Raw genomic sequence first — 115,343 nt, forward strand, 5'->3', positions numbered from 1 at the left:
ATGATGATCGAAAAATTTCAGAACCCGGTTCAGGTTGTTTTATATGTATTCGGATGTTTTTTATTGTTTTGGCATCTGCTTCATGGTTTCAAGAGTGCCTTTCAGTCTTTAGGAATAAATCATGCGAAATATAATTCTACAATCGTATTTTCAGGAACGGCTTTCGCATATGTTGTGCCGTTCATTATGGCGATGATGCCGGTTGCTATTTATTTGGGGTGGGTTGGGGAGTAGGTAGGTGAAAATTATTTTGTTCTCTCAAAAACTCTCGAGGGAATTTTTTGAATATCCTTATTTTGCTTTTTCATTAGCAAGATATACTTTTGATATGAATTTTTTGCTTCAGATTTTTTGTTAAGTTTCCAATAATTATCAGCTAAATTTAAATGTGCAACCACTCTGTCAGGATATTGTTTAATAATATTCTTCAATAAAAATATAGATTCCTGATGGGCATTAATTTGTTCTAATCGATAAGCTTCGTTATTGGCTAATTCAGCATCAGTAATAATAAGATTAAAAGTTATATGCTGAGGAAAATTTATGAATAAGTCTTCAGCTGATTGTCTGAAATATACCTTACCAAAAGTTTGATTTTTAGAGTTGTAAATAAAACAGATAGGCTCGTTACTAAAATTTTCAACCAGGTTATTTCCAATAGATTCTAAATCATTATATGTTTTTTGAGACATATCATCACCATCAATATAGATTTTATTTAGACTTACACCTGCTTTCCCAAACTTTATGATTTCTTTAGAAATCAATTTTATATCATTGTCGGAATATTTAAAATCATATTTCTCTTTGATTTTTGTTATTGATGCATTCGATTCATAAACCAAAGTGAATCCATTATTATCTTTAATCAATTCTGTTGATAATAACATTTCGCTCATAATTAAATTTTTATAGACCTTTTGCTTATGATTAAGGGTCAATATTAAATCATTATCACTTATTTTAATTTTATAATCACTAGTGTCTGGTTTGGTGGATATTGATAATTCTTTTTTTTGTTGTTGTGAACATGAAGCTATTGTAAATGTAAATAAAATGAGTAGTAAATATTTCATAACTAATTATTAACCCTTTATATTTTTATTATTCATCTTGGTGTTTAAAAAAATATTTATTTATTGAATTTTATAAAAAAAATATGGTGGTATATTTTTTCGTACGTATTGCATTATCAAAATTTTCAGATTCAGAAATATCATCTGAAAATCCATAATATTTTTTACCTTTTTTAAATAAAACTAATATAGGTTTTTACTTAATGAGTGCTTGAGACTGGTTTAAAATCCGAATGCTTGGTTTTACCTCTCTATATGGTAGAAGCAATCATTTTTTTTTAATTGCTTAATTTTTATTCTTTTTTAAGTTCCTGCCAATTAATTGATGCAGCTTCATTGCCAACTCCTTTAATAAAAAAAATCTCTTTGTCTTTTTTTATCTCAAAATCTGGGTATTTAGATTTACAGTTTGATTCTTCTCCATCATAATAAAGTTCGATGTAATCAGCTTTATCAATAATTTTGTATTTTCCATTACAACGAATTGGTTCGTGGTAAGTATTAGTTTTTAGAAAAGCCTTATTTTTTTAATTGTAAAGTAGTATGATATAGATGGTAGTGGCTTCAGTTTCAGTCTGAACCGAGAACTTACCAATATATTTAGAAGGAATTTCTTTGTATTTGGAAACTTGAAATTTTGTCTTTCCTTTTGGAACTGTGTCATGATTTTTGCAAGAAAACACAAGAATCAAACAGCTTACAAAAATAATTTTATATGCTTTCATTCTTGTTATTTTTTATTAAAGAACCCTTTTTCAGTTATTTCGATATTTGTTTTACAAAAAATTTCAGTATTCAATTCATTTACAGTAAAATCTTTTAGATATAATTTTAAATTTTCATCAATATAAAAGAATCTTTTATAGCTTTGAATATCATCATAATTATTGTAATAAATGATTTTAGAATCAATAAGAACGTCTTCATTATTAAATGTTGCTAAACATAAATAATTAAAAGAAGATTTTCCATTTCCACTTCCTAAGATTGATTTGTATTTATCCCCATTTTTATATAGTTTAACAATATAGTTGGGTGTTTTTGATATAGTTCCAGCATAATAAACCGAATCTAGTACCACTGAACTATCATAAAGTTTTAATAAAATTTCAACCTCTTTTTTAGAAGCATCAATAACCTCTTTTTTATTATAGTTCAAAGAATTAAAAAAATCATCTGTGTTTTTTTCAATAAAATAAAATATAGAATCATAACCTTTTTTTGAAGTTTTCTCAATTGAAAAATCAGGATTTGCATCATCAATTTCTTGTAGGTTATTCCATTCTTTAGGAAAATTGTATTCAATTAGTTTTTTCTCTCCTATTGGTAGTTTTAATAATACTTCTGTGTTTTTCTTTTTTTCATTATTTTCATTTAAGCTCACTATGGGCTCATTAGTGACCTGTTTTAAATTATTTTTTTTGCACGAAAGGCATATTAAAATAGATAGATAAAATATTAAATTTTTCATAATTTATTCCTTCATGAGTTCCTGCCAATCTTGATTTAAAAATCGTTTGCTTTTAATGAAATATTTTCCATCTTCATATTTAAGATAAAAATCATCCAAATCATCTTGGTCACACTTTCCTTAAGCATGTATAATATTTTCATTATTTATTAATTCATATTCGCCTTCACAGCCATAATCTTCAGAATATTTTGCATCAATGCTTAAAATTGCTTTTGCAGGAGATTTTACCGTAATAAAATATCCTAAAGAAACTTCCTCTCCATTGGAATTACTGATTGCAGGAGCATAAATTTTATAAGCACCAACAAGGTTAGGTTGTTTTAATATATTTTGTTTAACAAGACTACCTTTATTTTCTTTAATTATTATTGAGTTCTGCTTTGTTATTATTCCATCACTTGATAATTTAAAATGTTCTTCTTTTGTGAATATTGTATTCTCTTCATCTGTTTTGAATTCTTTTGTAAAAAGATTTCCATCTTTATTAAAGTAGCCAAGTTTTAAATCAATTGCAAACGGATAGCTTTTCTTTGTGTAAATATTTATTTTTTTTGAAAATTGCGAATTTTCGAAAATCAAAATATCTATTTGATGTATCGTTGGAGGAAAATCGTAGTTAGGATCTTCAATAGTTTTAAATGTTTTAAGGTAAATAAATGATTGATTTTTATTGGAAATAGAATCTACAACAAAAGTAGAATCCAGTCGAATCCCTTTTTCTGTTATAAAAGAAATATAATTTCTATTTTTCACTAATTTTCCTTTAACATTATCAAAATAGTCTAACTTATTTAAAATAGACTCATTAATCATATCAGATTCACTTATAGCAACAGAGCTTTGATAAGGGTCTATCTTCCATTGATGAGGAAATTTTGTTGTAACCATTTCTTTACTTCCAATTTCTGTAAACTGAAATAATTGATTTTCTTTTTTTCATCAATTTCAGAGTTTTCTTACATCCTGTAATAACAATTACTAAGAAAATGAATTGTAAATGTTTCATGATCACTGATTATAGATATTACTTACACTAGCAGATGTAGAGTTACTGTTCATTAAAAGACATAAATAAATTTTACTTTATCCTTTCATAAACTCTTTGTGGAATTCTCAATAAATCTTTTTTCTGGCTTTTCATTAATTCAATATATTTTCGATAACTTTCTTTTGCTTTTTCTATATTGTTTAATCCCCAATATGCGTCAGCTAAATTTAGATAAGCAACTACTCGAGAAGAATCTTTTTTTAAAATTTCAATTAATAAGAAATATGATTCTTTGTATAATTTTTTTTGTTGTAAATAAAAAGCAGCATTGTTATATTGAGAAATATTGTCTTTATTAATAGGAAATTCACTAAGTATATTTTTACATTTCTGAATGTCAATATTTCCATTTTTGGCATCTTGTTCGAATTTTTGTAAATTATTTTCCGAAATATTTCTTTCTACACAAACTTTATCCCTAATTGATTCATCTGGAATTGGTTTAAGTTTGTCTCTTATATCTTTATCAATAAGATTTATATTTTGCTTCACTTCACAGTAATATTCAATATTTGGATTTTCTCGCCAATTCGATGTGATATAAATGGATTTTGTGAGAAGCCATTTCCCATTTTCATATACTACATAATTGTTTCTTCTTGCTCCGTCTGAACCTTCAAAATATGTAGATATATAAAATACTTCTTGTGAAGATTGGGAATTGATTGGAATAATGTCGTCAATTACAAATCCACCGTCTTGTGAAAAATTGTAAGAATTAATGATATGTTTATATTCTGATTTTCCATTGTTTAAGAATAAAATCAAATTATCTCCAAGATTTTTTTTGTTTGAAAAAATTTTATCTTTAAATCCATCTTTGTTAATATCAATATTCCTTACAAAGAAATCATTGTTTGTTTCGTAATACAATAAATTTTTGTTTTCTACCGAGTTGGCTGATTCTTCTCCGTTTAAGCGTAAATAATAATCTACTAAAGAATAAATTTTAGGTTTGTTTCCTACTGAATACTCTATAATTAGCCATTTGTTTTCTTGAGCAATTTTATTGAAAACATATTTTTCTTTTTGAAAGTTAATTATTTTATGATGTGTTTTACTTATTTTTTTTGAAAGTTCATTATTAACTTCTGAAATATAGTAATTGGCATCATCTGCAATTGTATAAAAATCATCGTCTCCATATTTTTTCTTGAGTTCTATAATTTCTGTATCATCTGGAGTTAGCAGCAAAATAGTTGAGCTATTTATAATTGTATCACTCTTAATAACTGCATTTTGATTTTGTAAATTATTTTCGTTTTCATATTTTTTACATGAAAATAAGCATGAAAATGCTAAAAAATAAAGGGATTTTGTGTTTCTCATTTTTATTGTTTTGGTATACAGAATTTTGCAGTTGCTTTCTAAGACTTTCCCATATTAAAGCAATTATTCACTAAATTTTTCAAAAAAAATACTTACAAGTTTAAAAATTTATTTCATTTTTATATACAGCAATAATTATTGAAAAATAATTTTCTATTCAACTTCATCCCCATACAACATTAGCTTGTTCAGAAAATCACGATTCCAGTTTTCTGTATAGATGTTCTGAAGTTCTGATGCCCATCCTGATGTATCCTTTTTTTCATTATTAAAATAACCTGAAGAATAGTATTTCCCTGTGATAAAATTAAACGACTTAATATATTTGGTCCTATTGTCCTTCGAATAGCTGAGATCATATCCAATAACTTGTATTTTTCTATTTTTAGGATTAAATCTGAATTTAATTTTTTCAATTAAATTTTTCTTTTCACCAGAAATATTAGGTTTTGTAATTTGATCTGCATAATCTATCCGAAGTTCTATAATTTTATCTTTACTTATAGGATCGCCCAAGAAATAATCTGATTCAATATTATTATATAAAATACTATTGTTGAATACTGGTATTTCAATTATTTTATTTAAAGATGATAGTTGTAAAGAAAGTATAAAACTTGAGAGATCATCAGTTTTCTTCGCCTGAACTTTCACTTCATCTTTTATGTTATCATTATCAAAGTATAATGATTTCTGAGGTTCATACAATGTATCAATAGTGGATTTTGAAGTATTGCTTACCTCATTTTTTTTCTGACATGAGATATTAATAGTTAATATACATACGATTAAAAAAAACATTTTTTTCATTATACTTATTCTTTTATTTCTTTAATATTTATTTTTGATGTTCCACAATGCAAATGGGCTCTGTGATGAGAATCTTCTCTAAATGTTATTGCATTTGTTGGTTTTCTTAACCTCATTCCTGGTTTATAATAAAATGTTGTAATTCCAAAATTTGCCATTGCGTTAATATATTTTTGCGTATTTTCTAGGTTATAATAATCTGAATCTATACTTTCTCCATTGGTATGCGAAACACTTGGAAAACATGTTCCGTCTTTCATTGCAGAACCTTCAGAAACTAAAGGGAGACCGCATTCTGCTAAAGCTCCTATTAATGCAGCGAAATGATCTCTTCCCATATATTTTCGTATTGTGTTTTGGAATGATAGATTGATTTTTATATCTTCAGAATTATAGTTTAAAGGGTCTGGAATCTTTACAATAATGGCTTTTCCCCCTGACTTAACAAATTTAAGTTTTATTGATCCTCCACCTTCACCAGCTTCTCCTGATGCAATTACTGTCCCATCTGAATATTTATATACATGCTTTTGGTTTACACCTGAAATGTTGAACGCTTCATGAGAAATATATCCATTCGGTATTGATGTTGGGTTTGGTTTTTGGCGTTTTACTTTGTCAATTTCTAACCAGTCAACTAAACAAATTTCATGTTCTTTTTCATTTTTATCATGGTATATATATTTATATTTTTTTTCATATCCTGATTTAATAGCTTTTGGGATATGTCTTTCAATCTCACCATTTGCAAAAATGTGATAAGTAATAATATCTTTAGAAGTAACAGATTTACTGTTTTTTCCATGATATTTTTCATACATGAAGAATCCGGTTTTCAGTAAATTATAATTGCTTTTTCTCTTTTCCCAACCATTTGGCATACCTGTATTCTTATTTCTACCATTTAACAATACAGAAATAAGTTCAAGATATTTATCAACATAAACCGCTAGCTCATTTAGTGATTTTCCAGATGTTTCGTCTCCCCACCTGTCAACAGCAGAAGATGGAGATTTAGGCATTTTTTTGTTCACACTCCAAATCCAAGCTCCACTATCTATACAATAATGTATGTTATTGGCAACTATTTCTGGTTTTTGCACAATGCTTTGATCCCCTTTATAATCTGCATAATCTTTATAAGGACCAGGATTATCAAAACGTGTAGTTGAATCTTTTGGATTCGTTCTTACCCCAGTAAGTTGTAATAGCCCTCGACCTTTATAAATACTCTGACTTGATAGGTAATCACTTTTTGTTTCTTCTGACAGTGCAAAAGTTCCAGTTTCTTCTGCAACCTGTGCAAGAAAATGCATTTTTTTAGCACAGGTATTAATATTGTATTTTTTTAAAGCACTGTTTAATTCTTTAGTGAGTGTTGCAAAGCTTTTATCCTGTATATTACATTCAGCTCTTTTACCTCCTTTTAGTGCTTGCCCTTCCCATATTGTTTCACTCCCTTTTAGAAGCTTTACAAGCTGTCGAACATCCTTTTCTTCAAAATCTCTATTGCAAAAACATTTACTTTTTATACTCTTATCAATATCACTATTCCCCACACTCGTCGCAGTCCTCGTTTTTTCTTCTACATAATCTCCGATTTTCCCAATCCCTTCAGCAATAATATTGGTAGCTTTTTCAATAAATCCAGTAGATTCCTCTTTCTTTTCAGCTTGTTGCTTCGGTGGCTGTTGTTGCTGTGCTTCTGTTACAGAAACAGGTGTTTTATTTGTTTTCTCCTTTGATAAATAGGATGCGCTTACAAAAAACTTTTTAGTGGTGTTGTCATTACCTGAAAAAAAATTCATCCATGTTTGTGGTGTTGCATATTCTGATAGTTTAAATTTTATTTTGGCAATACCATTTTTGTCAACTTTTGCAGTTTTGGGTTTCTGATATTTTTTTTCTTCTGTTGCTCCTTCCTCCCAAAGATAGAAAGTTATTTCTTTTCCTACCAGATTTGAAGTCCGGGCTTCTGCGCTCAAGCTTTCGTTGAATGTGGCTTTGTTTACATCGGCATTATTCCGGTTGAGTAAAATGACTCTTCCGATAACAGGTTCATGTTTTGTTCTGGGCACAACAACTAAGCTTGCCGTCAGTTTTTTCTCAATCTTATTCAGAATATTCTTACTTTCTGTATGAACTTCTATTTTAAATGAAATGCCTACCGCTTTTTCACCAAATGTATAGGGAACTTTCTCGCCATATTTTATTTTTCCTGACACTTGTTTCCATTTGTTGTTTACCTGCTTATATAAAGTCCAGATATGTTTTTCATTCTCTTTTTTTCCGAACAAAGGATTTTCGAATTGATAAATAAAATCGGATAGTTCATAGAACGTTTTTTCTTCTGCTTTGGGATTGGTGCTTCCTTTTATGGTTTTCATAACGCTGTGTTTTTAATTATTCAACTTCAAAAGGATCTTCTCCGTTTATTTCTTCCTTAAACTCCTCAAAATCTACCACCGGATTATACACCTGCTGCTCTTTAGAATCAGCATTGTCGACATTTCTTTTTCCCAATTCTGACTGTTGACCATGTTTGAAAATGGTAATTTTTCCGCCTGTGCAACACATGAGTTCAGATAGTTCGGTGACACAACATTTGCCCATTACTTTTACTTTATCATAAGTTTTTGTCCATTTTCCGGAAGGAGCATATGTGCAGGGAAGATATCCGCCGGAACTTGGTTTGAGTTTGCATAGCCCGAAAGGTTGTGTAGGTGGATCAAACTGTAAATCATCTTCTGTTACGGCAAGATAATCGGCTTGGCAAGCCCTTGTTATTCCATTCTTGGATAGGCTATTCCACCTGTTTTTGTCTCCTCCCAAATTTGTTTGAAATCAGAAATGCCATAAAAATTATTTTTTTTGAATTCTTCTTCATATTTTTTACCACCATCAACACTTCCAAGAATGCTAAAAAAATCATAATATCTATTTTCTTTAGAAATAACTTTAGAGCAGAAATAGGCTATTTTTCCTAATACTTCAGCTTTATTCGAAAATTTGTTATTAAAATCTGAACTATTACTATTTACTTTTTTTGATAAGTACTCGGATATTGCATTTAAATATTTTGCTTTGTCTTCTTCGGATGACTGGGAAATTACATCAAATAGCTTTTGATTAATAATGAATTTTCCATCACATCTCTGAATCCAAAGAATTTTACCCAATTCATCTATGTTTAAAATATTTTTTTCTAATACAAATTTGTTTAAATCTTCATCACTGTAGTAACCATGCATTTTAACTAAAGACTCTAAAAATGATTTGTCATGAAATTTCAACCAAGTGAAATCTGCCTTACTTTCATTTAACATGTATTTGTTTCTAGCGACAATTGTTTGAATATTTAGATTACGTTCCTGCATTAAATTACTCTCATTTCCCCATTTTTTTATTTTTATTTTGTCTCCATTTTTGTTTAAATATTCTGCAGGAAGCATTTTTTCATAGTTTATTATTTCGGGATATTTTTTTTCGTAATCTATCAATTCTGGAATAACGAGTAGCGGTGCTATAAATTTATTTTGTTTATATATGAAGTTACCGTCAAAATCTATTACATTATTTCTGAAATAAACGGGATCTCGTGAACATTTATTCAAATTATTAATATAGATAAATTCCTTATTTGAGGAATAATCTATTTCGCGTGCGAATATAGATTTTATTTTGATTTTGAATTCTTCATTATTCAGACTTTTAAACCCATGTTTTTCTAAAATTTCCGATAAAAGTTTTTCTTCAATTTTAAGATCATCATCGGAATATTCTATCTGATAATCTACTGCATCACCAATCGTTGCTTTTACACCTTTCTCCAACTGTTTTTTTAGTGTTATAATTTCCTTATCCATAGAAGCGTGATTTTTTTGATTATTTTTTTGTGTACTCATAGCTTCTTTTTCACAAGAAGCTAGAAAAAGAATGAATGTACTTATAAATACTAAATGTTTTTTCATAATAATATTTTAGGTTGTTTTTCCACTAATTTCTTCATTAGATTTTTTAAGTAAACTACTTTTATTTAGTGTTTTAGGATTAAGTTTCTTTTCTTCATCCGTAAATTCATCTTCAGAATGATCTGCATAGTTTTCTGGAAGGAAATATCCAACTATTTTTTGATCATAGTCCCCATTCGGACTTCTACTGCTAAATTTTAAACTGCTACCTTGATTACCTCCTAACGGAATAATATTACCGTTGGTTTCGTAGCCATAGTGGAATGCAACATGTCCGCCACCGCCTTTTACATTTTTCCATACAACAATACAGCCATATACAGGTTTGGAAATTTTTCTCATACCTGATGCTCTGTCTGGTTTATTTGCTCCATCGTGAAGATAATCAGGATTGAACTCTAATGCTCTACATGTACTAGGATTTGAATATCCTGCCTTTTTTAAGCACCAACTCGCAAATGCGGCACACCAAGAGACAGAAGAAGGATCCGTATCTTTTGTTGTGTATTCATTTGGAATTGAAAAATATTCATTTTTAATTCTTGATGATAATGGATTGTCTCCTTCATCATATCCGCCATAATTTTTAGCTTCATCTAAAACGATTTCCATCCATGGGGCTCTTTTTCCTTTTAGAGATGGTTTTGTTTGTTGTGGAATGTTTTCACATGTTCCATTAAAGTTTTGATTATTACCTAAATCATAATGGTTTTTAGTTAACACATCTGTAACTTCCCAAACATAGGTTTTCCCATTGGGAAATCCTCTTCTTTGTATTACTCCTTTGGAATATGAATTGAAGCTTCTTCTGTTTTCATATTCACCATTTTCTCTCATGAATGAAGGATTGCTTGAATATCCATATTTTGTTACCCAAGGTTCTTTGCTAAGGTTATTTTTGTTGAAGGGTACGTTTGGAACATTTACACTTTCATCAAATAAAATATAATCTTTATCATTGCCGTGTCCTACTGCATTTTGTTTTAAAACAAGTAGATATAAATCAGTCATTGTGTGCAAAACATCTTTTTTTCCATAAAAATATTTTTTCACAAAATCCATTTGTTGTACAAAAGTCATTTCTTTTAATGCCGTTCTTGTGGTTCCGACAGATTTTGCAGATTCATCGCTAAATTGAATTAATCCACTATAGCCTGCGCCATTATCAGCAGCAGGATTAAAAGTTTTGTTAGTTTCGAGATGCATTACAGACATCAGTTCACTAGCTTTTTGTTTTTTATTATCTTCGCCCCAAAGTTCTGCACAAACTTCCAAAACTTTTTTACGTTCAGAACAATTTAACTTATTACTCCAGCGAAATTGATTTTCTTTGCAAAAACATTCAGAAGTTGGTTTTGATATGTCTGTCTCCTTCACCACCACTGGCGATTTCCCTTCCGGCTTCTGCACGGTGGGAATTTGTTCTTTTAAGATGCTACCTTTGGCTTCCAACCAATCCCACAGCTCTTTTGCTTTATCTACAGCAATTTCTCCAATTCCTTTTTCCTCTTTCATGCTCGGAGGTTTCTGTTCTGCAGGAGAATTTTTAGCTTTTGGGATAGCTTCAGCAGGCGACTCTCTTATTTCTCCATTGATAGGAGGAAAAGGATTGTTGATATGTATATTCTCTGTAGTGTGTTTCTTTTTAGCATAGTATTCTACCGTAACATAAAACTCTAATTGCTTAGAGTCTGCTTCACCCTGCATAGCTTTATGCATCAATGCGCGGGTAAGCATAAATTCTGCAGCTGCTACACCGTTTTTATCTACTTTTGCTTTTTTGGTCAGAATCAACTTGTTCTTAGGATTATGACCTTTTCCTTGAATATCGTCCTCCCACAAGGTGAAAGTAAGCTCTTTCATAAGCATGTTGGTACAGTAGGCTTTTGTTCTCAGCTTTTCCATGAAGCTAAAGGTAGTACCTTTTGTATCATCTATATAAAGCAATTCAACCTTATTGATAATCGGGATTTTACTGGGTTGTGGATGAATAATTAATCCGCCTCCCTCGGGAGCATAGAGATAGGCTTCCAGTTTATATACTGAGCCAACTGCTTTTTCACCAAAAGTAAATTCGCTGATACCTTTTTTCCTGATGTTGGTACTTGTAAAATTACCATTTTTTCTCTGTTTGAAGAGTTCCCAGGTTACGAGTTTGGGATTTCTTTTTTCTGCTTCTGTATCAGGATACCATCCGGTAACGTGGTAGGTGTATTTTTCTCCTGCAACGGGTTTTATGGTTCCTGAAATTTGTGAAACGCCTTTTTTTTCCATGATAGTATGTTTTTTATTTACCAGGCATCTTCATTGTTACCTTTTATTTTTTCCTTAAACTCCTCAAAATCTACCACCGGATTATACACCTGCTGCTCTTTAGAATCAGCATTGTCGACATTTCTTTTTCCCAATTCTGACTGTTGACCATGTTTGAAAATGGTGATTTTTCCGCCTGTGCTGCACATGAGTTCAGATAGTTCGGTGACACAACATTTGCCCATTACTTTTACTTTATCATAAGTTTTTGTCCATTTTCCGGCAGGAGCATAGGTACAGGGAAGATAGCCTCCGGAACTTGGTTTGAGTTTGCATTGCCCGAAAGGTTGTGTAGGTGGGTCGAGTTGGAGATCATCTTCAGTTACGGCAAGATAATCGGTTTGTCCGTCTGCATCGTTCCAATAATGCTTTTGATGGCTGGTTACGTTGAATTTCGGAAATTTAAAACCTTGATTGCATTGTACCATTCCTTTTTGAATGACGAAATATTTTCCGTCGTGTTCGCTTGAAGAATTTTCTGATTCTTTAACTTCTTCAGACTTTTCGTTGGCTGAATTGTCAATTTCTTTTTCATCGTTTTCCTGATACTTATCATCAGATTGCGTTTCTTCTTCAAAATCATAATTATCATTCATACAATCCTGTTCAAGATCAGATTCCGAATTTTCACATAGAAACTGTGGGTCTTCAGGAATTAAAATAAATGTTCCTGAAGGTAATTCGTCGTAAACAACTTCACTTTCCGAACAATTCAAATTATGGAAAGTCTGGAGAAAATTTTCATCCTTAATATTAAACTTTTTCGCAATAGAGGCGAAACTGTCGTTTGGTTGTGTTTGGTAGGTTTTCATCTTAATTTTGTGTTATGTGTAAATGGTGCTTTTGAAATACTTCGTTTTGATGCAGGATTTCAACAGAGGATTTTATTTCATATAATTGTTTTGTTATTTTATGGGTGAAATATTGAATCTGAATTTCAGCATCGATGTAATCTTTGGCATTTTCATTTTCAATTCGGATTCCTTTTAACAGTTCTCTGAGACTGCAGTTTTCTGAATTTGTTCCGGTTATTTTAGTTTTAACAAGATCAGGATCATCAAATGTGAATTCAGTCTGAAAATTGAATTCTACAGGAAATGAATTCTTGTAAATATAAAATGCTTCCTTCCAGCCTGTTTTTTTATGAAACCATTCCAAGTTTGGAAATAAGGTCTGATACAATAAACTGGACTGTATCTGCCTGAAAAAATAATTTTCATCAGTTAACTTTTCAACAAACCAATCGATATAACTTTTGGAAATATCTCCAATAAAAAAATCTTCAAGATCAGCTCTTTTATTTCTGAATTTTTCTATTAAATTTTTATGATCCAAGAAAGATCCTAATTTCCCTTTTTGCGAAATATTGTACGGAATAGGGTAGATGCTATTCATGCAGGCTAAAGAAAGCGAAGAAACTTTGTCATCCGAAGCGATTCCGTTTTTTCTGAAATCTGCTAATGAAGTCTCTGCTGCAAAACCGTGTTTGTTGTTTTGAATGTTGAGATTAACGGAATAATTAAAGTTCGAATCTTTTTTATGAGGTTCTTCAAATTTTTCTGAAACAAAATATTTTGAAGCATGAAAACCTTTAAAATATTCTTTCGACGGTAACATTTTGCTTTTGCGGATTTCCTGCTCTTCTTTAGAAATAAAAAGGGTAGGAATCAAAACGAATTCAACGCCTCTGAGATTGGTAAACCATAGTTTATCCATCTTTCCGCAATTATGGTTGTGAAATTCTTTCAGTTCATCTTCAGTCATCCGCATTCTGGAAGCTAAAGAAGCCAGGCTGTCCTGTGGTCGGACTTTGTGTTTTATGAAATTGGGCATCATTTGTGTATGTGTTTTCCATCTGTATAAAGCTAAGAAGTTTTCTGCAAATATTTTGTCGTAGTTTTACGACAATTGATAATTATTTTAAAATTTTAATTAAATTTTAAATCTAATAAACGGGAAATCTTTCTGAAAGGAAGGTTAGGAAAAGTTTTGAACAGGGGGTTAGTTTTTAATACAGGAATTATTGAAAAAAGCTGCTACTCCAAAATATATTTTTAAGATTGAATGAAGAATGATATTACTTTTACTAAAACAAATCGTCCTTCTGTTTAATCTCTTTAAATTTGTTCTGATATTCAGATTCATTCTCTCGATAGAGTTGGTTCCAAATCTTTTGGTACTATGAATTTCTTTTGGAATTAAATAGCGATAGTTTCTGAGCCTATCGGTATAAATTTTTTCGGGTTCTGAATGAATTAAAGTTTTTATTACAGTATTTAAGGTTTTATTTGTTCTCTTTCCAATGTTAAACCCTATGATTGACTTTGTATTTTTATGAATTGCATAAACAAGCCATTGCGGATTTGATTTTTTCCGGATAAAAATCCTCATCTCATCAAGTTCATAAGATTGTCCGTATATGATTTTAGGTGGAATAATTGTTTTAGCAATACTGAGAATTCTTTTAAATAAAGTGGTTGTAGAAATATTTAAAATTCTGGCGATGCTTCTGATTCCCAACCCCTCTTTTGTAAACTTGATAATATCTGAATTAATATTACTGTGATAAGCTTTATAACTGTAAAATTCTATAAATCTCCTGTTGCAGTTTTTGCAGAAATATTGTTGCTTTTTTGTTTTTGTAGTTCCGTTTTTAATAATGTTTTTTGAATGGCAGAAATTACACATTTTCGCATCACTAACTCTGATACATGAGGAATGATCTTCAGTCATTTAGATATGTTTTTATCAGTAAAAATAAATAAGAGTAGGGAATGTCTACTCTTGTTTTGATTATTTATATTTTATTGGGTGTTGAAAACCGGTAATTTGAGTTTTTTAAAATCAATATCACTAACTCTGAAACATGACCGAATAGTTAAATTTCTTTCAAAAATAAAAAGAGTAACTAAATTGTTACTCTTTTTTAAGGTTTTTAAGAGTGATATTTTCTTAAACATCCATCAATAAAGGAAACCAACACTTCTGATACATTATCGGTTGGTACTTCTCCGCCAGAGGATCTACCACACCCCATCTACCAATATCGGGCATATAGAATCTTGCTCCATAATCATACATACCCGTCTCTTGCAGTTCTTTCCCGTTGTACTTGTAATTTTTATAACTACCTGTTCTTAAAAAAGCCTCTTCGATATTTTGTGTTTTAGTTTTTGAAACATAAGCCTTCTACATCATTAGTAATAAATAAATCTCTTTTAAAATTTATGTTTTTTTCGAAAGGGACAAAAACTCCATTATAAGTAATACCTCTAAGATAGTTATGTGAAACAAAGTTTTTAGGGTATAAAGATTCAAGGTTAAATTTATAAATTTGATTTACTTTTAGTAAATTACTTTTTTTACATTTATCAGAAGTTTTAGCAGATGCTATCTTAATAATACTAGTATTTTTAATACTAATATCAGCCTTTTCAGCATTTATTAGATATATGTTCTCAATTGTATCTATTTTAATTATTCTATATTCAATACCAGTAACAAGTTTAGATTTTGTATTACAAGAAATTATTGATAGAAGTAATATTATTAAATATTTTTTCATGTTTTAAGGATAAGTTTGAATAATTAAAGGAGCTTTAACATTTGTGGAATCAGTTATTATAAATTCAGCTCTTCCTGTCTTTGTTAATATATTTGTGGGATTTCCATTTTGATCAAAAAAAATTAGCTTGAACACCATCTGTGGTTTGAGGTGTTGCACCATAGTGAGCTCTATTATATACGCTAAAAGGATTATCTCCATCCATTTCAGACGGAGGACCAGCATTATGTCCGAGCTTTCTAGCTATTATTCCTCCTTGATATGATTCTGTTACTTCATGTAACATATCGGTTCCTGGCTTCCCAAAATAATCACTCATTGCCCCTAAAACTTTTGGGTTTACCTCTTGCTCAGTTTCTGTTATAGCACTCATAGAGCTTCCATCTCTACTTAATAGATTACGTGTTTTGTTGCCAGAAAAAGCACCTCCAATATATAAATTTTCTGCTTCTGTTATTTTTGTATTTTCAGCTTTCACATTTACATTTACAGAATGATCATCAATAGCGTTAACTAATTGCTGCGCATCCGCAGATAGTTTACCACTTGAATTATTTTGTTTATAAGAAACTTTTCCATTATTATCTTTGGTTAAAGTAAGTTCAGAAGAAACGGCTTTTTGCAATTCATTTAATGCAGCATCTGCAGCTCTTCCTGTAATTATAACATCCTTATTTTGTTTCCCATCTGGATCAATAAATCTTATTGGATTATTAAGTGCATAATTATAAGGGCTATGTCTCGTCATCTTCTCCGCCAGCGGATCCACAACACCCCATCTTCCAATATCGGGCATATAGAATCTTGCTCCGTAATCATACATTCCCGTCTCTTGGAGTTCTTTACCGTTGTACTTATATTGATAACTAACCTCGCAATTTGCGAGGTTTTTTTATTATCTGCCACACGATGCAATCGTGCGGGAGCGGGGTTAATCTATCAGAAATGTGATTTTTGTTTAAAAACAAATCCAATGCTTCCATTTTTTGTTTTTTTATAGTAGTAAATACTATCATTAATAATATTTAGTGTATCAATTTTTGGAAATGTATATAAGGATTCATCAGGATAAATAGTTCTTCCATCATAAAAATGCTTTACGTTTGACCTGAATTCTGTTGTAAGGAATGTACAGTTTGAATTATCAAAATAAGGTATTTCAATATCTTGATTTGGATTTAAGATTATTATTTTGTTTTTAATTATTTTATATTTTTTATTTAAGGAAATATTTTTGAACTTGTCACTAATCTCTGTACAATTGTAAGTATTATTTATGATAAGATTTTTGTGGTCTATTATTTTCACAGAAAATTTTCTATTAGAATTTTCATAAATGTACTCTTTACCGACTATTTTTGAATTCTGACTTTTACATGAGATTAATGAAATTAATAATAGCATTGAAATCAATGACATACAATTATTTTGCATAATAATTTTTATCTGTTTTTGGTGGATATATTAATTTTTGATTTAAGCCAGGTTTATCAACTAATCTTTGTAAAAAGCTATTGTCTAATTGATTAATATCAGTAACTGTTTCTGTTAGCCCAACTTTATATATATTGTTTAGATCTGACAAATCTAAATATGGTTTAAATATAATTTGCCCAACTGCAGACAATTCAGCCTTATATGCATCTATTTCTTTACTTGCCCCAAAACTTCCAGAAACTACACTACCTATGCCGTCAATGTCATATTCTTTTCTAGCAATCTGACCACCATGTCTACCTTCATGAACTTTATCACCATAGGAATCAAAATATACTGTAATTTGCCCATCACCAGTTCTTTTGGTTTCTGGAAAGCCCCATTCTCTGATTTATTACTAAATACATAATCATTATTTTTATCATGGATCATATCAGTTATATCATTTATATCATTTATATCATTTATAGACTTGTTAACTTCATTAACCATTGAATTAATGTTACCTATTTCTTTTTTCTGAGCTTTACTCAAAGAAACCTTACCGTTTTTATCAGTTGCTGAACTATAAATCATACTTCTTTGCAATTCTAGTTGGCTTTTTCTCATATTAAGTCCCATTTGTGTATGTTCAGCTTCTTTTTTGCTCTGTGGATCGTTTATTGTTCTTCCATCCGGATCAGTAAACCTTATAGGATTATTGATGGTATAATTATATGGTGTATGTCTTCTATATATTTCCGCTAGCGGATCTACCACACCCCATCTACCAATATCCGGCATATAAAATCTTGCTCCATAATCATACATTCCAGTCTCTTGCAACTCCTTACCGTTATACTTATAATTGTATAAATGTGAGGTTACTCATTACCTCCCAATAGTTACTGCTTTTTAATGAGATTTATTAATTAATAAATGAAACCAACACTTCTGATACATTTCCCAATTACTTTGTGCCAATTCGGGACAAAACTGTTTTTACTTTTAATCCATCTTTGGGTACTTCAAGAAGATTATTCGAGCTGTCAGATTTTTTTTCCAAAAAGTAATATTGTAATTGTATTTTTTTTGTTTGTTTAAAGTTGATTTTAAAATCATCAATATTATAATTTATAACTAATTTATTATTAGGTTGTATTTCTATGAAATTAAACTTTTTAATTCCACTATTTGAGGCATCATCCATATAATTGTTATAAAATGAATCAATCAGTAAAATATTATTTTTTACAGTAATATTTCTTTTAGAGTAAAACATACTTTCATTTTCTAAAACTGTAGAGAATATAAGTATTTTATTTTTTGAATTATTTTTTATGGTAAACGAATTTTTACTTGCTGTACCAATAATCTCCTTATTTTTAATAATTTGAATTGGTGCATACTTGCTATTATTATAAATTAAATAATCTGTTTGAGAATTAAATATATTCTTTCGGATTGTACAAGAATGTAAAATACCGAAGATTATACTAAAAATTAATGTGTACTTCATTATTCTATTTTTTTTTAGGATGATGAGCATTATATGCTTTGTGTGGAATTGGTGCTGGTATAACAGACTTTATACTGCCATCAGCATTGTATGAGACATTTTTAAAAATTTTACCCCCTAAATTTTCAATTTCCATAGCTCTTCCCAGGTCGGACCCACTTCCTGCTCGCAAATGACCTATACCATGCCAAAAATTTTCGTATGGTGAAAATGTTTTTGTTGGTCCAAGTCCTCCATTCTGTAGAATGTCCATTGGATTTACAAGAACTTGATCCCCATCTGCTGTATAAGTGACATCTATTTGTGCGCTTTGTATTGAATTTGGATTAATAGCCAAAATCCCTTCTCCATTTTTAGTTGCTGAAGGATAAACAGCAGCATCTCCTTGAGTACCACTGTTTCCTGTGTTTAATTTAACTGTTTTACCATTTTTTGCTTGATATTCAAAGTTTTCTTCTACTACAACATTATACGTGGTACTTGATGTAATTAAGCTATTTAACTCATTAAAAGCATTCTTTTCATCAGGACTAAAACTTGATATATCTCCACTGAACAGTAATTTTCCATTTGAATCGTAAGAAAAATCTTTGCTTTTTTCACCAAAAGAACTTGCAAGTAACCCATTTACAACTTTTTGATATTTTTCGGGAACAATTATATCCTCGTTTTGCATTCCATCCGGATCAATGAATCTAATCGGATTATTGTAAGCATAAGTATAAGGTGACCAACGTCTAGAAGTTTCCGCAAGAGGGTCAACCACACCCCATCTCCCGATATCCGGCATATAGAATCTAGCTCCATAATCATACATTCCCGTTTCTTGCAATTCTTTTCCATTATATTTCATTTTATAAGCATTAGAGCTATAAACCTGATTATTATGATCAAACAACATCCCAAAAGGATAGTAAGAATTATTAGCAACAATCTCTCCCGGAATAAAATACTCAATACAATTTCCATCGGAGCATTCCCTAATTCTCTGATCACGGCTTCTTATGTTTCCGTCACGGTCAGAATCTGCATAGCTTAGTCTTATATTTCCCAAATGATTAACATAATTGTAAACATATAAACCCAAAAGAGCATCAAAATATCCTTCAGAAGTAGGAATGATTCTTAATTTCATCCCATGGGTCGTTGTGTTACCGGTCTCATCTTCCCACCTATATGTAAACTTATACTGAAAACCATCAAGGTAATTGGTTTTCACTGTTCCAAAGAGCTTCTTCATTTTTACTCCCACGGTACACATAATTGGTTACCTGTCCGTTCTGAGTAATCTGCTTAGGTAAATTTAAATGTTGGATTTGTGACTAATTAATTTGAACATTATCAGATAAATTACTCATCATATTCCTTTATGCTTTTCTTTTATCAATTTCCATTTTTTTTCTTCACAGGAATATTGAAAAATAATAGTTGAGCCACCACCATTGGAAAACTGCAAAAGCTTATGTTTATAAGTGACTTTAAAAGCTATAATATTAATTTTTAATTCATTTTCTGACAAAATGGGAATTATCTTCCAGGCATCCAGACCTTTTTTTATTACACTTCTATTTTTTGGATTTTCTATATCTATAGTTTTTAAAGGAATGTCTGTCTTTACATTTTCCAAATTTACAGGTAAATGATTTTCATCAATAATATATATATTATTAATCTTTTTTTTAAAATTATGTAAGTATATCTTCCAATTATCAGCTTTTTCTTCTCTTTCTAGTTCTTTATTATAAAATCTATATGTGTCATTAGCTTTTAGTATAAGAGCTGAATCAATAAGTTTTTTATAATCATTATCTCTTTTACTCTGTGAAAAAAAGTTTGTAAAAATTATTGTAAAAACGCACAATATTATTCTTCTCATAATTATTTTTTCTTTGGAATTGCGAAATATTTTTGTGGAATTGTAGCTTGAACTCCTTTACTATTATAAATATAAACATTACCATCTCCTCTACCGAAAACATACTCACTTTTATTGTGTCCACCTTGAATATCCCCTCCTTTGTAAGAAGGTGCTTGTAGCCACGATTTAGTTATTTTTCCTTCGGTCAATGTGCCACTTTGATGACTATGAAAAGTAACCTGATTTGCAAAATAAATATCAATCGAAATATTTGCATCAGTATCATTACTTGGGTTTCCAACTCTTCCAGGAGGGGCTTCTACAACCGTACCATCTTTTTTGATTCTACCACCGTATTCTCTATTATTAGCATCAGATGTTCCTCCTTTTCCATCATCTTGGTTTACAATATTTACCATTGCTTGTCTTGTATCTGAGCTGCCTTCTATTTCTACACTATTATCATAAGCAATACTATTAGTTTTAAAAGCATCAGTCTTACCTGAATTTTCAGTAATGAATTTTTCTGTGGCCTTCCTATCTTTATTAGAAATCCCTTGAGATGGTGCACCAGAATCAAAACTAGTTTTTGTTGTTTTTATAACATAAACTTTCTTATCATCAATTCCATCATTACCTAAATATGTACCATCTTCACTTATAAAATCTCCTTCTAATCTACCATCTGGGTCTATAAAAAGTATTGGATTGTTGTAGGCATAACGATATGGAGACCAAGCTCTGTTAACTTCCGCCAGCGGATCCACGACTCCCCACCTTCCAATATCGGGCATATAAAATCTTGCTCCATAATCATACATCCCCGTCTCTTGGAGTTCTTTACCATTGTACTTATAATTGTAAGTAACCTCATAAAATACAAGGTTACTTATTATCTCCCACACGAGACAAGCGTGCGAGAGCGAGGAGTTCTTGTTTACAAAGTTAAATTATCATTTTTTCTTCCCCATTTCTTATATAATTGAAACTCTCGTAATTGCTTTAATCTGTAATCCGGTGCATTAGAAATTATCTTACGAGATTTGATATTAACAATTTCAAATCCTTTTTTTAAAATTTGATCATCATTATTGAATTTTTTTCCAATTACTGATATACAAGGTAGCCCAAGCGAGTCATGGGGTGGTACGGAAATCGGCGTTAGCGCTTCAAAATTAATTTCAAATGTATCTTTTTTGTACACGTGTCTATAATTTTCTTGGACATCTTTAAGGGAAATTTTGATTGTATCATTTGTAGGATTTCCAAATAATAGAAAAGTCTCAACATTTTTAATATTTATACTATCTTTTGTATAATCACATATTAAATTTTGGAATGAACAAACTGCTTCTTCATTTTTAGAAATTGACTTTTTACAGGATATAAAAAAAACGGCTAACATCAATGGTAAAAAACCAAAATTATTTTTACTTGTATTTTTCATAATAAAATTTATCATTACCATAATTTTTTTTCATTAATTTTTGGAATTCAGGAGTTGTTTTCTTGAAAATAGGTGATGCTATTTGATGTTCATATATACGAACATGCTCTTTTGCTAAATCTAATGTTGTTTTAATTTTAGATTTTATTGATATATGACTTACCTGACCTCCTTCGTGACTTAATGCTGAAATCATATTATATTTGTCATTGTATAAATCCGAGACCTGTCCATTGCCAATCATTAAAGATACTGTATTGGTATCTGAATTTGCTTGCATTACAGCATCGGGATTATATTCACCCCCATTAAAACTAAAAACTTTCCCTACCATTTTACCAGCTTCAAAATGAAAGTCTGCAATTCCCACAGAAGTACTATTTCCTTTAAGATTATTTAAGTCTACACCCGCTTCTTTAGCATAATGATTTGCAATATTTGCTAAAATAAAAGCATTGTCCTTATTAAAATTATAATCTTTTAGCTGCGTTGATAACCATGGTGCTGTATTCAAACTACCTGTAATCGGATTTTGAAAATCTATAACAATATTATTTGTTTTCTTATTGTCAGTGTAAAGATATTTCCCAAATTGATTAAAATGATCATCTGGAGGCATCTGACTTTGTAATTGTCTTACCATATCTTGCGCAGCTTGTCCTGTATAAATCGTAGATTCTCTTCCATCAGGATAAATAAACATAATCGGATTATTAAATGCATAATTATAAGGGCTATGACGAGTCATCTTTTCAGCTAACGGATCTACAACACCCCATCTACCAATATCGGGCATATAAAATCTTGCTCCATAATCATACATACCCGTCTCTTGCAGTTGTTTGCCGTTGTACTTGTAATTGTATAAATGCGAGGTTACTCATTACCTCCCACAAGAAAATCGTATGGGAGAAAGGTTTACTTGTCTTTTATGGGCTTAATATGATTACAGTAAACAATATCTCCGTCTTTAGGATTGAAACTTTTTATAAGCCCCATTGCTGTTTTACCATTAAACTGATAATTCCATTTATTTGAAGGGTTTTCCAAATCAATAACTTTTAGCTTTTCTAATGAACGTATCTCATACCCGATACTAGACATTTGTTGCTCGTGTGTATTTGGGTAATATCCGACAAATAAATATTTCTTTTTATAAACCATAAAATGCAAAATGTCATTATTTGTATTTTCAATCAGATTGGTTTTATCTTTCATGAAGAATGTTTTAAAATCAGTTCTATATTTTATGCTTTTTATCTTAAAAATTACATTTTCTCCTGATTCATCTGTTCTGAAGAAAGTTTGTATGCCCTGTAATTGAGCGTTTATTAAATTACATATCATTAAAAGAATGAATAAAATTTTAATTTTCATAATAGTATTATTTTTTAGTGTAATTAGGACTACCGCTACCAATAGGTGTAGGATTTCCATAACCGTTGTCTCCTGTAATATGTCTTTCAGGAGTAACTACCCATTTTCCACTTGCACCTGCTCCATTTTTACTAAACACATAAACAGTTCCAGCACCATTATTTAGCAGGTAAGTTGCATAGTGAGAAGTTCCTCCTGCTTTATTTCCGCTATCGACAATATTATAACCATAATCATTAAACTCTTTGCTTAATCTTTTATTGCCATCAGAATAGGCATATCGTCTTAGATCTCCGAAGGACGGATTATTAGTTTGCTTAAATTCATCTTGTAAAATTTCATCTGCTCTATTTGGATCTGGAATCGTCCCTGTATTCTTACCATCAACATTAAAATCTACACTCCCTCTTCTTCCCATTGAAACAGAAGTTCCCCAACAGTTAGAATCAAATGCTTTACGTTGGTCGTTTATATATTTGTTTATTGTTCCAATCATTTTATCAGCACTTGCTATTCCTAATTTGTCCAAACTAGAACCTTCTTTTATCTCAACTCCTTCAAGACCTTTTTGAAGCTGTTCTAGGTCTAATCCAGTTTGTTCAGCTAAAGTATTTATATTATCTCCTTCTTGGGCAACAAAAGCAAGGTAGTTTTCAAACTTTCCTGTACCCTGTCCTTTTTTCATTATCTCCCTTTGCTTTATTTCTAATTCCCAAAGTCCGTCAGGATCAATAAATCTTAATGGATTGTCATATGCATATCTATATGGTGACCATCTTCTGTCTCTCTCTGCCAATGGATCCATTTGTAACCACCGTCCGATATCGGGCATATATTGACGCCATCCATAGTCGTAAAAACCAGTTTCTTGTAACTCCTTACCGTTGTACTTATACTTATAAGCATTCGAGCTATTTGCCTGTGCATTATGATCAAACAGCATCCCGAAAGGATAATAATTGTTATTAGCAACTATTTCTCCCGGAATAAAATATTCAATACAATTTCCATCCGAGCATTCCATAATTCTCTGATCACGGCTTCTTATGTTTCCGTCACGGTCAGAATCTGCATAGCTTAGTCTTATATTTCCTAAATGATCTACATAATTGTACACATACAGATTCAGCAAAGCATCATAATATCCTTCAGTGATTCTATTTAACTATCTCACCATTTCGTTTAAACCTTATTTGAAATCCGTGGTCTCGAATACTTATAACTCTCTTGAAACCTTTGTCCGTTCCAAGCTTTTTAATAACATTCTCACCTTTTTCCGGATAAGAAAATATATGATCAATAGATAAATAAAGAGGTATTATTAATTGTTTTTCTAAAAAAACAGATCTATTGCTATGCTTCAACCAAAATTTTTCTGATTCATTGTAATCTGTTTTTAAGTATATTACAAAAGTATCCTCGTTCTCTTTGTCTAAAACAAAAAAGATGTTTTTTTTCTTTTCCTCCGTTTTTTGAACTTCTTTATAGAGAATTTCTTTTACAGAAGCTGGTAAAAAATAGATTATATCTGAAGGATTTTTTTGTGCTTTACAATTGCTCACAAAGAAGCTTAGTACTAATATTAATATAATTTTTTTCATTATTATCTTTTTTGTTTATCAATATATATTCTTAAAGCATCTTGTCCAATAGTATTATTGTTTGTTGTTCCTGCATTTTGTTTTGTTCCGTTTGGCATAACTCTTTGAATAGCATTTCCATTTTTCTGTACTCCCATATAAGAATCAACTGCGTGTATAGGGATATTAAAATCACTAGATGTCTGTTTATCATACAATGATGTTCCCGGTCCATTTGTTTTACCTGGTTCATCAACAACATCATGTGTATGTATTTGTGTTAAAGCAATAAGATTAGTTCCAAAAAATGTTTCTTTTATAATATTTCCTGCATTGTCAGAAAACGGCTCTGTTGAAAATTTCGTGTTACCTTTTATCCCATCTTCTCCTCTTATAGAGGTTACTTGAGCTGTTGGAATATCTCCGCGTGTAACTTCTAAACCTACCAAAACTTGTCTTTCTTTACTTTGATCAGCAATGGTTTCATTATTAGCATTGTTGATGTCAGAATTTATTTGATTATTATTGACTGTAACTACAGAACTGCTTGATTGTAAAGCTTGTGTTGCAATAGCCGACAAAGATCCTCCATTATCAGAGCTTATCGTATTCCAGTCAGTTCTGTTTATTACTCTAACATTTTTAGTTGCAGCACCATCACTCCCTAAATATCTCCCATTAACATCTAAATAATCATCCGGAGGTGTAGCAAACATCCCATCCGGATCAATAAATCTAATCGGATTGTCCCAAGCGTAATTATAAGGACTAAATCTTCTCATCTTTTCGGTAAGCGGATCAATAGACAGCCATCTACCAATATCCGGCATATAAAATCTTGCGCCATAGTCATACATTCCCGTTTCTTGCAATTCTTTGCCATTATATTTCATTTTATAAGCATTCGAGCTATTTGCCTGATTATTATGATCAAACAACATCCCGAAAGGATAATAGTTGTTATTGGATACAATCTCTCCCGGAATAAAATATTCAATACAATTTCCATCGGAACATTCTCTGATTCTCTGATCACGACTTCTTATGTTCCCGTCATGATCTGAATCTGCATAGCTTATTATCATATATTATTACATAATAGAAACGTTTGGAAGCAGCAGTAAATATATCTCTCCTAAATATCATTCGCATTTTGGAAATAGAATCATTCTATATGTAGTATCATTCCTTAGATATGTTTTTGAATTCTCTGCATCAACAATACTTTCATTATAGAAATGTGTTTTAGTGAAACCTAAATAAAATGATTTTAAATATTTGGAAAGTTTAATTACATGGATATTATTAATATCAATATAATCCGTTTTTATACAACAATCACATTCTATTTTTTTTATATTAGCCTCTGTCCATACATTCGTAAAATATTTAATTCCCATACTATCATCAAAATATAGAAAAGCTTTTTCTTCTCTTAATAATTTTTTTAAGTTGTTTGATTCTTTAAAATTTTTTTCACTCACTATAAATTGACCTCTAAAGCCTTTAACAGATATTAGTAAGGGGTTTTCAATTGATAAAATTTCTGTTGTGAGATAGAAGCCTTTAGTATTTTGAGAAAACAGGAGTGAGGCTACACAGACAAATAGAAATATTAAAATATTTCTATTAAGGTTGAGCCAATTTGACTGTTCCATTTCTAAACTTTTTGTAGTCTTTATCATTTTTTAAGTTATCATTAATTAAATGTATTGTTGCTTGACCTAAAGAGCCCATTGAAGCTTTTGCTTTATTAGGTTCGCTTTGAGTACTCTTAATAGTACCCATTATATTTGTAATGGCTTCCATTGGTAAGCTAGAATTTCTTCCTTCACTATTTGAAGAAGGTGCTAAAAAACCGTTTGAAGTATGAGTAGATCCTAAAGTATGACCGATTTCATGTGGACCTGTTTCCTCGTTTTCTGCGTGCGATCTTTTTATAACGACAACGTCTCTATATGCGCTACCATTGTCATTAGGATCTGCTACTTTTTCATCACTTAAAAGTCTATAAGAATTTGCCTCTCCGGTTGTATCATTGTTAACTATATTATTTAATGCAACAATTCTATCTTCACCATCTTTTACATCAACAACACTAGTCGTTAATTCAAAATTGATTTTTAATGAAATTGATCTTCCATCAGAAGTCTCATACTCATATTTGTATTTATTAGAAGCTTCATTCCATTTATTTACTGCAAGATTTGCTGAATTTAAACCATCTTTAGTAGTATAATAATGTGCCTTAATTGTTACTGTACCTGCTTTAAAATCAAAGTACATCCCAAAATCTCTACCATCATAATCAACAAACATGATGGGATTATTTCCTGCATAAGTATAAGGAGACATTCTTGTATACTTCTCCGCCAACGGATCTATTACACCCCATCTTCCGATATCGGGCATGTAAAATCTTGCTCCATAATCATACATACCCGTCTCTTGGAGTTCTTACCGTTGTACTTATAATTGTAATATTTAATTATCACTTATTAATGCTATTTGGTGGTAATGCTCCAATTACTTTAAGTAAATAAACATGAATTTTTTTGTCATAAGGTAAAATATCAACTAATGTTGTTATGTTAATTTCTGTTATTAAATTTTTATCTTTTGAAATTAATGCGAGACAAACGAATGAACCTTCAAAATTGGCATTTTTATCATTATAAAATAATGAATTAGAATCTATATATCCCTTTTCATAATTACTATAATCAAATATTTTTTTATCGCTTTTCAAAAAGCTAACTTCGTTTAAAAAAAAGCCTGAAGATTCTAATGCATAGACTAGCTTTGTATATTTCTTTTTATTTTCTTTAATTATTACAAAAATTTTCTTCTCACTTAATTGAATTAAAAAAAAATCTTTACCATTAGTTATTTGAGTTAATTCGTTATTAATTCTTACAAAATTTTGATTTTTAAAATTTTGACCAAAAATATTATTAGATATTATGATAAATAAATAAACAACTATATATCTCATAAGTTTTAAAGTTTAATTGGATTACCTGTGTTATTTTGAACCTTATGCCCTCCAGCATGTCTAGGATTTGTACCATCTCTCATTGTTTGTATCTTGAGTATTTTTCTTGTCAAGTTTTCTACTCTAATAGCATTATCATGATTTGAATTTCCAGTTAACCCTTTAGCATGAGCGGTTCCATGTCCAAGTATTTCGTGAAAAGATGTAAGGCTTCTTTTTTCTTCAAGATGATTTCCATTTCTATGAATAAAATTGTGACTACCATTATCAGTTGATTTTGATAGACCTTCACCTCCTAATGCCATAATATGTGTGCCTTTAATTTCACCATCAGGTCTAATACCATATTTTTTCTCCGCATCATTTTTAATTAGTTCCTGTCCTTCATTAGAAATATTTGAGTTTTCACTATCAAAATATTCAACTACAAAGTCTCTATCAGAATTAATTGCTCCAACAAGAATTTCAGTTAGTAGTTTATCATCACCTGTTAAATCTTTTGTAGCTTCTTTAAATTTATCTGAATTTATTATATCGAATTTTTTTTTATTATTATTATTTCCTCTTGTAATTAACGATCTAAAAGCATCAAATTTAGAGTCTGCAAAAACTTGATTAATATCTTCATGAAAACTTTTGGCTGATTCTTCATTAACTCCTTTAATTTCCATACCGTCGGGGTCAATAAATAGTAATGGGTTATTTATTACATAAACATAACCTGAATTGTCGAAATATTTCTCCGCCAGCGGATCCACCACACCCCATCTTCCTATATCCGGCATATAGAATCTTGCTCCATAGTCATACATACCTGTCTCTTGGAGTTCTTTGCCGTTGTACTTATACTGGTATGCATTCAGTGTTGCGTAGCTGTGAACGAATTACCCGATTTATAAATCGGGTAAAAAAATCATATTTTGCTGATAAAATCTCTCTTTATAATTTTTACTAGCATAATTAATAGCAGATAAAATATCTATTGGGAGTTCTTTTATTTTATAGATATTTAAAAATGGCTCATTGTGATTATTATATAATAGATAAAAATCTTCTTTGGGTTTTATTATTTTTATAAAATCTAAGAAAATAATAGGGTGAGTGTTAAAATTTTCTAAACTGTTTTCAGTTAAAAGTTCTTTTAATGAAAATTCTCCTTTAATCCCAAAATATTTCTGTGGAATTTCTTTATTTTTTGTTATCCAAAATACTATTTGGTCTTTACTATTGTTTTTAATTTTAATTCTTTTATAGTTAAAATTTTCCCCTGATACATTATATTTTAAAGTATCTTTTTTTATTTCAACATCTTTTTTTTGTGAACTGATATAGAGTACATTAAAAAAAAATGTCAAAAAAAATATTTTATATTTCATTCTCATTTCATGTTATTTATTGTTTCATCTATTGATTTAGTAATTGATTCCTTTAATTTAGTATTTCCTTCTATCCTTATTAGCGTATCTCCTTCCCATTTACTTCCTTTTACTTGATGTACCCAAGTTTCTCCTCTAATGTAAAATAAAGCATGTCCTCCTATTAATTCATGAGATGCATTTTGAGCTTGTCCTTCTTCGCTTAAATTACCATTAGTATATACTTGTAAATTATTATTTGTAGATGTTTTGACTTTCTCCGACGTTCTCTTATCATTCGATGGTGCCAAGGTTGTTCCCATTACATCAGCACTTTCTCCTGTTCTTATATGCATACCTTTATCAGGGGTTCCATATCGTATTTCGGAAGCATCATCTTTGATAAAGTTTCCGTTTTTATCATAATAACTAACGCTATTACCAACAGTATATTCAATAGTTGTTGTAGAATTGACTAACTCTGATAAATTTGAATAGTTACCACTGGTACTTTTATGAGAGTTTAATACTTCTCTATCAATATTTCCATCTTTATCAAGTGTTACAAATTGTCTGTCTTCTTTAGGCAAAGTATTTTGAATAGCTTTCAAAGACGCTTCATTAGTTGGCTTCACTGTTTCTACACCTCTTCCATCTGGGTCAATAAATCTAATAGGATTATTCATTACATAATTGTATGGCGACCATCTGCGATATTTCTCCGCTAATGGATCTACAACACCCCATCTTCCAATATCGGGCATATAAAATCTTGCTCCATAATCATACATCCCTGTCTCCTGGAGTTCTTTACCGTTGTACTTGTATTTATAAGCATTCGAGCTATAAACCTGATTATTATGATCAAACAGCATCCCAAAAGGATAGTAAGAATTATTAGCAACAATCTCTCCCGGAATAAAATACTCAATACAATTTCCATCGGAGCATTCCCTAATTCTCTGATCACGGCTTCTGATACTTCCGTCACGGTCAGAATCTGCATAGCTCAGTCTTATATTTCCCAAATGATCAACATAATTGTACACATACAAATTCAGCAAAGCATCATAATAACCTTCCGAGGTCGGAAGAAATCTTAACTTCATTGCTGCAACAGATGTCGATCCCGATTCGTCTTCCCAAGGCTGAGTATATTTATACTGAAAACCATCCAGATAATGAGTTTCTACAGTTCCAAAGAGCTTCTTCATTTAGGATTGCTCAGTCATTTTGATAGCACACACCTCGAATATAAGGCGTAATATATATATTCCAGATAATACCGGAATCTCTTTCGAAACGAACAGGTTCCCTTCCATATCTCATTACACCACCATAATCCAAATAATTTACTTTAGGGCGAATTCCTTTTAACTTAAGTGAATAAAATTTATTTTTTATAAGAGGTTCACAAGGTTTTAATATTTCTTTTTTAGTAGCAATTTTAAAAATTGAATCATTTTTCTTAACATAAAAGATATTGTTATATTTGTATGTGGAGGTATCAATCCTGATTAATTGATATTGTGCTAGTGATATTGTGTCAAAATCTTTTTTTGTATGTATTTTCGGTTCTGTGTATGTGTATCTTTTCTTAAAGATAGAACAACTCACTACAAAAGATAAAAGTAGTATAGTAATTAAATATTTCATAAATAGTTTTTTAAGGATAAGTCCAAAGTATGTCTTTCTTTTTTGTGCCATCATTTATATAAATTTTTCCTTTACCTCCCACTGGTATATTTTCAGATTCATTACCGTCCTTATCTGTAAAATCAGAATAAGGAGTTCCCGACTGTGGCGCAATAGTTTCTGTTTCATTATGAGCAGCTTCATATATAGAACCTGCTGTTGCAGAACCTCCAGAAGAGATTCCAGATTTTTGAACCATCAGTCCTGCTATGTAAGATTCTAATATTTCGTGTAAAGTCGTAGCACCTGGTTTATCAGCATTATCATCCATTTTCTTTAGAGCTTCTGGATTAAGCGATTGGTTTGTCGTAACAGCTTTCTTTCCATCTACTTCTGTTGAGCCTACTATAGCATCTTCAAATACTCCTATGTTAGGAGATTTTGATTTAGTAAGTTTATCATCTGTAGCTGCAATTTGTACTTGAATAGAACTGTCTGTTGTCGCATCTAAAAGTTTTTGGGATTTAGCACTAAGTGTTTTTCCTTTTATTGCAGTTGCTTTTACTTTTCCGGTTTCATTGTTCATTGTTAACTTCAATTCTCCGCTTACAGATTTTCGAAGTTCTTTCAAAGTTTCTTGTGATTTATTTCCTTTAATGATTACATCATAAACTCCACGTCCATCAGGGTCAATAAATTTTATAGGATTGTTCACAGCATAATTATAAGTTGACCATCTTCGGTATTTCTCCGCCAGCGGATCCACAACACCCCATCTCCCAATATCCGGCATATAAAATCTTGCGCCATAGTCATACATTCCCGTTTCTTGCAATTCTTTGCCATTATATTTCATTTTATAAGCATTCGAGCTATTTGCCTGATTATTATGATCAAACAACATCCCGAAAGGATAATAGTTGTTATTAGCAACAATCTCTCCCGGAATAAAATATTCAATACAATTTCCATCCGAGCATTCCCTAATTCTCTGATCACGGCTTCTTATGTTTCCGTCACGGTCAGAATCTGCATAGCTTAGTCTTACGTTTCCTAAGTGATCTACATAATTGTACACATACAGATTGAGTAAAGCATCATAATAACCTTCAGATGTCGGAAGAAATCTTAACTTCATTGCTGCAACAGATGTCGATCCCGATTCGTCTTCCCAAGGCTGAGTATATTTATACTGAAAACCATCCAGATAATGAGTTTCTACAGTTCCAAAGAGCTTCTTTATTTTTACTCCGTCTGCACGGTAAACATAATTGGTTACCTGTCCGTTCTGAGTAATCTGCTTGGGTAAATTTAAATAATTATATTGAATTGATGAAATGCCTTTATCCTGAAAAGAGGTCATATTTCCGTTGGTATCATACCCAATATCTGTTGGCGATGATGTATAGGGATAGCTTTCACCGGTTTGTACACTTTCAGTTATTTTTTGCAGACGGTTACTTGCTCCCGCATTTTCATACTGATAAGAAAGATCATCAATCAGCATCGCTGTAGCGCCGTATCTTTGAGCAGATCTTTTCATGCTCATGATGTTTCCATTGAGGTCGTATGTTGCTTTCTCGTAATACTCTCTGATAGAGGGGTTTGTTTCATCCTGATAAAATCCTGCCGAAAAACGATTGAGATTATCGTAAACATAACCATATCTTTTCAATGGCTCATTTTCCTGTGTAGAGGTTTTCCAGTCGATTTCTGCGATATTTCCGTTAAAACGGGGTTTTACCTGCAAAGCAGTATCTGAAGTGTCCGGAGTTACTAAACCTTCTACCTGATGGTATTTGATTTTATACCCAAAAAGGTCATTTCCAAGATTATTAGGGTCGTTGATCTTCGTCATCCATCCACGGATGTTGTACTCATAATCTATGGTTTGTAGAGGTGTTGCGATATTCGTTCCACCTACTTTTTTGGTTTGCAACTGTGATAACTCATTGTAGGTGTTCTGAGCCAGGATTTCTTCAGCATTGTTGTCGATTTTATGCTTGTGCGTCAGCAGTCGATTTTGGTGATCGTAAGTGAAGGTTTCGGTGATTACCTTTTCGGTGTCTGTGGTTAATCTTTTGTGATAGGTTTTGCTCTGCAAGACGGTTCCTGCAAAATCAAGCTCAGATTCGGTTTTGGTGTAGCCTCCCAAATGATTGATGGAGTGACTTCCCACAGGTCTTCCTTTGGTATCGTAATAAGAGTAGCTTTTCGTCCAGTTATCGTCTTCAATATTCTTTACCAACGTCATTACCGGAAGGCTTTTGGTACTTTTCCCCAATGTCGCTGCATTATCCGTTAAAATGGTTTTCCCGTAAATTGTCCCCGGAAAAGCAGGATTGAAGCTGTACGAAGGATAAGTATCATAATAATTTATACTTAAAACTCTCATGCTTCCTGTAGGAAAAGCATTCTTGGTGTAAAACACGTCCATCCCGTTCAGGTTAAATGATGTTTCACTTCTCACCTCATTGTTTCCCGGATTAGCCGTCATGTTGTTTATAGCGGTCTGCATTGCCGTTCTGGTTGCTGTATTGGAAAAGAAACCGGTATAAACCACCCTTCCAAATGCGTCATATTTGGTAAACATCCAGCCTTTGGCGGCAAAATTATTGGTAGTCGTTCTCAGATTCGCATCCTGGGTAAGTACCAAACGATCCTGTTTATCATACACCATATATTCCCATCCTTTTCCGGGAAGTTTTTTCTCTACTAAACGATTTGTTTCGTCGTAACGGTATTGATAGCAAAGGTTGTCGAAAGAGGTTAAAGACAAATTTGAGTTTGAGGCTAAAGGAGGGATTACAAATACAAGCTGATTATATTCATTATACACATAATATGTATCTGCTTTTTCTGAAGGACTTAATACTTTTCTTACTAATAAAACCTGTCCTTCTCCGTTTTTAAACTCAATGGTTTTGTTTCCGTCTTCATCAGTTACACTATTTTTTAATAGTTTATTAGCCTCGTAATTAACAGTCTGGCTGAGAACAGAGTTTGTAGCACCATTCACTGTTGTAGTCGCTGTGGTATATTTTTTAACGGCATCTTCAATGCTGTTGGCATCATACTCAAATTTTACGGGTTTATTGTTCCATGCACTTCCTACCTGCTTCTGTTCGAAAATCCTGCTTAGTGGCGAGCTTTCGAGAATTTTTTCAGCATATATTTTCTCCGAACCATATTGGGTGGGAGCGTTGGAGAGCGGAGCGTTATAGATTCCGCCGTTTAAGGTATTGGATTGCGGAATGGGCAAGAAGTCTTTTACCTGTCTTCCGTATTGATCGTACTCGATGTGGGTAACAACATCTTTTCCTGTGGGAGAGGCTTTTACATTGACTACCTGTTTCGGTCTTCCCAAACCATCGAAATACTGAACGGTTTGTATTTGTTTTGCTGTAGAGCTTGATGTAGCTACAGGCTCAAGATAAACTCTTGTCTGTACATAGTTTTCTGTATTCGTTGCCTGTGCATGGTAAAAACCGCTTACAAACAGCATATTGATGGGGATAATAAGTTTTTTCATTGTGTTTTTATGGTTTGTAGTTGTAAGTGTTTTCTTTCAGGATCTTTCCTTCTTCATCAACAATTTTTTCAAGTCTGTTGGCTGTGTCATACCTGTAAATCTCCCTGATTCCTGATGGTGGGGTAAGGGTAGTTACTCCGATCAAAGGATCATAGGTAATGGTTGCCATCTGAAAGTTTTTAAAATTAATATCGTTTCTAAGAGCATCCAAAGCGGTAATCAGGTTGTTTTCGGTGGCAGGATCTGCAGCATCGGCGTTGGAGGCATTGATGATGGCGGTGATTAAAGAATTGTTTTTGATGTTATCATACAGTGCGCCTTCGATTTTAGCAATAGGCTGCGTTTTATGATATCCCCAGATAATAGAAGTTGGTATGCCATTCTTTGTTGAATATTGCAAGAGATTTCCCTTATCATCATATTGATCATAGGTTAATTGGGTTTGTAAAGGATTATTCCCGTGTGATTCTTTGATGAATTTTGGCAGATAAGATACATTATCAGACCAGGTATTTGAATAATCTATTTCTTTGGTATTGACCAGAATATCATTCTTCAATGTTTCTATTTTTTTGATTTCAGAGATGCGGTTTTGGGAATAAATAGAATTGTTATCGGTATCATAGTAATACTTTGTTTTGATACTATTATCATCACTCGTAGTAACCCAATGCTCGGATATCATTTTATTGGTACTATTATATTCAAAAGTTTCATTCTGTTCCATCACTTTTTGAGTAGTCCCTTCATAGAAATAATTTCTGGTAGTTTTATTGGTGAGTTTTGCCCAACCGTATGCAGATATTAGTGGATAAAAATCGATATCATTGACAGGAGAAGTTCCTAATAAATGAAATTTAGAGAAAGAGTTACAAGAAAAAGAATTGCTGCAATCAAGAATTTCAGTTTGTGTCATCTGCTGTGCTGCAAGATATCCCTGATAATTATGAATGGGCTTTAGTTTTCCCTGAAACAGCATTCCATCCGGTCTGTTAAATCTGTATCCGTATGTTTTTTCATAGTTTTCAAATGAATAGGTATTGATAGTTTCATTAAGCAGTCTTCCTGATTCATTTTTTATTCTTTCTTCCAGCAAAAGCCCTCTTTTGTAATCAATATTTTTAGAAGGTAAATAGGGTTTGGTGTATGTAATTAATTCCGTTTCAGGATAATCAATAGGAGATGAGAAAATCTGTTCTGTAGATCCTAATCCGGTTTCTGTAATTTTCACATTTTTATATCCTACACTGCTTCCTTGTGTGAATACCTGTTCCTGGTTTGATATAATAAATTTCGACAGGTATTGATAATCCTGACTATAAGTCTGAGAAGAAGAGTAAGGCGGTAATTCGCACTTTGTTCCTGATTGTTTTACAAATCTATATTCTTCGAACTTCGGTTTCCCAAAAACAAGAGATCCGCTGCTTCTAAAGCGATCAGAAGGAAGGTTGTAATTATATATTTTCTCTTTATTCGGTGTGATATTCTGACCAGATGCTTCATAATAATCTTGGGAAATGTCACCATCAAAATATCCAACTTTTTTAATTCTATTTCCTCCTCCATACAGAAATTTATTATTCGTATTGAAACTATAATAGTTTACGGTCATGTTATCCGTACCAGTATAATTTAAATCAAAATTATGTCGTCTAAATACATATTGAGTGTTGGGTTCTAAAATAAATTCTCTACAACAATTCGCTTCAGGTAGTATACAATGGATTGATCCGATAGGTATATTTTGCCCGTTAACAATTTTAGAAATCTGGAATGTTCTCGTCCAGTTGCTGGAATCATTATCCAAAACAATACTGGGATATACAATAATTTTCCTCTTTTCTGTTGAAACAGGTATGTTTTGCGTGCTTGAACTATTGTTAAAATAATAAGGTACAGTTTCTACAAAAGTACTATTGTCAGGGTTTTCCGCAAAGTCATTGATAGGCTCATTACCTGAAAAAGAATATTGATTGGGTTCAAAAAGAAAGATTCCAGAGCCTTTAGTAGGATATTTAATCTTTTGTAGTAAATCATAGGTGCTGACTTTAGGTGATGCATCCCTCATGTATGTAATATCCTGTGCATTACAATTATCTGAATTAAAAGTGTTAAAATAACCCCAAAAATCCCTTCCAAAAACAGAAGGATTACCAGAAGGGCTGTTTCTTTTGTAATAAAATTCATGTTTTTCTGTACTGCTTTGATTAGGATAACTTTTAACAATTGATTTCAAAAACATTCTTTTGACGATAATCTGGTTATAGTCATAATCTAAAGTAAACTTTGACACAAGAGATTGGTTGATGTTTTTTAATTGAATTTCCTTTAAGAATGGAGTGCTTGAATTTGTAGAATAGTCATCTCTTCCCGTAAGATATGTAAAGTCAATGATGGCTTTGTCAGCTATAGTAATCGTTTTTATTTTCTTTGTTGTAACAATATTATTGCTGATAACTGTTGATTCCATAGGTGGAATTTCACCCCAGCAGTTAGCATATTTCATTGCATTCAGGGCAGCATTGTCATACTCATTTCTGGTTTTGTTGTATTGCAAATTGTTTTCTTTAAAAACAGTATCATCGTATGAAATGTCAAAAACTGTTTTATTATTAGAATCGATCACCTTTGTAAGATGAAACGAGCTTCTAAATTCTTTTTCGTCACTATGGGTATTAAAACTGACATTATTGTTATTTTGAATCGTATGATGCAACCCATCTGTTGATTTTATCGTAGTTTCATAAACATCAAAAATGTACTTATATCCTTTCTCATCAAATATTGTAAAACCTTTAGGGGTGTAGGGCTGATTATAGTGAGTCTCAAAATGAGTCTGAATATTTAAACGGTAATCATTAAGAGGTTCAACAGTCAATTGGTTACCAATTTTTTTTAGATAGAAACTGCCTGTATTACCCATGAAGTTAAATTGCCAGAGATCATGTTCAGTATCATATTTACCATTTTCTGCAGTTTCCCAATAATATTCATTAGCAATATTAGGATTGTTTTGTTCAAAATTAACAGGATTCTCAATCCATTGGTAATAGATATTATTGTGATTGTTAATAGTTGTATGATAAATTCCTACCTTACCATTTTGACTTGTCCCCGCCATTACCAATTCTTCATCGGGTAATCCTCTAACAGTTCTCGATATAGTTCCACCTGCAAAAATACTCCATCCCAATCCGACATCCCCGGCAACATTGTCAGCTTTTACATTTGATGGATGATATTTTAGTGAAATGTCTAATTCTATATCTTTCGAATGGGTAGAAAGTTTGTATAAAGGAATGTTAATATCAGGAATTCCTGTGTATCCGCTTACAGGTACTTCTTCAAACTTCATTAATGATGCTACCGTAGGAGAAGCAGGAATGATCTGTGGTAACTCTGTTTTTATATTTTCTGTATTTAAAGCTTGCCCGTCTATATTTTCAGATAGTAAAAACAAGGTGAACAAATAGACTAATAGATGATTTTTTCTCATGTGTTTTATTTTTTAATCAATTTCGCATTCGCAGTTTTCTCAGTATCAGTTTTTATAACAATCAGATACGCTCCCTGAATCAGATTCTGTGTATTCATCTTCGTCACTTTATTTTTAGTTTTCAGGCTTTGTAATTGTCTTCCACCCATATCATAGAGAATAATATCAGCTTCCTTAAACTCAAAACCTACCTCCACATAGCAGTAATCGCTCACAGGATTCGGATAAATCTTCATATCTTGTTTCTCGATCAGCTTGTTGATCTGGTCGTCGCCTAATTTCACAATCTTCCAGTTTTCTTTGCCTAATTCCTCAGCACTTGTTCCGGCCAAAACAATCGAACCGTCTTTATTCATCTTCAGATCAGAAAGCCTTTCCTCTTTCTTTCTCGATTCTCCTTTTACGTGTTTTCTCCACTGCTCATTGCCATTATTATCAATGTAAAACATCCAGAACGTTTCATCATCGGCTTCAATTCTTCCTTCAGCCTGAGTATAACCGCCCAGTAAAATTCCTTTGGTTGAACTCACGCCATTCACCCCGCTTTCGGCATCCCGCATCCCGCTTATCACATTCATCCCCATCAGAATATCACGGTTCTTGAAGTTGTAGGATTTCTGCCACTGTTCATCACCTTTGGTATTGAGTGAAATTAACCACAGATCCGTCCCTTCTTCGATTCCTACTGTTTTATTTCCTGACCTTTCGGATCTTGATTCTCCACCGATAATATATCCCGAAGAAGTAAATGCCATTGTTCTTACATGATTATCTCCTTTACCTCCGAAATTCTTTTCCCATTCTACCTTTCCGTCTTTGTTCAACTTAACAATCCAGAAATCGCCTTCTCCATAATTCGCGGTAGCTTTAGGGTAACGGGATACGGGATTCGGGTTTTCTAATGACGAATTTTTAGCTGTTGTCCCGGAACCCGTACCACGGATCTCGGAACTCCTTGAATAAATACCCAACAATGCTCCGCCATCAGGTGTAGGAATCATCTTTTCAACTTCATCCAAACCTTTTCCTCCCAAAATTATTTCTGAGAGTATTTTTCCGTTTTTATCCAGTCTCGAGATAATCACATCTTTCGAACCGAAACCGTTTGGTGAATTCTGAACATTTCCGGCCACCATAAATCCTAAATCTGCCGTCTGAATCACCGATCTTGCTTCTTCATCCTGTGAAGTTCCCAAAGTTTTCTGCCAAAGCTCATCTCCGAATTCGTTGATTCTGATCAGCCAGATATCAGATCCGCCTTTTGAATCGTCTTTTTTATCCAAACCTTTTGAAGAATATGTCGTTCCAGAAATCAAAAATCCTCCGTCTTGTGTGGAAATTGTCGACGAAAGAAAATCATGGTTCTGTCCCGAGAAATATTTTTCCCAGACTTCCTCACCCTGTTGATCGAGTTTCACCAAATGAAAATCGTATCCGTTGTTTTGTTTGTTTTCGGTAGTGATCTTTTTCGACTGAATCGAGCTTCCCGTAATAAGATATTGCTGATCGACTGTCGTGGTGACCTGCGAAAGAAAATCCTGTGTCGAAGATTTGATATCTTTCTGCCATACCACTTCCTGAGAATACAATACAGCAGTCGTACATATAAGAAATGTACTCATGTAGAGTTTTTTCATGATTTGAGTTTTTATTAATTGGATGCAAATTTAATAATTAAATTGATATTTTCATTTAAACCAATGAAATTTAATGATATAGACTTATAATAAAACAAATCTATTAAGACACTGCGACAAAATATGTCGTATATTAATTACAGCATATACTCATATTCAATTCTATGTTATGGGATAAAGTTTTCTTTTTGTAAGTTCATACTCTTAGCAACTTTAACATAAAAAAACCTTCCAAAATCTGGAAGGTTTTAATTTTATATGCTGTTTCAGATTACAATCCGAATTGCTTTGCAAATAAATCAGGGAAGATTCCCAGTGCAATAATCGAAGCAATGATAAATACCGCAACGATGTTATAAGTGATCGATACACGCTCTGTTGTTTTGAAGGTCGTTTCTTTAAAGAAGAACATGGCAATAATCAGTCTTAAATAATAAGCAATAGAAATTGCTGAACCTAAAACGGCTACGATTACTAAGAATGTATTATTATCTTTCGTTAACGCCTGAGCAAATAATGAGAATTTACCCATGAAACCCGCTGTTAAAGGAATCCCCGCCATTGATAATAATGAGATTGTTGCAACGATAGCCAATAATGGTTCAGATTTAGCCAAACCTTTGAAAGCTCCGTAAGAAGTTTCTCTCTTTAGTTTTTCAACCCAGATTAAGCACATAAATACACCCACTGTTGAAAGTGAATAAGCAAATAAATAAAATGCCAATGTATAAGTAGATAGTGCATTCATTCCGAAGAATACCAATCCGATATATCCTGCGTGAGAAACTGATGAGTACGCCAACATTCTTTTAGCATTCGTCTGGGCAAGTCCCATTGCGTTTGCCAATAATAAGGTAATGATTAAGAATACGCCTAAAATATTGATCCACTCTTGTGTAACTCCGGAGAATCCGATTGTCATTAATCTGAATAATGCGAAGAATCCTGAGATTTTTACCACACTCGCCATGAAAGCGGTAATCAATGAAGGTGAACCTTGGTAAACATCCGGACTCCACATGTGGAACGGCGCCAAAGCTACTTTAAATGCCATTGCACAAAGCATCAACACAACTCCAAGAATAAACATTCCGTTTGTAGGATTTACGGTGCTGAAATCGTGAATTCTGTATAAATCAAATGTTCCTGTGCTTCCGTAGATGAATGCAATTCCCAACAATAAGAAACCTGTTGCAAATGCTCCCATCAGGAAATATTTTAATGAAGCTTCGTTTGATCTTAAATCTGTTTTGTTAGCTCCCGCCATTACGTATAATGGAATGGATAAAATTTCAACTCCTAAAAACAAAGTCACCAAATTCTGATATCCGAACAATACAAAACCTCCACACAGCGCAAAAAGCATCAATGCATATAATTCCGACTGGTGATTTCTGTGATTGCTGAATGCAAAACCTCCCAGGAAGAATAAAAGCAAAGTCGTTACAATAGAAATTTTTGTAAACAAAGCTGTATTTTGTCCGTACTCATACATCAATCTGTATTTTTCGAAGAAAGACGCTTCAGGTAAAAAGCTTACATACAATGCAACGATCAGCCCAAAAATCCCAATGTATCTTGCGAATTTTCCTTTTTCAAAAACTCCCGAGAATAATGCAGCAACTGCCGTCAGGAAAACAATAATTAAAACACTCATAGTATAGATTCGAGATTCGAGATTTGAGATTCGAGGTTGATATACCTTTGTCTCAATTTCATAGTCTCTTATTTTTTAAATTATTTAATCTTTCAATTTTTGAATCTTAATTAATCATTGATGAATACACAAACTCCAATGAACTTCCCACCATATCGATAATCGGCTGAGGGAAAATACCCAAAAGAATTACAAAAACTGCAATACTTGCCAATACCGAAAATTCTACTGCCGATAAATCTTTAGCCGTGCTCAAAACGGCTGCATTACCTTCACCAAACATGGCTTTACCGTAAAATCTTAATAGATAAACCGCACAAAGAATAATGGTTAAACCTGCAATAACTGAAGCCAGTACATTAAAATCGAAGATTGATTTAATCAGGATAAATTCACCAATAAAACCATTGGTCAACGGAACTCCCATTGATCCTAAAATGATTAATAAAAACAATACCGCAAACTTAGGAGCCACTTTTGCTAAACCTCCCATTTGTCTGATATCTCTTGACTTAAATCTTTTGTATAAAATATCTGCACAATAGAACAAACCTGCAACGTTGATACCGTGAGCGAAAGTCTGTACCAAAGCTCCTTCAGCTCCTTCAATCGTTAAAGTTCCTCTTAAAGTAAGCACTGCTGAAGAGAAAATACCTGCCACCATCAATCCAACGTGTGAGAAAGAAGAATATGCAATGATTCTCTTCATATCGGTCTGGATAATCGCAATTAAAGCACCATGTACAATCCCGATAATCGCAAGGATGATGACAATCTGTCCTGAAATTCCCAAAATAGCACTTGGTGTAATGGGTAATAAGTATCTGATCACTCCGTAGATCGCCATTTTCAGCATAATACCGGATAAAAGCATCGATCCCTGAGTAGGAGAGTAGGTATATGTGTCTGGTTGCCAAGTATGGAAAGGGAAAACCGGAAGCTTCACTGCAAATGCAAAGAAAATGAACCAGAATACAACAATCTGCTGTGTTTCACCCAAATCTGCATTATACAAATCGGTAAGAGCGAATGAAGCTGAGTGTGTGTAAACATAGATTAAACCAGCCAACATAAACAAAGATCCTACGAATGTATACACGAAGAATTTTGTAGTGAACTCCATTCTTTTGTTTTCCTGTCCCCAAAGAGCCGCAATAAACCAGATTGGAATAAGCGTTACTTCCCAGAAAATATAGAAAAGTAAGCCATCTAGTGAGGTAAAAACTCCTACAAGACCAAACTGCATCAACAGGATCAGACCATAGAAAGAATTTTTGTAGCTAACGTTTTCGTTAAATGATGATAAAATAATTAGCGGCGAAAGAATATTGGTCAGCAATAAAAGAAGCATGCTCATCCCGTCAATCCCGAAATGAAGCGTACTTTTGATAAACTGTGACCAAGGGTAAGTGATTTCATATTGAAGCGTACTGTCTACAGTCGGATTAAAATCGAAATCCGAAAGAGCGTAAAACGTAAGCAACATCTGAATCAAAGCAATTCCCAGCGCCAAGTATTTGCTGGAAGCGTTCTTCCATGCAAAGGTTAATCCCGAACCTACAAGAGGTAAAAGTAATAATGTTAATAGTAAATAAGACATTATTGTAATATAAAGTTAACAATCAGTATAATTCCCACAGCCAAAGTCATGATAAGAACATAGTTCTCAACATTTCCGTTCTGAACACGTTTCATAGATCTTCCGCTGTCTTCAGCACCTTCTCCTATGTAGTCTACAAAACGGTCTAAAACGCCTTTGTCAAACATTTTTCCGCCACGTCCAAGTCCTTCGAAAGTTTTTACAATTAATGCATTGTAAAGCTCATCAACATATAACTTTTTAGCAGAAAGTTTTTCCCAGCCTGTATATTCTTCCTCGGCAAGAGCCATTTTCTTTTTGTTCACATACATGTTTTTCACAATGAACCAAACCGTAAAGAACATTAAGATGGTTGCTCCCAAAAGAATCATTTCTGTATTGAAATCAACTCCCGAAAGAGTCATTTCCATTTGCTTAAAGCTTTCCGGTGTCAATACCGGTTTCAGCCATTCCATTAATTTAGCATAATGACCGTGACCGATAAAGTGTGGTAAATTAATAAAACCTCCGATTACTGAAAGTATCGCCAAAACAATTAACGGTAACGTCATGTTCATCGGACTTTCATGTAAATGGTGTTTTTGTTCTTCCGTACCTCTGAACTCTCCGTGGAAAGTAAGATAATACAGTCTGAACATATATGCTGCGGTTGTTGCAGCCAAAATAAATAACATTACCCAGTATATAGGGTTTTTAGCAAACGCTGCAACCAAAATTTCGTCTTTAGAAATCATCCCCGATAATAAAGGGAATCCTGAAATAGCCAATGTTCCGATTAGGAAGGTGATGTGTGTAATTGGGATTACTTTTTTAAGTCCGCCCATAAAACGCATATCCTGCTCGTTGCTCATGGCGTGGATTACAGAACCTGCTCCCAAGAATAACAATGCCTTGAAGAAAGCGTGTGTCATTACGTGGAACATTGCTGTAGAATAAGCTCCTAAACCTAAAGCGATAAACATAAAACCAAGCTGTGAAACTGTAGAATATGCCAATACTTTTTTGATATCGTTCTGACGCAGTGCGTAGAAACCAGCCAAAGCAGCGGTTAAGAATCCGATTAATAAAATTCCGCCCTGAACGGTTGGAGCTAAAGTGAATAAGAAGTTTGATCTTACCACCAAATAGATACCTGCAGTAACCATCGTTGCCGCGTGAATCAATGCCGAAACAGGAGTTGGACCTGCCATCGCATCCGGTAACCAAGTATATAAAGGAACCTGAGCAGATTTACCAACAGCACCGATAAATAAACTTGCTGTGATAAAAATGATGATGTTTCCGTCTAATTCAAATTTTGCAGCATTTTGTGCTACTGAAATATAATCTACAGAGTTAGTCTGAGACGCAATCATGAAAATACCGATCAATAAACCAAGGTCACCGATTCTGTTCATGATGAAAGCTTTTCTTGCAGCTTTCCCATATTCTTCGTTAGTGTACCAGAATCCGATTAGTAAATAAGAACAAAGACCTACACCTTCCCAACCGATGAATAAAATCATATAGTTGCTTCCCATTACCAGAAGTAACATCGAGAAGATGAAAAGATTTAAATAAGTAAAAAACTTATAGAAACCTTTATCGTGGCTCATGTATCCTATAGAGTATAAGTGAATTAAAGATCCGATTCCTGTGATAATCATCACCATCATTAATGACAGCTGATCAATCTGGAAACCGAAGTTGATCTGAACTCCGTTTACTCTGAACCATTCGAAAGCTTTCACGACAACCGCCGGACTTTCTGAATCAAATTTTAAAAATAAGCTTACCGCAATACAAAAAGATACAAAAACTGCAGCTGTTGCCAAACTTCCGACTACAATCTTAGGAAGATTTTTCCCGAAAAGTCCGTTGATAAGAAAGCCTATAAGTGGTAAAAGTACTATTGCATATATTAAATTCTCCATTCTTATCCTTTTAATTTATTAAATATACCTACATCTACAGAACGGGTGTTTCTATATAACATCGCAATAATTGCCAAACCAACCGCTACTTCGGCTGCTGCAACTACCATGATGAAGAATACCAAAAGCTGTCCGTCGCTGTTCCCGTTGTATGCCGCAAATGCAGCCAATAAAAGGTTTACAGAATTAAGCATAAGCTCTACATAACCTAAAATTACAATCGCATTTTTTCTGAGCAATACTCCCAAAACTCCAAGACAGAACAAAACTGAACAAAGAGTAATGAAATATTCCAGAGGGATGCTTTGCATAAATGTATTTACTTCTCCCATAATTTTATAAATCTTTTTTACCGATTAGTACCGCACCTACAATACCTGCCAAAATCAGGATGGAAGCAAGCTCAAACGGCAAAACATATTCATTAAATAAAAGTCTTCCCAGATTTTTTGTAAGACCTACACCTTTATCTACGTTCTCAACCACTACATGATTTTCCTGTACTCCTCTGAAAACGCCTAAAACACCAATTAAAAGAAGACCTGCTGTAAAAACTCCAACAAACTTTAAAGTATTGTTCTTCTTACTTTCGTCTTCCTTATTAAGGTTAAGCATCATTAAGATATAAAGGAAAAGTACCATGATAGCACCTGCGTAAACAATAATCTGGATGATGGCAAGGAATTGTGCATTCAGAAGAATATACATTCCCGCAATCGAAAACATTGTAACAATTAATGACAAAATAGCATATAAAGGATTTTTTGCAAATACAAAGTACACTGCACTTGCCACTGCTAAAAACGCCACCAAGAAAAATAAAAACTGATCCATTATTTTACCGCATTTTTTTGTTTCTCGGATTGTCTTTCGGTGATATCAATCCTTTCATTTATTTTTTCAACCAATTTATCTTTTCCGTAAACGAAAGAACCTCTGTTGGTTTCTACGTCTACCAATCTGTCTGTAAGATAAATTGCAGATTTCGGACAAGCCTCTTCGCACATACCGCAGAAAATACATCTCAACATATTAATTTCATATACTGATGCATATTTTTCTTCTCTGTAAAGGTTTTTTTCTTCCTTCGTTCTTTCTGCAGCGGTCATCGTGATGGCTTCAGCTGGACAAGCTACAGCACACAATCCGCAAGCGGTACATCTTTCTCTGCCTTCTTCGTCTCTTTTCAAAACGTGCTGACCTCTCCAGATATCGGCTCTTGGTTTTTGTACTTCAGGATAAGAATAAACATTCGGAGCACGTTTTACAACCGTTCTTACCGCATGCTTAAAAGTAATCCCCATCCCTTTGAAAATCGCCGGAAGGTAGATTTTCTCCGCAAGGGTCATCTCTTTATTTGAAACAACTTTGGATCTGTTTGTAAGTTTCATTTTCTATTATTATTAAATGTTGGAAGATGGAAGCTTGATGATGGAAGTTTATCCCAACGCCGCTTTCACATCAGCTCATTTTCAAATTTATATCTTGTTTGAAATCTGAAATGGAAAATTTCATTTTCAAATTCTCAAATTATTTCGTTCTCAAATTAATTACCGAAAGCTAAAATCACGGCTCCTGTAATCATCAGGTTAACCAATGCCATAGGAATTAATGTTTTCCATCCTAAGTGCATCAACTGGTCGTATCTGAATCTTGGTAACGTCCATCTGATCCACATAAAGATCAAAATTCCGATTACCGTTTTCGTTAAAAATGCTACGATACTCAAAATACCTGCAGTATTTTCTCCCCAGTTCTGAGTTACCCATTCAATTCCCGGATAGTTGTAGCCTCCGAAGAAAAGTACCACCATAAAGGCATTAGAAATAAACATATTCACATATTCTCCGAACATGTATAAACCTAATTTCATTGATGAATATTCTGTAGAATAACCGGTTACCAATTCAGATTCACACTCCGGTAAATCGAAAGGATGACGGTTGGTTTCTGCCAAAGCAGCAACGAAGAAAATTAAGAATGCCAATGGTTGGTAGAAAATATTCCAATTCATACCGGAACCGATTGGGATAATTCCCCAAAGTTTTCCTTCTGTTTGGTTTTCGGTAATTACTTTTAAATCTAAACTTCCTGTCATCATGATGATAGAAAGAAGTGCAAGACCCATCGCCAATTCGTAAGAAATCATTTGCGAAGAAGCTCTGATTGCACCTAATAATGAATACTTGTTGTTGGAAGCCCAGCCTCCGATCATGATTCCGTACACTCCGATTGATGCCATTCCGATGATGAAAAGTACACCAACGTCGATATTGGCAACCTGTAGATCATAAGAAATTCCACCAAAATTCAACGTTTTTCCCCAAGGAATAACCGCTCCGGTAATCAATGAAATAAACATCACCAAGGCAGGTCCCAATACGAAAAGAAACTTTTCTGCATTAGCCGGTGTAAAATCTTCCTTAAAGAAAAATTTACCACCATCTGCAAGAGGCTGTAATAAACCGAAAGGTCCTGATCTGTTTGGCCCGATTCTATCCTGCATGATTGCAGCCACTTTTCTTTCAGCCCAGGTAGAGTAGGCCGCTATCGTTAATGATAACAGAAAAAGCGCAAGTACAAGTATTAATTTAAATGTAATTAAATCCATTTTATTATTTAAATGTTTGAAGATGGGAGCTGGGTGCTGGAAGTTTAGCAATTCGCCACACAACTCATCATCGTTTAATCAATTTTTATTTTAAATAGCAGAAGTTTAATTAACGATAATATTTTCAAGGCTGAAAACATCCATCATCAAACTTCCTACATCCAACGATTTATTTTTCGTCTTTTTCGCTGATTTCTTTAGCCATCGGATTGTCTAAAACTCTCAATTCGTCTTTTGGCTTTTCATAATGATTCAAAGAAATTACCGAATGTCTGTCGATATGTCTTGGTCCTTCAATGTTCCAGTCGCTTAAGTTCTTTCTTTCGAAACGGCAAGTATCACAAATAAATTCTTCAACTTCTCCCCACTGATCTTTTCTTGCAGTTACTCTTACGATTTCGTCTCCTTTCATGTAAACCGTAGCTTTCCCTGAACATTTATCACACTTACAAGTAGCATTCATTGGTTTCGTAAACCAAACTCTGCTTGCAAAACGTGCTGTTCTGTCAGTTAATGCTCCTACAGGACAAACGTCGATTACGTTTCCGATGAAGTCATTGTCTAAAGCTTTGTTTAAATAAGTGGAAATTTCGGCATGATCTCCTCTGAACAAAATTCCGTGTTCTCTTTCGCCTGTCAATTGGTTTGCTGCCAATACACATCTTGCACAAAGAATACAACGGTTCATATTTAATTTGATGTTCGGACCTAAATCGTCTGCATCATAGGTATTTCTTTCGAATTCAGTTCTGGTTTCAAGATTTCCATGCTCGTAACCTAAATCCTGAAGATGACATTCTCCAGCCTGATCACAAACCGGGCAATCTAAAGGGTGGTTTACCAATAAAAATTCGGTAACCGCCTTTCTGCCTTCCTGAGCTTTTTCAGAAGAAAGGTTTTTCACTTCCATACCATCCATTACATTGGTTCTGCAGCTTGCTACCAATTTCGGCATAGGACGAGGATCTGCTTCTGATCCTTTAGAAACTTCCACTAAGCATGTTCTGCATCTTCCACCGCTGGTTTCCAGCTTGCTGTAGTAACACATTGCAGGAGGAACAGATTTTCCACCGATTTGTCTAGCAGCTTCCAAAATAGAAGTTCCAGGCAAAACTTCAGTAGTCTGTCCGTCTATAGTTATTTTGAATTTTTTAACCTCTTCGCTCATATTCTATGCTTTTCGCTTATGCTGTTAAAAGCTTTTAAGCTCTATTTTAATTATACTTTTTTGTATTAAATGTATATCCAATCCCGAAATTGAACTGTGCATACACAAAATCCTGTGAAGCTTTGTCTGGTTTGTTGTTCAGTGTCGTTTTGATGTCGGGCATATTAATGTATCCCAATTTTCCTTCCGCCTGAAGTACAATATGTCTTAAGGCAACCACACTTATTGCAGCTCTTGCATCCAGACCAAAACCTGCAAGATGGAATCTGTCGCTTCTTTCATTTCCCATCAGTTGAACATTGGATTTTGGCAATAAAGCTCCCAATCCTGCTCCGTAACTCAGGAAAACATCAATGTTTTTCTTGTTGTAAACATTATGATATTTCTGAGCTCCAATGTTAATATAATTAAGACCATCAGTGTGTTCGAACGTTAAAAATTCACCACTGTTAAGATCTACTTTACCATTATTGACCATTCCTGCATATTTCGGATCATTAATGTATCCTTTGAAATCTACAACCTGATCCTGATCCATCACATATTTCATGTGATCCATTCCTAAAGTAATTCCGAAATTATCTTTCGGGAAATAGGTAATTCTATAATTTACCTGTGGAATGGTAATACTTCCCGGATTGAAATATGTTCCCCACTCAAATTTGGTCTGTCTGTCATGTGCAACAACATTATCCAACTGGAAATCATATCCATCACCCTTAAAGTGAATATCAGAGTTTGAATATCTTGCATTATTCCAACCCCAGAACACCATAACCGAACCTTTTTTGAAAGGGTCAACCTGAGCTTTTACACTCATTGTTACCGTTAATAAAAACAGTAATAAAAACTTATTTTTCAACTTAAATCTGTCTTCTTAATCCTACTACATTATACAGTCGGTGCAGGAATTGGATCTGCATAATTTGCCAATCCATAGTTCTGTGTCTGAGATAACTCTGGGTTTTTAATATGCCATTCAAATTCGTCTCTGAAGTGACGAATAGCCGCTGCAACAGGCCAAGCCGCTGCATCACCTAATGGACAAATCGTATTTCCTTCGATTTTTCTCTGGATGTCCCAAAGTAGATCGATATCCTCCATTTTTCCTTCTCCTTTCTCGATTTTCTTCAAAATCTTGTACATCCAGCCCGTTCCTTCACGGCAAGGAGTACATTGTCCGCAACTTTCGTGATTATAAAATCTTGCTAAAGTCATGGTATGTTCTACGACACATTGGTCTTCATCCAAAACGATAAAACCTCCTGAACCCATCATTGTTCCGGTAGCAAAACCACCGTCAGCTAATGATTCATAATTCATATATCTTGGTTCTCCGTTTACAGTTTTCAATAATAAATTAGCGGGAACGATCGGAACAGAACTTCCTCCCGGAATACAAGCTTTCAGCTTTTTCCCGTTTGGAATACCACCACAATATTCATCAGAATAAATGAATTCTTCCACCGTAATAGTCATGTCGATTTCATAAACTCCCGGTTTGTTGATGTTTCCGCAAGCGGAAATCAATTTCGTACCAGTAGATCTTCCAACTCCGATTTTAGCATATTCAGCTCCTGTAATATCAATAATTGGAACAATTGCCGCAATAGATTCAACGTTATTTACAACGGTTGGTCTTTCCCAAAGTCCTTTTACAGCAGGAAATGGAGGTTTTAGTCTCGGATTTCCTCTTTTACCTTCAAGAGATTCAAGCAATGCAGTTTCTTCACCGCAAATGTATGCTCCACCACCTCTTTGAACGTAAATTTCACAATCGAAACCAGTTCCTAAAATATTTTTACCTAAAAATCCTGCTGCTTTAGCTTCTTCAATCGCTTCTTCCAAAATATCAGGAATCCAAGAATATTCTCCACGGATGTAGATATAAGAAACATTTGAACCTAAACAGTAAGATGAAATAAGCATTCCTTCGATCAATAAATGAGGAAGGAATTCCATCAAATATCTGTCTTTGAAAGTTCCCGGTTCAGATTCATCGGCATTTACTACCAAGTGTCTTGGTACGCCTTCCGGTTTTGCCAAGAAACTCCATTTCATTCCTGTAGGGAAACCTGCACCACCACGACCACGAAGTCCTGAAGTTTTTACTTCTTCCAAAATTTCGTCCGGCGTCATTTTCAAGGCTTTTTCAGCTGCACCGTAACCTCCTTGTTTGCGGTAAGTTTCGAAGTAGCGTATTCCTTCTACGTGTGCGTCTTTAAGTAAAAGTTTTTTACTCATTTTAGTATGCTTATTGCAATTGGCTTTTGGCTTCTTGCATTTAATTGTTAAAATTTAAATTAATTTAAAATCCAGATTTTAAATCTTTATTAGCCCAAATCAACCTGTCCTTCTCTGCAAAGATCAAGAATTTCGTCAACTTTTTCTATCGTTAAATTTTCATGAAAGAATTTTCCTAACTGCATCATCGGAGCATATCCACAAGCACCAAGACATTCAGCAGGCTTTAGTGTAAACATTCCGTCTTCCGTAGTTTGTCCGTCTTTAATGTTCAGTTTGGTTCTGATGTGGTCAAGGATTTTTTCGCTTCCGCAAACCATGCAAGGTCCGGTTCTGCAAACTTCCAAAACATATTTACCAACCGGCTTCATATTGAACATAGTATAGAAAGTTGCCACTTCATATACTTCAATTGGCTTAATACTTAATAATTCCGCAACATAATCCATCACTGGAACGTCTAACCAACCTCCGAATTCTTTCTGTGCAATATGCAGAACAGGAAGAAGAGCAGATTTTTGTCTTCCTTCAGGATATCTAGCCATGATTTTGTGCACCTGTGCTAAACTTTCCGGTTTAAAAGCTATTGTTTCGCTCATTTTTATCTGATTTGAAATTTGTGTTTTGAAATTTGAAATTTTCAAAATACAATTTACTTTATACTTGTTTCTTTTTACCTTTTACTTGCTTATGCGTCTAATTCTCCCGCAATAATATTCATGCTACACATCGTAACGATCGCATCTGAAATTACAGAGCCTGTAATCATCTCAGGATAAGCCTGGTAGTAGATAAAACATGGTCTTCTGAAGTGCAGTCTGTAAGGACTTCTTCCACCGTCACTCACCAGATAGAAACCTAATTCTCCGTTTCCTCCTTCTACAGCATGGTAAACTTCACCTTTTGGCACATCAGTTTCCCCCATTACGATTTTGAAATGGTAAATCAATGCTTCCATTTTTTGATAAACATCTGCCTTTTCCGGAAGATAGAAGTCAGGAACATCCGCATGGAACGGTCCTTCTGGAAGATTGTCGTATGCTTGATTGATAATTTTAAGTGATTCCCAGATTTCCTGCTGACGAACCATGAAACGGTCGTATGTATCTCCTGCAGTTCCTACCGGAATAATGAAATCGAAATCTTCGTAAGAAGAATAAGGTTCTGCAACTCTCACATCATAATCAACTCCTGCTGCACGTAAATTCGGACCTGTAAACCCGTAGCTTAAAGCTCTTTCTGCTGAAATTGCTCCTGCTCCGATGGTTCTGTCCATAAATATTCTGTTTCTCTCCAATAGATTACAGAATTCCTGGAATCTTGGCGGGAAAGTTTTAAGAAAATCCTTTAATAATTCATGGAATTTCGGTGTGAAATCTCTTTCGAAACCTCCGATTCTTCCCATATTTGTTGTCATTCTAGCTCCACAAATCTGCTCATACATATCATAAATACGCTCTCTTTCGATGAACATATAAGTAAGACCCGTAATTGCTCCTGAATCCATTCCGGTTACCCCGTTACAGATCAAATGGTCTCCGATTCTTGCCAATTCCATCAAAATAACACGCATGTAATCAACACGCTTCGGAACTTTTACGCCAATCAGCTTTTCTACCGTCATATGCCATCCGATGTTGTTAATCGGAGCTGAACAATAGTTCATACGGTCAGTAAGGGTTGTAATCTGAGCGAAATTTCTTCTCTCGGAAATTTTTTCAAAAGCTCTGTGGATATAACCAACCGTTTGTTCTGCATGAAGAATTCTCTCTCCGTCCATGGTAAGAACGTTCTGGAAAATTCCGTGGGTAGCAGGGTGAGTAGGTCCCAGATTCAGGGTGTACAACTGCCCGTCAATCTGTTCTTTACTGTCGTATTGGTTAAGTATATTAGATAATGAGTTGTCTTTCATAATAAATTCATTTGAGGTTTGAGATTTGAAATTTGAGATTTGAATGATTTCAAATTTCAAATAATCAATTTCAAATTTGTCCTATCTTCCGAACATACTGTCGTTCTTATCGGTTCTGGTTCCGTCTTCCAAACGATATTCTTTCAACATCGGATGATAACCTAGATCTTCCATATTCAGGATGGGTCTTAAATCAGGATGACCTTTAAATTTAATTCCGTAGAAATCAAAAGTTTCTCTTTCCATCCAGTTGGCTCCTGCATACAATTCAGTCAAAGAATCTACTTCAATATTTTCTCTCGACATGAATATTTTCAAACGGATTCTGAAATTCGTCATCATATTATGCAAGTGATAAACAACGCCGATTTCTTTCTCCGGAAATTCTGGGTAATGGATTCCACAAACATCAGTAAGGAAATTAATTTCCAATGATGAATCTTTCAGGTAATGAATTACCTTTTTGATGTCATCTTTTTTAATTTCAACAGTCAGCATTCCATAAGGTTCTGAGCTTGAAATTACAGATTCCGGAAATTCTCTTGTGATTGCTTCTAATACAAATTCGTTTGTCATTTCCGTCCTATTAATTGCTAATGTTGTAAGAATCTAAAAGTTTCTGATATTCCGGCATATCTCTTCTTCTGATGCTTTCGCTTTCTGCCAAAGCCTGAACCTGCATTACACCTTCAATGATCTGTTCCGGTCTTGGAGGACATCCCGGAACATAAACGTCTACCGGAATAATTTTATCAATTCCTTGTAAAACCGAGTATGTATCAAAAATACCACCGCTCGAAGCACAAGCTCCAACAGCAACAACCCATTTTGGTTCTGCCATCTGGGTGTAAACTTCTTTTAAAACGGGGCCTAATTTTTTAGAAATAGTTCCGCAAACCATCAACATATCGGCTTGTCTTGGTGAGAAAGAGTTTCTTTCCATACCAAATCTTGATGCATCATAGGTTGGGTTTAGGGTAGCCATGAACTCGATACCGCAACAAGAAGTAGCAAATGGTAGAGGCCAAAGTGAAAATTTTCTTGCCATCCCGATTACACTGCTCAATTTCGTTGCGAAAAATCCTTCTCCTTCAAATCCTTCCGGAGCCGGTGCATCTGTTCTTATTATTGGTTTTTGATCTGACATTTTTTTTGATTTTAAGATTTTAATTTAGATTCTAAATCACTGTTAATGTTAACTTTAATTTAATTGTATTAATCTAAATTTCTTATTTAAAATTATAATTGAATTTATTTATCCCAGTCTAATGCGCCACGTTTCCAGACATAGAAAAATGCAAGGAAGAAAATGGCAACAAAAGTAAGTACCGCAAAGAATCCTTCAAGACCAAATTCTCTGAAGTTTACAGCGTACGGATAAAAAAATACGATTTCGATATCGAATAGTACAAAAAGTACCGCAGTTAAGAAATACTTGATCGAGAATGGCGTTCTGGCGTTTCCTTCAACAGCAACACCACATTCCCAGCTTTGGTTTTTCACAGAATTTCCTTTTTTCTGTTTCGGACCTAAAAAATGTGCTCCAAGCAAAGAAATAGCAACAAAACCTACTGCAACGCCCGCCTGGATTAGGATTGGAATATAACTTTCAGGTAAATTCATTTTTACATTATTATCTCAAGTTGCAAATTTAGACAATAAACAATAAAGCATGAAATTAATCAACTTAAAAGTCGCTTTAAAATAGGAAAAACGGGTAATTTAGAATTAGTAAAAATAGCGTTATTTTTTCATTTTTTTTAGCAATGTAAACGCCATAAAGGAAATATAACCGAAAAGTATGCTCGCATAGACAATGTTGATCAAAGTATGCATTCGATCATCAGCAACAGCGAAAAATAGGTTGTAAGCTACAAAACCTGCAATTAGAAATGCAAAAATGATGAGATGTAGTTTCATATTAGAATTTTAAAGAATACGTTCTCCTTCTTTTATGATTTACCGGATTATAATCTTGCCAAAGCACCTGTACGCTTTTGTTTTCCTCAAGCTCCGGATTGGTTTCGGCAAACTCAATTCCCATGCTGGTAAAACGTTCGTAGATTTCTTTAAAAATTATCGCAGTCACGCCTCGTCTCTGATATTCCGGATGAATTCCGATTAAATAAAAATTGGCACGGTCATTTTTTCTTTCAGCCTGCATGAAATGCCACCATCCGAAAGGCAAAAGCTTACCTTTAGATTTCTGTAAGGCTTTAGAATAAGAGGGCATGGTGATGGCAAAAGAAATGAGTTCATCATTTTCATCCACCACACAGATTACGTAGTTTTTAGCAATCAACGGGAAAAACTTATCTCGATAGGTCTGAATCTGCTCTTTCGAAATCGGAGTGTAGGTGGAAAGTGTTTTATAAGTTTCGTCAAGCAGCTTAAACATCGGCTCTACGTAAGGCAGAATCTCTTCTTTGTTGTTGAATTTTAAAACTCTTAATTTGTATTTTTCGGCAATCAGTTTGCTGAATTTTTCTACTCTTGGAGGCAAAACCTTAGGGAAATTCATTTCAAATTCTACCCATTCTTTCTCTTTTACCAATCCTAAATTTTCAAGATGCTGCGGATAGTACGGATGATTGTAAATGCCAATCATTGTAGCAATTTTATCAAAACCGAAAGTTAACATTCCTGCTTTGTCTAAATTGGTAAAACCCATTGGTCCTTCGATATTATCAATTTGATGTTGTCTTGCGAAGTCACTAACCGTGCTGATTAATGCTTCAGAAACTTCTTTGTCATCTATAAAATCGATCCAGCCAAATCGTACTTTTCTTATGCCTAATTCTTTCTCTTCCTTGCGATTAATGATTGCTGCAATTCTACCAACTATTTTACCATCTTTTTTAGCTAAAAACTGCTTGGCTTCTGAATAATTTAATGCAGGATTTTCTTTAGGATTCCAAACATTGATTTCGTCTTTGATAAAAGATGGAACGTAGTAAGGATTGTTTTTATAGAGCTCCATCGGGAACTTTACAAACTGCTTTAAATCTTCAGGGGTTTTTACTTCAAAAATGGAAACTTTAGACATAGTTTTCTGGATAAAATAGAATCACAAATATAATTAATAAAGCGTAAACTTTGGCACAATTTTTACTCACATAATATATTGTTATATAATAAAATCTTAAAATAAAATGACGGTTTATTATCTTATTATAGGAATATCGATGCTTATAAGCTGGTGGGTTTCCTCAAGATTAAAATCTAAATTCGAATACTACTCTAATGTTCATCTCAGAAACGGAATGTCGGGGAAAGAAGTGGCAGAAAAAATGCTGAGAGACAATAATATTCATGATGTACAGGTGATTTCTGTTCCGGGACAGCTAACTGACCATTATAATCCTGCAGACAAAACGGTAAATCTTTCCGAGGGAGTTTATATGCAGCGAAATGCAGCTGCTGCTGCCGTTGCGGCGCACGAGTGTGGTCACGCAGTTCAGCATGCGGTAGGATATTCAATGTTGCAGTTGAGATCAAAACTGGTTCCGGTAGTAAGTATCAGTTCAAATCTCATGCAGTTTGTTCTGATGGGAGGTATTGTTGTGATGGCAATGAGCGGAAATAAACTGATCCTTTTAATCGGTGTGATTATGTTTGCTTTAACAACACTTTTTGCATTCATAACCCTTCCTGTAGAATATGATGCAAGTAACCGCGCGATGAAATGGCTGAAAGATACGGGAACAGTTACTTCTGAAGAATATGTCGGTGTTCAGGATAGTTTAAAATGGGCAGCAAGAACTTATCTGGTTGCGGCACTTGGTTCACTGGCTCAATTGCTTTATTTCGCATCTTTGCTGATGGGGAATAGAAGAGATTAGGTTTTATCTTTAAAATCAAAAGAAATATATTGCATCTCAGATAATTTTTCTGAGGTGCTTTTTTTATATATTTAAAACAGATTCATTTGAATTTAATATTTTTGATTGAATTCATTTTAAATATGAAATATAACAAATGGGAAATAAAATCGGAAATTGATCAGGTCAACTTGTTGTTGAAGGTTACTGCATTTTTTTGGGCGATTATGAAGTTGTGGACTTATAAAAAATGGATTGTAGATCGATTATATCCCGTGATTCCAACTTTTGATTTCTTAGAGAATATTCCTGGTTTTGTACATTCTGTATTATTCTGCTCATCTCTTGTTTTTTTGTCGCTAATTTTTTTTAAACAAGAAAAACGATTAATCATACTTTTATTCTTATTCAGCGAAGTTTTAAGTTGTTTATTAGATGTCGTACGATGGCAACCCTGGGAATATATGTACTTGTGTATTTTTGGAGTGATACTTATTAATTACAGGAAACCGAAAAATATCATTATTCTTATTCATCTGTTTTTAGTTTCAATGTATTTGTTCAGTGGACTTCATAAGATGAACAGAGTTTTTCTTAACGATGTGTGGGTAAATACAATTTTAATTGATTTATTAGGAATTTCACTTGATACTGTTTTAAAGTATAAGCTTTTTTTCATCGGCCTTATCATTCCGTTTTTTGAAGTTTTATTTGCAGGATTGCTTCTCTTTTCAAAGAATAAAAAGAAAATCAGTTTTTATTTGATAGCGATTCACTTAGCTGTTCTGATTATTTTAGGGCCGTTCGGATTGAACTTTAATTCTGTAATCTGGTTTTGGAATCTCGCTTTAATTTTTGTTTTGATAATACTTTACAACAAACCTTTTGAAATCATCGGGGCTAAAAATATACTCATCCATAATTTTTACTGGTTAATACTTTGGTTTGTAATGCCGGTTTTCAGTTTTTTTGGCAGATGGTATCAATATTTGTCATTTAATCTGTATTCCGGAAAAGGCGAGCAAATGTATATATATTTTCTGCGGAAAGACTTTGTAAAGTCAGAATTTGGAAGCATAACTATTTATAATCATAAACCATCTGTTAATCTTCATAATTGGGCGATGAAAGAATTGAATTCTGCTCCAATTCCTGAAATGGAAGTTTATTTAAAGATCGGGGAAGAGATTAAAAAAAGATATGGGAAAGATCATGTAAAAGTAATACTGTACAATTCAGCAAATAAGAAAATAACCGAATTGTAAAAATTTATGACTCTTTTATTTCGCAAAAGACATGCTGAATCTTACCCAAAGATTCTATAAGATCATCTTTTTGTCTGTTTTTTACCCTCGCTAAAATTACTGCGGTTTGTTGAGAATCAAAATTCAGAACTTTAGCATCAAACTTAGACAGCAAAGTGAAGATTAAATTCTGTTGGTTGAACTGAAACTGAACTTCAATCTCAGTTTCCAGCTCTTTTGTAATAATATTGGCTTCCTCTAAAGTGATTTTTGCAGATTCTTTATAAGCTTTTACCAAACCGGAAACGCCCAATTTTGTTCCCCCATAATAACGAACACTGATAACCAAAACATTTGTAATCTCATTCGCTAAGAGCTGATTGTAAATCGGTAAACCTGCACTTCCTGAAGGTTCTCCGTCGTCATTTGCACGATAATTTTCTCCATTTAAACCCATTCTGAAAGCATAACAATGGTGCGTTGCCTTCGGATGCTCTGCTCTGATTTTTTCTAAAGCATTTTTAAGCTCAGTTTCATTGTTTGTTGGAAAAGCGAAACCAATAAATTTGCTCCCTTTTTCTTTGAGTAAGGTATTTTCTACTGGTTTTTCAATCGTTCGGTATTCGTACAGCATTTTTGTCGGCTTCTTATTTTGAATTCTTATAAAATTCAATGATATTATCTCTGAAATCTTTTATTTCAAAAGGATTGTTTTCAAAATTCGGAGCTTTTGTTCCGTTTTCGAGAATCAGATTTTTATTTTTAATAATAATGGTTTCATCCCAAAGATTGGCGTCAATAAATTGTTGAAGTACAAAACTTCCGCCTTCCACAATAATGGATTGAATCTGAAATTCATATAACTTTTTCAACATATTTTCAAGAAAATTTTCTCTTGAAGTTTTGATGAATTTTATATTTCCTTCTTCACCTTCTTTTACTGAGTTAAAAACCAAAGTTTCAGCTTCGTTGCTGTAAATGTTAAAATCAGTCGGAACTTTTAAATCAATATCAATTAAAATCCGGATAGGATTTCTGCCGAAAATTTCTCTGGTTGTAAGACTCGGATTATCTCTCAAGGCAGTCATCGTTCCAATCAAAATTGAATGTTCATCACTTCTTAACTGATGAACGAATTGCTTGGTTAATGAATTGCTGATCTGTGTAGGCTTAAAATTTTTATCGACAAAACGGTCGCCGGATTCTGCCCATTTTAAAATAATAAAAGGTCTTTTCTTTTCGTGATAGGTGAAAAATCTTTTATTTAAATCAATGCATTCTTCTTCTAAAACTCCTGAAACCACTTCAATTCCTGCATCCTGAATGATTTTTTTTCCTTTTCCGTTTACTTTATCATGAGAATCCATTGCGCCGATAACGACTTTTTTAAACCCTAATTGTACAATTTTCAGAGCGCAAGGAGGAGTTTTTCCGTAATGAGCACAAGGTTCCAGAGAAACATAAATAGTAGATTCAGGAATCAGGCTTTTATCTTCCACAGAATTAATGGCGTTTATTTCAGCGTGGTTTTCACCAGCTTTTTGATGGTAACCTTCACCGATGATTTTTCCGTTATGAACAATCACACTTCCTACAAGCGGATTTGGGTAGGTATTTCCGATGGCTTTCTGAGCGAGCTCAATACATCTTCTGATATAAAATTCGTCCTGCATAAGATAAAAAAAGCGAATACAAATTTCTTTGCTTCGCTCTATATTTACTTTAATTGTTATTTAATCTCCTGAAATAATACTGTGAAGATTTTGTTTTAAAGTCTCAAGGTGAGCTCTTTTGTCATCAATCGTATTATAAGTTTCCATAAGAAGAGGATTTTCTCTTGAAGGATTTTTAAAGAATGAAAGATTGTTTTCAAGCTTCACAATTTCTGCTTCAAGATCTGAAATCTGGCTCTTGATCTTTCTTGCCTTATCGGTCAGCTGGTTTTCAGATAAGCCTTCTTCTTTCAATTCAAGCTCGTTGATTTTGTTAAGCTTTAGTTTTTCTCTTAAAGTTCGGTTAAACTCAGAGTTGATCGTCATTTTATCTCTCGGAACTTTTCCGATGTTGTTCCATGAAGTTTTTAATGCTTCAATTTTTTCGATGCTTCCATCTTCATCTGTGATGGCTTTTAATTCTTCAAGAATATCCTTTTTAAGCTTGTAGTTTTCTTTCCAGTTGTCGGTAGAAGCACTGCTTTTCTCTCTGTAATTGTTGAAGAAAGTATTGCACGCATCACGGAATTCGTCCCAGATTTTATTCGTCATACTTTTCGGAACATGACCGATTTTTTTCCAGTCTTCCTGAAGTTTTTTGAATAGAGCAACGGCAATATCCCAGTCTTCAGAATGCATATTGTCTTTTGCAGTCTGAATCAGCTTCATTTTCTCTTCAAGATTCTGCTGTTGAGAACCTTTCAGAGATTTGTAGTAATTATTTTTTGTGGTATTGAATCCTCTTAGGATCGTTTTGAAATCATTCCAGTTGTTGTTGGATAATTTTCTCGGAACACTTCCGGTCTTCAAAAACTCTGTACGCAGTTCCTCAACTCTTTTGATAGAATTTTGCCAGTAATTATGATTCGGATTGTCTTTTGGCTCAGAAAGTTTCTTGATTTCAGCGATAATTTCGTTTTTCTTCTCAAGATTTTCGTTCTGTTCTGTTTCGATTGCTGCCGAAAGTTCGGTTTTTCTTTCGTGAATTTTGTTGGAAATTTCTTTAAATTCTTCCCATGTTTTTTCACGGAATTCTTCTGCAACGGGTTCAGCTTCTTCTTTCCACAATTTGTGCAGATATTGAAGTTCGTTTAAGGCTTTCTGTACAACCGGCTCATTTTCCAGCTCTTTTGCTCTTGCAATAATGTGCTGTCTTTTTTCTAAGTTGTGACTGTATTCCTGCTCCAGAAATTCTTTATTCATATCCAGCATCTGATAAAACTGATTCAGATGGTGGAAATAATTATTATTTAAAATTTTAAATTCAGATTTTGCAACCTGACCTGCATTAGACCATTCTTCCTTGATTTCTCTGATCGATTTGAAAAGATTAACTCCGGGCTCAGAATTGGTGTAAAGATTTTTAAGTCTTTCAATAATACTTTGGCGCTGCTCAAGATTTTTTTTCTGCTCTTCTTCCTGATTTTTCTGGAAATTATCATGCTTTTCTCTGAAAATATGAATCAGTCCTGAAAGTTTTGATTGCGAAGGATGTTCGTAGCTGAAATTTTCAGGAGCATTTCCTGCATCAACGTATTCATGCTTTTTATCTTCCACTTCATCGTGGATTATATGATTTGCTTTTTCCTTCAATGCATTGAATTCTCGGAACCTTTCTCCTGCATTATTAGAATTAATGATTTTCTCCATTTCCTTCAGGGCATCTACAAGCGAAAGATGATCAATAGAGTCATGCTGAGGAGCATCATGATCTTCATCGTGATGATTTTCTTCATTGTTCCCAATGCTTTCTACTACTGTTTCCTGATGTTCTGCTGAAGGTTTGTTTTCTTCGTTTTCAGAAAGATTATTTTCTGTTGTCATAGCAAATCTTTTATGAATAATGGCGTTAAATTTCTTAAACGAGCTAATATAAGCCAATTAAGTTACTAATTTATGTTATTTTTTTTTAAACGACCAAATTTCCCAGGCTTTTTCTGCCTGTTGTTCCAACATATAATAACCATTTACAGTTTTTGCTCCGTTTCGGGATGAATTTAAAATAAATTTGCTGCATTCCGGATTGTAGATCAGATCGATGACCAGATGTTGATTGGTAAGTGCTTCAAAAGGAAATTTTAAGCAATCTTCAGTGTTAGGAAAAGTTCCTACCGGGGTACATTGAATAATCAGTTTGTTTTCTGAAACCGTTTTTTGATCTAAATTTTCAAAATTCAGCTCAGATTTTCTTGAAATGGTTTGATAAGGAATATTGTTTTTATCTAAAATATACTGAACTGCTTTTGCTGCACCGCCGTTGCCTAGAACCAGTGCAGACTCGTGATGCGGCTTTTTATGGGCAATTAAAGTTTTTTCAAAACCAAAAGCGTCGGTATTGTAGCCTGTTTTCTTTCCGTTTTCGATCAAAACACAGTTTACTGCTCCGATTTTTTGTGCTTCATCACTCAGTTCATCCAGATAGTCAATAATTTTTTCTTTGTAAGGAATCGTTACATTAAAGCCTAAAACATCGGGTTCTGAAAAAACATTTTCAACCTCATTGATTTCCTGAAGATCAAAAATTTCATATGAAAAGTCAGTCAGTTTTTTTTTATTGAATTTGTCTTCAAAATATTTTTTTGAAAAAGAGTAGGAGATGTTTTTACCGATAAGGCCTAATTTGTTGTTGGAATCCATACCTCAAAAATAAAAAAAAGACCGATAAAAACCGGTCTTTAGTATTGAAAATATTTATGGTCTTAATCTACAATGAATTTTGTAGAATTGTTGTCTGTTTTTAGGATGTAAACTCCTTTTACCAACCCGTGAAGATTAATTTTGTTTGAATTTTTGAACGGATTTGTAATGTTTTTAATCAGTTTTCCCGAAAGATCATAGATTTCAGCTTTTGAAACTTTGTTCAGGTTTTCACCTTTTACAAATAATTCGTGGTTTTTCACCGGGTTAGGATAAACGCTGAATCCTTTGTCTTTAGAATTTTCAACAGTTGATAATGATGTTGCACAAGTCCAGCTTAAATCATCGATTGCAAATCTGTCTCCGCTCGTAGAAGTGTTGGTTATTTTTATGACAACATCTCCGGGAATATTAATTAAGTTTATTGTAGTTGTAGTTGCTGTTGTGTTGTAAGCAATTGTTCCTACCACTACATCATTCACCAATACGTTTGCAGTTGAAGGATCACCGAATTTAACTTGTGTTTTCACGGTCAAACTTGAAATTCCGCCTGAAATTGTACTGCTGCTTAATGTTCCGTTTCTTAGCGTTATTGCTTTTCCGTTTAATGTTTGGTCTGTTCTGGCATCTGTTGCTGTCCAGGTAATATTATTGTTTGTCCATGTTCTTGTTGCATAGCTTGAAGCAGATGCCGGGATGTTTGAGAAATCTTCTGTTCCACAAGTTCCGCCACCGCCGGTTCCTGCAAGTGTAGTTTCTGTAGCTGTGTTACTTTGAGGAGATAAATTTCCTGCAGCATCTTTTGCAATGACATGGAAATTATAAGCAGTAGAAGAGTTTAAACCCTGAACTGTTGTAGAAGTTCCTGAAACGGTAGTTTTTAAAACTCCGTTAGCATAAACATCGTATCCTGTAACGCCAATGTTGTCTGTAGAAGCAGTCCAGCTTAGTGCCACTGTGCTTGACGTAGGATTGTTTGCAATCAGATTCGTTGGAGCTGTAGGTGGCTGATTGTCGGGAGTCTGATTTCCCCAAACTAAATTTACATAATTGGGGTTGTCAATATAAGGGTTTCTGTTTCCCTGATAAGCATAAGATGCATTGTTTCTTCCGATCTCTGCCGGTGAAACAGGATCTAAATTGTGCCATGCAATAAGCTGATTAAGCTCCCATGTTTGTAAACCCGGATAAGCAGAGTTTCCTAACATATTTCCATTATTAAAACTAGATAGTTGGGTTTCGTATCTTGTGACGAAGTAAAAAATCATTCTTGCTACATCTCCTTTGAATTCATCAATAGGTTCGAAAACTGTTCCTGAATATCCAGGAGAGATCGAGGTTCCTTTCTTTGATCCGTTCAAGGATGTAAAATCAACAGATGTTCCTACTTTTCCAAATGGAAAATTTCCTCTTTCGCCGTTAACTTTTGCATCGGTTGCGCGAATGAAGTGTACGTCCGAATACATTGGAAGTGCGCTGTTGAATAAGCTTTGGGGAACTATGTGTTCTCTGTTATAACAGTAGCCTTCAGGCCCATTTGTACCACTGCATTGTCCTCCAGGATAAGAGAAATTGTAAGGGTCTGCTGTTGTTGGATCTTCAGAATAAATATCTAACACAGTTCCATCATTTTCATAATAATAATCTCTGTCGGTATTTTGATATGCTGTCCACAAACCGGAATAAGAACCAGGATTATGTCCTGTTGTAATAATGTTTGTTAGCTGTGTTTTAAGTGTGGCGCCTGTACCTGTTGCGGTACTGTAATAACCAGCCGGAGCTTGAGCTAAAGCACTGATCGTGATCAGTGTTAGCAAAAATGAATGTAAAATTCGTCTCATTTTTTCTAAATTGGACGCCAAATTTACGAATAATTAAAAATATAAAGTATTAATTTTTAGTAATGTAATCTTTGCTGATTTTCGAAAAAAACCAGGAAATGCTTATACCAAAGACCGAAGCGATTGCTGCAACGATAAAATAATTTTTCCCAACAATTTTTACAGGGAAAGGCAAATCTTCCACAGCCTTGAATAATTCTGTGTATTGCTGGAAGAAGCATAATGCCGTACCTAACAGTAAACCAGAAACAATCCCAAGTAAAACGATAAGAATACCGGTGTAGAAATAGGTTATTCTTAAGTGGCTCAATGGGAAGCCTAATGAAATAAGAGATTTTGCCTGCTCTTTTTTATCTAGTTGTAAAATAATAATGGCTCCGGCAAGATTAAAGGTAGTAATGAAAATTACCAGTGCAAAAATGAGGTAAATGAAAAGCTTCTCTGTATTGATCATCTTCCAGAAGGCTGCATTTTCTTCTTCTTTTGTTTTAATTTCAACGTTTTTGCCTAAACTTTTTAGAAGTGTTTGCTTTACATTATCTGTATTGTCAGGATTTTTTAGCTGAATTACAACCTGATAAGCTGAGTTTTTAGGAAGATTTAATAATTCTTCTGTAAGTTCTACCGGTGCAATAATATAATTATTGAGCTGCTCATTTCCGGGAAATATTCCGGTAACGATTATTTCTTTCTTATTATAAATATCTTCCTCCCTGTTGATAATTCCCGTTCCGGGTTTCGGCATAAAGATAGTCGCAAAATCGCGGTCAGATTCTATGGGAACACCTAATCTATTCAAAAGAGAATGTTCCATAATCACTTCATTGGAATATTCAAAAGAAGGATAGCGTCCGAAAAAAATCGTTTTATTTATCGGATTTACTTTTATATAAGCAGAGTCAACTCCACGAAGATATGCAATATCACCTTTCCCGTTGTAATTAAGATATACTTTCTCCTCAATAAGCCTGGAAAAATGTGAAATGTCTTTGTTTTGCTTTAATATTGATTTTACCTTATTGAAATCTTTAATAGTTTTTCCGGAAGTGCTTTTAATGGTAAGATCTGCATGTAAATTTGAGATCAGGGTTTTATTAAAATCTTCTAATCCCGAAAAAACTGAAATGATAACGAACATTGCAGCTACGGCCACGCTCATTGCTACTGCGGCAAGCCATGTTATAAATGTAACGGCAGTGCTTCCTTTTTTAGATAAAAGGTAGCGTGATGCGATATAAAAAGCAATGTTTTTCAATTTTTTTTATAAAACAGGGTTTTCTCCTTCGCCTCTCAGTTCTTTTTCGATTCTTTCAACATCATCTAAAGTCGTATCGAGATAAAAGCTCAGTTGCGGTATGATACGAACCTGTTTTGCCATTTTCTGGCCGATGAAGTTTCTGTATTGAGCCTTGTTTTCTTCAATTTCTTTCATGATTGAAGAGCGATGTTCCTGTGGGAAAATGCTCAAATATATTTTGGCAATCCCAAGATCTGGAGTTACTTTTACATCTGAAACCGAAACAAGAATACTCTGCTTACTTTCGGATGCCTGTTTGCGGAAAAGTTCTGCGAAATCTTCCTGTATAATCTGTGCTACTTTTCTTTGTCTGTTACTTTCCATAAGTTCTGCAAATTTACTATTTTTGTTTGAATTGCTCATTTGTAATTGAGTTTTAAAAAAAATATTATTAAAATTTATGAAATTAGAACATATCGGTATTGCTGTAAAATCTTTAGGGGTTTCTGATGATCTTTTTACAAAACTTTTAGGAAAAGAATCTTATAAAAACGAAACTGTAGAAAGAGAGGGTGTGGTAACCTCTTTTTATGCGGCTGGTGAAAGTAAGATTGAACTTTTGGAGGCAAGTAAAGAAGAGAGCCCGATCTCAAAATTTATCGATAAAAAAGGAGAAGGCATTCATCATTTGGCTTTTGGCGTTGAAAATATACTGGAAGAAATAAAAAGATTAAAAAAAGAAGGGTTTCAGTTTATTTCTGAAGAACCCAAAGAAGGTGCTGATAATAAATTAGTTGTATTCCTTCACCCCAAATCAACCAATGGAGTGCTTGTAGAACTTTGTCAAGAAAAGAAATAAAAAATTTTGCAGAGAAATAAATTTTACTATTTTTGCAAACACAAAATTTAACCAAATTTTGAGGTCCTATAGCTCAGTTGGTTAGAGCACCTGACTCATAATCAGGTGGTCCCTGGTTCGAGCCCAGGTGGGACCACTAATTAAGAGCCCAAACAAAACGTCAAGTTTGTTGGGCTTTTTTTATGCCTTAAAATCAAGGCTTTATATTCTTCTTTTTTCTAGAACACTCTCATTATCTTTTAAATCTACACTAAAAAAGATCCCCAAAAGGAACCCCATTCTGAGAAATTGGAACCCATTATAACCCTCATTAAAACTAGAAAATGACAATTAAAATATTATTTGTATTAGATAAATCAAAATCTAATAGTAAAGGTCTAGCTCCCTTAAAATGTAGGATTACTTACAGGGGAGAGAGAAAACCTTTTGCTACAGGGTTATTTATTAACCCTGAAAACTGGAATAACAAACAGCAGAAAGTTAAACCACTTAATTCTGAGAATGAAACTATCAATACACAATTGAGCCTGATTAAGAACAAGATTAATCAGGCTTTTTTATTTCTACAGGTTAATGAAGAAGAGTTTGATGTGGAAGATGTTTTCTTGCAGTACAAAGGAGATCCTCCTAAAAAGAACAAAACTATATTACAGCTCTTTCAAGAACATAATGATAGAATTGAAAAGCTGATAGGTAAGGAGTATTCTATAGCAACGTTATGGAAGTTTAAACAGGCAAAAGAACTATTAAAGGATTTTATTAAGTATTCTTTTAATAAGGGAGACTATCATTTCAAAGATTTGGACTTAAAGTTTATTCAAGATTATGAATTCTTCCTGAAGGCAGAGAAATCTTTAGCTCTTGCAACTACTAATAAGATGATACAAAGGTTCAGGAAGATAGTTAAGCTTGCTATATCTCAAGATATTATACATAAAGAACCATTTGTTAGCTATAAAGTAAAGCATATCAAAAAAGAAATTACTTATTTGACTAGGGAAGAGCTAGCTAAAATTGAAGAGTATAAATTTAAAGCAGAGAGATTACAAATAGTAGCAGATATGTTTGTTTTCTGTTGTTATACAGGTTTAGCATATAATGAAATGGTAAACCTTGAAAAATCTCATATTATAATTGGCTTTGATGGTAATGAGTGGATTAATATGATTAGAGGTAAAACTCAGCATTTATTATCAATACCACTACTTTCTAGAGGTAAGAAGATAATTGAAAAATATGATTATATTGATGAAAAAAGAGTTTTACCTAAGTTTAGTAATCAAAAGTTTAATGCTTATTTAAAAGAAATAGCTGATATAGTTGGATTAGATAAAAGACTTACTCATCATCTAGCTAGAAGAACCTTTGCAACAACTGTTTTACTTTATAATGATGTACCCATGGAGATTGTAAGTGAGCTTTTAGGACATTCTAAGATTACTATTACTCAAGAACATTACGCTAAAGTTGTTAAGAGTAAGGTTGGTGAGCAGATAAATAGGTTAAATTCTAAACTAAAATAATAATGGATTAACTGCTTTGTGGTATTTTTACAAGGCAGTTAAATTTTACATTCATATATGGAGCTACCCAATATTCATTTTGAAGATTTCCCTATTGACTTTAAAGAAATCAATCACACAGACTTTCCAGATTATTTAGTTAAACCTAAAATTGTAATAACACCTGATCCTAAAACAGGTTATATAAAAGATGTACTAATTCCAAAATTGGATCTAGGTAGTAAAGATACTGTAGTTATTAATGCAGCAGTTGGACAAGGTAAGACTACAGCTATAATGGAAGTGGTAAAACACTATTATGAAAATACAGACTATCTTATTTTTATAGCTTCTCCTTATGTAAGTTTAGTGGAACAGTACTTTACAAAAGCTATTGATAAAGGTGTACCTGATGATGAAGTTTATAGGTATGAATGGATTGATGATGATTCTACAAAAGATTCTTGGAATTGCAGGGTTCAAATTGTAACTGTAAATTGTCTTTTAGGTAATCCAGGAGAAGACTCTCTTATAAACTCTAAGAAGAAAAGGCAATATATTGATTATTTAAGTAATAAGTGCAAACAGAATAATAGAAAAGTTATCTTTATTTATGATGAGATACATGATGCCATAGGTAACTTTAAACAAAGGCTTATCTTTAATCTATGGAAATGGAAAGATGTAATACATAAGAACTTTATATTAAGTGCTACATACAATGAAGCGTCTAAGGTGGTTATTGAATATCTTGCTGAGCTAACTGATAATAAAATTCAAATAATAGAATCTGAAAGAAAAGTAATAAAAGCTAAACAATCTGATTTATTTTTGCATTTTGATACTACTATTAAGCATTCTAATGAAAGCTCTAATCTTATGAATGTTATTCAAGAGCTTGTAAATAGAGGTAAGAGAATTGATATATTATCATATTCAAAGCAACTTGCAGAGAGTATTTGCAGTACTACAGATAAGGGAGCTGGTAAAATACTATTTGACTCTTTTGGGGAACTTAATAACTGTACATCTGGTTTAAAAGAAAGCTCTAAAAAGGCTAACAGATATAATCCCAATAAAGATAAATGTAATGTTGGAACTAACTTTAAATCTGGAGTTAGTATAGAGAAAGATAATCACGCATTCATTATTGTAATGCCTCCGCTATCTGTGAAAGGAGGCAAAGACACTTCAGGAAGGCTTGGCATATTTGCTGATGGGGTTAATTCAATTATTCAAGCAATAGCAAGACAAAGAGTTAAGGGGGAAATTCATATTATTTTGCCACCACCTGACAAATTTGATTATACCTCACTTCCTATAAGTGAAACTAAATTGAAAGATAAGTTTATTGATTTCTATAAATCCCTAAATAATCATAAATCTAAATCTAAAGATTACGAGTTTGTAAAATACCATTCTTTTAATCAGCAAGATTCTCTTTTAAAAGACTATTATGAAAACGTAGTATACAAGAATACTGAAAATGAGGAAAGCTTTATAAAAACATTAAAAAGAGATGGTAAGCCATCATTATTATTCCCTACTTATAAAGATTATAAGCTTTCTGATGGAGAAAAGTACTTTGTGAAGCATCATAAGTTCTTTGGAAAGGATTTGTCAGCTTTTATCCTCTATTGTGCTATTACCAATCAATTTGTAAACTGTACCCTAAAAAAAGTAATTAACACACCTGTATTATTTTTTGAAGAAGGGAATATTCAAGCAGGATTGGAAACTTTTGTACGTACTTATATAGGAGATGAACATTGTCAATTTTTAAGAGCTAGTTTAAGTGATAGATATTTCTATTATTATTTACAAAATGAGATATTCTCACAACATAAGGTTGTCTATAAGCCAAAAGGAAAAGAAGAATACATTAAGATTACTCCTAGTCATAAAATATTTGGACAACAGCTACTTGTTTTTACTCAAAGAAAGTTATATCCTCAGAATAAAGAGTTTAACAGCCTCTTCAAGAATACTAAAGCTTCAGACAATCAATATACTAGAGGTATGTATTTTCAATTTTGTATTTCACAAGCTTTAAAGCTAAGTTCAAATCCAGCTAGTATTTCAGAACAAGATAAGCCTCTGGTTCAAGCATTTATAGATCTGGATTACTTTAGGCAGAAGATGGTTAATTACATTAAAACTACCGGAAGAGATAAGAGGTATCTTGATAATGATCCCCCTACAGATTTTATATTATCACATGAAAGAGAAAGGTATAATAAGATGTCAGAAACTCTGATTACAAAAGATCCATTTATTAGTAGTGGGATTTTTGATTTTAAAGGTGTCTTTACAAGAAAGGATTACTCTGACAAATCAAAAGAAAAAGCTTTCTATAATTACCTTAAAGATGATTTCTTCAATGGGAAAAGTAAAAAGGTAAATAATGCAACTATGCAAGGAAATCCTTTTGTAATTAAAGATGTTCTAACTATTCCAGAATCAGAAATGGTTTTCAATTTATTATCCAGTAATGATTTTAAAATACCTGAAGAGAATCTACCATTAATAAGTTTAGATAATGGCATACCAAATATAGAATATTCTGATGGGAGTACAGGATTTTTCACTATTGAATAAAACTTCCACTTTAGTTATTCTATATATATAAATAAACAAACCAAACTGGAAGTTTAGCTATACCCTCATAATTGATGAGGGTTTTTATTTTTATAGATGAAGAATTACATAAAATACCTACTTATCTAGGGTTGTAAAACCTAGATCCAATTTCCATTTATCTATAGTTGAACTACGACTATGAAATATATCTCTATGATTCTAGTAAAACTTACAGCTCATAGGGTTTCTTTATAATTCACACATACAATAAATTCATTTTTAAAATTCATAATTATGCAATTAAAACAATCACAAAGACAACAAGTCAAGTTAAGACTTGGCTTGTCTGGGGCATCAGGATTTGGAAAGACCAAATCAGCCTTATTATTAGCCTATGGCATGACACAGGATTGGAGTAAAATAGCTGTCATAGACACAGAAAACTCTTCTGCTTCCTTATATTCAGACTTAGGAAACTATAATGTACTTGATCTACAAGCTCCTTACTCTCCCGAAAGATATATTCAGGCTATTGAATTATGTGAGAAATCTAATATTTCAGTTGTAATTATTGACAGTGTCTCCCATGAATGGAATGGTACAGGAGGATGTTTACAGATTCATGAGCAGTTGGGAGGTAGGTTCCAAGATTGGAGTTTAGTTACACCTCGCCATCAAGCCTTTATCAATAAGATATTGCAGTCAAGTTGCCATATTATTACAACAACTAGAAGGAAAATAGATTATTCTTTAGATGTTGGGAGTAATGGAAAAACCCAAGTAGTAAAACATGGAACTAAAGAAATTACACGAGATGGCTTTGAATATGAACTTACTATCAACTTCGAGCTTATAAATGAGAATCACCTTGCTAAGGCTTCAAAAGATAGAACAGGATTATTTATGAATAAACCTGAGCTTGTTATTACATCTGAAACAGGCAGAATGATATTGGAATGGTGTAATTCAGGGAAAAAGTCTGAAAGTAACTCAATCAATACCTCAGCTTCTATAGAAATACCTCAGCAAGCCCAACAGGTTGAAGCTACAGAAGAAGAGGTATATAATGCTATTCAGGATTGTAATTCTGTAGCTGAGCTTTTAGCCTTATACAGACAGTTTCCACGGTATCACAATACCTTAAAGCCTGACTTTGAAGCTAGAAAGACAATATTAATACACACTGTTAACCCTAATCAATTCAGTAGAAATGGACATCAAAAATAAAATTAAACCTGCTACTTTAGAGGAAGCATTTGTAATCTCAAATTCTACTAGCATAATAGGGAATGATATTGCAGAGTTAGAGTTAAGGAATGTATCTAGGAATTCTATAAGAGATATATTCTTAGATGATAATGAGAGTTTTGAAGATGCTGAAGTATTCTATCCAAGTAAAATGAATACTCTTGAACAACCTGAAAGTGAATCTAGTATAATAAATAATAAGCCTGAAACCTTAAATGTAGTTCAGGCTTCTTTTATGTCTAATTCTAAAATACAGACTATATCTCATGCTCCTATTGTACTAGCTGAAAGAGATAATCAGCCTAGTCCTTTCATACTAGCCAATACATCAGATGCTACATTACATCACTTGCAGAATGATTGTATTATACCTGTATTCAGTAAGGACAATGAGAAAACTATTGCTCATCAGGAATTTATTGAGATTGTGCTGAGTGCAGTTCAGAAAGTATTTCCACATCACAGTACAGAACCTGAAATTAGGGTTTCCCATCAGATTAAGGGTAGGACCCCTTCAGCTATTCATAAACCTGTAAAAGAGCTATTAGAGCATGAGAAAACTATGTATTATGAGAGAATGGCATTTATAATTAAAGTACCTAGTATAAATCATATAGTAAATGGAAATGAACTTTCTCTGACAATTGGAGGAGTACGAGGTTATAACTTGGAGAACCTTTACAATAAGAAGTCTTTAGAAAGGTTTAAGTTCTTCATAGGGTTTCAAAATCAAGTTTGCATGAATCTCTGTGTAAGTAGTGATGGCTTTGTTGAAGATATGAGAGTTGGGGACTCACAAGACCTATACACTAAAGCACTAGAAGCTATACAGAGTTATAATGCAGAATTTCATCTTATGCAAATGAAAGAGCTTACACAGGATTATCTTTCAGAACATCAATTTTCTCAACTAATAAGACGTAGCAGGTTATATCAGCATTTGCCTAAGTCTGAGAAACAGAATATTCCTTTACTAAATTTTAATGACAGTCATATTAATACAATGGCAAAAGATTATTATGAGGATAAGAATTTTTGCAGACAAGAGAGCGGAAATATCAATCTTTGGGATGTCTATAATCTCTTTACCCAAGCTAACAAGTCTTCTTACATAGATACTTTCTTAGATAGGAACTTGAATGCTTTTGAGTTTTCAAAGGGTATTCAGAAAGCACTTAATGGTAGTTCTGGTTATCATTGGTTTTTGAGTTAGAGCAAGAGGCTATTTATTGTAATAGCCTCATTTTTCTTTTAAAGATTCTTTATACGCTTTAATATTCGAGTGATTCCAATATTTTAAGATAAAGTTTCCTAAAATAAGCGTAGAAAATATTATTGATATTAACCAAAAAATAAATGAAAAGAAAGGTGTAGATTTTAAATCGTCTATTACTTTACCTGTTTCATTTACAACCCAATTGGCTTTATATAAAATATATATTACAAAACAGAATAACAGACCTATAAAACTCCAAAGGAGTACCCATGGTTGTCTTCTCCATTTTTTAAGGGCTTTTTTTATTCTTTCTGTTTCTAACTTCTCTTGTAAAATTTTAACTTCATTTTTTAAATCTTCATTTTCTATTGTTAAAACATTAGAATTTTGGGTCTGAGCTTCAATTTCATTATCAAAGGTTTGAATTTTATTTTTAAATTTAGAAATGAGCTCTGTAAGTCTAGAACTTCTTTCTTGTTCTATTCTTTCTTGCTTCTCAGATTCTTCTTTAATTCTTTTTACAAATTCATCTTTCTTTCCTTCTGAGGCAATATCATTTAGTTCTTGAACATTCTTAATTTGATTGTTGGTTATTCTAGTAGCTAAATGTAAGATGTCTTTTTCTGTGACTTGTTCTTCACAGTATTTAAAGATATTATCTTCCAATTCTTTTATCACACTTGCTTTAGGAATTGAAGAGTTAAGTGAAATTGAAACCATGGAATTTAATCCTATTTCTGCAAATTCATTTTCACTAAGGTCTTTTTTTATTTCTGGGTTTGATAACCAAAGAATACTTAATAATTCATCCGCCCTAATTGTTTCTCTTATAAAATCATCATTATAAAAGCTGTCACTACTTTCATCATTGTTCATAGAATTATTTACAAACCAACACTTTGCCTCTTCAAATTTTTTAATTCTTTTTGCTCTTTTATCTCTTACATATAAAATAGCTGTTGCATCATGCAAAGCAGAAATTCTATTGAATCTAACCTCTTTTAATGATTCATATTCTGCGGAATGTTTAGCTCTATTTCTTAGACTTTCTTGTACATATAGAATATTAAACCCCCTTTTATTTAGAATCTCTTGAACATTGTCAGAAATTCTTTCTAAATCTGCTCTATTTAATTTTCTTCTTTCACAAGCATTTAATATATCTTCAGGGTTTACATATTTTATTAAAGTAGAGTTATTTATGTTTTCTGCTTTTTTATTGAGAAGTTGCTGAATTTCTTTTATGGTATCATCCATGATAGATATTTTAAAACCTCTCTTTTTTCCTAATTCAACTACTTTTTCACATGTTTTAGTTGATTCAGGTGTGTTTAAATCTAATAAGCTTACAACAAAATTTGTATCAAGTAAAAGCTCTGTATCCTCTTGATATTCTGTCATTTCAAATTCTAAATATGTAGAAATAAGAGAACCTAGATAAATGTTTTTTATCAGATCAAATACATTGGGAATATTCTTAAAATAGTCTATGAATTTTGCTTCAATAACACCATTTTTAATGGCATTTACATCCAAATCACTATTTAAATGTTTAAGCAGAGATATTTTGCTTTTGTCAATATATTCTACTAATGAATATTCTGTCTTATAACCATTTATTTCACAAAATTGAATAAATAAGGCATCTAATTCATTTATTTCTTTATTTTTATCTTGGAATAGTTGTTCATATTCGTAGAAATGATAATCTTTAAGTTGATAGGAATTATCATGATATAATTTGAAGTTTTCTTTGCCTTTGGTGTTTTCTTCCAGTTCTACCTTCTTTAAAATTTTGCTTAATACTGGGATTGGAATTTCCAAAGTGAACATCTTACATACCTCATCAGAAATTTCAATAATAGATTTCCCACCCCTTTTACCTACACTATTCAATGAGTTTAAGGCTCTTTTAACTAATGGTAAAAAATAATCAATTGGTCCTGTAATTAGGGTTCCAGAATTTCTAATATGTGATAATAAACTGTAAGCAACAGCTTTTTTTTCATTTTCATTCATAAGTTTTATTATAGAGAGTACTAAAATAGAAAAATCTCAATTAATTTCATTATGTCCAACGAAGTTTTTAGTTTCAATGTATTTATGCAATAAGGGAGGTACTTACTATAGACATAGTTTGATTACTCGTAGAAAAATATAACACGTCGAGTTTTGGCACAGTCAAGATTTAGCTTTGCTTTAGAAACATTAAACTAAATATTAAATACTAAAATACAGTTTATGGAAGAAATATTTGATGATAAAGAAAATACTCGGCTTAAAAAGAACAACTCTAATAAATCCAGCTTTGTAGGTGATTTCTATATTACTAAAATGGGTGATTATTTTACTCAATTCTTTATGAGGTTTCCTGAGCTATTACCTTCTGATATCACTGGGAAATTCTTAAAGAATATAAATTCGTTAGATGACGAGGCAGCTTACTTAACACAATTAGCATACACCTATGATAATGATAAGATTAATGCAACACTCATTCGTGAAGCATTTATGAGACAATATCAGTTTTATATTGAAGACAGAAGATTTGAGGAGATTATAGGAAATATTACCTCTATTCCTGCTGATGCTTTTGGATGGTGTGCAGAGCAATTAGAAAGTTTAAAACCTACTGAGAAGAATTATAATCCAGAAGCTAAAGACTATTCTCCTCTTGTTCCTATTGTGATAGGTGCAGATGTAATTTCCATTCCTATAAATATAAATAAGGCTGCACAATTCTTTGATGATTTAGGAAATAATCCTTTTGTTCAGGGAGCAGAAGTTGCTTTTACGCAAGTATGGGAGCTGGTAAAAAAGGCAGCAAATAAGGTTGAAGATGCTTCTATAGAAAATCTTCCTGATGCCTTCAAAGAACTTCTAGAGATGATTAGCAGTGTTATTAATACTATTAAAAACTTTCTTACTGAGGTTAAGGATGAATTGGTAGATTTAGCAAAGAAAGGAGTTGAAGTTCTTAAACTTGCCAATGCTTTTTACTGTGGTATTAATAGTGGTCTTATTGGGCTTTTACAATGTATTTTATATATCTTACAGTTTCTTTTCCAACCAACTACAGCTTTTTCTTATGAACAATATAAGGATAGAAGGGATTTACTGGAGAAAGCAGAAGATGTATTAGACTGGGTTTTAGTTAATGTTCCTGAGTTCTTGAAAGGAGTTAAAAATCTGTTCAGTATAAGTGGGAGCATCTTCCAATCTGACTTTGAAGGTATCTTTGATAAGTTGAAAGGATATTGGGACAATGCATCTCGTCATACAATAGCATTTTATGTAGGTATAGTTTTTTTTGAATTCATTATCAATATTTTACTTCCTATCTTCACAGCAGGGGAAGGAAATATCATAAAAGGAACTACTTATGCACAAAAAGCTGCGAGTCTATTAAAAGTAGTAACTAAAGAAACCATGTATGCTGTAACATTTGGAATTACAGATTTACTGGTGTTTCTTTCAAGATTCATGATTAGATTTGGAAAAGCTTGTGTTGAAGGATTCAAAGGATTTATTAAGTTTATTGAAGGATTATTGGATGATGTTAGATAATATAATAATGACAGCATAAAGATTTCTCTTATTATAATTTTTACATACTGCAAATTCAAAGACCATTTATAAGAGCTTATGCTTCTCTATCAAGTACCCCCGCCTATGTTGGATTGGGGAGCATCCCCGCACCTTTCCTATTAGAAATAAATAATCTGGCAGAGATTAGATTTTAGTTTTAACTAAAGTTAAAGTTGCTTGATTTAGCTTCTAAGGAAAGGTAAATCTTAACTCAAAAACTTAAAGCAATGGTTAGAATTACAAACTACATTAAAAGACAAAGAGAGGATGGTACAACATTTTGTGTTTTAGAAGTTCAAGCAGGTATTGAAATGGTATTAAGCCAAAAGACCAATCAGTATTATGTTACAGCAAAGAAAACTTTCATTTCATCTACATTTGATGAAGAGACCTGTCAGGCTCTAATTGGAACACAAATGCAAGGCACTATTATTAAACAAGAATGCGAACCCTATGAGTACACTATTAAAGATACAGGAGAAGTGGTTGTACTTAATCATAGGTTTGTATATTCACCACAGGAAATTACAGCTTCATCAAATACAATAAATGCTAGTGTTAATACTAGTTCTGATAGCTTTGAAGCAGATTTAGAAGCATTCTCTAAGAATAGTAGATTTGAAGCTGTACTAGCAGATTAAAATTAAATCCGTCCATTTTTGGTAAGCTTATATATAGTAATTACTAATTCTGGACGGAATATCTTTAATTAATCTAGTTCAATTAGAAATACTTCCACTTTGGATTTTTATCTTATATAGGTAGAATGACAGAAGTGGAAGTTTTCATTTTATTAATCCTCACTTAATACTTTTAATTTATGGAACATCATCAAGTATCAGAAATACAGATTTCTTATTCACCCAACATAATAGATACTATAATCTCTGATAGTGAGTCTTCCTATAAGGTAGCTTTAAAATGTTGGAATTTAAATACAATTGAAATGCTTGAAGAGGTCAAGGTTATATTTCTTAATAATGCTCTTAAAATAATAGGGTTTTACTCTTTATCTAAAGGTGGTATTTCTTCTACTGTAGTAGATATAAGATTGGTTCTATCCATTGCTCTAAAATCTGTAGCAACCCATATTGTTTTAGTACATAATCATCCTAGCACTTATTTAAAACCTAGTAAAGCAGATATGAATATTACACAGAAATTAAAGACTGGATGTGACTTTTTGGAAATTAAGCTACTAGATCATTTAATTATCAATAAGGAATCTTACTTTAGCTTTGCTGATGAAGGGCTATTATAATGAATCTAGTTCAATGAATGATCCTACATGTTTGTATAAGAATATATGAGCTGAAATGGCTATTAGATTGTAGAAATTTCAGTATACCTTTATTAATCTAGATATATATAATATAGCCAAATCATAATTGTAGCTTAGTATATTATTTATTGCTCTAGTTCTATATCTATTAATTCTGAAAGTTTTACTTCTAAGGCTTCTGATATTCTGTAAAGAGTATAAACTGTGGGATTAGTTCTTCCTGCTTCTATTCTTGAAATATTAGTTGGATCTATTTCTCCCCGCATCTTACCCACTAAGTCAGCCTGAGAAATACCCTTTTGTATTCTCATTTCTTTAATTCTCTTACCAACTAATTTTAAAATCTCTGATTTTTCCAACTTGTCATATTTGTCAGGTCAAAGGAATTAAATATATTTACTGTTTGTAATGCCATATATGGCAATATTACATTATGGATTCCCGTAAGGATTTAGACACATTAAAAGATAAATTACCAATTAAATAAACTGAACAATGAGAAGGATTTTACCATTAATTGTACTTGTTTTATCAAGTTTAAACACTCTGTATGCACAATACATCAATATAGGTTCTACTAAACAAGAAGTTAAAAATATACAGGGAGAACCTACTAGTGTAGAGTCTTATGATATAGTTGGGGAAGAAATTTGGAGATATGGAGAAACAGGCATAGCCACTATTACTTTTAAGAATGGAAAGATAAAAGGCTTTAGAAACTCTAATGGTATATTGAGAATTGGAGATAATTCTATTGTGGCTAAATCATCTGAAAAGCCTAGGTCTAAGGAAGAGTTACAAGAAAAGTTTAATAAGATAACTCCGGAAGATACTAAAGATACATCTAGATCAATTACAGGATTATATGGAAGTGGGGGGCAAAGCATAAAGACCTTTCCAAAAGAGTATGCAGAAATGGCAAAAGCTAATGGACTAAATCCTTACGCAATGCCTGATGATATAGATCTCCAAAATATGCAGAAGGAATATGAAAGAAAGAAGCTCATTAAATGGGTGTTAATTGGTATAGGAACCATAGGAATATTGTACTTGTTATTCAGAATTATAATTAAAAAGAAACAGCAATGAGAATCACTTTTATTGACATAGATGGTGTCTTAAATAATGCAGAATACTACAAGAATAAAAGTTTGCATTCCCATCACAAAGAAACCTCCCATTTTGATAGTAATAATGTTAATGCTCTTAACAGGATTGTAGAAAGTACAGGAGCTAAAATAGTTATTAGTTCAGCTTGGAAATTACTTAAAACCCTAGATGAAATAAAGAACTTATTTAATGATATTGGGATTAAAGCAGAAATAATAGGAGCTACAGAATCACTTCACTATAAAGATACATTTGAGTTAGCTCCTAGAGGTCTGGAAATCCTTAAATGGATTAGAGACCACCATAAAAGCCTAGAAGGAGGTTTAGAGAACTATGTAATCATTGATGATGAAGATGATATACTTGATATTCAAGAAAGACATTTCTTCCATATAGATGATACAATAGGATTGACTGATCAAAATGCTGATGCTATTATAGAGTTTCTTAACTCATATACTATTCCAAAACAAGAATTACCTTAACCTAATCATACAACATGAAACTATTAACCCTAATCTTAATGCTACTAGCTTCATTTACAGTTAAAGCACAATTTATTTTTAAATCAGATCATTATGAGCTAGATGGAAAAATATATAATACACCTACTGAAATTTACTTTGATTCTGGTAAACCTCCTATTGTTTACCACAATAATGGGTTGGATATTCGCAATTATCCTCTAAAACTAAGTAATGTTAAAGATACAGAAGAACCATTCATAGTAAGTCTAGAACCTGATATAGCTCCTGAGAACTATAATAATTCAATATTTAAAACTTATGACTACAGAGGATATCAGATTTATTTTAAAGGAGGAAAGATTATTGGAGTAGCAGAAATCATTAAATCCTATTATTCCAAAGTAGTCAGTATTATAAAATATAAATAAAGAACATAATTATATGCAAACCACCTAAAACAGGTGGTTTTTATTTACATACTTTGAAACCAAGAATACCATTTAGAATTGGGTATCAATATGATAATTGGGAGCTAAACCTAATGAGCATTGCTGATAGTATATCTGATAACTCTTACTGTAGTTACTTATGGGTAGGAAGTGAAGTAAAGAAGTTCTTGGGTTTTATACCTCATAGAACAGAACTCATATTCTATTGGGATATATTGGAAGTTGTAATACTAGAATTTGATAAGAAATCAGAACACTATTATAACAGAATGAATAAAGTCTTATCAGATAGAGTTACAAGAGTAGATATTGAAATTCTTCCTGATGGAATGATTATCCACAAGTTTGTAACTAGGAAGGTTCATTATTGGAATATTTACTTTCCTATTAGTCAAGAAATCAAATTAATTTACTTTTCAAATGCCTTTCCATATTTAAGAACACTTATAGAGTAAAAAGGCATACTTTTAGGCATATCCTATTAAAGATTAATATGTAAAATGTTAAATATCAATATGAAATATTATAAACGTCGAGCCCAGGTGGGACCACTATCTCGGAAGCCCTTCCCACAATAGGTTTCCGAGATTTTTAAAAAGCTTCAACAAAGGTAGAAAATGTTTGAAAGTCAACATGACAGTCAACATTAAATCTACCATCATGAGAAAACTACTTATCAATTTAGTCAACGGTTGTTCAAGAACCGAAGTCTTTATTTCTCCAAAAAATTATCACAATTTTACGAAATCCAAGTTTGAAAAAAACAGGTTTATTGAATGTCGATTTCACGATCCGGCATATATTGATAAATATCCAAAAGGTTTCCAGTACCGAAAAAAATTCTCCGGGAATGATCTTCCGGAACTGAAGCTCACTGCAAAAATCTTCAAGGAAGAAATGGAAAAAATGTTGGATGAAAAGAAATTTAATCCAATAACAAAATCTTTCATGACGAATAGAGCAGGGATCTTACATCCTTACATGCCTTTTGTTGAAGCTCTTGAAAAATCATTAGAAAAATTAAAATCAGGATATTCTAAAAGTCATGCGTATGAGGTTGAACGGTGCGTAAAACATGTAAAGAAAATTAAAGACAAACTAGGCTTTGAAAATTTACTAATCAACGAGGTAAGAACCTGGCACATTAAAAATATTCTTGAATCCCAAAACCTGACCGATTCCGTTTATAATAAATCAAGATCTTATTTGATGGGATTATTCTCGGAATTGATTGAATTCGGTTGTTGTGAATACAATCCTGTGCGGGATATTTCACGAAAAGTTATTATGAAAAATATTCGAAAGGTTATTACTGATGATAAATTAAAGCATGTTTTTTATTACCTGAGGGATAAGCATTACAATTTTTTCAGATATGGAAAGATCTTCTTTTATTCCGCTGGACGTACTGCAGAACTTTTTCGAGTACAAAAAAAGCATGTAGACTTAGAGAATCAAGAATACCAAGTACTAATAAAAAAAGGTAAGCAATACGTTTGGGAGAAAAAGATTATTATTCCTGACGCTGTACATTATTGGAGAGAAGTTCTTCAACTTTGTAAGACTGAGGATGATTTTTTATTTTCAAATAAACTTTGTCCAGGAATAAATTCAATTGATCCGAAACAAATAACAAGACGGTGGAGTAAGTATGTGAAAAAGTCTAAGGAAATTAAAGATGATGATGGTAATATTATTATTGTTACTGAAGATTTTTATAGTCTTAAACATTTGTTTCTGGATAAAATCGAAGAGCAAACTCAAGTGCCAATTATTCCAATTGCTGGAGCGGCTCAAAGAATGGCTAATCATAAAACTCCTGAAACAACTGGAATATATGCAACTGGAAGGCAGAGCAGAAAGAATGAAGATCTAAAAACTTTAAGAGTAGTATAAAAAACCCGAATGGGAGTCCGGGTTCAGATTTTCAAAAGTTCAAGTTGCAATAAGTAGAACTTTAACGCAAAAATAGTTGTAATTTCATATAATTGTAAAAACTTTAAACATGATAAACAGAATTATTCTTATAGGTAATGGATTTGATCTTGCACATGGCATGAAAACATCTTATTGGGATTTCATGTATGATTATTGGAGAAATTCCTTTGCTGGTTTTCATAACACCAATGCAGGAGTATACAAGAATGATGAGTTTGAAATAATAGAATTTATAGCTAAGGACGCTTTTAAAGATCATAAGGAGTTTCTTTATATGATGGCCAATTCAAGTCGAGTTGTTAAGCGACTTAATTCTTTTTTCTTTAAGTTATCTACACATCTGCACAGATGGGATTGGGTTGATGTTGAACAGGCATATTACGAAGAACTATTACTCTGCAAATCTCATGGAGCTAGCAATTCTAATTTTGATATTAAAGTGTTAAATCAAGATTTTGAAAAAATTAAAATTTTGCTTGAAAAATATCTTATTAAAATTGAGGAAAATACAAAAGTTAATAAGAGAATTATTAATTCAATTAAATCTATAGTCAGAGAGGATTTTAACTTTAAAGATTTTTCTGAAAATGGGCTAAGAAAATTTAGTGATGAACTTTTGCAGAAATTACAGCCTTATTTTTCTCCTGTTTCACAAAACGATCCAAGTTATCTGAGCAATTTTGAAAAAATGATTGTCTTAAATTCAGCTGATGATAATTTTAGTAAAGCATCATTTTTTAAATATCTTAAAGGATTAAAAATGCCTTTCGATAAATTATCACCATTGACTTTTCTTACTTTTAATTATACTAAGACAGAACAATCTTATGTAGATGATGAAATAGATGAAGTCATACATATTCATGGAGAATTAAATAATACAAAGAATTCTATTATTTTTGGATATGGAGACGAGCTTGATGATAATTTTAAAGAAATTGAAAAGCTTATTGATAATGACTACTTAGATAATGTTAAATCTATTAATTACGCGAACACAGATAATTATAAAAGATTACTCCAAACAATTAATTCAGGATTATTTCAGGTTTATGTCCTTGGGCATTCCTGTGGCAATTCAGATAGAACATTATTGAATACAATTTTTGAACATGAAAACTGTGTATCTATTAAACCGTTTTACTACAAAATGTCAGAAACTGCTGATGATTATCTCAAAATTTATAAAAATATATCAAGAAATTTTAATGATAAAGCTAAACTAAGAGATAGGGTTGTAAATAAAATGCTTTGCCGACCGTTATTACCATTAGATATTCAAAAAGAAGTAGTCTCTATAAAAAGTTAATAATGGAATGAAACTAAAAGCAAGAATTATAGAAGATGTAAAACCCGCTGATAAAACAATTATTGTTGAATTTGAAGGCGACGAAAATAAACAGCATTTCGAAGTGAAATGCCTATTTAGTCCTTTTTATAAGGAAATGAGAAAATGGGATTCGTGGATTTTGAATGTTAAATTTGAAAGCGAAATCTTTACAGATCCAAAGACTGATAAAAAAATCTTACTTCACTCACTTAATTTGTAAAAATGCAGAATTATATTTTCGAAATATATGTCCGTGAAGCGTCAAAACATGACGTAATAAAAAATGTCTCCAGCATTCAATACGGAGACAATATATAATCATTTTATTATATAATTTTTTTATTCCATGCAATCCCAGATACCGTTTTTATTTTCATCTATTGGTTTTAGATCTTTATCATAACATGAATCAGGTAGATTTAGAGGTTCATTAAAACAATTGTTAATATATCCCTCAAAATCAACCTTATTATAATCATTAATAGTTTCAACATTTCCATTCAAGACTGATAATACCCTGATTTTTACATTTTCAACTCTACTTGTTTCATTGTTAAAAATGGTGACATCTTGTGACACACTTTGATTTGCAGGTATGGTCACCGGTGAAACCTGATATATTGTTGTGCCTTTAATTACAATAGAATGTATAACTCTATCGTAAGGAACTGTATTACCTGCTGATACATAGTATCTATAATTGTTACCATATCCTGAAGCCAATGAGTAACAATTTTGGTCTGTAGTAATAATTGTGGCATTGATGTTAGGTTTTGTGGGATCTACAAAAACAATTGAATCATAAACCGGAGGTCCAACTTTATTCGCTATACCAGTGCTTTTTTCGTTAGAGATTTCATTTTCGAAATGCCTGTCTGTTGTACAACTTACAATTATAAGTAGTATTGTAAAAATAAATAGAAGATTTTTTTTCATAAAAATTATTGTTAGTGAGCTGCAATTATATTAATAATTATTTATTCTCGCAAATGTGACTACGTGATTACACCCATAAAAAAAGACCTTCCGGATTGATAGGTGAAAGGTCTTTAATAACAATTTTAATTATATTTGAGTTGAAATTTTTATATCAAACTACGTTCCAAAAAAGAACACTTCGTCCTAGTATTGAAGTGTTCTTTGGAAATTCAGTAGAAATACGGAATTTAAATATATTTAATTTTCAGATATTTCACGAATTAAAATAATAGATATGACACACGAATTTACGAGAAATGATTGGCAACAAACTGGAACATTTTATTCATTACAAATTCAATTTGAGCAACCTTTGGAGAAGCCTATTGTGCAGGTATATAAATACGTGAGCGAAGACACCGATATGGCAGCTCAACTTATTTCGAACATGAGTATTTCAGTAATTTCCGCTGAATTAAATAGTATTTTATTACAATTTGGTGAAGCGTTTAAAGGATACATTGTTATATATTAAAAAAAACCACATATTGTGGTTTTTTTATTTTATATACTTCTTATAGGCATTCGCCATTTTTACATCATATTTATTGATATGATAATTTTTACCGTTGTAAATTCTTGCGAAGTCTACCCATCTTTTATCTCTTAACTCATCATCAAGTTTGTTCGATTTGATAAACTGTACAAAAGCTTTCAACTGATCGGTCTCACTTCTATACATTGCATTGATAAAGTCTTGCAAGGTTGAGAATCCAACAATAGCGAAATTAAAGCCCATTATCTGAAACTTTCCCGAACTTGTAGATTTTAAAGCTTCAGTTCGGTTTAACTTTGCTGCTTTTTCAAGCCTTAAGTGTTCGTTAGAAGTATATCCTCCGGGACGTGAATTTGAAATATCAGGATTAGCTGCAGAATATTTACCTTGAGTGAATTTGTGAAATTGGTGACGCTCAAAAAGAATTTTTGGTTTTCCATCTGGCTGAAAACCTCCATTTAAGCTTTCAACTTCTGCAACAGCTTTAATTGCAGCTACTTCACAGCCTAATTCTTTGGCTGCATTTTCGTAATCTTTTTCAGTTAGTGTTTTCATCTTTTTTCTGTAATTTTTAAAGTATATGAATATTACTATAATAAGTAGTAGGGCAAAAGCTCCCAATCCTCCTACAAGTCCAAAGCTCCAGAAGGTTCCGGTTCTAGTCACCGATTCTTTCGATTTCTCTTTTGCTTCGCATACTCTTTGCTCAACATTGTTATCTTTCACAAGTTTTTCAGAGAATTCCTTAAATTCATCAAATAATGATTCTGAAGTGTTTTCTTTTTTTACCTGATCCGATTTTGACGCTTTCGCTCGAACGTGAACTTCTGCATTCCCGGTAACTTTAATAATTTAAAGAGTATCGACGGAAACAATATCGAATTCAGATAAATATGCTAGTATTTTTAATTGGGAATATTATTTAAGAGTATTGCTGATAATCTTCTCTAACCAAGATTCGTAATTTTTAACACCTAGGGTTGCATATGTAAAAAAAAATTATTTATGATAATAATAGGGAAACTCCAAATTTGGCTGGGATTGATGAGGCATATCTGTAAGATGAATTTACTATGTATGAGGAATTTTATTGTCTTTTGGAGGATGGTTTTCATTGATAGCAATTTTCTTCACGGGCTATTTTTTTAATATATTAGATATTACTAAAAAAGATATATTTGCATATTATTTGAAAAGAGCAATAATTTTATCTGTATTCTATTCACTTTTGAATATCTTTGGTTTTTAGATTGGTGATTATTAGAGGTAATTTCAATATTTTTCACATATAAAATATTGAAACGTTTTTTAGATATAGGTTGATAACTTAATATCAGATTTTTTTAGAGTCTTGTGAACAATTTTTAACAGTAACATATGAACGAATTTTTAAGTTTAAAATTCAAAACAATATCATTTTTATCGATTATTCTTGTTGTGTTTTTGCATTCATATAATCTAATAGTAAATCTTGGTTCAGACGTTATCTCATTAAGGCAGGGATATAGTTCAGTGATTCAAAATTTTTTCAGCCAGGGTATTTGCAGAGTTGCTGTACCTATATTTTTCGCTATATCGGGATATTTATTTTTTCTGAAAACTCAGGGAAGTATTAACGAATTTATTTCAAAATTACAGAAAAGAATAAAAACTATATTGATTCCATATCTTTTTTGGTCGGTGTTGTGGTTTGTCATTTTTGTAGTTCTTCAGTCTATACCAGAACTGAGTGTTTTCTTTAGTCAGAAACTAATAGCTGATTATAGTACAGTCGAGAAAATTAAAACCGTCTTCCTTTTACCCATTCCATACCAACTTTGGTTTTTACGGGATTTAATGTTGTTGGCGATACTTTCTCCTTTACTGTTTTATTTATTAAAATCGATTAAGTTTGGATTTTTAATACTCATATTTTTAATTTGGTTTTTTGACATTAATTTGATTATATTATCAAACGAATCATTGTTTTTCTTCATCCTTGGTTCGTTTATCAGTATTCATTACGACAAGATACTTTTAATAAAATTTGGAAAAAAAGCATGGTTGTATTTTACTGTATGGATCACCATTATTATTATCAAAACTTTGATTCTGCATTTTCAATATGAATTCGGCACATTATTAACTTTTTTGCATAAACTAAGTGTGATATTTGGTGTTTTAGCAATTTGGAGTTTGTATGATAGGATCGTATTGAGGCTAAAGAAAACCTCCGATTTGAAATATATGAATTATTCATTTTTTATTTATATTTTTCATGAACCTATGCTACAATTTGTAAAAAAAGCTCTTTTCTATATCACAAATAATAGTGAATTAATGTCATTGATAATTTATATATTAGCGCCGGTTTTAGTGATTTTTATTTGTTTAGGGGTAGGTATATTACTGAAAAGAACTATACCCAAATTTTATCTGTTTATTTGTGGCGGGAGATAAGGTTGGAGAGAAAAAAGATTTCTAATAGTAGATAATAAAAATATTCGAGCCCAGGTATAACCACATCAACAGCAAAGTCACCAATCTGGTGACTTTTTTTCGTATATTGTTATAGCTCAATTTATTATTTTCTTGTTAAAAGAATAATTTGCACAATAATCATTAAATTGTAGCTTAAAAAAATGCAATGCTGAAATATATTGTATCTCTTCTAACAAGAAAAAGACAGTTTGCAAAAAATGAAATCGAATATGGGAAAAGCTTCATGTTTGATGTGTATACGATAGTTCTGGTTTTTCTCTTGCTTTGTAATGTATTGATAAACGCACTTTTTCTTGACCAGTATATAAGTGCAAGTGTTTTTGGAGGAATGGCTGTACTTATGTTTAGCACTTTATTGTGGCCCGATAGCATTCGTTTCAATAAAAAATTACTGACTGGTTTTTTCTTTTTACTCGGGTTGGTAGTCTTTTTTTGTGATGGTACGGCAGGTAAAGGATGTATGAATTATTTATCATACATTTCGCTGGCCATTGCAGTCGCATTTATTTTTGATTTTTCTATAGATAAAATCAGGATAATTTTTCTTATTCTGTCATACGTGCTTTTTTTTCTTATTAATATACTTTCGGATTATTCTTTATTCTCTGATTACTGGCTTCATCTTTCACCTGTAAAACAGCTTTATGTAAGAGTATATAAAGTCATCGAAGTTGTCTGCTGTACATTTGTTGGGATCTATTTTATCTCGAGAGATAAAGTAAAGGTTAGAGAATATTATATTGAAAAAGAAAGATTAGATAATTTATTAAAGAAGACAGATAAAATTAGCTTTTCAGGAGAATTGTATGAACTTGCCATGAGTAAAAATTCACTGTTTATCACTTATTTTAAATCTGAATTTCCTGATTTTTTTGAAAATATTTTGCGAGTGGCACCAAATCTTGTTTCTTCTGAACTTGAAATATGTGCTTTGCTAAAACTGAATTTGAGCACCAAAGAAATAGCTGTAGCTACAAATTCTACCGTGAGCTCCGTGAAAAATAAAAAGTATAGAATTCGTAAAAAGCTCAATATCTCTCCCGAAACTGATATTGTTTTATATATTATTAATACATTTTGATTTTGTGTTTTACAATTAAAATATTGTGATTTTCAGTATTTTAAATTAAGTGAGACCATGTAAGACATTATCCGAGTCGATGTAATAATTCATTTTTTTCTGTTTAAAGAATAACATTGTTAATATTGTACTCTCAAATGGAAATACAACTTGAAAAAGATGCATATTCGTTTGATAACAATCTGTATTTCATAGTTCTTATGAATTGTGAAACTCCAAAAACACAATGTCTATATATTCTTTAAGTTGGAAGTATTTATACTTCCAATTTTTTTTTATCTAATCTTCCATTAATTTCAATTAATAAGTTTCTTGTTTTAATGGATCTTCAGAATTAAAATTTCTTTTTTTTATACCTTTACACTGATAAAAAACTCTATCATGTCAATAACAAACGAAGCCGAACTGATCGGAATGCAGAAAGTAAGTGAGGCAGTAGCCTATACTTTAAAAGAAATGATAAATTATGCTGAAGTTGGTATGACGACTAAAGATCTTGATGAATATGGTGCTAAAATACTTTCAGATTTTGGTGCTAAATCCGCACCTTACCTTACTTACGGATTTCCGGGTTGGACCTGCATTAGCGTTGACAATGAATTCTGCCACGGTATTCCTAACTCCGAAAGAACTTTAAAAGATGGTGATTTAATTAATATTGACGTTTCTGCAGAGCTCAACGGTTTTTGGGCAGATAATGGTGGATCTTTTGTGGTTGGAAAAGATATTAATCAGCATCAGAAATTAGTTGATGCTTCAAAATTTATTTTAAATAAAGCCATTAATAATATAAAAGGCGGAGTAAGAATTGCAGACATCGGTTTTCTAATGGAAACCGAAGCAAAGAAAAAAGGTTATAAAGTCATTAAAAATCTTGGCGGTCATGGTGTCGGGAGAAGTCTTCATGAGGAGCCGGATGAATTAATGAACTACAGAAACCGTTTTGATACCAGAAGGTTTAAAAAAAATTCGGTTGTAGCCATAGAAACATTTATTTCTACAGATTCCACCATTGCGGTTGAGCTGAAAGATGGCTGGACGATGGTTGGCAATAAAGGCGGCTACATGGCTCAGCACGAGCATACGATTTTAATTACCGACGGAAAACCGGTTATTTTAACGCAAATGAACGAGATTTTAAACTAATTATAGTTTTAATATTAAATAAATCAACCTTTCAGAATAATGGAAGGTTTTTTTGTAAATATTTCAGACTGAATAAATTCTGATAATGACTTTAATTTAAAATGTTAAAAAGTGAATTATTTTGAATAATATCTGATTATTGGCGCAAACTTTGATGCTTTGCAAACTGAAAATTATGATTTTCGAAATCAGATCACCAAATCTTAAAATATGAAATTTAAAGTACATTACCTGCTATTGGCATCTGCGATGTTTTTAGCAAATTGTTCTGATGACATTGAACAACCAATCGAAGAACCCGGAAATGAAGCGATCTATCCGCCAGTAGAAACGGGACAAGCCAACACAACCTATTCCCCTGCTTTTGCCGGACAAACCAGAGTGAATGGCGTGAAAACCCAAACACCTTTCACAAGCACGGTTTTAACCTCATCATTAGCTTCACCTTGGGGAATCACCAGTTTGCCTGACGGGAGACTCCTTATCACTCAAAAAGGCGGCACTATGAGAATAGTGACCAATAGCGGAGCGGTAGGAAATGCCATCACCGGAATACCTGCCGTAAATTCAACAGGACAAGGTGGATTGTTGGGAATTTGTATAGATCCTCAATTTTCTTCAAACAGAATGATTTATTGGGTTTTTTCTGAAAATGTAGCTGGCGGAACGCAAACTTCTGTTGCAAAAGGAAAGCTTTCTACTTCAGAAACCACTATTGAAAATGCAACGGTTATTTACCGTGCAAACCCTTCTTCTTCTGCCGGAAATTTACATTACGGAGGGAGAATCTTATTTGATTCCACAGGAAATCTATTGGTAAGTGTGGGTGAACGATCAGATCTTTCAACAAGACCTTTAGCGCAGTCGGTAACAGCAGCAATCGGTAAAGTTTTAAGAATTACGAAAGACGGAGCACCTGCGCCGGGAAATCCGACATTCAGTCAAGCTGGAGCTTTGCCGGAATTGTACAGCATCGGTCACAGAAATCCACAGGGAATTGCCATTCATCCAACAACAGGTGAACTATGGCAAAGTGAGCACGGACCTCGTGGTGGTGATGAGATCAATAGAGTACAGCCTGCAAAAAATTATGGGTGGCCAACAATTACTTACGGTATTGAATACAGCGGGGCAGTTATCGGCGGTGGCATTCAGCAGCAAAGCGGTATGGAACAGCCAGTTTATTACTGGGATCCTGTAATCTCACCAAGCGGAATGACCTTCTACAAAGGAAATAATATTCCGGAATGGCAAAACTGTCTTTTCATCGGAGCTCTCAGCGGACAACATATTGTAAGACTGGTTATTAAAGATAATAAAGTGGTAGGTGAAGAGCGTTTGCTTGCAAGTGAAATGCAGCGTTTCAGAGATATTACCCAAGGAAATGACGGTGCACTTTATGCAATTACTGATGCCGGAAGATTATATAAAATTCAAAAACAATAAATAGAATAATTTTTTCGTCCCTTTGAAACACTGGCTTTTACGCTGGTGTTTTTCATTTAAGATAACATGAAATTTTAGAAAACAAAAAACCGTTCTCACAATTTGAAAACGGTTTTCCTGATTGAAAATATAGTTGAAAAGAATTAATAACCAGCGTTTTGAACCAAATATCCAGGTTCTGCTGCTGCTCCGTCGATTGCCGATTGTGGAATCGGGAACAATCTTTTTCTCGGATCTGCATTTGTTTTTGAAGTGTAAGGATCTTCATAATGCCCGAATCTGATCATATCTGTTCGTCTTGAATATTCCCAGTAAAATTCAAATCCTCTTTCTCGGTAAAGCAATTCAAGATTAATGGTAGTTAGAGCAGGAGGTGTTACTGAAGGTCTTGCTGTTCTTGAAGCTCTTACCAAATTTACATCGGCTAAGGCCGCTCCTGAATTTCCTTTTCTCAGCTGAGCTTCAGCTCTCATTAGATAAATATCAGCTAAACGGAGAAGTACAATGTCTGCATTCCCTCTGTTTCTTCCGGTATCTGAAGTTCTTGAAAACTGGTATTTTGAAACTCTGTAACCATCCGTGTAATCTTTGTTGTTCGGGTTTTCAAGATCGATTTCTAAGGTGTGATTCACGTAGTTTACAAAACCGTTTCTCTGCTCGATGATTGGGTATATTTTGTATTGTCCGTTTACAGTTTGAAATGGCTGTCCGTTTGATGCATTTCTAAGTCCCCATTGAATTCCTCTCTGAATTCCTCTGTTGATTTCATACGTTGCACCGTTAACTAAGAAATAATGATTGGAATCATTTGCCGGAGTAATTCCTGTTAAATCTTTTAAATTATTAGGAACTACTAAATTTTCTTTATAAAATCTGGCATCAACTTGTGCAGGATCTGTACTTCCGTAAGCCTGAACCCAAGTTTGATAAAAATCCGAGGTTATGGCAGGACCATCTGTTCCGTTTGCTTTAGGAAAAGCTGCCAAAGGATACTGACTTCCTGAAAGCGACCAGTATCCCAATCTGTTGTGAGAAGTATTAAGGTCCTGTCTTTGATCAATGGCAAAAATTAATTCTTTGTTTGAATGATTATTGTCATCAAATATGGCAAAATATTCAGAGGAAAGACTGTATAATCCTGAATTAATCACTTTGTTGGTATATTCAATGACTTTATCCATATCTCCAGCGGCAAAAGCAGGAGTTCCGTAAGGATCTCTGTAAACTGCGGCATTCAGATAAAGCTGTGCTAAAAATCCGTTTACTGCAGCCTGAGAAATTCGTCCCGGGCCTTTTGAATTATCAAGCTCATTTACAACGGCAAGAAATTCACTTTCAATATAAGATACAGCCTCCTGTTTTCTTAAAATCTGAGAATTTTGGGTTGTAGAATCTTTTTTGAATGCAATTCCCCAATAGTCAAGCATTAGCATATTGTAATAAGCTCTTAAGGCACGCATTTCAGATACGGCTTTTGCTGCATTAGGGTCTGTTGAAGCAAGAGACTGTAGTTTTTCGATGGCAGTTACGGTTCTCGACAGCATCAGTCTCATGGCGTCCCATGTTTGTTGTACGACAACATTGGTCGTGGTTGTTGTATGCTGATGAAGTTCAATATATTTTCCACCGTCATACCAGTCGTTTCCGCTTCCTCTTGGCGGAAGAATAGCCTGATCGGAGCTTATAAGCTGAAGTCCATAGTTTTTGGTATGGGTAAATGCATCTGGAAGTGGTCCGTAAGCCGGAGCAACAAAAGATTCAACAGGTGTTGTGGTTTGCGCCTCAAGAGACTCGTCGATCACCTGTTCTTCAAGATCGGTACATCCTACAAGAGCAAGAGCACTTAAACTAAGAATTGAGATTAAAAATTTATTTTTCATTTTTTCCTTTTTAAATGGTTAATTAAAATGCTACGTTTACACCGAATACAAAACTTTTCGCTTTAGGATAGGTAGCGTAATCGATCCCGAATGACTGAATTCCTCCCTGAGATAAACCTGTATTAATTTCAGGATCAAAACCTGAATATTTCGTAATTACAAATAAATTCTGAGCTGTTACAGAAAATCTGATATTTCTGATATGATCGCCGATTCCCAACACTCTAGGATTTAAATTGTATCCTAAAGTAGCATTGTTTAGTCTGAAGAAATCTCCTTTTTCAAGGTATCTTGTAGAAATTACATTGGTGTTGTTTACACTTTCGTTAGGAAACTGTGTAGCAGCATCTGTCGTATTGTGTGATAATCCCAGTCTGCCTCTCGAAAACAAGGTTGAAGCCGTGTTGTTGTAAATCATATTTCCTGCAACTCCATTAAAATTTAAACCTAAATCAAAATTTTTGTAAGCTGCTTTCAGGTACAGATTGTAGGTGAAATCCGGCAATGCGCTTCCTGCTGCAATTCTGTCATTATCTGTAATCGTTCCATCTCCGTCAAGATCTCTGAAGATATTGGTGCCTTTTTCATCCAATCCTAAAAATTCTTTTACGAAGAAAGTTCCGATGGGCTCATTATTAATATAACCATTAATCACTGCGTTGGTTGTTCCCGGACCTTGCGCTTCTCCTGTGGTAATTACCTGGTATGGAGAATTTTTCACTTTGTTTTTAATGAAAGAAGTATTTCCTCCAATGCTGTATGTAAATGCTTTATTCGAATCGCTGTTGTAGTTTAATGAAATTTCCCAACCGGTATTGTTGATCTGCATGTTCGGGATGTTTTTCCATGTTGTGCGATCTGGTGCAATGGGATCTACAGGATATATCTCCGAGATAATGTTATCAGATACTTTTTTGAAGAAATCGATAGTACCCGTTAATTTATTATTTAAAATTCCAAAATCTAATCCGATATTGGTTTGCTTGGTCACTTCCCATTGTAAATCCGGATTGTCTGCTCTTACAAGATATATTCCGATAGGATAATTTCCACTATCATTCAGCGGGTAGGTTGCCTGTGCAGTTCCGCTCGCATCTGCTCGGTAGCTTTTCTTTGTTACCTTACCCGGGATTTCCTGATTTCCGGTTTTACCCCAGCTTGCTCTTAATTTCAAATTGTTGATTTGCTCTACTTCTGAAAGGAAATTTTCTTTACTGATATTCCATCCTGCAGCAACTGAAGGAAAAAATCCGTATTTGTTGTTTGCTCCGAATTTAGAAGATCCATCGGCTCTTAATGTTGCGGTTAAAAGATATTTATCCTGAAAGTCATAATTTACTCTTCCAAACCATGATTGTAATTCATTTTTATTGGCAATAATCGATGTTGTCTGGTTTGTTGCTCCCGCAGCCGGAATTTGGTACTGTGGCTCGATTCCGTTGATGGGGAAGCTTTGGTAAGACCATCCTCTTGAAGTCAGCATTAATCTCTGATAAGAGTGTCCCGCCATTACATTAAAATCATGGCTGTTGATTTTAAAATTATAAGTTAATGTATTCTCTACAAGAGTATTGTTGTTTGAATAGGTACTTAGATTTAAACTTCCGATTTCCAGAGGAATGGCATTCGGCATATTTTGGATCACTCTTTCAGCTGTAGAATAATCGACGCCTAAATTCAATTTATATGTCAATCCTTTAATGATTTCTACGGAAGGAGAAATGTTGGCTAGAATTCTGTTGTTTGTTGTAAAATCTTTGTAAATATCACGACGAATTATTGGGTTGAAACTACCATTGTTAAAAACAGCAGTTGGTGCACCGTCTGTGTATGCAGGGTATGTAGGATTCCATGTTAGCATATTGCTAACTATATCAGTTGCATTAGGTCTGTTGTTTTCGGTTCTTGTTCCGTTTAGGTTGAAGTCAATTTTTAATCTTCCATCAAAAGCTTTTTGCGAAACATTTATACGCCCGGAATATCTTTTCAAATTGCTGTTGTAAAGAATTCCTTCCTGATCTTCGTATCCTAAAGCAGTATAATAATTTGAGTTTTCAGTGGCTCCTGATGCAGAAAAGTTTACGTTTTTAGAAACGGCTGTTCTTGTTAGTTCGTCCTGCCAATCGGTATTTCCGCCCATATCGTCAAGTTTTCCTCCGGCTGCGGTTACCTGTCTTCTGAATTCATCAGCACCGAAAACATTCATTTTATTGGCAAGATTTGAAATCGTCAGGTTAGAAGAAAGATTCATCTGAGTTCTTCCTTTTTTTCCTTTTTTAGTAGTGATAATAATGACACCATTTGCTCCTCTTGCACCATAGATTGCGGCTGCAGAAGCATCTTTCAGTACGTCTGTTGATTCGATATCATCAGGATTGATGAAATTCATTGGGTTATTAGCTGTTCCTGTATTACTGTTATCGATTACAAAACCGTCGATCACGTAAAGTGGAGTAGTTCCTGAGCGTAAACTTCCGACTCCTCGGATGATGATATTCTGGTTAGCTCCCGGTTCACCACTTACATTCGCTACATTTACTCCGGCAATTTTTCCCTGAAGCAACTGGCCAACGTTTGCAACCATACCTTTATTGAAATCTTCGCTTTTTAGCGATCCTACAGCTCCGGTTACGTCAGATTTCTTTTGAGAACCGTAACCGATCATGACAACTTCTTCGATGTCTTTTAATCTGTTTTCATCCTTGATGGTGTCGGATTCTTTTTTTTGTGCAAATGTTAAACTGACACAGCCCATCAAAACAGTTGGCACGAGATAAATACGTTTCATTCCTTATTATTTTGGTGCAAAATTAATTCGGTGGAACGCTGAAAACTGTTAAATTAACATTAAGTAAACTGTTTTTAAAATTAATAAAACGTGAATTTTATTGTCAAAAATTAAATTTAGGAAAACTTTGTGTGAACAAATTTTTTTAATCTTTTTAGAATCAATGGTTTTTCTGTTAACATTGGTTTTATTGATTTTATTAGCTACATTTTGATACCATATTATCTCTAATTTTGTGCCCTTGTTTTGTTTTATAAGTATTATTAAAAATCTAACGATTATGAATTATTGTTACAAAAACGTCAATTTCAGGGCTATTGCGACTTTTTCTTTGCTTCTTTTTACAGCATTGTTATCAGCTCAAAAAAAACAGAAACCTCTTAATGTCATTTTTATGATCGGAGATGGAATGGGAGTCTCGCAAGTTACCTCTGCTTTTTATTTTGGAAATTCAGAGCCGAATTTTACTCAATTTAAAATTGTCGGGCTTTCTGAAACCTCTTCCACAAGCAATCTGATTACAGATTCTGCAGCCGGAGCGACAGCTTTGTCGACCGGGAAAAAAACCTACAAAAGAGCCATTGGAGTAGATAAAGATTCTATAGCAATCCCAACGATTTTAGAACAGCTTCAGAAGAATGATTATCAGACGGGTTTGGTAAGTCTTACTTCAATTACCCATGCAACACCCGCTTCTTATTATGCTCATGTGAAAGATCGTGATTTGCATGAAGATATTGCTTTAGAATTCTTAAAATCTGATGTTGATTTTGCTGCAGGCGGAGGTTTGAAATTTTTCAACAAAAGAAAAGACGGAAAAAACCTTTTATCAGAATTAAATAAAAAATACAGAATAGATACAGTTTCATTATCAAAACCAATTTCGGGGAAGAAAAATCTGTATTTATTGGCTCAGGATGAGTTGCCTAATAAAGTTCAGGGAAGAGGTGATTTTTTACCTGAAGCGACACAGGCCGCTTTAGATTATTTTGCTAGAAACAATAAACCGTTTTTCCTGATGGTCGAAGGTTCGTTCATCGATTGGGGCGGTCATGCGAAAGATCCTGAAATGATGACTAAAGAAGTGCTGGATTTTGATAAAACCATCGGCGTGGTCATCAATTACATCAAGAAAAATCCAAATACGTTATTGGTTGTTACAGCCGATCACGAAACAGGTGGCGCAAGCATCGGGAAATACTCAGAAAAAGATGCAGTGACAGGAAAAGAAAAAGAAATTGGAAATAAAGTTCAGGTCAATTTTATCGACAATCAGCATACTGCAGCTTTGGTTCCTGTTTTTGCGATGGGAAAAGGTCAGGAACTTTTTTCAGGAGTTTATCCTAATAATACAATCTATCACAAATTGGTTGAAGCTTTAAAAAAGAGTGGAATCAAGATTAAATAACTTGAATTTTAAAAGAATCTTATGCATTTAAATTTTAAAAAAATCACAGGATTTATTATCTTGTTTTTTGCTGCGACAACTTTTGCACAAACAGCTAAAATTCATTCTCACAACGATTACGAACAGAAAGTTCCGTTTTGGTACGCTTTAGGTTCTGGTGCACATTCGATTGAAGCGGATGTTTTTCTTGAAAACAGCGAATTGTTTGTTGCCCATAATCAGAAAGATATTACCAAAGAAAGAACGTTTGAAAGTTTATACCTGAATCCGATTGATAAAGCTTTGTCTATGAATATGATAAAGCAGGAATCTTTACAGATCCTGATTGACATTAAAACTGATGCGAAAACAACTTTAGCTCAGATTGTAAAGATCATTCAGAAATATCCTCAAATTACGGCTCAGAAGAAAGTGAAATTTGTGATTTCGGGAAATCAGCCACACCCGGAAGAGTATAATTCTTATCCTGATTTTATTTTATTTGATTATCAGAAACTGGACGATTTAACGGCAGCTCAATTGGAAAAAGTGGCTTTATTAAGTTTAAATTTCAAACAATATTCAGTCTGGAATGGAAAAGGCGGTTTAACGGAAGACGATTTGCCTAAAGTGACCGAAGTGATTAAAAAAGCGAAATCATTCGGAAAGCCTTTCAGATTCTGGGCAATTCCCGACGGAAAAACATCGTGGGAATTTTTTGCACACAATGGAGTCGATTTTATTAATACGGATCACCCGAAAGAATGTGTGGAATATGTTGAAAATTTAAAGCATAGAACATTTACCAATGCCGTTTTCTCTGAAGTATATCAGCCTAAATTTTCTTATCTGAAGAAAAATGTTCCTGTAAAAAATGTTATTCTGTTAATCGGCGACGGAAACGGACTTTCGCAGATTTCTTCATCAGTTTTGGCAAATAAAGGTCAGTTAACTTTAACACAGTTAAAAAATATTGGTTTGATAAAAACAACTGCCGCAGATAATTTTACAACCGATTCTGCAGCCGGAGCAACTGCTTTTGCAACCGGAAAGAAAACCAAAAACAGATTCATCGGAGTTGATGCCGAAGGAAAGAAAATACCAAACTTAACAGAAATTCTTTCTGAAAAAGGCTTCAACACAGGAGTTATTACAACCGACGAAATTGTAGGCGCAACACCATCTGCATTTTATGCCCATCAAAAAGACCGTGGAATGGAAAAAGAAATTGCAGAAGATTTACTGACGAGCAAACTCACCTTTTTTGCATCAGGAGGAAAATCTAAAATTTCACCCAAACATCAGTTTTCAATAGCTAATCAGCCGGAAGAGATTGGGGGAAATAAAGCTGATAAATTGGCTTATTTTATGTCTGATAATGGTGTTCCGCAAGTTTTAAAAGGAAGAGGCAACTTGTTGTCTAATGTTGTAGAAAATGGATTGACTTTCCTGAAAAATAAAAAGAAACCGTTTTTTATGATGATTGAAGCAGCACAAATCGACAGTGGCGGCCACAGTAATAATGTGGGAACTATCGTGACAGAAGGAATTGATTTCGACAGAGCGATTACAAAAGCCATTCAGTTTGCAGACCATAATCCTGGAACTTTAGTTGTGATTACAGCAGACCACGAAACGGGTGGTTTCAGCATTCCGCATGGAGATATGAAAACGAGTACCATCGAAGGTGATTTTACGACTGATGACCATTCAGCGACTCTGATTCCTGTTTTTTCATACGGCTCCGGCTCGGAAAATTTTACGGGAGTGTATGAAAACAATGAGATTTTTCACAAAATTTTAAAAGCTTTAAAGTTTAAATAAAAACATTATTTTACGTATTAGATTTGATTTTTAAAGCAGTTTCTGGGAAGGGCTGCTTTTTTTTTGTTCTCCCACAGATGGCACGGATTTTCACAGATGATGGAGAATATTTAATGTCAAAAATAATTGACTGATTATAGCATGGAAATAATTAATGCCACGAATTCACGAATTTTTAAGCATAAAATCTATGCTAATCTGTGTAATCTTTTGGAAATGATTTTTTCGTGGTTTGGAAAACTTATCAATAGGAGCGGACTTTTAGTCCGCTATAAAATATAAATATTTCTGTAGGCTTTAGCCAAAACTTATTGAGAACAATAAATAATGTTATTCAGTAAAATCGGCAAAATCTTTTTGAATTAATGTGTAACTTTAGTAAAAATATAGACTATGCAGATAGAAACACGTACCCTGAAAGTGGATGATTACGATGAATTGGTAGAAACCATGCGCCGAGCGTATCCTCAAATGTCAGAATACGTTTGGTCAAAAAAAAGCATCGCCAAACTGAATAAAATTTTTGAAGCCGGACAGATCTGTATCACCGTAGACGGAAAAATTGCTGCAGTTGCACTTTCCATTATAGTTAATTATGAAGAATTCGGGGATGATCATACGTATAGCGATATTACGGGGAATTACACTTTCAATACGCATATTTCCACAGGAAATGTCTTATACGGAATCGAAGTTTTTGTTGACCCTGAATATCGAGAATTACGTTTGGGGAGGAGATTATATGATGCACGGAAAGAACTTTGTGAATTATTGAATCTTAAATCAATTATATTAGGAGGAAGAATTCCGCATTATCATAAATACAGCCATGAAATGTCGGCAAGAGAATATATTCGAAAAGTAAGGGATAAAGAAATGTATGATCCTGTACTTTCGTTTCAGCTTTCTAATAATTTTTTGCCTATAAAAGTTCTCAAAAAATACCTTCCGGAAGATGAAGCATCAAGAGAAAATGCCGTTTTGATGCAATGGAATAATATTTATTACAGCAAAAAACCAAACACGATGCAGGACAGCGTCATTCGTTTAGGTTTGGTACAGTGGCAGATGAGGCAGTTTAAAGATATTCATGCTTTTTATGAGCAGGTAGAATTTTTTGTGAATGTGATGGGAGATTACAAATCCGATTTTGTGCTGTTCCCGGAATTGTTCAACACACCACTATTGGCTCCGTTCAACAATCTTTCAGAGCGCGACAGTATGATTGAGCTGGCAAAAATTACCGAAGAAATTAAAGCTAAAATTTCCGAACTGGCGATCAGCTATAATGTCAATATCATCTCTGGAAGCATGCCGATTTTTGAAAATAATGATTTGTACAATGTGAGTTATCTTCTGCATCGTGACGGAAGAATTGATGAATACCGAAAAATTCACATCACGCCGAATGAGAGAAAATATTACGGAATGAAAGGCGGAAACGAAATCCGGGTTTTCGATACCGACTGCGGCAAAATAGGTTTGGTAATTTGCTACGATGTTGAATTTCCTGAATTGCCGAGAATTCTTGCCGATCAGGGGATGAAAATTTTGTTTGTACCTTATCTGACGGATACCCAAAATGCGTATATGAGAGTTCGTCACTGTGCTGCAGCAAGAGCAATTGAAAATGAATGTTATGTTGCCATTGCAGGTTGTGTCGGGAATTTGCCGGGTGTGAATAATATGGATATTCAGTTCGGACAAGCTGCAGTTTTCACGCCCTCAGATTTTGCTTTTCCGTCGAATGCAGTAAAGGGAGAAGCGACTCCGAACACAGAAATGACGTTGATTGTGGATGTTGATTTGAATTTATTAAAAGACCTTCATTACAATGGTTCGGTTCAGATTCTGAAAGATCGGAGAACGGATTTGTATGAAACTTATTTGAAATAAATCTTTTTTGCTCTCGCTGATTTTGCAGATAACGCAGATTTATTAAAAAAAATAAAAATATTTTTAAAGCACTTCCTGTTGAAGGTGCTTTTTTGTTGTCTTTGCTGAGTGAAACGCCTTAGCGAACAAAAAATATTTATTATAATTGTGAAAAACCTTAGCGAACTTTGCGTTAAAAAACTCAATCTTTAAAGAAAAAATTAAATCAAACTTAAAATACAATCCACATTTAGTTTAAACTAAAAATCTATCTTTCAAAATTAAAATTTTCAATTTTGAATCGATCATTTTCTATTTTATTTTTCATTCTTTTTTTCTCCTCGTTTAATCTAAAAAGCCAGCAAAAACCCGTGAAAATTGCTTTTCTTGCAGACGTACATTTTCAGGATTTGTATGGGGAATTTTCAGATTCAGATTTTAAAGGAATTGAAAACCCGAAAACAGGTAAGAAAACCATTCTCCGAACAATGGATTCTCAATTGCATTCGACAAGAATTTTTAATGAAAATTATTTCGCTTTTCTCGCTGCTTTGGATGATATTGCCAAAAGAAATATCAAGATTGTTGCACTTCCCGGAGATTATACGGATGACGGACAAGCCTATAATTTGCGAGGTTTAAGGAAAATTTTAGATGAATATCAGAAAAAATATCAGATGAGGTTTTTCACCACGACAGGGAATCATGATCCGGTGAATCCGTTTTTGAAACAGGGTGGGAAATCTGATTTTATGGATGAAAATGGTGGCGAAATTTTAATGATCAGTGACGAAAAATTTATTAAAAATAAAGATCAAAAGGCTGTAGTTACCAAAGATATTGCGATGTCGGGTTATCTCGAAATTTTAAACAGCATGAAAGATTTTGGTTTTAATCCATCCAAAAAAGATTTGTTTTGGCAAACTCCTTTCAGTACATATTCTTATGAAGAATTTAATTTTAAAAATGCTTTAAAAGATTCGGAATTTTCCAACAGGATGTATGAAGTGAGTCCCGGTTTTTCTGTTCCTGATTTTTCTTACGTGGTCGAACCAGCCGAAGGAATTTGGCTTATGGCCATCGATGGAAATACGTATATTCCAAAAAATAATAATGGAAATCCGAAAGATGAAAATAATTTTAACGGTGCTTCTATTGGTTATAATAATGTTTTAACGAACAAAAAACATCTTTTTTCATGGGTTGAAAAAGTAGTGAGTGAAGCTAAGAAGCACAATAAAACCTTGATTGCTTTTACCCATTATCCGATTCTGGATTTTAATGATGATGCCAATTCTGAAATCCAGAAACTTTTAGGAAAAGATAAATGGCAAATGGACAGAGTTCCAAAAGATGAGGTTGCAGAGTTGTTTGCAAAAGCAGGCTTGAAATTGCATTTTGCAGGTCATATGCACATCAACGATACCGGAATTAAAAAGTTTGAAAACGACAAAATGTTGGTCAATATTCAGGTTCCTTCTTTAGCAGCATATATTCCGGGATATAAAATTTTAACCGTGAATTCTCAGGATGAGTTTGAGGTGGAAACGGTTTCCATTAAAAAAGTTCCAAGATTTACGGAATTGTTTCCGTTGTACGAAAAGGAATTTGAAAATTTGAAAAATAAAAATTCAAATAATACTTGGAATCATGACATTTTAAAAACAAAAAACTATCAGGATTTCACGTTATTTCATCTGAAAGAATTGGTAAGGCTTCGATTTATTCCATCCGACTGGCCAAAAGATTTTATTGAAAAAGCTTCTCAACTTTCAGGTAAAGATTTGCTTGAATTAAGTTCAGAAAATCAGGATTTTTCAGAAAAAGCAAAAAGAAATTTTGCCAAATGGAAGTTTGAAGAGGTACTTTTAAATCTTTACCAATTTCAGTCTGCGGATGAACTGGCAAAAAAAGATATTCCGAAAAAAAGACTTACTCAATATAAAGTTTTAGAACAGAATTTTGAAAATTTGAAAACACAAGATCAATTTTTAAATCAGCTTAAAACTTTCTTCAAAATTTTAGAAAAGCTTTCTTCAGGAGATGCTTCAGATCATTTTAGAATTGATTTTAAGAAAGGAGAAATAGTGAAAATAAATTGATTATTTTTTGAATTTAATAGTTCTGATTGCATTCAGTAATTCTTTTTGATTTTTGAAATTCAGATTTTGACCATAGAGAGTAAATTTAATTTTTCCTAAAGATGATGCTCCTAAACTATCAAAATATACTCCAGTAATTCCTTCGCCTGATCGTTTTGGGCTTACAATTTTAGCATTATAACCTGATATTTTTTCATAATGTTTTTTGTTGATTTTAAAATCTTCTTGATTTACTTTGCTCAAATCTGAAACAATTACCATCTTTGAAGTATCGGTTTCTGGATGTTCTTTTATTATTTCTTTTAAAAATTTTCTTTCAAAAATGACAATATCTTCTTCTAAAGAATTTGAGTAAGGTCCATAATCGAAACTCACAGTATCATTATTTTCTGTTATAAATCCTCCAACATCACTATCAACTCCTTGTAATTTTAGTTTTTTCCATTCTCCTTCAACTTCGATGTCGAAATTATTGAAACTTAAATTCTGTGTTTTCTTCTGTGAGCAATTTACCAAAAGAGTTAATAGAAGAAGCATGAATACATATTTCATTCTTAAAACTTACTGAGTCTAAATTTTATTTTATTACCGATATTAAGCAATTTCTCTTGAACTATAGTTTTTTCTACAAACCAAACAGTATAAATCTTCACGCCAAACACGATTCACTTTGTAGTTCAATATTCTGTCGATTCCCTGGACGATTGTAATTCCTTTTGCTAGAGACTCTTCTGTTTCCGTCTTTACTTTGGAATTCGATTTTAGAGTTTCCAAATCTTTCAAATTTTGTTCTAAAAGGGCTTTATCTTTTAGCGAAACAGAATCTGAAGTGATTTGCGTTTCGTTAATGTCTTGTTTATTTTGCGCCGAAAACAAAGCAAAACTGAAAATAAAAAGAAGAATAAAATATAATTTCATGGGTTAAAAAGTGTATCCCAATTTAGTGAAAATTTAAATACAATTTTAATTTTTTACTTGCCCGTTAAACTTTTCAAAAACGGTAACATCTGAGATGAACCGTCTAAAGCTTCTGCAATCGTCCCATTTTCATCAATTAAATAAAGGATAGGATAACCGTTAATGCCAAATTCTTTCTCAAGGTCTTTTTTATCTGCAATGACAGGGAATTTTGCATCTTTGTTTACATAATATTTTATTACATCTGTCTTAGAATCAGATCCGAAAATATGGATGAGTTCAATTTGTGGATTTAATTTAAAACCTGAACTCAGAATGTAATCAGAAATTATTTTTGAGTATCCGCAACGGGTAGATGAAAAAAGCAGAAGTTTTTTCTTTTCATTTTTAGGCTGAAAAGAAAAATTTTTTCCATACATATCAACTGCGTTGAATGATAAAGCAATAGTGTTTTTTCTCAATGGCTGCAATGAATCTTGCCTTTCGTAATACTTTAAAGCATAATCTTTCGGCAGAATAACTTTGAAATTGGTGGTTTTATCTGAGAAAATATAATTGGTAAACAAATAAGTAACTGTATGTCCCAATGTCCCGTCAACAAAACTTTTCCTCTCGAATTTTGAAATCGTAAAATTTTCCGAAATATAAATATGAAACTCAATTTTCATTTCTTTGCCTTCGTGATGACTTATGCTTTCTATATTTGAGTAATGACTGTGAATTTTCCCATCGATTTGGGTATCGTCAATATAGCTCCATTTCTTTTTCAAGAGTGTTGTAGGACCAAACTGTCTGAGTCGTGATGAAGAAATCGCTACCTTTTGATGGTCTGTAGTTTCGTATTCGTAAATGGTTTTTTCAGAATGATTTACCTCGTAATACGAATTGTTCTTGTAAAATTCTTCTGAAGTTTCATTTTTGCTGTAAAATTCAAAATCTCTGTTTTGAGGCTTGTAAATCGTGTAAAATATGTTGAAAACAGATATTGCGTTCGTTTCTGGATTGGGATAATAAGCCGTTGTTTTGTAGCTGATTACATTTGCTTTGAAATATTTTCGTTTTGCTTTTTCTAGATCGGGAACTTGGGCAGAAAGTTGGGTGATGCTCAATAGCAATAAGATAATACTTAAAATATTTTTCATTTTATTACAGACCGCATTATTAATCATCATTTATCCTTCCCACTATTTAAATCATTTATTCTCTAAAATTTTTTTGAACTCTGGATTGATTGAAGAAGGTTCCAGCTTTTCAGCTTCTTTCAAATACTTTTTTGCTTCCTTAATGTTGTTTAGATAAAAATATGATGTTGAAAGCATCGAATAAAGTTTTCCGTTTTTAGGATTTAACTTCAAACCTGTTTCTAAATCTCTTATCGCAATTTTTAGAAAATTAGAATTTTTCTCAGTTAAAAATATTTGTGAATAAGCCAAAGCACTTGAAACGTAAAAATCTGAATTTGATGGGTTCAATTTTTTGGCAGTGTCAAAATATTTTACAGCTTTTTTGGGATTTCCTTTCATAGCCGTTATGTTTCCAAACCCCCAATAGATTTCGTAGGATTGAGGACTTAATAGCCAAGCCTGATTAAAACGTTTCATTGCTGTATCTAAATCATTTTCATAAAAGTATTTCCAACCAGATTTCACTCTGTCTTCCATCGCTTTTTGTCGGTTAGGAAATAGTTGATCCATCTCAGCTAAGAATTCTTTATCGCTTTCTATTTGTTCCTTGCACTTTTTAACTCCGCCATACATTGGTAAAATGTTTATTTTTTCAGGACAATTTTGGCTATAAAGTAATTTGAATATAAGGAATAAAATGAGGGTAAAATATTTTATTTTCATGATTTTAAAATTTAAGATTTAACTCCGATTCATTGATTGAGTTTTTATCTTTAGGTTTCATTGAGTAAGATTAATAATTTCTACAATTATTACTCGAATTTTTCTTCTACATTGTAAAGCACTTCACAATCGCAGAATCCACCGTTTTCCTTTAACCAGTTTTCGACTTCTTCGATGTTTTCTATATGATTAGTTTCTAAAAATTGCTTCGTCAGTTTCAGGCTGTCATCACAGCCATGCTCTTCAAGTTTTTCATCCAGAAAATCAAACAATTTCTGAAAAATCTCACGGGAAACCGGAAGACTTTTTTCAAACTCTATCTGAGCTTTTTCCTGTAATTCTTTTTGAATCTGTCTGCGTTTTGCTCTCTCGTTCTCGTCTGGCATTTTGTTTAAAGATCTTTAAATGTTGTAGATAATCTATAATTGGTAAGTCTGTTTAAATAAATTGCCTTAATTGGAATCGCAAAATTATTTTCAATCTTATAAAATTTTGGTGGATAATACATTTTTATAACATCAGGATTCAGTTGTGAAACATCATACTTCTCATCGCTGAAGGTTTTATCAAAACCTGTCATGCCTTTAATTGTTTCAGGACTTTCGTTTCCGCTGAATTTCGGATAACTGTAATAATTTCCTTTTCTGTTTCTGTACACTTGATCGTACTGATATTTCTGATGAAAATAATGACTTCCATCTTTACTTTTTGATAAATAGAGAATAACGGAATCTTTTTCTGCAAATCCCGGAGTTCCATAATGATCATAGGCAATAAATTCTATAGTGTCACTGTCAAGATAGTTAAACATTTTTCTTAAAACTTGATATTTGCATTTGAAAGCTCCGTCCATGATATCGCGTTTTGAAATTACTTTTACTGAATCTCCTGTTTCTTCATCTACTTCATATCGAAAAGTTTTGTTTAAATCATTATTTTCATTAGGATCAAATTCGGTAATCGATATTTTCTTTCCTACAAAAGCGTAAAGATTAACCGACTTACTTGCTCCACCATGCATAATATTTTTTGAAGAATTGATATATGCTGATTTACACGCTGTAAAAATTATTAAAATGAGAACCGATAAAAATATTTTACTATTCATTATACAGCTTATTTTTTCAAATATGACAAAATTTTCTCAGTTATATAATTCCTTTCCTCTGTATTTGCATCATTATCCATATCACTATGATTAATATCCGTAAAATCTACGGTCATTCCAAATTTTCTTTGCTCTTCATTCGTCAGCAAAACCCCTTCATCGACAGGATAATCTTTGTGCTGTCTGCTTTTCCGAAACAGTTTCGAATTCTTGAAGTGAAAAAAATCTGCCGAGTTTTCCGTTAAAGCGCATTTTATTTACATCAAAAACCTCAATTTCCATACTTTTTTGCTGAGGATTGATCTGAGTTTCGGTAATATTTTCTTTATTAATCTTTTTTGATCTGATCTCATTTAATATAGTTGCAGAATCTTTTTGCCGAGGTTTTTATCGCAAGATTGTAATACGATGATAAAGATTACCAAAGCTAATTTACATAGAATAAAAAAAGTCTTCTGCTTTATTTTTTTCATGTTAATAATCTAAATTTTCATAATACATCTTTAATTTAAGCGCCCTGTTCTTTACAATATCTTTTTTCTGGTTTTCTGCAACAATATTCCACATCGTTCCTTCTTTCAATTCAAAATAAAACTTAGAAATGAAAGCAAATTCTTTATCTCTGTACATCATCCATTGTTTCTGGGATTCTTTCAGACTTTCAAAAGCTGATTTTGGTAGTTTACTTTTTAAAAGATTATAATATTTGTTGAGCTCTTGATCCCAGGATTCCTTTGCTTTTATGGTACAGTTTCGCATTTCAGCAGTTGATATATCTTTTTTGTTAAGACATTTTGATTCTGTGAGATCTATCAAATTTTCCTGCTGAGCTTTGCTCTGCGAAAAAATATAAATTGAGAGGAAAAGTAAAATTAATGTAATTAAGTTTTTCATGGTGTTCTTCTGTCAAAATTTAATGAAAAATTATTCAAGAACAGGTTTATTCATGAAAGGAAATTGATTCGAATAAATAACTTTTATGCTATCCCCAATTTTATATTTTTTATTATAGCTCGGGTTCTGATACGTTTTACCATTCAAATTAAATTCGTAATAATAAGAATAAAACTCAAACATATGAGAACCTCTTCCGCCTTCCTTCTTATCAATTATTTTAGCATTTATATGCTTAGTATCTATATAGTCAATTATATTTCTGTAAATAAGAGTATTTCGGTTAAGATATAGGATAAGACCAAATATTAACAGAAGAAAACCGATTCTCTGAAATTTATTGGGTTTTTGTTTATTTTTCAACATTTTAAGATATATTTTCTAATTGCCTGCAATATGCTATAATTAAATGCGGTCTTCTGTAATCCTTAATATTTTTAACCACTAAGTACACTAAGGGATTTACAAAGTACACAACTATTTGTGTTCCTTGTGTGATCATTAGTGCTCTTTGTGGTTAAAAACCAATTAAAATAAATAAACAGATATTCCATGTAGTTTAATAATTATGCTAAAACAATCCTTTCATCGACTTCCTTCAACAAACCTTTCCCAACCAATTCCTCCACACAAAATTTCACTACCGCCTCAATCTGCGAACCCACTTTCGTAAACCCAAATGTTTTGCAAACCGTACGGATCAATTCCTCTTTATTCAAACTCAAGCTCAAATGCATGATTTCCATAATCGCTACCGAAATTTCTTCAGGCGCAATCTCATCAATCAGCCTTTTTTCTTCAGAATTATCACGATAAAAATCGAGATTTTGAGGCTGTGAATTTTCGCTCCAGTAAAATTTCTGATAACTTTCTATGGTTTGAATATTCGGGATGGAATTCAATGTTTCCAAAAGATACGTATTTAGTTTTCCGCCGGCTCTCGACGCGTTCCAAAGCTTGAGAATCTTCCTGAACAAAGCATTCTGGCTGATCGGAGATTCCGTATCAATGATTGTTTTAATCTGATTTAAAAGAACCTGTTTATTTTCAAAAGAATAAATCGTTTCCGAATTGGCATTTATTTCAGGTGTTAATTCTGCGGCAACGTAAGGAATCATTTTCGTCGGTTTTTCTACCTCCGAAACTTCACTCAAAAAAGATTTTTCCTGCGTGTAAATTTCCTTAATTTCTTCAGCTTTTTCTTTTACCTGAGTTTTTATTTTTTCAATTTCAGTCTGAATTTCTGTGACAGTTTTTTCTTTATTTTTAATCCAATCCAATGTCCAGATTCTGAAAACATTCCAGCCCAAACCTTTCAAAACATTCGGAACAAGCAGTTCTCGATCATTGGTTGTATTGATGTTGAAATAATTTTCACTGTCAATCAAAATTGCCAACAAATATTCACTTTCATTTTCAGGATTAATAATTCCGATGTCAATTTTATATTCCGAACTTCCGATGTTGGTTTTAATTTTTAAACCGTTTTCTTCCAGTGTTTTCGCAATCGAATTAATCATCAGTTTCTGCTGATTCATATTGGAATTTGCACTTTGATAAACCAAACCTTTTTCAGAGAAATTCAAAAAGTTTTTTAATCCCAAAACACCTTCCGAACTCGTTCTGTTCATGTCAATTTGATCACCTTTTAACGAAGAAAAAACTTTCATTTCGTATCGGGCTCTTGTTACAGCTACGTTTAATCTTCTCCAACCTCCGTCACGATTGAGCGGACCGAAATTCATCGAAACTTTTCCGTCTTCGTCGGGTCCGTAACCAATTGAAAACAGAATAATGTCGCGTTCGTCACCCTGTACATTTTCAAGATTTTTAATGAAAATAGGTTCTTCAGAATTAATCATAAACTCTTCCAAATGCGGATTATCCTGAAATAATTTCTGTAATAAGTCTTCAATCAAACTTTGTTGGGTCTGGCTGAAAGTCACCACACCAATCGACTTTTTGTCTTTTCTTTCAAGATGATTTTTGATGTATTTAATAATCGCTTCCGCTTCATTTTTGTTGGTTCTCGTCTTTCCTTTGTCATAAAATCCGTCAATAAATTCAAAGGTTACCTTCCTGTTCAAATCGTCTGGAGAAGGGAATGTTAGTAATTTATTATCGTAAAAATGAGCGTTCGAAAAAGAAATTAAACTTTCATGCTTGCTTCGGTAATGTCTCAGCAAATAATTTGACGGAATTGAAAGGGCAAGACAGTCATCCAGAATACTTTCTAAATCTTCCAGTTCAAAATTTTCTTCATCCACTTTTTGGGAAGCAAAAAAACTTGTCGGTGGCATCTGTTTCGGATCGCCCACAATAATCGCCTGTTTTGCTCTCGCCAAAGCACTCACTGCTTCAGAAGTCGGTAACTGCGATGCTTCATCGAAAATTACCAAATCAAAATGCTCTTCATTCACATCAAAATACTGCGCCACCGAAATCGGACTCATCAACATACAAGGTTTCAATATCGGAATCAAAGTCGGAATCTGGTCAAATAATTTTCTGATGGATAAACCTCGACCTTTATTTCGAATCGCTTTCTGCAAAATCCCGATTTCTGAGCTTTGAACGGCTTCCTGAGAAAAATTCGGAATGCGGTCGCTGAGCTTCATCGTCAGCTGATTTTTTGCCAGCTCGGTAAATTCTTTGTGCAAATTTTTATACTGCTGAATCTGAGATTCGTAAATATTGGCATCAAAACCGTTTAACGTTGTTGAACCGTAAATCGTTTTGATAAATAAGTTGAGATGGATGATTTTTTCAAATTCCAATTCGATAGATTCGGTATCGAGCCAGCCTTTTTCAAGGAAATCGATGAACCAGTGTAAGTTTAAATCCTGAGCTTTTTCTTTTAAACTGTTAAAATTAATCCAGTCTTCCAGCTGATGAATATTCTGTACAACGGTTTGTAAATCTGCGTTGTTTGGAACTTCATGCACAAATTCCAAAAGGTTATTTTCTGCATTGTCAAAATCTTTCAATGTTTCAACAGTTACAGAAATCTGCTGATTATTATTCTGTTTTAATGAAAAATCTTTCAGCCAATCCGGGAAATTTTGAATCGAAATTTTCTGAGCTAAATCTTTAGTGTTTTCAATAGTTTTTAAATCCTTTTCAATTGCAGAAATATCAAACGAATTCCCATTAAAATAAAGGTTTGTTACTGATGAAAGTGAGTTGTAATGAAGATTGTTTAACTGATTTTTAAGCTGATGATAATTTTCAAGCTTTTCAAAAAGTCCGTCAATCTGCACATCAGATTCAATTCCCGATTTCGCATAACCGTTCAGTTGTTGCTTCACTTTTCTCTGTTTAAACCATTTCGGTATAAACCACGTGTGTTTCGCCTGATTCCAGATTAATTTTAATGAAGCAAAATCTAGAGTTAAAATGGAAGAATTGAAACTCGCCGTAATTTGATTTTCAATTTCTTGAAATTGTGTTTGCTGACTCATCCAGTTTTTAAACAAATTCAACTGACCTTCGTTAAAAACCAAATCAATTAAAGTCGATTTTACAGGATTTTCGTTTAAATATTCAAGAATTTCAATGCTGTTTGAATTGGAAACATGATTTAACTGATACTGATTTTTCACCTGTTCAGCTAAATTTTTCTTTTCATTAAACTGAGAAATTGCTGAAAGGATCAGATTTTTATTTTCAAACTGATGCATTGAAGTTTTTATAGGCCGTAAAGCGTGAAGGGAAGGCTGCCCGATTTTTTTCACAATCGATGCAAATGGAATCAACCAGTCTTTCCACTGATTCCAATTGAATACATCGGCACTTTCCAAAGGAAAATTGATGTGAAAACGTTCATCTGCTTTTACATGATTGGTTTCCAAAAAAGCAATTGTATCAAACAAACTCCAACCGATCGGGAATTTCTGGTGCAGTTCATTCACATATTTTCCGAGCTCTTTTCTTCGTTCGTCGAGGCGTTTTGCTTCTTCGTGATAATCGGCATTGATTTTATATTTCGGAACTTCCAAAGTTCTTTCAAACTGTTTTAGAACATCCGATTTTTTAGACTTATTGGAATGTAATTCTAAGCAAAATGCACCCAAACCAATATTTTCCAGACGGTGGTGAACCACATCCAAAGCGGCTTTTTTGGCGGCTACGAAAAGTACTTTCTTATCATTAGACAAAGCATCGGCGATGATGTTGGTGATGGTCTGCGATTTCCCGGTTCCGGGAGGTCCGTGAAGGATAAAACTTTTGTTGAGATTGGCATTTTTTACGGCATTTAGCTGAGAATTATCGGTTGAAATCGGCAAAACCAATTCTGAAGCCGAGATATTTTCTAAACTTTGAGCGTCATTTTGTACACTTTCTAAAGTTCCGGTTAATCGTCCGTCAATGAGACTTTTTACAATCGACGATTTCTGAATTTCTTCTGAATATTTCGAAATATCCTGCCAAAGAATAAGTTTATTAAACGAGAAAATTCCCAACACCAACTGTTCCAGAACGTCCCAGCCTTCGAGATTAAGCACTGCATTTCGGATAATTGCCAAAACTTTCGGAACATCAACGCCGGATTCATCCATCGGAAGATTTTCAAGACTGTTGATATTGAGTTTGAATTCCTGTTTTAAATATTCAAGCAGTGTAATGTTGATCATCGTTTCTTCTTCACGACTTCGAAGTGTGAATTTAGAATTGACAGATTTTCTCGAAAGTTCAACCGGAACCAATAAAATGGGAGCGAGTCTAGGAACATCTTTATTTTTTGGCTCAAACCATCTTAAAAGTCCGATTCCCAAATACAATGTGCTTTTTCCGTTTTCTTCTTCGGCTAATTTTGCACTTCGGTAAAGGTTGGTAAGAATGTTATCCAGATCATCCTGATGATAATACGTCAACAATCGGTTGTATTTAAACTCATCTTCCGCCAACTTGAAAAGCGGTTGCGATGAATGTAATGGTTCGCCGTACAGATTATATTTTCTGAGAATCGCCTGATTATTGTCGGGAAGAATTGTAAAAGATTTTCCGTCGGCTAAATGATCTTCAAGAACATTTGTTTTAATATCAACCAGCTGCAACATACTTTCGGTAAACCGCAGATTGAGCAAATTGTTTCTGAGTGATAAATCCAATAGTTTTCTTTCCCAGACTTTTTGCTTGGTTAAATTTGAAAAATCAGTCAGTTCGAGATCGTCGTATTGCGTTCCCAAATCGAAATCCTGATCCAGTTCTGTGGAATTTTTTATAGAATCAAAATTCTGATTTTTAATAGTGTCATTTTTCAGAAGTGGGAGAGGAGAAATTCCCGCTGATCTTGCATTTTTGATGTCTAATGAAAGAAGAAAACGTGAAGAATCCATCAACTGAGTTTCTGCAGAATTCATCGCATCTTTGAATGAAATTTGGTTTCCTTTGCAAAGACTTGTCGATTCAATAAGAGCAATTTCCTTAATTCCTGAAGCAATTCTTTTGGAAATGGCGGCTTGGTCAAAATTAATCATTCCGTCAAACCGTTGATCATCGAGCCAGACTCCCACAAAAGCATGACCTTCAGTAACCACAATAATTGGATTTAAATCAATCGCTTCCAAACACGCCGCAAAAAGCAGAGAAATATCAATACAGTTTCCGAATTTTGTTTCTAAAACAGTATCCACAAGCCTGATTTTCTGTCCGTATTTTTCAAAACTTGGAGGCATTGCGCTGTAGATCAATTCCAGGTTTTGAATGGATTTGTAAATTGCGGAAACCATCTGCAAAACTCTTTCCTTGCTTTTTTGCTGATAGCCTTCAAACGATGCCGTCAGTTTATTTCTGGCTAAAATATCAATCGCATCCGCTTTGATTTTGTACAAAGAAGTGTTGTTTGAAAGAACATATGAAGCCAAAAGTGGCGGATGAGACTGCAATCCGCCAAAATAATCTATTGGCAAAACGTCGATGCTGAAACTTTTCTCATAAATCGATTCTCCGTTCTTAAAAACCTGAATTTTTATCTGATCTAAATCTTTCTCGGTTAAATTTTTAAGCAAAGAATGATTAAAAACAAAACTGAAAAGGGATATTTTATATAGAGAATTCTGTCTGATTTTATCAATGTAAACATCGTATTTTTCGAACAAACCTAATGAAGAAGTAATCTGAAGATTCAGATTTTCAAAATCTTCGGTCACCTCTTTAAAAGAAATGCTCTGCAAAAACGGAAGCTGATTAAGGCAAAAAGTATAGTTGAAATAAGGGCTGTGCTGTATTTGTAAGTCAAACGGAATAATCTGATTCATAAGTGTATTTTGTGATGATCACTCTCTTTCTTGTGAGAAAATGCAATTTAGAAATAAAAGTGATAATCACAAAATGGTTTGGCGTAAAGGAGGAAATTAGATTATAGAAAAAGATAAATTGGATATCCGTTATTTGTCAAACTGGGATTTTAACCACGAAGAGCACTAAAGATTTCACAAGGAACACAATAGTTGTGAGCTTTGTGAAATCTTTAGTGCACGTTGTGGTTAAAAATAATCATAATTACAGCAAACAGCATTTAAAAATAGCATATTGCAGACAATCAGAAAAGATAATTATAAAGTTTAATTATGATGAATTTTCAAAATATTCTGAACAATACTTTTTGCTTTTTCTAAACTAATTCCATTCTTTTGATCGCTGTAAAGCTGATGACTGTCATCAATAACTTGAACATTTGGAATAATTCCGGGTTTATTTTCTATAGAAACCGTATGTAAATTTAAAGTGTTTTGATACCCGAAAATTTCGTTTTGTAGATACCCAAAATATGGTTCTAAATGTATTCTTTCTTCATCATTCCAATTTTCATTTCTTTTAATGAAATTTTCTTCACTAATTGTAACCCAGATATCAAAATTCAAATTTTCTGAATAATCTAAAACAGGAATTGCGAGCCTAACCCGATGGAAAAAATGATCATCGATTATACATAGACTTTTTTCATATTCTACACGTTCGCTTATTTCATTCTCAGGAATTGTAAAATAGTATGAAGGAAATTCACTGCCAAAAGTTAGTGGTATTTCGTCATAAATCTGACCGCAGCAAAGACACTGAAACTTTGTTTCCTTGTTTTTATTTAAGAATTGAAAAAGCTTCATGAAAAAATCTGAGTAAAAAATTAATACACTAGCAAATATACAAAGTTCTTCAATCTCAAGTGAAAAACATCTTAATCTTCCTTTTTCTGTAAAATTCTTCCCTGAGCGTCAAAAATTACTTTCCATTCCTGAGAATAATTTTTTAGCTCAATTTGATAGATTACTTTTCCGGCTTCTGTAATTTTTTTGATGTCATCGGTTCTGTAACCGTTAAATGATTTTTTAATAGAGGCTAAAACCGTTTTTGGAAGATTATTTTTTGAGATTTCTTCTTCATGTCTTACCAGTTTCCCATCTTTCGAATACAAAACTTTGTGATCATCGCCTAAAAACCCGGTTTCAAATTCCACTTCATAAAGATTTCCTTTGATTTCCCATTCGATATCTGAAGCTTTCGAGAAGGTTTTTTGAAAGTGATTTAAAATCACTGACGGAACTTCACTCTGATGAATATTCTGTGCTGAAATCTGGTTGAAACTTAAACTTAAAATGCTGATTGTTAATATTAAATTTTTCATAATGTAAATATTTATACAGCTAATTTCCGACACAATTCTGGAAACATTTGGGAACAAACTTTAAAATAAATTTTTAAAATTTTAAGACCATTAAGATTAAGTAAGTTTTGAAGTTTAATTAAGAAAAATAAATTTCTTAAGAATTTGTTTCTCGCTGATTAAACAGATTTAGCAGATTTTAGAATCCGTTTTATCTGCAAAACCTTTGCGAGTTTAAATTTTATCTCTGATAAAATCATTGCGCCTTAAAGTTTGAAGTGATAAAGAAAAATCTTGCGTCATTGCGTTTAACCAATTTTTTTCATATCATTACATACTATGGAAATACTAAAATATATAACAGCAATATCAATGTGCATTTTGTTTCAACAAACGATAAATGCACAGAAAAGCAAAGAACCAATTAATTATACCATCGAAAACTGTGTCAACGAATTTGATTTAACAAAAGCAAAAAAGACCAATGTTGGCTATCAATATTGGTTTGGCGATAAAAATTTTACTGAAGAAAATACCTTAAAAATGAGCATTGTCGAGCCGGGAAAATCAACGCACGCTCCTCATCGTCATCCGGAAGAAGAATTTTTTTACATTCTGGAAGGAAAAGCGACCTTTTATCTTGATGGGAAAACGAAAGTAGTAGGTTCGAATACGAGTCTGTATTGTCCGCCGAATTCTGAACATGGCATCAGTAATGCGGGAACAACGGATTTGAAATATTTGGTGATTAAGAAGGATTTGAGATAATTCGATTGAATGTAAAGATTCGACTCCCGCAGATTAAACAGATTGTGCAGATCAATAATTGAAAAAATCAGCGTGATCAGCGAGAGATAAAAAAACTCAATAAATATTAAGGCTCATACACC

104 protein-coding genes, 1 tRNA gene and 5 pseudogenes (2 of these 110 only partly in view) are annotated in these 115,343 nt (G+C 33.0%); 29 read left to right on the plus strand and 81 right to left on the minus strand.

Annotated features, from left to right (window positions below; all coding sequences use genetic code 11):
* Positions 1-234: the final stretch of a succinate dehydrogenase cytochrome b subunit gene (locus tag BM371_RS09155; protein ID WP_228376787.1), read on the plus strand. Its footprint begins 450 nt before the window's first position; 234 of the gene's 684 nt are visible here — the last part of the coding sequence; its start codon lies beyond the left edge, outside the window; it ends in the stop codon at positions 232-234.
* Between the two features lie 11 nt (positions 235-245).
* Here the strand turns inward: BM371_RS09155 and BM371_RS09160 are convergent, their stop codons facing one another.
* The 56 genes and pseudogenes from BM371_RS09160 to BM371_RS09435 form a co-directional block, all read right to left on the minus strand.
* Complete coding sequence (locus tag BM371_RS09160) at positions 246-1,076, minus strand: tetratricopeptide repeat protein (protein WP_034678226.1); 831 nt, start codon at positions 1,074-1,076, stop codon at positions 246-248.
* Positions 1,077-1,603: 527 nt separating this feature from the next.
* Positions 1,604-1,801, minus strand: a complete 198-nt coding sequence (locus BM371_RS09165) for a hypothetical protein (protein WP_034678227.1) — start codon at positions 1,799-1,801, stop codon at positions 1,604-1,606.
* Between the two features lie 5 nt (positions 1,802-1,806).
* Positions 1,807-2,547 carry a hypothetical protein gene (locus tag BM371_RS09170; protein WP_131430989.1) on the minus strand — a complete coding sequence of 247 codons (741 nt, stop codon included), beginning with the start codon at positions 2,545-2,547 and terminating at the stop codon, positions 1,807-1,809.
* 120 nt (positions 2,548-2,667) lie between these two features.
* Complete coding sequence (locus tag BM371_RS09175) at positions 2,668-3,438, minus strand: hypothetical protein (RefSeq protein WP_034678231.1); 771 nt, start codon at positions 3,436-3,438, stop codon at positions 2,668-2,670.
* A 190-nt stretch (positions 3,439-3,628) separates the two neighbouring features.
* Positions 3,629-4,927, minus strand: coding sequence for a tetratricopeptide repeat protein (locus tag BM371_RS09180; protein WP_051882928.1), 1,299 nt, complete (start codon positions 4,925-4,927; stop codon positions 3,629-3,631).
* 153 nt (positions 4,928-5,080) lie between these two features.
* On the minus strand, positions 5,081-5,737 hold the full coding sequence (locus BM371_RS09185) for a hypothetical protein (RefSeq protein WP_034678233.1): 657 nt from the start codon (positions 5,735-5,737) through the stop codon (positions 5,081-5,083).
* Positions 5,738-5,742: 5 nt separating this feature from the next.
* A complete protein-coding gene (locus BM371_RS09190; RefSeq protein ID WP_131430991.1) occupies positions 5,743-8,034 on the minus strand; it encodes a hypothetical protein in 2,292 nt (763 codons plus the stop codon).
* 106 nt (positions 8,035-8,140) lie between these two features.
* A complete protein-coding gene (locus tag BM371_RS09195) occupies positions 8,141-8,569 on the minus strand; it encodes a DUF4280 domain-containing protein (protein ID WP_081874575.1) in 429 nt (142 codons plus the stop codon).
* Positions 8,521-9,708 (minus strand): hypothetical protein, encoded by a 1,188-nt coding sequence (locus BM371_RS09200; RefSeq protein WP_034678235.1) that lies wholly within the window; start codon positions 9,706-9,708, stop codon positions 8,521-8,523. The genes BM371_RS09195 and BM371_RS09200 overlap by 49 nt, the downstream gene beginning before the upstream one ends.
* A gap of 9 nt (positions 9,709-9,717) precedes the next feature.
* Positions 9,718-11,982 (minus strand): CHAP domain-containing protein, encoded by a 2,265-nt coding sequence (locus BM371_RS09205; RefSeq protein ID WP_034678236.1) that lies wholly within the window; start codon positions 11,980-11,982, stop codon positions 9,718-9,720.
* Positions 11,983-11,999: 17 nt separating this feature from the next.
* A complete protein-coding gene (locus BM371_RS09210) occupies positions 12,000-12,833 on the minus strand; it encodes a DUF4280 domain-containing protein (protein ID WP_051882930.1) in 834 nt (277 codons plus the stop codon).
* A gap of 1 nt (position 12,834) precedes the next feature.
* Entirely contained in the window at positions 12,835-13,857 is a 1,023-nt protein-coding gene (locus tag BM371_RS09215; RefSeq protein WP_131430993.1) for a hypothetical protein, read from the minus strand.
* Between the two features lie 165 nt (positions 13,858-14,022).
* Complete coding sequence (locus tag BM371_RS09220) at positions 14,023-14,754, minus strand: IS1 family transposase (protein ID WP_051882932.1); 732 nt, start codon at positions 14,752-14,754, stop codon at positions 14,023-14,025.
* Between the two features lie 255 nt (positions 14,755-15,009).
* Positions 15,010-15,147, minus strand: a pseudogene (locus tag BM371_RS09225) (RHS repeat-associated core domain-containing protein); the annotation flags it as partial.
* 40 nt (positions 15,148-15,187) lie between these two features.
* On the minus strand, positions 15,188-15,586 hold the full coding sequence (locus BM371_RS09230; protein WP_034678238.1) for a hypothetical protein: 399 nt from the start codon (positions 15,584-15,586) through the stop codon (positions 15,188-15,190).
* Positions 15,587-16,264: 678 nt separating this feature from the next.
* Positions 16,265-16,454 (minus strand): annotated as a pseudogene (locus tag BM371_RS20985) (RHS repeat-associated core domain-containing protein); the annotation flags it as partial.
* Positions 16,455-16,525: 71 nt separating this feature from the next.
* Positions 16,526-17,005, minus strand: a complete 480-nt coding sequence (locus BM371_RS09240) for a hypothetical protein (protein ID WP_131430995.1) — start codon at positions 17,003-17,005, stop codon at positions 16,526-16,528.
* A gap of 4 nt (positions 17,006-17,009) precedes the next feature.
* Positions 17,010-17,213, minus strand: a complete 204-nt coding sequence (locus BM371_RS20720) for a hypothetical protein (protein WP_034678240.1) — start codon at positions 17,211-17,213, stop codon at positions 17,010-17,012.
* Positions 17,214-17,688: 475 nt separating this feature from the next.
* Positions 17,689-17,875, minus strand: a pseudogene (locus BM371_RS20990) (RHS repeat-associated core domain-containing protein); the annotation flags it as partial.
* Between the two features lie 97 nt (positions 17,876-17,972).
* Positions 17,973-18,521: a hypothetical protein gene (locus BM371_RS09255; protein ID WP_131430997.1), complete on the minus strand. Its 549-nt coding sequence runs from the start codon at positions 18,519-18,521 to the stop codon at positions 17,973-17,975.
* A 4-nt stretch (positions 18,522-18,525) separates the two neighbouring features.
* Entirely contained in the window at positions 18,526-19,782 is a 1,257-nt protein-coding gene (locus BM371_RS09260; protein WP_034678243.1) for an RHS repeat domain-containing protein, read from the minus strand.
* Between the two features lie 96 nt (positions 19,783-19,878).
* On the minus strand, positions 19,879-20,397 hold the full coding sequence (locus BM371_RS09265) for a hypothetical protein (RefSeq protein WP_034678244.1): 519 nt from the start codon (positions 20,395-20,397) through the stop codon (positions 19,879-19,881).
* Between the two features lie 2 nt (positions 20,398-20,399).
* On the minus strand, positions 20,400-21,200 hold the full coding sequence (locus tag BM371_RS20730) for an RHS repeat-associated core domain-containing protein (protein ID WP_394334185.1): 801 nt from the start codon (positions 21,198-21,200) through the stop codon (positions 20,400-20,402).
* A 116-nt stretch (positions 21,201-21,316) separates the two neighbouring features.
* The gene (locus tag BM371_RS09275) at positions 21,317-21,826 is read right to left on the minus strand and encodes a hypothetical protein (protein ID WP_131430999.1); all 510 of its coding nucleotides are present in this window, start codon (positions 21,824-21,826) and stop codon (positions 21,317-21,319) included.
* A pseudogene (locus BM371_RS09280) lies at positions 21,810-22,691 on the minus strand (RHS repeat-associated core domain-containing protein); the annotation flags it as partial. The pseudogene BM371_RS09280 and the gene BM371_RS09275, both read right to left, overlap by 17 nt.
* 53 nt (positions 22,692-22,744) lie before the next feature.
* Entirely contained in the window at positions 22,745-23,203 is a 459-nt protein-coding gene (locus BM371_RS09290) for a hypothetical protein (protein WP_074958659.1), read from the minus strand.
* Between the two features lie 7 nt (positions 23,204-23,210).
* Positions 23,211-24,335, minus strand: a complete 1,125-nt coding sequence (locus tag BM371_RS09295) for an RHS repeat-associated core domain-containing protein (RefSeq protein ID WP_228423578.1) — start codon at positions 24,333-24,335, stop codon at positions 23,211-23,213.
* Positions 24,336-24,360: 25 nt separating this feature from the next.
* Positions 24,361-24,804 (minus strand): hypothetical protein, encoded by a 444-nt coding sequence (locus BM371_RS09300; protein ID WP_034678249.1) that lies wholly within the window; start codon positions 24,802-24,804, stop codon positions 24,361-24,363.
* Between the two features lie 2 nt (positions 24,805-24,806).
* Positions 24,807-25,868 carry an RHS repeat-associated core domain-containing protein gene (locus BM371_RS20925; protein ID WP_034678250.1) on the minus strand — a complete coding sequence of 354 codons (1,062 nt, stop codon included), beginning with the start codon at positions 25,866-25,868 and terminating at the stop codon, positions 24,807-24,809.
* Positions 25,869-25,925: 57 nt separating this feature from the next.
* Positions 25,926-26,441 carry a hypothetical protein gene (locus BM371_RS09310; protein ID WP_165571790.1) on the minus strand — a complete coding sequence of 172 codons (516 nt, stop codon included), beginning with the start codon at positions 26,439-26,441 and terminating at the stop codon, positions 25,926-25,928.
* 640 nt (positions 26,442-27,081) lie between these two features.
* Positions 27,082-27,263, minus strand: a pseudogene (locus BM371_RS20995) (RHS repeat-associated core domain-containing protein); the annotation flags it as partial.
* An 11-nt stretch (positions 27,264-27,274) separates the two neighbouring features.
* Entirely contained in the window at positions 27,275-27,778 is a 504-nt protein-coding gene (locus BM371_RS09320; RefSeq protein WP_034678253.1) for a hypothetical protein, read from the minus strand.
* 5 nt (positions 27,779-27,783) lie between these two features.
* A complete protein-coding gene (locus BM371_RS20930; RefSeq protein WP_228376792.1) occupies positions 27,784-28,641 on the minus strand; it encodes an RHS repeat domain-containing protein in 858 nt (285 codons plus the stop codon).
* A 30-nt stretch (positions 28,642-28,671) separates the two neighbouring features.
* On the minus strand, positions 28,672-29,154 hold the full coding sequence (locus BM371_RS09330) for a hypothetical protein (protein ID WP_123947078.1): 483 nt from the start codon (positions 29,152-29,154) through the stop codon (positions 28,672-28,674).
* A gap of 2 nt (positions 29,155-29,156) precedes the next feature.
* Positions 29,157-30,347 carry an RHS repeat-associated core domain-containing protein gene (locus tag BM371_RS09335; RefSeq protein WP_034678256.1) on the minus strand — a complete coding sequence of 397 codons (1,191 nt, stop codon included), beginning with the start codon at positions 30,345-30,347 and terminating at the stop codon, positions 29,157-29,159.
* A gap of 10 nt (positions 30,348-30,357) precedes the next feature.
* Complete coding sequence (locus BM371_RS09340; protein WP_034678257.1) at positions 30,358-30,843, minus strand: hypothetical protein; 486 nt, start codon at positions 30,841-30,843, stop codon at positions 30,358-30,360.
* On the minus strand, positions 30,800-34,300 hold the full coding sequence (locus BM371_RS09345) for a DUF6443 domain-containing protein (protein ID WP_074958664.1): 3,501 nt from the start codon (positions 34,298-34,300) through the stop codon (positions 30,800-30,802). The genes BM371_RS09340 and BM371_RS09345 overlap by 44 nt, the downstream gene beginning before the upstream one ends.
* Before the next feature lie 7 nt (positions 34,301-34,307).
* On the minus strand, positions 34,308-37,796 hold the full coding sequence (locus BM371_RS09350) for a hypothetical protein (protein ID WP_131430866.1): 3,489 nt from the start codon (positions 37,794-37,796) through the stop codon (positions 34,308-34,310).
* Positions 37,797-37,801: 5 nt separating this feature from the next.
* Positions 37,802-39,433: a T9SS type A sorting domain-containing protein gene (locus tag BM371_RS09355; RefSeq protein WP_034673719.1), complete on the minus strand. Its 1,632-nt coding sequence runs from the start codon at positions 39,431-39,433 to the stop codon at positions 37,802-37,804.
* Positions 39,434-39,704: 271 nt separating this feature from the next.
* Positions 39,705-41,090: an NADH-quinone oxidoreductase subunit N gene (locus tag BM371_RS09360; RefSeq protein ID WP_034673721.1), complete on the minus strand. Its 1,386-nt coding sequence runs from the start codon at positions 41,088-41,090 to the stop codon at positions 39,705-39,707.
* 106 nt (positions 41,091-41,196) lie between these two features.
* Complete coding sequence (locus tag BM371_RS09365; protein WP_034673722.1) at positions 41,197-42,690, minus strand: complex I subunit 4 family protein; 1,494 nt, start codon at positions 42,688-42,690, stop codon at positions 41,197-41,199.
* Positions 42,690-44,603: an NADH-quinone oxidoreductase subunit L gene (gene nuoL, locus BM371_RS09370; protein WP_034673724.1), complete on the minus strand. Its 1,914-nt coding sequence runs from the start codon at positions 44,601-44,603 to the stop codon at positions 42,690-42,692. Before nuoL ends, BM371_RS09365 begins: the two co-directional genes overlap by 1 nt.
* A 2-nt stretch (positions 44,604-44,605) precedes the next feature.
* Positions 44,606-44,935 (minus strand): NADH-quinone oxidoreductase subunit NuoK, encoded by a 330-nt coding sequence (nuoK, locus tag BM371_RS09375; protein WP_034673726.1) that lies wholly within the window; start codon positions 44,933-44,935, stop codon positions 44,606-44,608.
* 4 nt (positions 44,936-44,939) lie between these two features.
* Complete coding sequence (locus BM371_RS09380) at positions 44,940-45,437, minus strand: NADH-quinone oxidoreductase subunit J family protein (RefSeq protein ID WP_034673728.1); 498 nt, start codon at positions 45,435-45,437, stop codon at positions 44,940-44,942.
* Complete coding sequence (locus BM371_RS09385) at positions 45,437-45,994, minus strand: NuoI/complex I 23 kDa subunit family protein (RefSeq protein WP_034673730.1); 558 nt, start codon at positions 45,992-45,994, stop codon at positions 45,437-45,439. Before BM371_RS09385 ends, BM371_RS09380 begins: the two co-directional genes overlap by 1 nt.
* A gap of 155 nt (positions 45,995-46,149) precedes the next feature.
* Positions 46,150-47,214 (minus strand): NADH-quinone oxidoreductase subunit NuoH, encoded by a 1,065-nt coding sequence (nuoH, locus tag BM371_RS09390; protein WP_034673732.1) that lies wholly within the window; start codon positions 47,212-47,214, stop codon positions 46,150-46,152.
* Positions 47,215-47,383: 169 nt separating this feature from the next.
* Positions 47,384-48,382 carry an NADH-quinone oxidoreductase subunit G gene (locus BM371_RS09395; RefSeq protein WP_034673734.1) on the minus strand — a complete coding sequence of 333 codons (999 nt, stop codon included), beginning with the start codon at positions 48,380-48,382 and terminating at the stop codon, positions 47,384-47,386.
* 46 nt (positions 48,383-48,428) lie between these two features.
* Positions 48,429-49,244, minus strand: a complete 816-nt coding sequence (locus BM371_RS09400) for a hypothetical protein (RefSeq protein WP_034673736.1) — start codon at positions 49,242-49,244, stop codon at positions 48,429-48,431.
* A 29-nt stretch (positions 49,245-49,273) separates the two neighbouring features.
* Complete coding sequence (gene nuoF, locus BM371_RS09405) at positions 49,274-50,626, minus strand: NADH-quinone oxidoreductase subunit NuoF (protein ID WP_034673738.1); 1,353 nt, start codon at positions 50,624-50,626, stop codon at positions 49,274-49,276.
* 89 nt (positions 50,627-50,715) lie between these two features.
* Positions 50,716-51,225 carry an NADH-quinone oxidoreductase subunit NuoE family protein gene (locus BM371_RS09410; RefSeq protein ID WP_034677026.1) on the minus strand — a complete coding sequence of 170 codons (510 nt, stop codon included), beginning with the start codon at positions 51,223-51,225 and terminating at the stop codon, positions 50,716-50,718.
* Between the two features lie 89 nt (positions 51,226-51,314).
* Entirely contained in the window at positions 51,315-52,538 is a 1,224-nt protein-coding gene (locus BM371_RS09415; RefSeq protein ID WP_034677028.1) for an NADH-quinone oxidoreductase subunit D, read from the minus strand.
* 81 nt (positions 52,539-52,619) lie between these two features.
* Positions 52,620-53,114: an NADH-quinone oxidoreductase subunit C gene (locus tag BM371_RS09420; RefSeq protein ID WP_034673740.1), complete on the minus strand. Its 495-nt coding sequence runs from the start codon at positions 53,112-53,114 to the stop codon at positions 52,620-52,622.
* A gap of 10 nt (positions 53,115-53,124) precedes the next feature.
* Positions 53,125-53,685 carry an NADH-quinone oxidoreductase subunit B gene (locus tag BM371_RS09425; RefSeq protein WP_007844976.1) on the minus strand — a complete coding sequence of 187 codons (561 nt, stop codon included), beginning with the start codon at positions 53,683-53,685 and terminating at the stop codon, positions 53,125-53,127.
* 104 nt (positions 53,686-53,789) lie between these two features.
* Positions 53,790-54,161, minus strand: coding sequence for an NADH-quinone oxidoreductase subunit A (locus tag BM371_RS09430; protein ID WP_034673742.1), 372 nt, complete (start codon positions 54,159-54,161; stop codon positions 53,790-53,792).
* A gap of 120 nt (positions 54,162-54,281) precedes the next feature.
* Positions 54,282-54,458: a hypothetical protein gene (locus tag BM371_RS20535; RefSeq protein ID WP_165571764.1), complete on the minus strand. Its 177-nt coding sequence runs from the start codon at positions 54,456-54,458 to the stop codon at positions 54,282-54,284.
* Position 54,459: 1 nt separating this feature from the next.
* Entirely contained in the window at positions 54,460-55,584 is a 1,125-nt protein-coding gene (locus BM371_RS09435; protein ID WP_034673744.1) for a GNAT family N-acetyltransferase, read from the minus strand.
* A gap of 106 nt (positions 55,585-55,690) precedes the next feature.
* Between BM371_RS09435 and BM371_RS09440 the strand changes: the two genes are divergently transcribed.
* Both BM371_RS09440 and BM371_RS09445 read left to right on the plus strand, forming a co-directional pair.
* Positions 55,691-56,380, plus strand: a complete 690-nt coding sequence (locus BM371_RS09440; RefSeq protein WP_034673746.1) for a zinc metallopeptidase — start codon at positions 55,691-55,693, stop codon at positions 56,378-56,380.
* A 122-nt stretch (positions 56,381-56,502) separates the two neighbouring features.
* The gene (locus BM371_RS09445; RefSeq protein WP_034673748.1) at positions 56,503-57,624 is read left to right on the plus strand and encodes a hypothetical protein; all 1,122 of its coding nucleotides are present in this window, start codon (positions 56,503-56,505) and stop codon (positions 57,622-57,624) included.
* Between the two features lie 4 nt (positions 57,625-57,628).
* On the opposite strand, the gene BM371_RS09450 is transcribed toward BM371_RS09445, so the two are convergent.
* From BM371_RS09450 to rbfA, 7 genes are all read right to left on the minus strand, one after another.
* Positions 57,629-58,237, minus strand: coding sequence for an IMPACT family protein (locus BM371_RS09450; protein ID WP_034677029.1), 609 nt, complete (start codon positions 58,235-58,237; stop codon positions 57,629-57,631).
* Positions 58,238-58,250: 13 nt separating this feature from the next.
* Positions 58,251-59,276, minus strand: a complete 1,026-nt coding sequence (gene ribD, locus BM371_RS09455) for a bifunctional diaminohydroxyphosphoribosylaminopyrimidine deaminase/5-amino-6-(5-phosphoribosylamino)uracil reductase RibD (protein ID WP_034673750.1) — start codon at positions 59,274-59,276, stop codon at positions 58,251-58,253.
* Between the two features lie 60 nt (positions 59,277-59,336).
* Positions 59,337-61,139: a DUF349 domain-containing protein gene (locus BM371_RS09460; RefSeq protein WP_081874524.1), complete on the minus strand. Its 1,803-nt coding sequence runs from the start codon at positions 61,137-61,139 to the stop codon at positions 59,337-59,339.
* A gap of 75 nt (positions 61,140-61,214) precedes the next feature.
* Entirely contained in the window at positions 61,215-61,952 is a 738-nt protein-coding gene (locus BM371_RS09465; RefSeq protein ID WP_034673752.1) for a shikimate dehydrogenase family protein, read from the minus strand.
* Positions 61,953-62,014: 62 nt separating this feature from the next.
* Positions 62,015-63,793 carry an endonuclease gene (locus BM371_RS09470; RefSeq protein WP_034673755.1) on the minus strand — a complete coding sequence of 593 codons (1,779 nt, stop codon included), beginning with the start codon at positions 63,791-63,793 and terminating at the stop codon, positions 62,015-62,017.
* 49 nt (positions 63,794-63,842) lie between these two features.
* Positions 63,843-65,048, minus strand: coding sequence for an ABC transporter permease (locus tag BM371_RS09475; RefSeq protein ID WP_034673757.1), 1,206 nt, complete (start codon positions 65,046-65,048; stop codon positions 63,843-63,845).
* A 6-nt stretch (positions 65,049-65,054) separates the two neighbouring features.
* Positions 65,055-65,414 (minus strand): 30S ribosome-binding factor RbfA, encoded by a 360-nt coding sequence (rbfA, locus tag BM371_RS09480; RefSeq protein WP_034677031.1) that lies wholly within the window; start codon positions 65,412-65,414, stop codon positions 65,055-65,057.
* A 76-nt stretch (positions 65,415-65,490) separates the two neighbouring features.
* Here rbfA and mce point away from each other — a divergent pair, with 76 nt between their 5' ends.
* The 6 genes from mce to BM371_RS09510 all read left to right on the plus strand — a co-directional run bounded on the left by mce (position 65,491) and on the right by BM371_RS09510 (position 72,432).
* Positions 65,491-65,889 carry a methylmalonyl-CoA epimerase gene (gene mce, locus BM371_RS09485; RefSeq protein ID WP_034673759.1) on the plus strand — a complete coding sequence of 133 codons (399 nt, stop codon included), beginning with the start codon at positions 65,491-65,493 and terminating at the stop codon, positions 65,887-65,889.
* Positions 65,890-65,951: 62 nt separating this feature from the next.
* Positions 65,952-66,025 (plus strand) — tRNA-Ile (locus BM371_RS09490).
* Positions 66,026-66,212: 187 nt separating this feature from the next.
* Complete coding sequence (locus BM371_RS09495; protein WP_034673762.1) at positions 66,213-67,412, plus strand: site-specific integrase; 1,200 nt, start codon at positions 66,213-66,215, stop codon at positions 67,410-67,412.
* A 57-nt stretch (positions 67,413-67,469) separates the two neighbouring features.
* Positions 67,470-69,989, plus strand: coding sequence for a DEAD/DEAH box helicase (locus BM371_RS09500; protein WP_051882580.1), 2,520 nt, complete (start codon positions 67,470-67,472; stop codon positions 69,987-69,989).
* Between the two features lie 276 nt (positions 69,990-70,265).
* Positions 70,266-71,198, plus strand: a complete 933-nt coding sequence (locus BM371_RS09505; RefSeq protein ID WP_034673764.1) for an AAA family ATPase — start codon at positions 70,266-70,268, stop codon at positions 71,196-71,198.
* Positions 71,182-72,432 carry a DUF3871 family protein gene (locus BM371_RS09510; RefSeq protein WP_034673767.1) on the plus strand — a complete coding sequence of 417 codons (1,251 nt, stop codon included), beginning with the start codon at positions 71,182-71,184 and terminating at the stop codon, positions 72,430-72,432. Before BM371_RS09505 ends, BM371_RS09510 begins: the two co-directional genes overlap by 17 nt.
* A gap of 27 nt (positions 72,433-72,459) precedes the next feature.
* Here the strand turns inward: BM371_RS09510 and BM371_RS09515 are convergent, their stop codons facing one another.
* Positions 72,460-74,454, minus strand: coding sequence for a hypothetical protein (locus BM371_RS09515; RefSeq protein ID WP_051882583.1), 1,995 nt, complete (start codon positions 74,452-74,454; stop codon positions 72,460-72,462).
* 222 nt (positions 74,455-74,676) lie between these two features.
* Between BM371_RS09515 and BM371_RS09520 the strand changes: the two genes are divergently transcribed.
* The 3 genes from BM371_RS09520 (at position 74,677) to BM371_RS09530 (ending at position 77,284) form a co-directional block, all read left to right on the plus strand.
* Entirely contained in the window at positions 74,677-76,002 is a 1,326-nt protein-coding gene (locus tag BM371_RS09520; RefSeq protein ID WP_034673769.1) for a phage tail family protein, read from the plus strand.
* A gap of 248 nt (positions 76,003-76,250) precedes the next feature.
* Complete coding sequence (locus BM371_RS09525; RefSeq protein ID WP_034673772.1) at positions 76,251-76,664, plus strand: hypothetical protein; 414 nt, start codon at positions 76,251-76,253, stop codon at positions 76,662-76,664.
* A gap of 179 nt (positions 76,665-76,843) precedes the next feature.
* Positions 76,844-77,284, plus strand: coding sequence for a JAB domain-containing protein (locus BM371_RS09530; protein WP_034673773.1), 441 nt, complete (start codon positions 76,844-76,846; stop codon positions 77,282-77,284).
* Positions 77,285-77,430: 146 nt separating this feature from the next.
* Here BM371_RS09530 and BM371_RS09535 read toward each other — a convergent pair whose 3' ends face one another.
* A complete protein-coding gene (locus tag BM371_RS09535) occupies positions 77,431-77,664 on the minus strand; it encodes a helix-turn-helix domain-containing protein (protein WP_034673775.1) in 234 nt (77 codons plus the stop codon).
* Between the two features lie 136 nt (positions 77,665-77,800).
* Between BM371_RS09535 and BM371_RS09540 the strand changes: the two genes are divergently transcribed.
* The 7 genes from BM371_RS09540 (at position 77,801) to BM371_RS09570 (ending at position 82,819) form a co-directional block, all read left to right on the plus strand.
* Positions 77,801-78,394, plus strand: coding sequence for a hypothetical protein (locus BM371_RS09540; RefSeq protein WP_034673777.1), 594 nt, complete (start codon positions 77,801-77,803; stop codon positions 78,392-78,394).
* A complete protein-coding gene (locus BM371_RS09545) occupies positions 78,391-78,900 on the plus strand; it encodes an HAD domain-containing protein (protein ID WP_051882585.1) in 510 nt (169 codons plus the stop codon). The genes BM371_RS09540 and BM371_RS09545 overlap by 4 nt, the downstream gene beginning before the upstream one ends.
* A gap of 14 nt (positions 78,901-78,914) precedes the next feature.
* Positions 78,915-79,310: a hypothetical protein gene (locus BM371_RS09550; protein WP_034673781.1), complete on the plus strand. Its 396-nt coding sequence runs from the start codon at positions 78,915-78,917 to the stop codon at positions 79,308-79,310.
* A gap of 53 nt (positions 79,311-79,363) precedes the next feature.
* Positions 79,364-79,786 carry a hypothetical protein gene (locus BM371_RS09555; protein ID WP_051882587.1) on the plus strand — a complete coding sequence of 141 codons (423 nt, stop codon included), beginning with the start codon at positions 79,364-79,366 and terminating at the stop codon, positions 79,784-79,786.
* A gap of 442 nt (positions 79,787-80,228) precedes the next feature.
* Positions 80,229-81,227 (plus strand): site-specific integrase, encoded by a 999-nt coding sequence (locus BM371_RS09560; RefSeq protein WP_131430868.1) that lies wholly within the window; start codon positions 80,229-80,231, stop codon positions 81,225-81,227.
* A 109-nt stretch (positions 81,228-81,336) separates the two neighbouring features.
* The gene (locus tag BM371_RS09565; RefSeq protein ID WP_074958667.1) at positions 81,337-82,578 is read left to right on the plus strand and encodes an AbiH family protein; all 1,242 of its coding nucleotides are present in this window, start codon (positions 81,337-81,339) and stop codon (positions 82,576-82,578) included.
* 7 nt (positions 82,579-82,585) lie between these two features.
* Positions 82,586-82,819 (plus strand): hypothetical protein, encoded by a 234-nt coding sequence (locus BM371_RS09570; RefSeq protein WP_034673786.1) that lies wholly within the window; start codon positions 82,586-82,588, stop codon positions 82,817-82,819.
* 119 nt (positions 82,820-82,938) lie between these two features.
* On the opposite strand, the gene BM371_RS09575 is transcribed toward BM371_RS09570, so the two are convergent.
* Complete coding sequence (locus BM371_RS09575; RefSeq protein ID WP_034673788.1) at positions 82,939-83,535, minus strand: hypothetical protein; 597 nt, start codon at positions 83,533-83,535, stop codon at positions 82,939-82,941.
* A gap of 277 nt (positions 83,536-83,812) precedes the next feature.
* Between BM371_RS09575 and BM371_RS09580 the strand changes: the two genes are divergently transcribed.
* Positions 83,813-84,052 (plus strand): hypothetical protein, encoded by a 240-nt coding sequence (locus BM371_RS09580; protein ID WP_034673790.1) that lies wholly within the window; start codon positions 83,813-83,815, stop codon positions 84,050-84,052.
* A 24-nt stretch (positions 84,053-84,076) separates the two neighbouring features.
* On the opposite strand, the gene BM371_RS09585 is transcribed toward BM371_RS09580, so the two are convergent.
* Positions 84,077-84,799 (minus strand): N-acetylmuramidase family protein, encoded by a 723-nt coding sequence (locus BM371_RS09585; RefSeq protein WP_228376703.1) that lies wholly within the window; start codon positions 84,797-84,799, stop codon positions 84,077-84,079.
* 651 nt (positions 84,800-85,450) lie between these two features.
* On the opposite strand from BM371_RS09585, the gene BM371_RS09590 reads away from it, so the two are divergent.
* The 4 genes from BM371_RS09590 to BM371_RS09605 all read left to right on the plus strand — a co-directional run bounded on the left by BM371_RS09590 (position 85,451) and on the right by BM371_RS09605 (position 90,227).
* A complete protein-coding gene (locus BM371_RS09590; protein ID WP_034673792.1) occupies positions 85,451-86,512 on the plus strand; it encodes an acyltransferase family protein in 1,062 nt (353 codons plus the stop codon).
* 187 nt (positions 86,513-86,699) lie between these two features.
* Positions 86,700-87,635: a helix-turn-helix transcriptional regulator gene (locus tag BM371_RS09595; protein WP_051882590.1), complete on the plus strand. Its 936-nt coding sequence runs from the start codon at positions 86,700-86,702 to the stop codon at positions 87,633-87,635.
* 381 nt (positions 87,636-88,016) lie between these two features.
* Positions 88,017-88,781 (plus strand): type I methionyl aminopeptidase, encoded by a 765-nt coding sequence (gene map, locus BM371_RS09600; protein ID WP_034673794.1) that lies wholly within the window; start codon positions 88,017-88,019, stop codon positions 88,779-88,781.
* A 210-nt stretch (positions 88,782-88,991) separates the two neighbouring features.
* Complete coding sequence (locus BM371_RS09605) at positions 88,992-90,227, plus strand: PQQ-dependent sugar dehydrogenase (protein ID WP_034673797.1); 1,236 nt, start codon at positions 88,992-88,994, stop codon at positions 90,225-90,227.
* Between the two features lie 143 nt (positions 90,228-90,370).
* Here the strand turns inward: BM371_RS09605 and BM371_RS09610 are convergent, their stop codons facing one another.
* Positions 90,371-92,107 (minus strand): RagB/SusD family nutrient uptake outer membrane protein, encoded by a 1,737-nt coding sequence (locus BM371_RS09610; RefSeq protein ID WP_034673799.1) that lies wholly within the window; start codon positions 92,105-92,107, stop codon positions 90,371-90,373.
* 22 nt (positions 92,108-92,129) lie between these two features.
* Positions 92,130-94,895 (minus strand): SusC/RagA family TonB-linked outer membrane protein, encoded by a 2,766-nt coding sequence (locus tag BM371_RS09615; protein ID WP_051882592.1) that lies wholly within the window; start codon positions 94,893-94,895, stop codon positions 92,130-92,132.
* A gap of 280 nt (positions 94,896-95,175) precedes the next feature.
* On the opposite strand from BM371_RS09615, the gene BM371_RS09620 reads away from it, so the two are divergent.
* The 4 genes from BM371_RS09620 (at position 95,176) to BM371_RS09635 (ending at position 102,083) form a co-directional block, all read left to right on the plus strand.
* On the plus strand, positions 95,176-96,303 hold the full coding sequence (locus tag BM371_RS09620) for an alkaline phosphatase (RefSeq protein WP_034673801.1): 1,128 nt from the start codon (positions 95,176-95,178) through the stop codon (positions 96,301-96,303).
* A gap of 21 nt (positions 96,304-96,324) precedes the next feature.
* Positions 96,325-98,106: an alkaline phosphatase gene (locus tag BM371_RS09625; RefSeq protein ID WP_051882594.1), complete on the plus strand. Its 1,782-nt coding sequence runs from the start codon at positions 96,325-96,327 to the stop codon at positions 98,104-98,106.
* A gap of 393 nt (positions 98,107-98,499) precedes the next feature.
* Positions 98,500-100,002 (plus strand): carbon-nitrogen hydrolase family protein, encoded by a 1,503-nt coding sequence (locus tag BM371_RS09630; protein WP_034673803.1) that lies wholly within the window; start codon positions 98,500-98,502, stop codon positions 100,000-100,002.
* A gap of 350 nt (positions 100,003-100,352) precedes the next feature.
* Entirely contained in the window at positions 100,353-102,083 is a 1,731-nt protein-coding gene (locus BM371_RS09635) for a metallophosphoesterase family protein (protein WP_228376704.1), read from the plus strand.
* On the opposite strand, the gene BM371_RS09640 is transcribed toward BM371_RS09635, so the two are convergent.
* From BM371_RS09640 to BM371_RS09690, 11 genes are all read right to left on the minus strand, one after another.
* Positions 102,084-102,620 carry a hypothetical protein gene (locus BM371_RS09640; RefSeq protein ID WP_131430870.1) on the minus strand — a complete coding sequence of 179 codons (537 nt, stop codon included), beginning with the start codon at positions 102,618-102,620 and terminating at the stop codon, positions 102,084-102,086. It abuts the gene before it with no gap.
* Between the two features lie 57 nt (positions 102,621-102,677).
* Entirely contained in the window at positions 102,678-103,001 is a 324-nt protein-coding gene (locus BM371_RS09645; protein ID WP_034673809.1) for a hypothetical protein, read from the minus strand.
* Positions 103,002-103,054: 53 nt separating this feature from the next.
* On the minus strand, positions 103,055-104,143 hold the full coding sequence (locus BM371_RS09650; RefSeq protein ID WP_131430872.1) for a TlpA family protein disulfide reductase: 1,089 nt from the start codon (positions 104,141-104,143) through the stop codon (positions 103,055-103,057).
* A 51-nt stretch (positions 104,144-104,194) separates the two neighbouring features.
* Positions 104,195-104,848 (minus strand): tetratricopeptide repeat protein, encoded by a 654-nt coding sequence (locus BM371_RS09655; RefSeq protein WP_034673812.1) that lies wholly within the window; start codon positions 104,846-104,848, stop codon positions 104,195-104,197.
* Between the two features lie 89 nt (positions 104,849-104,937).
* Positions 104,938-105,234, minus strand: a complete 297-nt coding sequence (locus tag BM371_RS09660; protein WP_034673813.1) for a DUF2695 domain-containing protein — start codon at positions 105,232-105,234, stop codon at positions 104,938-104,940.
* 5 nt (positions 105,235-105,239) lie between these two features.
* Entirely contained in the window at positions 105,240-105,956 is a 717-nt protein-coding gene (locus tag BM371_RS09665) for a hypothetical protein (protein ID WP_034673814.1), read from the minus strand.
* A 474-nt stretch (positions 105,957-106,430) separates the two neighbouring features.
* The gene (locus BM371_RS09670; RefSeq protein ID WP_034673816.1) at positions 106,431-106,850 is read right to left on the minus strand and encodes a lysozyme inhibitor LprI family protein; all 420 of its coding nucleotides are present in this window, start codon (positions 106,848-106,850) and stop codon (positions 106,431-106,433) included.
* Between the two features lie 30 nt (positions 106,851-106,880).
* Positions 106,881-107,216 (minus strand): hypothetical protein, encoded by a 336-nt coding sequence (locus BM371_RS09675; RefSeq protein ID WP_034673817.1) that lies wholly within the window; start codon positions 107,214-107,216, stop codon positions 106,881-106,883.
* Between the two features lie 200 nt (positions 107,217-107,416).
* Positions 107,417-113,110: a DUF3320 domain-containing protein gene (locus tag BM371_RS09680; protein WP_051882597.1), complete on the minus strand. Its 5,694-nt coding sequence runs from the start codon at positions 113,108-113,110 to the stop codon at positions 107,417-107,419.
* A gap of 306 nt (positions 113,111-113,416) precedes the next feature.
* Positions 113,417-113,956 (minus strand): DUF2199 domain-containing protein, encoded by a 540-nt coding sequence (locus BM371_RS09685; RefSeq protein WP_034673818.1) that lies wholly within the window; start codon positions 113,954-113,956, stop codon positions 113,417-113,419.
* A 71-nt stretch (positions 113,957-114,027) separates the two neighbouring features.
* Positions 114,028-114,474 (minus strand): PepSY-like domain-containing protein, encoded by a 447-nt coding sequence (locus tag BM371_RS09690; RefSeq protein ID WP_034673820.1) that lies wholly within the window; start codon positions 114,472-114,474, stop codon positions 114,028-114,030.
* Between the two features lie 318 nt (positions 114,475-114,792).
* On the opposite strand from BM371_RS09690, the gene BM371_RS09695 reads away from it, so the two are divergent.
* Positions 114,793-115,221 carry a cupin domain-containing protein gene (locus tag BM371_RS09695; RefSeq protein WP_034673824.1) on the plus strand — a complete coding sequence of 143 codons (429 nt, stop codon included), beginning with the start codon at positions 114,793-114,795 and terminating at the stop codon, positions 115,219-115,221.
* 106 nt (positions 115,222-115,327) lie between these two features.
* On the opposite strand, the gene BM371_RS09700 is transcribed toward BM371_RS09695, so the two are convergent.
* A protein-coding gene (locus BM371_RS09700; protein ID WP_034673826.1) for an HAEPLYID family protein crosses the window boundary here: on the minus strand, positions 115,328-115,343 show its end. 794 nt of this gene lie beyond the right edge of the window; 16 of the gene's 810 nt are visible here — the last part of the coding sequence; its start codon lies off the right edge, out of view; its stop codon occupies positions 115,328-115,330.

This window comes from Chryseobacterium formosense, from assembly GCF_900116415.1.
GTDB lineage: Bacteria > Bacteroidota > Bacteroidia > Flavobacteriales > Weeksellaceae > Chryseobacterium > Chryseobacterium formosense.

Excerpts from the sequence above, each read along its gene's own strand:
- BM371_RS09160 (WP_034678226.1), bottom strand. The coding sequence starts at position 1,076 with ATGAAATATTTACTACTCATTTTATTTACATTTACAATAGCTTCATGT.
- BM371_RS09165 (WP_034678227.1), bottom strand. The coding sequence starts at position 1,801 with ATGAAAGCATATAAAATTATTTTTGTAAGCTGTTTGATTCTTGTGTTT.
- BM371_RS09170 (WP_131430989.1), bottom strand. The coding sequence starts at position 2,547 with ATGAAAAATTTAATATTTTATCTATCTATTTTAATATGCCTTTCGTGC.
- BM371_RS09175 (WP_034678231.1), bottom strand. The coding sequence starts at position 3,438 with ATGGTTACAACAAAATTTCCTCATCAATGGAAGATAGACCCTTATCAA.
- BM371_RS09180 (WP_051882928.1), bottom strand. The coding sequence starts at position 4,927 with ATGAGAAACACAAAATCCCTTTATTTTTTAGCATTTTCATGCTTATTT.
- BM371_RS09185 (WP_034678233.1), bottom strand. The coding sequence starts at position 5,737 with ATGAAAAAAATGTTTTTTTTAATCGTATGTATATTAACTATTAATATC.
- BM371_RS09200 (WP_034678235.1), bottom strand. The coding sequence starts at position 9,708 with ATGAAAAAACATTTAGTATTTATAAGTACATTCATTCTTTTTCTAGCT.
- BM371_RS09205 (WP_034678236.1), bottom strand. The coding sequence starts at position 11,982 with ATGGAAAAAAAAGGCGTTTCACAAATTTCAGGAACCATAAAACCCGTT.
- BM371_RS09210 (WP_051882930.1), bottom strand. The coding sequence starts at position 12,833 with ATGAAAACCTACCAAACACAACCAAACGACAGTTTCGCCTCTATTGCG.
- BM371_RS09215 (WP_131430993.1), bottom strand. The coding sequence starts at position 13,857 with ATGATGCCCAATTTCATAAAACACAAAGTCCGACCACAGGACAGCCTG.
- BM371_RS09220 (WP_051882932.1), bottom strand. The coding sequence starts at position 14,754 with ATGACTGAAGATCATTCCTCATGTATCAGAGTTAGTGATGCGAAAATG.
- BM371_RS09230 (WP_034678238.1), bottom strand. The coding sequence starts at position 15,586 with ATGAAAAAATATTTAATAATATTACTTCTATCAATAATTTCTTGTAAT.
- BM371_RS09240 (WP_131430995.1), bottom strand. The coding sequence starts at position 17,005 with ATGTCATTGATTTCAATGCTATTATTAATTTCATTAATCTCATGTAAA.
- BM371_RS09255 (WP_131430997.1), bottom strand. The coding sequence starts at position 18,521 with ATGAAGTACACATTAATTTTTAGTATAATCTTCGGTATTTTACATTCT.
- BM371_RS09260 (WP_034678243.1), bottom strand. The coding sequence starts at position 19,782 with ATGTGTACCGTGGGAGTAAAAATGAAGAAGCTCTTTGGAACAGTGAAA.
- BM371_RS09265 (WP_034678244.1), bottom strand. The coding sequence starts at position 20,397 with ATGAGAAGAATAATATTGTGCGTTTTTACAATAATTTTTACAAACTTT.
- BM371_RS20730 (WP_394334185.1), bottom strand. The coding sequence starts at position 21,200 with ATGTATGATTATGGAGCAAGATTTTATATGCCCGATATTGGAAGGTGG.
- BM371_RS09275 (WP_131430999.1), bottom strand. The coding sequence starts at position 21,826 with ATGAAAAATACAAGTAAAAATAATTTTGGTTTTTTACCATTGATGTTA.
- BM371_RS09290 (WP_074958659.1), bottom strand. The coding sequence starts at position 23,203 with ATGAAAATTAAAATTTTATTCATTCTTTTAATGATATGTAATTTAATA.
- BM371_RS09300 (WP_034678249.1), bottom strand. The coding sequence starts at position 24,804 with ATGAAAAAAATTATATTAATATTAGTACTAAGCTTCTTTGTGAGCAAT.
- BM371_RS20925 (WP_034678250.1), bottom strand. The coding sequence starts at position 25,868 with ATGATAATAAGCTATGCAGATTCAGATCATGACGGGAACATAAGAAGT.
- BM371_RS09310 (WP_165571790.1), bottom strand. The coding sequence starts at position 26,441 with ATGGAACAGTCAAATTGGCTCAACCTTAATAGAAATATTTTAATATTT.
- BM371_RS09320 (WP_034678253.1), bottom strand. The coding sequence starts at position 27,778 with ATGAGATATATAGTTGTTTATTTATTTATCATAATATCTAATAATATT.
- BM371_RS09330 (WP_123947078.1), bottom strand. The coding sequence starts at position 29,154 with ATGAAATATAAAATATTTTTTTTGACATTTTTTTTTAATGTACTCTAT.
- BM371_RS09335 (WP_034678256.1), bottom strand. The coding sequence starts at position 30,347 with ATGAAGAAGCTCTTTGGAACTGTAGAAACTCATTATCTGGATGGTTTT.
- BM371_RS09340 (WP_034678257.1), bottom strand. The coding sequence starts at position 30,843 with ATGATGGCACAAAAAAGAAAGACATACTTTGGACTTATCCTTAAAAAA.
- BM371_RS09345 (WP_074958664.1), bottom strand. The coding sequence starts at position 34,300 with ATGAAAAAACTTATTATCCCCATCAATATGCTGTTTGTAAGCGGTTTT.
- BM371_RS09350 (WP_131430866.1), bottom strand. The coding sequence starts at position 37,796 with ATGAGAAAAAATCATCTATTAGTCTATTTGTTCACCTTGTTTTTACTA.
- BM371_RS09355 (WP_034673719.1), bottom strand. The coding sequence starts at position 39,433 with ATGAAAAAACTCTACATGAGTACATTTCTTATATGTACGACTGCTGTA.
- BM371_RS09360 (WP_034673721.1), bottom strand. The coding sequence starts at position 41,090 with ATGAGTGTTTTAATTATTGTTTTCCTGACGGCAGTTGCTGCATTATTC.
- BM371_RS09365 (WP_034673722.1), bottom strand. The coding sequence starts at position 42,690 with ATGTCTTATTTACTATTAACATTATTACTTTTACCTCTTGTAGGTTCG.
- nuoL (WP_034673724.1), bottom strand. The coding sequence starts at position 44,603 with ATGGAGAATTTAATATATGCAATAGTACTTTTACCACTTATAGGCTTT.
- nuoK (WP_034673726.1), bottom strand. The coding sequence starts at position 44,935 with ATGGGAGAAGTAAATACATTTATGCAAAGCATCCCTCTGGAATATTTC.
- BM371_RS09380 (WP_034673728.1), bottom strand. The coding sequence starts at position 45,437 with ATGGATCAGTTTTTATTTTTCTTGGTGGCGTTTTTAGCAGTGGCAAGT.
- BM371_RS09385 (WP_034673730.1), bottom strand. The coding sequence starts at position 45,994 with ATGAAACTTACAAACAGATCCAAAGTTGTTTCAAATAAAGAGATGACC.
- nuoH (WP_034673732.1), bottom strand. The coding sequence starts at position 47,214 with ATGGATTTAATTACATTTAAATTAATACTTGTACTTGCGCTTTTTCTG.
- BM371_RS09395 (WP_034673734.1), bottom strand. The coding sequence starts at position 48,382 with ATGAGCGAAGAGGTTAAAAAATTCAAAATAACTATAGACGGACAGACT.
- nuoF (WP_034673738.1), bottom strand. The coding sequence starts at position 50,626 with ATGAGTAAAAAACTTTTACTTAAAGACGCACACGTAGAAGGAATACGC.
- BM371_RS09410 (WP_034677026.1), bottom strand. The coding sequence starts at position 51,225 with ATGAGCGAAACAATAGCTTTTAAACCGGAAAGTTTAGCACAGGTGCAC.
- BM371_RS09415 (WP_034677028.1), bottom strand. The coding sequence starts at position 52,538 with ATGAAAGACAACTCATTATCTAATATACTTAACCAATACGACAGTAAA.
- BM371_RS09420 (WP_034673740.1), bottom strand. The coding sequence starts at position 53,114 with ATGACAAACGAATTTGTATTAGAAGCAATCACAAGAGAATTTCCGGAA.
- BM371_RS09425 (WP_007844976.1), bottom strand. The coding sequence starts at position 53,685 with ATGTCAGATCAAAAACCAATAATAAGAACAGATGCACCGGCTCCGGAA.
- BM371_RS09430 (WP_034673742.1), bottom strand. The coding sequence starts at position 54,161 with ATGAATTTACCTGAAAGTTATATTCCAATCCTAATCCAGGCGGGCGTT.
- BM371_RS20535 (WP_165571764.1), bottom strand. The coding sequence starts at position 54,458 with ATGAAACTACATCTCATCATTTTTGCATTTCTAATTGCAGGTTTTGTA.
- BM371_RS09435 (WP_034673744.1), bottom strand. The coding sequence starts at position 55,584 with ATGTCTAAAGTTTCCATTTTTGAAGTAAAAACCCCTGAAGATTTAAAG.
- BM371_RS09440 (WP_034673746.1), top strand. The coding sequence starts at position 55,691 with ATGACGGTTTATTATCTTATTATAGGAATATCGATGCTTATAAGCTGG.
- BM371_RS09445 (WP_034673748.1), top strand. The coding sequence starts at position 56,503 with ATGAAATATAACAAATGGGAAATAAAATCGGAAATTGATCAGGTCAAC.
- BM371_RS09450 (WP_034677029.1), bottom strand. The coding sequence starts at position 58,237 with ATGCTGTACGAATACCGAACGATTGAAAAACCAGTAGAAAATACCTTA.
- ribD (WP_034673750.1), bottom strand. The coding sequence starts at position 59,276 with ATGCAGGACGAATTTTATATCAGAAGATGTATTGAGCTCGCTCAGAAA.
- BM371_RS09460 (WP_081874524.1), bottom strand. The coding sequence starts at position 61,139 with ATGACAACAGAAAATAATCTTTCTGAAAACGAAGAAAACAAACCTTCA.
- BM371_RS09465 (WP_034673752.1), bottom strand. The coding sequence starts at position 61,952 with ATGGATTCCAACAACAAATTAGGCCTTATCGGTAAAAACATCTCCTAC.
- BM371_RS09470 (WP_034673755.1), bottom strand. The coding sequence starts at position 63,793 with ATGAGACGAATTTTACATTCATTTTTGCTAACACTGATCACGATCAGT.
- rbfA (WP_034677031.1), bottom strand. The coding sequence starts at position 65,414 with ATGGAAAGTAACAGACAAAGAAAAGTAGCACAGATTATACAGGAAGAT.
- mce (WP_034673759.1), top strand. The coding sequence starts at position 65,491 with ATGAAATTAGAACATATCGGTATTGCTGTAAAATCTTTAGGGGTTTCT.
- BM371_RS09495 (WP_034673762.1), top strand. The coding sequence starts at position 66,213 with ATGACAATTAAAATATTATTTGTATTAGATAAATCAAAATCTAATAGT.
- BM371_RS09500 (WP_051882580.1), top strand. The coding sequence starts at position 67,470 with ATGGAGCTACCCAATATTCATTTTGAAGATTTCCCTATTGACTTTAAA.
- BM371_RS09505 (WP_034673764.1), top strand. The coding sequence starts at position 70,266 with ATGCAATTAAAACAATCACAAAGACAACAAGTCAAGTTAAGACTTGGC.
- BM371_RS09510 (WP_034673767.1), top strand. The coding sequence starts at position 71,182 with ATGGACATCAAAAATAAAATTAAACCTGCTACTTTAGAGGAAGCATTT.
- BM371_RS09515 (WP_051882583.1), bottom strand. The coding sequence starts at position 74,454 with ATGAATGAAAATGAAAAAAAAGCTGTTGCTTACAGTTTATTATCACAT.
- BM371_RS09520 (WP_034673769.1), top strand. The coding sequence starts at position 74,677 with ATGGAAGAAATATTTGATGATAAAGAAAATACTCGGCTTAAAAAGAAC.
- BM371_RS09525 (WP_034673772.1), top strand. The coding sequence starts at position 76,251 with ATGGTTAGAATTACAAACTACATTAAAAGACAAAGAGAGGATGGTACA.
- BM371_RS09530 (WP_034673773.1), top strand. The coding sequence starts at position 76,844 with ATGGAACATCATCAAGTATCAGAAATACAGATTTCTTATTCACCCAAC.
- BM371_RS09540 (WP_034673777.1), top strand. The coding sequence starts at position 77,801 with ATGAGAAGGATTTTACCATTAATTGTACTTGTTTTATCAAGTTTAAAC.
- BM371_RS09545 (WP_051882585.1), top strand. The coding sequence starts at position 78,391 with ATGAGAATCACTTTTATTGACATAGATGGTGTCTTAAATAATGCAGAA.
- BM371_RS09550 (WP_034673781.1), top strand. The coding sequence starts at position 78,915 with ATGAAACTATTAACCCTAATCTTAATGCTACTAGCTTCATTTACAGTT.
- BM371_RS09560 (WP_131430868.1), top strand. The coding sequence starts at position 80,229 with ATGGAAAAAATGTTGGATGAAAAGAAATTTAATCCAATAACAAAATCT.
- BM371_RS09565 (WP_074958667.1), top strand. The coding sequence starts at position 81,337 with ATGATAAACAGAATTATTCTTATAGGTAATGGATTTGATCTTGCACAT.
- BM371_RS09570 (WP_034673786.1), top strand. The coding sequence starts at position 82,586 with ATGAAACTAAAAGCAAGAATTATAGAAGATGTAAAACCCGCTGATAAA.
- BM371_RS09575 (WP_034673788.1), bottom strand. The coding sequence starts at position 83,535 with ATGAAAAAAAATCTTCTATTTATTTTTACAATACTACTTATAATTGTA.
- BM371_RS09580 (WP_034673790.1), top strand. The coding sequence starts at position 83,813 with ATGACACACGAATTTACGAGAAATGATTGGCAACAAACTGGAACATTT.
- BM371_RS09590 (WP_034673792.1), top strand. The coding sequence starts at position 85,451 with ATGAACGAATTTTTAAGTTTAAAATTCAAAACAATATCATTTTTATCG.
- BM371_RS09595 (WP_051882590.1), top strand. The coding sequence starts at position 86,700 with ATGCTGAAATATATTGTATCTCTTCTAACAAGAAAAAGACAGTTTGCA.
- map (WP_034673794.1), top strand. The coding sequence starts at position 88,017 with ATGTCAATAACAAACGAAGCCGAACTGATCGGAATGCAGAAAGTAAGT.
- BM371_RS09605 (WP_034673797.1), top strand. The coding sequence starts at position 88,992 with ATGAAATTTAAAGTACATTACCTGCTATTGGCATCTGCGATGTTTTTA.
- BM371_RS09610 (WP_034673799.1), bottom strand. The coding sequence starts at position 92,107 with ATGAAAAATAAATTTTTAATCTCAATTCTTAGTTTAAGTGCTCTTGCT.
- BM371_RS09615 (WP_051882592.1), bottom strand. The coding sequence starts at position 94,895 with ATGAAACGTATTTATCTCGTGCCAACTGTTTTGATGGGCTGTGTCAGT.
- BM371_RS09620 (WP_034673801.1), top strand. The coding sequence starts at position 95,176 with ATGAATTATTGTTACAAAAACGTCAATTTCAGGGCTATTGCGACTTTT.
- BM371_RS09625 (WP_051882594.1), top strand. The coding sequence starts at position 96,325 with ATGCATTTAAATTTTAAAAAAATCACAGGATTTATTATCTTGTTTTTT.
- BM371_RS09630 (WP_034673803.1), top strand. The coding sequence starts at position 98,500 with ATGCAGATAGAAACACGTACCCTGAAAGTGGATGATTACGATGAATTG.
- BM371_RS09640 (WP_131430870.1), bottom strand. The coding sequence starts at position 102,620 with ATGCTTCTTCTATTAACTCTTTTGGTAAATTGCTCACAGAAGAAAACA.
- BM371_RS09645 (WP_034673809.1), bottom strand. The coding sequence starts at position 103,001 with ATGAAATTATATTTTATTCTTCTTTTTATTTTCAGTTTTGCTTTGTTT.
- BM371_RS09650 (WP_131430872.1), bottom strand. The coding sequence starts at position 104,143 with ATGAAAAATATTTTAAGTATTATCTTATTGCTATTGAGCATCACCCAA.
- BM371_RS09655 (WP_034673812.1), bottom strand. The coding sequence starts at position 104,848 with ATGAAAATAAAATATTTTACCCTCATTTTATTCCTTATATTCAAATTA.
- BM371_RS09660 (WP_034673813.1), bottom strand. The coding sequence starts at position 105,234 with ATGCCAGACGAGAACGAGAGAGCAAAACGCAGACAGATTCAAAAAGAA.
- BM371_RS09665 (WP_034673814.1), bottom strand. The coding sequence starts at position 105,956 with ATGAATAGTAAAATATTTTTATCGGTTCTCATTTTAATAATTTTTACA.
- BM371_RS09670 (WP_034673816.1), bottom strand. The coding sequence starts at position 106,850 with ATGAAAAACTTAATTACATTAATTTTACTTTTCCTCTCAATTTATATT.
- BM371_RS09675 (WP_034673817.1), bottom strand. The coding sequence starts at position 107,216 with ATGTTGAAAAATAAACAAAAACCCAATAAATTTCAGAGAATCGGTTTT.
- BM371_RS09680 (WP_051882597.1), bottom strand. The coding sequence starts at position 113,110 with ATGAATCAGATTATTCCGTTTGACTTACAAATACAGCACAGCCCTTAT.
- BM371_RS09685 (WP_034673818.1), bottom strand. The coding sequence starts at position 113,956 with ATGAAGCTTTTTCAATTCTTAAATAAAAACAAGGAAACAAAGTTTCAG.
- BM371_RS09690 (WP_034673820.1), bottom strand. The coding sequence starts at position 114,474 with ATGAAAAATTTAATATTAACAATCAGCATTTTAAGTTTAAGTTTCAAC.
- BM371_RS09695 (WP_034673824.1), top strand. The coding sequence starts at position 114,793 with ATGGAAATACTAAAATATATAACAGCAATATCAATGTGCATTTTGTTT.